This is a genomic window from Ruegeria sp. AL11, from assembly GCF_056540865.1.
Window position 1 is genome coordinate 56597 of the sequence record NZ_JBQFXO010000012.1, and the last position, 110199, is coordinate 166795.

Annotated in this window: 120 protein-coding genes (2 of these 120 only partly in view); 68 read left to right on the forward strand and 52 right to left on the reverse strand. The window is 59.8% G+C overall.

The window, feature by feature from the left end; translation table 11 throughout:
• Positions 1–1150, forward strand: the 3' end of a protein-coding gene (gene pheT, locus ACR0IP_RS18980; RefSeq protein WP_480527282.1) for a phenylalanine--tRNA ligase subunit beta. The gene continues 1247 nt to the left of window position 1, outside the view; only the last 1150 of its 2397 coding nucleotides appear in the window; its start codon lies off the left edge, out of view; it ends in the stop codon at positions 1148–1150.
• Between the two features lie 80 nt (positions 1151–1230).
• Positions 1231–1677 carry a YtoQ family protein gene (locus ACR0IP_RS18985; protein WP_170379140.1) on the forward strand — a complete coding sequence of 149 codons (447 nt, stop codon included), beginning with the start codon at positions 1231–1233 and terminating at the stop codon, positions 1675–1677.
• Positions 1678–1725: 48 nt separating this feature from the next.
• Here the strand turns inward: ACR0IP_RS18985 and ACR0IP_RS18990 are convergent, their stop codons facing one another.
• Complete coding sequence (locus tag ACR0IP_RS18990; RefSeq protein WP_170469198.1) at positions 1726–2424, reverse strand: glutathione S-transferase N-terminal domain-containing protein; 699 nt, start codon at positions 2422–2424, stop codon at positions 1726–1728.
• 211 nt (positions 2425–2635) lie between these two features.
• Between ACR0IP_RS18990 and ACR0IP_RS18995 the strand changes: the two genes are divergently transcribed.
• Positions 2636–3448, forward strand: coding sequence for a mechanosensitive ion channel family protein (locus tag ACR0IP_RS18995; RefSeq protein ID WP_480527285.1), 813 nt, complete (start codon positions 2636–2638; stop codon positions 3446–3448).
• Between the two features lie 194 nt (positions 3449–3642).
• Here the strand turns inward: ACR0IP_RS18995 and ald are convergent, their stop codons facing one another.
• A complete protein-coding gene (gene ald, locus ACR0IP_RS19000; RefSeq protein WP_480527287.1) occupies positions 3643–4761 on the reverse strand; it encodes an alanine dehydrogenase in 1119 nt (372 codons plus the stop codon).
• 138 nt (positions 4762–4899) lie between these two features.
• Between ald and ACR0IP_RS19005 the strand changes: the two genes are divergently transcribed.
• Together ACR0IP_RS19005 and ppk2 are read left to right on the forward strand one after the other, a co-directional pair.
• A complete protein-coding gene (locus ACR0IP_RS19005) occupies positions 4900–5358 on the forward strand; it encodes an Lrp/AsnC family transcriptional regulator (RefSeq protein ID WP_170462590.1) in 459 nt (152 codons plus the stop codon).
• Positions 5359–5578: 220 nt separating this feature from the next.
• Positions 5579–6496, forward strand: coding sequence for a polyphosphate kinase 2 (gene ppk2 / locus ACR0IP_RS19010; protein ID WP_170379135.1), 918 nt, complete (start codon positions 5579–5581; stop codon positions 6494–6496).
• A 51-nt stretch (positions 6497–6547) separates the two neighbouring features.
• Here ppk2 and ACR0IP_RS19015 read toward each other — a convergent pair whose 3' ends face one another.
• Positions 6548–7759 carry a CAP domain-containing protein gene (locus tag ACR0IP_RS19015; RefSeq protein ID WP_480527290.1) on the reverse strand — a complete coding sequence of 404 codons (1212 nt, stop codon included), beginning with the start codon at positions 7757–7759 and terminating at the stop codon, positions 6548–6550.
• 291 nt (positions 7760–8050) lie between these two features.
• On the reverse strand, positions 8051–8257 hold the full coding sequence (gene rpsU, locus ACR0IP_RS19020; protein WP_005614280.1) for a 30S ribosomal protein S21: 207 nt from the start codon (positions 8255–8257) through the stop codon (positions 8051–8053).
• 111 nt (positions 8258–8368) lie between these two features.
• Here rpsU and ACR0IP_RS19025 point away from each other — a divergent pair, with 111 nt between their 5' ends.
• Together ACR0IP_RS19025 and ACR0IP_RS19030 are read left to right on the forward strand one after the other, a co-directional pair.
• A complete protein-coding gene (locus tag ACR0IP_RS19025; protein ID WP_170691600.1) occupies positions 8369–9061 on the forward strand; it encodes a COQ9 family protein in 693 nt (230 codons plus the stop codon).
• 55 nt (positions 9062–9116) lie between these two features.
• The gene (locus ACR0IP_RS19030) at positions 9117–10115 is read left to right on the forward strand and encodes an NAD(P)H-quinone oxidoreductase (RefSeq protein WP_170691599.1); all 999 of its coding nucleotides are present in this window, start codon (positions 9117–9119) and stop codon (positions 10113–10115) included.
• Positions 10116–10127: 12 nt separating this feature from the next.
• Here ACR0IP_RS19030 and ACR0IP_RS19035 read toward each other — a convergent pair whose 3' ends face one another.
• A complete protein-coding gene (locus ACR0IP_RS19035) occupies positions 10128–10985 on the reverse strand; it encodes a DUF2189 domain-containing protein (protein WP_480527293.1) in 858 nt (285 codons plus the stop codon).
• A 193-nt stretch (positions 10986–11178) separates the two neighbouring features.
• Here ACR0IP_RS19035 and ACR0IP_RS19040 point away from each other — a divergent pair, with 193 nt between their 5' ends.
• Entirely contained in the window at positions 11179–12162 is a 984-nt protein-coding gene (locus ACR0IP_RS19040) for a quinone oxidoreductase family protein (RefSeq protein WP_480527295.1), read from the forward strand.
• Between the two features lie 54 nt (positions 12163–12216).
• On the opposite strand, the gene ACR0IP_RS19045 is transcribed toward ACR0IP_RS19040, so the two are convergent.
• From ACR0IP_RS19045 to ACR0IP_RS19090, 10 genes are all read right to left on the reverse strand, one after another.
• Positions 12217–12747, reverse strand: coding sequence for an outer membrane protein (locus ACR0IP_RS19045; RefSeq protein WP_480527297.1), 531 nt, complete (start codon positions 12745–12747; stop codon positions 12217–12219).
• Positions 12748–13014: 267 nt separating this feature from the next.
• The gene (locus tag ACR0IP_RS19050; protein WP_170553758.1) at positions 13015–13488 is read right to left on the reverse strand and encodes a YHS domain-containing (seleno)protein; all 474 of its coding nucleotides are present in this window, start codon (positions 13486–13488) and stop codon (positions 13015–13017) included.
• A gap of 190 nt (positions 13489–13678) precedes the next feature.
• A complete protein-coding gene (locus ACR0IP_RS19055) occupies positions 13679–13948 on the reverse strand; it encodes a hypothetical protein (protein ID WP_480527300.1) in 270 nt (89 codons plus the stop codon).
• Positions 13945–14550 carry a glycerol-3-phosphate 1-O-acyltransferase PlsY gene (plsY, locus tag ACR0IP_RS19060; protein WP_480527302.1) on the reverse strand — a complete coding sequence of 202 codons (606 nt, stop codon included), beginning with the start codon at positions 14548–14550 and terminating at the stop codon, positions 13945–13947. The genes ACR0IP_RS19055 and plsY overlap by 4 nt, the downstream gene beginning before the upstream one ends.
• On the reverse strand, positions 14550–15830 hold the full coding sequence (pyrC, locus tag ACR0IP_RS19065; RefSeq protein WP_480527304.1) for a dihydroorotase: 1281 nt from the start codon (positions 15828–15830) through the stop codon (positions 14550–14552). Before pyrC ends, plsY begins: the two co-directional genes overlap by 1 nt.
• Positions 15827–16279: a hypothetical protein gene (locus ACR0IP_RS19070; RefSeq protein WP_170379114.1), complete on the reverse strand. Its 453-nt coding sequence runs from the start codon at positions 16277–16279 to the stop codon at positions 15827–15829. The genes pyrC and ACR0IP_RS19070 overlap by 4 nt, the downstream gene beginning before the upstream one ends.
• Positions 16276–16662, reverse strand: a complete 387-nt coding sequence (locus ACR0IP_RS19075) for a hypothetical protein (protein WP_170379112.1) — start codon at positions 16660–16662, stop codon at positions 16276–16278. Before ACR0IP_RS19075 ends, ACR0IP_RS19070 begins: the two co-directional genes overlap by 4 nt.
• The gene (locus ACR0IP_RS19080; protein WP_170379110.1) at positions 16647–17165 is read right to left on the reverse strand and encodes a hypothetical protein; all 519 of its coding nucleotides are present in this window, start codon (positions 17163–17165) and stop codon (positions 16647–16649) included. Before ACR0IP_RS19080 ends, ACR0IP_RS19075 begins: the two co-directional genes overlap by 16 nt.
• A complete protein-coding gene (locus ACR0IP_RS19085; RefSeq protein ID WP_480527307.1) occupies positions 17162–18097 on the reverse strand; it encodes an aspartate carbamoyltransferase catalytic subunit in 936 nt (311 codons plus the stop codon). Before ACR0IP_RS19085 ends, ACR0IP_RS19080 begins: the two co-directional genes overlap by 4 nt.
• A 58-nt stretch (positions 18098–18155) precedes the next feature.
• The gene (locus ACR0IP_RS19090) at positions 18156–18431 is read right to left on the reverse strand and encodes a hypothetical protein (protein ID WP_480527309.1); all 276 of its coding nucleotides are present in this window, start codon (positions 18429–18431) and stop codon (positions 18156–18158) included.
• Positions 18432–18872: 441 nt separating this feature from the next.
• Between ACR0IP_RS19090 and ACR0IP_RS19095 the strand changes: the two genes are divergently transcribed.
• From ACR0IP_RS19095 to ACR0IP_RS19120, 6 genes are all read left to right on the forward strand, one after another.
• Complete coding sequence (locus tag ACR0IP_RS19095) at positions 18873–19637, forward strand: uracil-DNA glycosylase (protein ID WP_170379104.1); 765 nt, start codon at positions 18873–18875, stop codon at positions 19635–19637.
• Positions 19637–20236 (forward strand): metallophosphoesterase family protein, encoded by a 600-nt coding sequence (locus tag ACR0IP_RS19100; protein ID WP_480527311.1) that lies wholly within the window; start codon positions 19637–19639, stop codon positions 20234–20236. The genes ACR0IP_RS19095 and ACR0IP_RS19100 overlap by 1 nt, the downstream gene beginning before the upstream one ends.
• Complete coding sequence (locus tag ACR0IP_RS19105; protein WP_480527313.1) at positions 20233–20853, forward strand: LysE family translocator; 621 nt, start codon at positions 20233–20235, stop codon at positions 20851–20853. The genes ACR0IP_RS19100 and ACR0IP_RS19105 overlap by 4 nt, the downstream gene beginning before the upstream one ends.
• Before the next feature lie 6 nt (positions 20854–20859).
• Positions 20860–21402 (forward strand): molybdenum cofactor biosynthesis protein B, encoded by a 543-nt coding sequence (gene moaB, locus ACR0IP_RS19110; RefSeq protein ID WP_480527315.1) that lies wholly within the window; start codon positions 20860–20862, stop codon positions 21400–21402.
• 107 nt (positions 21403–21509) lie between these two features.
• Positions 21510–22958, forward strand: coding sequence for an efflux RND transporter periplasmic adaptor subunit (locus tag ACR0IP_RS19115; RefSeq protein WP_480527317.1), 1449 nt, complete (start codon positions 21510–21512; stop codon positions 22956–22958).
• 5 nt (positions 22959–22963) lie between these two features.
• Positions 22964–26365 (forward strand): efflux RND transporter permease subunit, encoded by a 3402-nt coding sequence (locus ACR0IP_RS19120; RefSeq protein WP_480527319.1) that lies wholly within the window; start codon positions 22964–22966, stop codon positions 26363–26365.
• On the opposite strand, the gene ACR0IP_RS19125 is transcribed toward ACR0IP_RS19120, so the two are convergent.
• Both ACR0IP_RS19125 and ACR0IP_RS19130 read right to left on the reverse strand, forming a co-directional pair.
• A complete protein-coding gene (locus ACR0IP_RS19125; protein ID WP_480527321.1) occupies positions 26362–26781 on the reverse strand; it encodes an NUDIX hydrolase in 420 nt (139 codons plus the stop codon). The two genes, ACR0IP_RS19120 and ACR0IP_RS19125, sit on opposite strands and share 4 nt — an antisense overlap.
• Before the next feature lie 4 nt (positions 26782–26785).
• On the reverse strand, positions 26786–27595 hold the full coding sequence (locus ACR0IP_RS19130) for a protein-disulfide reductase DsbD domain-containing protein (RefSeq protein ID WP_480527323.1): 810 nt from the start codon (positions 27593–27595) through the stop codon (positions 26786–26788).
• Between the two features lie 148 nt (positions 27596–27743).
• Here ACR0IP_RS19130 and ACR0IP_RS19135 point away from each other — a divergent pair, with 148 nt between their 5' ends.
• The gene (locus ACR0IP_RS19135; protein ID WP_170379089.1) at positions 27744–28298 is read left to right on the forward strand and encodes a YqgE/AlgH family protein; all 555 of its coding nucleotides are present in this window, start codon (positions 27744–27746) and stop codon (positions 28296–28298) included.
• Here the strand turns inward: ACR0IP_RS19135 and ACR0IP_RS19140 are convergent, their stop codons facing one another.
• On the reverse strand, positions 28299–29246 hold the full coding sequence (locus ACR0IP_RS19140) for an L-threonylcarbamoyladenylate synthase (RefSeq protein ID WP_480527326.1): 948 nt from the start codon (positions 29244–29246) through the stop codon (positions 28299–28301).
• A gap of 129 nt (positions 29247–29375) precedes the next feature.
• On the opposite strand from ACR0IP_RS19140, the gene ACR0IP_RS19145 reads away from it, so the two are divergent.
• The 7 genes from ACR0IP_RS19145 to ACR0IP_RS19175 all read left to right on the forward strand — a co-directional run bounded on the left by ACR0IP_RS19145 (position 29376) and on the right by ACR0IP_RS19175 (position 35874).
• Positions 29376–31079 (forward strand): acyl-CoA dehydrogenase, encoded by a 1704-nt coding sequence (locus ACR0IP_RS19145; RefSeq protein ID WP_170691568.1) that lies wholly within the window; start codon positions 29376–29378, stop codon positions 31077–31079.
• Positions 31079–32125, forward strand: a complete 1047-nt coding sequence (locus tag ACR0IP_RS19150; RefSeq protein WP_480527453.1) for an MBL fold metallo-hydrolase — start codon at positions 31079–31081, stop codon at positions 32123–32125. Before ACR0IP_RS19145 ends, ACR0IP_RS19150 begins: the two co-directional genes overlap by 1 nt.
• A 3-nt stretch (positions 32126–32128) precedes the next feature.
• A complete protein-coding gene (locus ACR0IP_RS19155; protein ID WP_170379083.1) occupies positions 32129–32581 on the forward strand; it encodes a DUF6173 family protein in 453 nt (150 codons plus the stop codon).
• A gap of 55 nt (positions 32582–32636) precedes the next feature.
• A complete protein-coding gene (locus tag ACR0IP_RS19160) occupies positions 32637–34475 on the forward strand; it encodes a glycerophosphodiester phosphodiesterase (protein WP_480527328.1) in 1839 nt (612 codons plus the stop codon).
• Positions 34462–35022, forward strand: a complete 561-nt coding sequence (locus tag ACR0IP_RS19165; protein ID WP_480527330.1) for a hypothetical protein — start codon at positions 34462–34464, stop codon at positions 35020–35022. The genes ACR0IP_RS19160 and ACR0IP_RS19165 overlap by 14 nt, the downstream gene beginning before the upstream one ends.
• A 67-nt stretch (positions 35023–35089) precedes the next feature.
• Positions 35090–35224 carry an aa3-type cytochrome c oxidase subunit IV gene (locus ACR0IP_RS19170; RefSeq protein ID WP_170379077.1) on the forward strand — a complete coding sequence of 45 codons (135 nt, stop codon included), beginning with the start codon at positions 35090–35092 and terminating at the stop codon, positions 35222–35224.
• 17 nt (positions 35225–35241) lie between these two features.
• The gene (locus ACR0IP_RS19175) at positions 35242–35874 is read left to right on the forward strand and encodes a hypothetical protein (protein WP_170379075.1); all 633 of its coding nucleotides are present in this window, start codon (positions 35242–35244) and stop codon (positions 35872–35874) included.
• Here the strand turns inward: ACR0IP_RS19175 and ACR0IP_RS19180 are convergent.
• Positions 35863–36195, reverse strand: coding sequence for an AzlD domain-containing protein (locus ACR0IP_RS19180; RefSeq protein WP_170553701.1), 333 nt, complete (start codon positions 36193–36195; stop codon positions 35863–35865). The two genes, ACR0IP_RS19175 and ACR0IP_RS19180, sit on opposite strands and share 12 nt — an antisense overlap.
• On the reverse strand, positions 36192–36908 hold the full coding sequence (locus tag ACR0IP_RS19185) for an AzlC family ABC transporter permease (RefSeq protein WP_170691563.1): 717 nt from the start codon (positions 36906–36908) through the stop codon (positions 36192–36194). The genes ACR0IP_RS19180 and ACR0IP_RS19185 overlap by 4 nt, the downstream gene beginning before the upstream one ends.
• On the opposite strand from ACR0IP_RS19185, the gene ACR0IP_RS19190 reads away from it, so the two are divergent.
• The 5 genes from ACR0IP_RS19190 to ACR0IP_RS19210 are packed head-to-tail and all read left to right on the forward strand — an operon-like array spanning position 36907 to position 41638.
• Complete coding sequence (locus ACR0IP_RS19190; protein ID WP_480527333.1) at positions 36907–37848, forward strand: formate dehydrogenase accessory sulfurtransferase FdhD; 942 nt, start codon at positions 36907–36909, stop codon at positions 37846–37848. The two genes, ACR0IP_RS19185 and ACR0IP_RS19190, sit on opposite strands and share 2 nt — an antisense overlap.
• Complete coding sequence (gene mobA / locus ACR0IP_RS19195) at positions 37841–38494, forward strand: molybdenum cofactor guanylyltransferase MobA (protein ID WP_170691562.1); 654 nt, start codon at positions 37841–37843, stop codon at positions 38492–38494. The genes ACR0IP_RS19190 and mobA overlap by 8 nt, the downstream gene beginning before the upstream one ends.
• A complete protein-coding gene (gene mobB, locus ACR0IP_RS19200) occupies positions 38491–38982 on the forward strand; it encodes a molybdopterin-guanine dinucleotide biosynthesis protein B (protein WP_170379066.1) in 492 nt (163 codons plus the stop codon). Before mobA ends, mobB begins: the two co-directional genes overlap by 4 nt.
• A 20-nt stretch (positions 38983–39002) precedes the next feature.
• Positions 39003–41048 (forward strand): molybdopterin-binding protein, encoded by a 2046-nt coding sequence (locus tag ACR0IP_RS19205; protein ID WP_480527454.1) that lies wholly within the window; start codon positions 39003–39005, stop codon positions 41046–41048.
• A complete protein-coding gene (locus ACR0IP_RS19210; protein ID WP_480527336.1) occupies positions 41045–41638 on the forward strand; it encodes a GNAT family N-acetyltransferase in 594 nt (197 codons plus the stop codon). Before ACR0IP_RS19205 ends, ACR0IP_RS19210 begins: the two co-directional genes overlap by 4 nt.
• Here ACR0IP_RS19210 and ACR0IP_RS19215 read toward each other — a convergent pair.
• From ACR0IP_RS19215 to ACR0IP_RS19225, 3 genes are all read right to left on the reverse strand, one after another.
• A complete protein-coding gene (locus ACR0IP_RS19215; RefSeq protein WP_480527338.1) occupies positions 41635–42624 on the reverse strand; it encodes a hypothetical protein in 990 nt (329 codons plus the stop codon). The two genes, ACR0IP_RS19210 and ACR0IP_RS19215, sit on opposite strands and share 4 nt — an antisense overlap.
• A gap of 15 nt (positions 42625–42639) precedes the next feature.
• A complete protein-coding gene (gene greA, locus ACR0IP_RS19220; protein ID WP_170379061.1) occupies positions 42640–43110 on the reverse strand; it encodes a transcription elongation factor GreA in 471 nt (156 codons plus the stop codon).
• A gap of 234 nt (positions 43111–43344) precedes the next feature.
• Positions 43345–43725, reverse strand: a complete 381-nt coding sequence (locus tag ACR0IP_RS19225) for a VOC family protein (protein WP_480527340.1) — start codon at positions 43723–43725, stop codon at positions 43345–43347.
• A gap of 87 nt (positions 43726–43812) precedes the next feature.
• On the opposite strand from ACR0IP_RS19225, the gene soxR reads away from it, so the two are divergent.
• The 8 genes from soxR (at position 43813) to ACR0IP_RS19265 (ending at position 51585) form a co-directional block, all read left to right on the forward strand.
• Positions 43813–44268 (forward strand): redox-sensitive transcriptional activator SoxR, encoded by a 456-nt coding sequence (soxR, locus tag ACR0IP_RS19230; protein WP_480527342.1) that lies wholly within the window; start codon positions 43813–43815, stop codon positions 44266–44268.
• Between the two features lie 136 nt (positions 44269–44404).
• The gene (locus ACR0IP_RS19235) at positions 44405–46051 is read left to right on the forward strand and encodes an electron transfer flavoprotein-ubiquinone oxidoreductase (protein ID WP_480527344.1); all 1647 of its coding nucleotides are present in this window, start codon (positions 44405–44407) and stop codon (positions 46049–46051) included.
• Between the two features lie 152 nt (positions 46052–46203).
• On the forward strand, positions 46204–46755 hold the full coding sequence (locus ACR0IP_RS19240) for a TetR/AcrR family transcriptional regulator (protein ID WP_480527345.1): 552 nt from the start codon (positions 46204–46206) through the stop codon (positions 46753–46755).
• 34 nt (positions 46756–46789) lie between these two features.
• Complete coding sequence (locus ACR0IP_RS19245; protein ID WP_170661221.1) at positions 46790–47893, forward strand: mandelate racemase/muconate lactonizing enzyme family protein; 1104 nt, start codon at positions 46790–46792, stop codon at positions 47891–47893.
• A 10-nt stretch (positions 47894–47903) separates the two neighbouring features.
• On the forward strand, positions 47904–48998 hold the full coding sequence (locus tag ACR0IP_RS19250; RefSeq protein WP_480527348.1) for an alcohol dehydrogenase family protein: 1095 nt from the start codon (positions 47904–47906) through the stop codon (positions 48996–48998).
• Complete coding sequence (locus tag ACR0IP_RS19255) at positions 48995–50119, forward strand: mandelate racemase/muconate lactonizing enzyme family protein (RefSeq protein WP_480527350.1); 1125 nt, start codon at positions 48995–48997, stop codon at positions 50117–50119. The genes ACR0IP_RS19250 and ACR0IP_RS19255 overlap by 4 nt, the downstream gene beginning before the upstream one ends.
• A 3-nt stretch (positions 50120–50122) precedes the next feature.
• Positions 50123–50854 carry an SDR family oxidoreductase gene (locus tag ACR0IP_RS19260; protein WP_170691547.1) on the forward strand — a complete coding sequence of 244 codons (732 nt, stop codon included), beginning with the start codon at positions 50123–50125 and terminating at the stop codon, positions 50852–50854.
• Positions 50851–51585: an SDR family NAD(P)-dependent oxidoreductase gene (locus tag ACR0IP_RS19265; RefSeq protein WP_480527352.1), complete on the forward strand. Its 735-nt coding sequence runs from the start codon at positions 50851–50853 to the stop codon at positions 51583–51585. The genes ACR0IP_RS19260 and ACR0IP_RS19265 overlap by 4 nt, the downstream gene beginning before the upstream one ends.
• Before the next feature lie 24 nt (positions 51586–51609).
• Here the strand turns inward: ACR0IP_RS19265 and ACR0IP_RS19270 are convergent, their stop codons facing one another.
• Entirely contained in the window at positions 51610–52623 is a 1014-nt protein-coding gene (locus ACR0IP_RS19270) for an Ldh family oxidoreductase (RefSeq protein ID WP_480527354.1), read from the reverse strand.
• Positions 52624–52681: 58 nt separating this feature from the next.
• On the reverse strand, positions 52682–55135 hold the full coding sequence (locus ACR0IP_RS19275; RefSeq protein ID WP_480527356.1) for a GcvT family protein: 2454 nt from the start codon (positions 55133–55135) through the stop codon (positions 52682–52684).
• Between the two features lie 357 nt (positions 55136–55492).
• Between ACR0IP_RS19275 and ACR0IP_RS19280 the strand changes: the two genes are divergently transcribed.
• Together ACR0IP_RS19280 and ACR0IP_RS19285 are read left to right on the forward strand one after the other, a co-directional pair.
• Positions 55493–57208: a tetratricopeptide repeat protein gene (locus tag ACR0IP_RS19280; RefSeq protein WP_480527358.1), complete on the forward strand. Its 1716-nt coding sequence runs from the start codon at positions 55493–55495 to the stop codon at positions 57206–57208.
• Positions 57198–58019, forward strand: a complete 822-nt coding sequence (locus ACR0IP_RS19285) for a 4-(cytidine 5'-diphospho)-2-C-methyl-D-erythritol kinase (RefSeq protein WP_480527360.1) — start codon at positions 57198–57200, stop codon at positions 58017–58019. The genes ACR0IP_RS19280 and ACR0IP_RS19285 overlap by 11 nt, the downstream gene beginning before the upstream one ends.
• On the opposite strand, the gene ACR0IP_RS19290 is transcribed toward ACR0IP_RS19285, so the two are convergent.
• Positions 58012–59010, reverse strand: a complete 999-nt coding sequence (locus ACR0IP_RS19290; protein WP_480527362.1) for a polyprenyl synthetase family protein — start codon at positions 59008–59010, stop codon at positions 58012–58014. The two genes, ACR0IP_RS19285 and ACR0IP_RS19290, sit on opposite strands and share 8 nt — an antisense overlap.
• Positions 59011–59066: 56 nt before the next feature.
• Here ACR0IP_RS19290 and ACR0IP_RS19295 point away from each other — a divergent pair, with 56 nt between their 5' ends.
• The 3 genes from ACR0IP_RS19295 to ACR0IP_RS19305 all read left to right on the forward strand — a co-directional run bounded on the left by ACR0IP_RS19295 (position 59067) and on the right by ACR0IP_RS19305 (position 60338).
• Complete coding sequence (locus ACR0IP_RS19295; protein ID WP_037316655.1) at positions 59067–59282, forward strand: putative signal transducing protein; 216 nt, start codon at positions 59067–59069, stop codon at positions 59280–59282.
• On the forward strand, positions 59279–60058 hold the full coding sequence (locus tag ACR0IP_RS19300) for a methyltransferase (protein ID WP_170379032.1): 780 nt from the start codon (positions 59279–59281) through the stop codon (positions 60056–60058). Before ACR0IP_RS19295 ends, ACR0IP_RS19300 begins: the two co-directional genes overlap by 4 nt.
• Before the next feature lie 115 nt (positions 60059–60173).
• A complete protein-coding gene (locus tag ACR0IP_RS19305; protein ID WP_170379030.1) occupies positions 60174–60338 on the forward strand; it encodes a YdcH family protein in 165 nt (54 codons plus the stop codon).
• On the opposite strand, the gene yddG is transcribed toward ACR0IP_RS19305, so the two are convergent.
• The 9 genes from yddG to ACR0IP_RS19350 form a co-directional block, all read right to left on the reverse strand.
• A complete protein-coding gene (gene yddG, locus ACR0IP_RS19310) occupies positions 60335–61201 on the reverse strand; it encodes an aromatic amino acid exporter YddG (RefSeq protein ID WP_480527364.1) in 867 nt (288 codons plus the stop codon). The two genes, ACR0IP_RS19305 and yddG, sit on opposite strands and share 4 nt — an antisense overlap.
• On the reverse strand, positions 61198–62145 hold the full coding sequence (locus tag ACR0IP_RS19315; RefSeq protein ID WP_480527365.1) for a transcriptional regulator GcvA: 948 nt from the start codon (positions 62143–62145) through the stop codon (positions 61198–61200). The genes yddG and ACR0IP_RS19315 overlap by 4 nt, the downstream gene beginning before the upstream one ends.
• Before the next feature lie 300 nt (positions 62146–62445).
• A complete protein-coding gene (phbB, locus tag ACR0IP_RS19320) occupies positions 62446–63168 on the reverse strand; it encodes an acetoacetyl-CoA reductase (protein WP_170379024.1) in 723 nt (240 codons plus the stop codon).
• Between the two features lie 187 nt (positions 63169–63355).
• On the reverse strand, positions 63356–64531 hold the full coding sequence (locus ACR0IP_RS19325; protein WP_170379022.1) for an acetyl-CoA C-acetyltransferase: 1176 nt from the start codon (positions 64529–64531) through the stop codon (positions 63356–63358).
• A 195-nt stretch (positions 64532–64726) separates the two neighbouring features.
• Positions 64727–65560 carry an EAL domain-containing protein gene (locus ACR0IP_RS19330; RefSeq protein ID WP_170691536.1) on the reverse strand — a complete coding sequence of 278 codons (834 nt, stop codon included), beginning with the start codon at positions 65558–65560 and terminating at the stop codon, positions 64727–64729.
• A 76-nt stretch (positions 65561–65636) separates the two neighbouring features.
• Complete coding sequence (locus ACR0IP_RS19335; protein ID WP_170379018.1) at positions 65637–65825, reverse strand: hypothetical protein; 189 nt, start codon at positions 65823–65825, stop codon at positions 65637–65639.
• Positions 65826–65919: 94 nt separating this feature from the next.
• Entirely contained in the window at positions 65920–66891 is a 972-nt protein-coding gene (locus tag ACR0IP_RS19340) for a sterol desaturase family protein (RefSeq protein ID WP_170379016.1), read from the reverse strand.
• Positions 66888–67274, reverse strand: coding sequence for a hypothetical protein (locus ACR0IP_RS19345; RefSeq protein WP_170379014.1), 387 nt, complete (start codon positions 67272–67274; stop codon positions 66888–66890). Before ACR0IP_RS19345 ends, ACR0IP_RS19340 begins: the two co-directional genes overlap by 4 nt.
• Before the next feature lie 64 nt (positions 67275–67338).
• Entirely contained in the window at positions 67339–67905 is a 567-nt protein-coding gene (locus tag ACR0IP_RS19350) for a TlpA disulfide reductase family protein (protein ID WP_480527369.1), read from the reverse strand.
• Between the two features lie 21 nt (positions 67906–67926).
• Between ACR0IP_RS19350 and argH the strand changes: the two genes are divergently transcribed.
• The 5 genes from argH to ACR0IP_RS19375 all read left to right on the forward strand — a co-directional run bounded on the left by argH (position 67927) and on the right by ACR0IP_RS19375 (position 73659).
• On the forward strand, positions 67927–69315 hold the full coding sequence (gene argH, locus ACR0IP_RS19355; RefSeq protein ID WP_170691532.1) for an argininosuccinate lyase: 1389 nt from the start codon (positions 67927–67929) through the stop codon (positions 69313–69315).
• Positions 69315–69497, forward strand: a complete 183-nt coding sequence (locus ACR0IP_RS19360; protein WP_170469036.1) for an argininosuccinate lyase — start codon at positions 69315–69317, stop codon at positions 69495–69497. The genes argH and ACR0IP_RS19360 overlap by 1 nt, the downstream gene beginning before the upstream one ends.
• Before the next feature lie 94 nt (positions 69498–69591).
• Entirely contained in the window at positions 69592–69741 is a 150-nt protein-coding gene (locus ACR0IP_RS19365; RefSeq protein ID WP_170379006.1) for a hypothetical protein, read from the forward strand.
• A 71-nt stretch (positions 69742–69812) separates the two neighbouring features.
• A complete protein-coding gene (gene lysA, locus ACR0IP_RS19370; protein WP_170553609.1) occupies positions 69813–71078 on the forward strand; it encodes a diaminopimelate decarboxylase in 1266 nt (421 codons plus the stop codon).
• A 37-nt stretch (positions 71079–71115) separates the two neighbouring features.
• Positions 71116–73659, forward strand: a complete 2544-nt coding sequence (locus tag ACR0IP_RS19375) for a TIGR02302 family protein (RefSeq protein ID WP_480527372.1) — start codon at positions 71116–71118, stop codon at positions 73657–73659.
• Between the two features lie 107 nt (positions 73660–73766).
• On the opposite strand, the gene ACR0IP_RS19380 is transcribed toward ACR0IP_RS19375, so the two are convergent.
• Positions 73767–74477: a zinc-ribbon domain-containing protein gene (locus ACR0IP_RS19380; RefSeq protein WP_480527374.1), complete on the reverse strand. Its 711-nt coding sequence runs from the start codon at positions 74475–74477 to the stop codon at positions 73767–73769.
• A gap of 184 nt (positions 74478–74661) precedes the next feature.
• Between ACR0IP_RS19380 and ACR0IP_RS19385 the strand changes: the two genes are divergently transcribed.
• The 4 genes from ACR0IP_RS19385 to ACR0IP_RS19400 are packed head-to-tail and all read left to right on the forward strand — an operon-like array spanning position 74662 to position 77567.
• A complete protein-coding gene (locus ACR0IP_RS19385; RefSeq protein ID WP_480527376.1) occupies positions 74662–75339 on the forward strand; it encodes a cell division ATP-binding protein FtsE in 678 nt (225 codons plus the stop codon).
• Positions 75336–76235 (forward strand): cell division protein FtsX, encoded by a 900-nt coding sequence (locus ACR0IP_RS19390; RefSeq protein WP_480527377.1) that lies wholly within the window; start codon positions 75336–75338, stop codon positions 76233–76235. The genes ACR0IP_RS19385 and ACR0IP_RS19390 overlap by 4 nt, the downstream gene beginning before the upstream one ends.
• Entirely contained in the window at positions 76235–76975 is a 741-nt protein-coding gene (locus ACR0IP_RS19395) for a lysophospholipid acyltransferase family protein (RefSeq protein WP_480527379.1), read from the forward strand. The genes ACR0IP_RS19390 and ACR0IP_RS19395 overlap by 1 nt, the downstream gene beginning before the upstream one ends.
• Positions 76962–77567 carry a pyridoxamine 5'-phosphate oxidase family protein gene (locus ACR0IP_RS19400; RefSeq protein WP_480527380.1) on the forward strand — a complete coding sequence of 202 codons (606 nt, stop codon included), beginning with the start codon at positions 76962–76964 and terminating at the stop codon, positions 77565–77567. Before ACR0IP_RS19395 ends, ACR0IP_RS19400 begins: the two co-directional genes overlap by 14 nt.
• A 9-nt stretch (positions 77568–77576) precedes the next feature.
• On the opposite strand, the gene ACR0IP_RS19405 is transcribed toward ACR0IP_RS19400, so the two are convergent.
• A complete protein-coding gene (locus ACR0IP_RS19405) occupies positions 77577–78170 on the reverse strand; it encodes an NAD(P)H-dependent oxidoreductase (protein WP_480527382.1) in 594 nt (197 codons plus the stop codon).
• A gap of 87 nt (positions 78171–78257) precedes the next feature.
• Between ACR0IP_RS19405 and ACR0IP_RS19410 the strand changes: the two genes are divergently transcribed.
• On the forward strand, positions 78258–78851 hold the full coding sequence (locus ACR0IP_RS19410; protein ID WP_480527383.1) for a TetR/AcrR family transcriptional regulator: 594 nt from the start codon (positions 78258–78260) through the stop codon (positions 78849–78851).
• A gap of 22 nt (positions 78852–78873) precedes the next feature.
• Here ACR0IP_RS19410 and lpdA read toward each other — a convergent pair whose 3' ends face one another.
• From lpdA to mdh, 10 genes are all read right to left on the reverse strand, one after another.
• Positions 78874–80262: a dihydrolipoyl dehydrogenase gene (lpdA, locus tag ACR0IP_RS19415; RefSeq protein ID WP_170642771.1), complete on the reverse strand. Its 1389-nt coding sequence runs from the start codon at positions 80260–80262 to the stop codon at positions 78874–78876.
• A 51-nt stretch (positions 80263–80313) separates the two neighbouring features.
• The gene (locus tag ACR0IP_RS19420) at positions 80314–80706 is read right to left on the reverse strand and encodes an MAPEG family protein (protein WP_170469016.1); all 393 of its coding nucleotides are present in this window, start codon (positions 80704–80706) and stop codon (positions 80314–80316) included.
• Between the two features lie 123 nt (positions 80707–80829).
• A complete protein-coding gene (locus ACR0IP_RS19425) occupies positions 80830–81105 on the reverse strand; it encodes a hypothetical protein (RefSeq protein ID WP_170469015.1) in 276 nt (91 codons plus the stop codon).
• Positions 81106–81107: 2 nt separating this feature from the next.
• Complete coding sequence (odhB, locus tag ACR0IP_RS19430) at positions 81108–82616, reverse strand: 2-oxoglutarate dehydrogenase complex dihydrolipoyllysine-residue succinyltransferase (RefSeq protein ID WP_480527386.1); 1509 nt, start codon at positions 82614–82616, stop codon at positions 81108–81110.
• 3 nt (positions 82617–82619) lie between these two features.
• Positions 82620–85577, reverse strand: a complete 2958-nt coding sequence (locus ACR0IP_RS19435) for a 2-oxoglutarate dehydrogenase E1 component (RefSeq protein ID WP_480527388.1) — start codon at positions 85575–85577, stop codon at positions 82620–82622.
• On the reverse strand, positions 85574–86116 hold the full coding sequence (locus ACR0IP_RS19440; protein WP_170378982.1) for a DUF805 domain-containing protein: 543 nt from the start codon (positions 86114–86116) through the stop codon (positions 85574–85576). The genes ACR0IP_RS19435 and ACR0IP_RS19440 overlap by 4 nt, the downstream gene beginning before the upstream one ends.
• A gap of 10 nt (positions 86117–86126) precedes the next feature.
• Positions 86127–86567, reverse strand: a complete 441-nt coding sequence (locus ACR0IP_RS19445) for a hypothetical protein (protein ID WP_480527390.1) — start codon at positions 86565–86567, stop codon at positions 86127–86129.
• Positions 86568–87449: a succinate--CoA ligase subunit alpha gene (sucD, locus tag ACR0IP_RS19450; protein WP_170378979.1), complete on the reverse strand. Its 882-nt coding sequence runs from the start codon at positions 87447–87449 to the stop codon at positions 86568–86570. It abuts the gene before it with no gap.
• 84 nt (positions 87450–87533) lie between these two features.
• A complete protein-coding gene (gene sucC / locus ACR0IP_RS19455; protein WP_170469002.1) occupies positions 87534–88727 on the reverse strand; it encodes an ADP-forming succinate--CoA ligase subunit beta in 1194 nt (397 codons plus the stop codon).
• Between the two features lie 320 nt (positions 88728–89047).
• Positions 89048–90010 (reverse strand): malate dehydrogenase, encoded by a 963-nt coding sequence (gene mdh / locus ACR0IP_RS19460; RefSeq protein ID WP_170378975.1) that lies wholly within the window; start codon positions 90008–90010, stop codon positions 89048–89050.
• Between the two features lie 161 nt (positions 90011–90171).
• Between mdh and ACR0IP_RS19465 the strand changes: the two genes are divergently transcribed.
• Positions 90172–90927, forward strand: coding sequence for a sulfite exporter TauE/SafE family protein (locus ACR0IP_RS19465; RefSeq protein ID WP_480527393.1), 756 nt, complete (start codon positions 90172–90174; stop codon positions 90925–90927).
• On the opposite strand, the gene ACR0IP_RS19470 is transcribed toward ACR0IP_RS19465, so the two are convergent.
• Positions 90924–91229, reverse strand: a complete 306-nt coding sequence (locus ACR0IP_RS19470; RefSeq protein WP_170691502.1) for a hypothetical protein — start codon at positions 91227–91229, stop codon at positions 90924–90926. The genes ACR0IP_RS19465 and ACR0IP_RS19470 overlap by 4 nt on opposite strands.
• Before the next feature lie 169 nt (positions 91230–91398).
• Here ACR0IP_RS19470 and ACR0IP_RS19475 point away from each other — a divergent pair, with 169 nt between their 5' ends.
• The 11 genes from ACR0IP_RS19475 (at position 91399) to ACR0IP_RS19525 (ending at position 99472) form a co-directional block, all read left to right on the forward strand.
• Positions 91399–92256, forward strand: a complete 858-nt coding sequence (locus ACR0IP_RS19475) for an HpcH/HpaI aldolase/citrate lyase family protein (protein WP_480527396.1) — start codon at positions 91399–91401, stop codon at positions 92254–92256.
• 6 nt (positions 92257–92262) lie between these two features.
• Entirely contained in the window at positions 92263–92814 is a 552-nt protein-coding gene (locus ACR0IP_RS19480) for an NnrU family protein (protein WP_480527398.1), read from the forward strand.
• A gap of 15 nt (positions 92815–92829) precedes the next feature.
• On the forward strand, positions 92830–93036 hold the full coding sequence (locus ACR0IP_RS19485; RefSeq protein ID WP_170378966.1) for a DUF1737 domain-containing protein: 207 nt from the start codon (positions 92830–92832) through the stop codon (positions 93034–93036).
• Positions 93036–94064 (forward strand): MaoC family dehydratase, encoded by a 1029-nt coding sequence (locus ACR0IP_RS19490; RefSeq protein ID WP_480527400.1) that lies wholly within the window; start codon positions 93036–93038, stop codon positions 94062–94064. The genes ACR0IP_RS19485 and ACR0IP_RS19490 overlap by 1 nt, the downstream gene beginning before the upstream one ends.
• 156 nt (positions 94065–94220) lie before the next feature.
• Positions 94221–94880 carry a DUF1194 domain-containing protein gene (locus ACR0IP_RS19495; RefSeq protein WP_170666835.1) on the forward strand — a complete coding sequence of 220 codons (660 nt, stop codon included), beginning with the start codon at positions 94221–94223 and terminating at the stop codon, positions 94878–94880.
• 213 nt (positions 94881–95093) lie between these two features.
• Positions 95094–95477 (forward strand): succinate dehydrogenase, cytochrome b556 subunit, encoded by a 384-nt coding sequence (gene sdhC, locus ACR0IP_RS19500; protein ID WP_170378960.1) that lies wholly within the window; start codon positions 95094–95096, stop codon positions 95475–95477.
• Positions 95478–95487: 10 nt separating this feature from the next.
• Entirely contained in the window at positions 95488–95859 is a 372-nt protein-coding gene (locus tag ACR0IP_RS19505) for a succinate dehydrogenase, hydrophobic membrane anchor protein (RefSeq protein WP_170468973.1), read from the forward strand.
• 22 nt (positions 95860–95881) lie between these two features.
• The gene (gene sdhA, locus ACR0IP_RS19510) at positions 95882–97690 is read left to right on the forward strand and encodes a succinate dehydrogenase flavoprotein subunit (RefSeq protein ID WP_170378956.1); all 1809 of its coding nucleotides are present in this window, start codon (positions 95882–95884) and stop codon (positions 97688–97690) included.
• A 91-nt stretch (positions 97691–97781) separates the two neighbouring features.
• Positions 97782–98408 carry a sulfotransferase gene (locus ACR0IP_RS19515; protein WP_170691491.1) on the forward strand — a complete coding sequence of 209 codons (627 nt, stop codon included), beginning with the start codon at positions 97782–97784 and terminating at the stop codon, positions 98406–98408.
• A gap of 13 nt (positions 98409–98421) precedes the next feature.
• Positions 98422–99201 (forward strand): succinate dehydrogenase iron-sulfur subunit, encoded by a 780-nt coding sequence (locus tag ACR0IP_RS19520; RefSeq protein WP_170462678.1) that lies wholly within the window; start codon positions 98422–98424, stop codon positions 99199–99201.
• 124 nt (positions 99202–99325) lie between these two features.
• Entirely contained in the window at positions 99326–99472 is a 147-nt protein-coding gene (locus tag ACR0IP_RS19525; protein ID WP_480527404.1) for a hypothetical protein, read from the forward strand.
• 275 nt (positions 99473–99747) lie between these two features.
• On the opposite strand, the gene deoD is transcribed toward ACR0IP_RS19525, so the two are convergent.
• From deoD to ACR0IP_RS19540, 3 genes are all read right to left on the reverse strand, one after another.
• Positions 99748–100461, reverse strand: coding sequence for a purine-nucleoside phosphorylase (gene deoD, locus ACR0IP_RS19530; RefSeq protein ID WP_170468961.1), 714 nt, complete (start codon positions 100459–100461; stop codon positions 99748–99750).
• A gap of 19 nt (positions 100462–100480) precedes the next feature.
• A complete protein-coding gene (locus tag ACR0IP_RS19535) occupies positions 100481–100798 on the reverse strand; it encodes an H-NS histone family protein (RefSeq protein ID WP_170678757.1) in 318 nt (105 codons plus the stop codon).
• A gap of 122 nt (positions 100799–100920) precedes the next feature.
• The gene (locus ACR0IP_RS19540; protein WP_170678759.1) at positions 100921–102888 is read right to left on the reverse strand and encodes a protein meaA; all 1968 of its coding nucleotides are present in this window, start codon (positions 102886–102888) and stop codon (positions 100921–100923) included.
• 144 nt (positions 102889–103032) lie between these two features.
• Between ACR0IP_RS19540 and ACR0IP_RS19545 the strand changes: the two genes are divergently transcribed.
• The 6 genes from ACR0IP_RS19545 (at position 103033) to ACR0IP_RS19570 (ending at position 109942) form a co-directional block, all read left to right on the forward strand.
• Complete coding sequence (locus tag ACR0IP_RS19545; RefSeq protein WP_170721177.1) at positions 103033–104421, forward strand: 1-acyl-sn-glycerol-3-phosphate acyltransferase; 1389 nt, start codon at positions 103033–103035, stop codon at positions 104419–104421.
• Positions 104422–104532: 111 nt separating this feature from the next.
• Positions 104533–105819, forward strand: coding sequence for a crotonyl-CoA carboxylase/reductase (ccrA, locus tag ACR0IP_RS19550; RefSeq protein WP_170468948.1), 1287 nt, complete (start codon positions 104533–104535; stop codon positions 105817–105819).
• A gap of 363 nt (positions 105820–106182) precedes the next feature.
• Positions 106183–106902 carry a helix-turn-helix transcriptional regulator gene (locus tag ACR0IP_RS19555; protein ID WP_480527407.1) on the forward strand — a complete coding sequence of 240 codons (720 nt, stop codon included), beginning with the start codon at positions 106183–106185 and terminating at the stop codon, positions 106900–106902.
• Between the two features lie 83 nt (positions 106903–106985).
• The gene (locus ACR0IP_RS19560) at positions 106986–107624 is read left to right on the forward strand and encodes an acyl-homoserine-lactone synthase (protein ID WP_480527409.1); all 639 of its coding nucleotides are present in this window, start codon (positions 106986–106988) and stop codon (positions 107622–107624) included.
• Between the two features lie 60 nt (positions 107625–107684).
• Positions 107685–109217 (forward strand): AAA family ATPase, encoded by a 1533-nt coding sequence (locus ACR0IP_RS19565; protein WP_170642784.1) that lies wholly within the window; start codon positions 107685–107687, stop codon positions 109215–109217.
• On the forward strand, positions 109214–109942 hold the full coding sequence (locus ACR0IP_RS19570; RefSeq protein WP_170642785.1) for an SDR family oxidoreductase: 729 nt from the start codon (positions 109214–109216) through the stop codon (positions 109940–109942). Before ACR0IP_RS19565 ends, ACR0IP_RS19570 begins: the two co-directional genes overlap by 4 nt.
• A gap of 3 nt (positions 109943–109945) precedes the next feature.
• Here ACR0IP_RS19570 and ACR0IP_RS19575 read toward each other — a convergent pair whose 3' ends face one another.
• Positions 109946–110199, reverse strand: the 3' portion of a protein-coding gene (locus ACR0IP_RS19575) for a TIGR02186 family protein (RefSeq protein ID WP_170642786.1). The gene runs 514 nt beyond the window's last position; only the last 254 of its 768 coding nucleotides appear in the window; the start codon falls outside the window, past its right edge — the gene reads right to left on this strand; it ends in the stop codon at positions 109946–109948.

The following is a 110199-nucleotide window of genomic DNA, read 5'->3' on the forward strand; positions in this document are numbered from 1 at the left end:
GCAGTCACTGGTCGGGATGGATATTCCCGAAAGCGAACAGCGCCAGACGCTGACCCGTCTGGGTTTCCGTCTGGAAGGCGAGATGGCGCATGTGCCCAGCTGGCGTCCAGATGTCATGGGTGAGGCCGATCTGGTGGAAGAGGTCGCGCGGATCGCGTCTTTGACTAAGCTACAGGGCAAGCCCTTGCCGCGCGTGACCGATGGCATTCCCAAGCCCGTAATGACCCCGACACAGCGTCGTCAGTCGATGGCGCGACGTACCTGTGCCGCGTTGGGGTATAACGAATGCGTCTCGTATACCTTCATTGATCAGGCCTCTGCTGCGCTGTTCGGCGGTGGAGATGACGCAACGCGTCTGGAAAACCCGATCTCGTCCGAGATGAGCCACATGCGCCCGGACCTGTTGCCCAGCCTGCTGCAAGCGGCGGCGCGCAATCAGGCGCGCGGCTATGCTGACGTGGCCTTGTTCGAGGTCGGCCCGGTCTTCCATGACGGCGAGCCCGGTGATCAAAAGACACAGATTTCCGGCCTGCTTGTTGGCAGCAACGGTCCTAAAGACGTCCACGGCGCGTCTCGCGCTGTTGATCTGTTTGATGCCAAAGCGGATGCCGAGGCGGTTCTGGCCGCAATCGGCGCACCCGCCAAGGTTCAGATTCTGCGCGACGGTGACGCCTGGTGGCATCCGGGTCGTCACGGCAAGATCTGCTTGGGTCCGAAAAAGGTTCTGGGCGTGTTCGGTGAATTGCACCCGCGCATCCTGCAGGCGATGGATATCAAAGGTCCGGCGATGGCGTTTACCATCTGGCCGGATGAGGTTCCGCTGCCGCGTAAATCTGGCGCAACCCGCGCCGCGCTGGAACTGCGCGATCTGCAAGCCGTCGAGCGTGACTTTGCCTTTGTGGTTGACGATACTGTCGAAGCTCTGACCTTGGTGAATGCTGCGGCGGGGGCCGATAAGGCCCTGATCGAAGACGTTCGCGTTTTTGATGAGTTCATCGGAGGTAGCCTGGGTGAGGGCAAGAAATCTCTGGCCATCACTGTGCGTTTGCAGCCAAAAGAGGCGACGTTGAAGGAAAAGGATATCGAGGCCGTGGCAGACAAGATCATTGCCAAGGTGTCAAAAGCCACAGGCGGCGTTCTGCGCGGCTAAGGGTGATCCACCCTCGGTCACAAGATTTTTAGAAAGATGAAGGGGCGAATGCGCCCCTTTTTCATGGGAGGAAACGCAAGATGTTGAAAGTTTATCTTTCTGGTGAGATTCACACCGATTGGCGCGAGCAGATCATTTCGGGTGCTGAGGGGCTGGATGTCACGTTCAGTAGCCCAGTGACCGATCACGCGGCCAGTGATGATTGTGGTGTCGCCGTCTTGGGCGCAGAGCCGAACAAGTATTGGCACGACCACAAGGGAGCGATGGTGAACGCGATCCGGACGCGTAAGGGAATCTCGGATGCGGATGTTGTGGTTGTCCGGTTCGGTGACAAATACAAGCAGTGGAACGCTGCCTTTGACGCAGGCTACGCGGCTGCGTTGGGCAAGTCGATCATTGTGCTGCACGGCCCCGATCATCAGCACGCGTTGAAAGAGGTCGATGCCGCCGCGCTGGCAGTTGCGGAGGAACCGCGCCAGGTGGTGGAGATCCTGCGCTATGTTCTGACCGGCGCACTGCCGGGCTAGGTTGCCAAAAGGGCTTGCGCGCCGGGATGGTCGCAAGCCCTTTTGGTGTCAATCGCGGGCGGGTGTCACCAAGCCTTTTTGCACGGCGGGGCGGTCAAGGAACCGATCTAGATAGGCGGTGAGATTGGCGTGGTCATCCCACCCAACGACCTCTTTAGCGCCATAGAAATCCAGCCCGCGCAGCCAGGGTGCGATGGCCATATCGGCGATCGAGTAGTCTCCGGCGATCCAGTCCTGACCCTCGAGTTCCTGGTTTAGGACGTTTAGCAGGCGCTTGGCTTCGTTGATATAGCGCTCGCGCGGGCGGGGGTCTTCGATCTCGCTGCCGGCGAATTTGTAGAAAAAGCCCAATTGTCCGAGCATCGGCCCAAGGCCACCCATCTGGAACATCAGCCATTGCGTGATGCGATGCTTGTCGGTGGCGGATTGGCCAATGAATTGCCCGGTTTTCTCGGCCAGATAGAGCAGGATCGCGCCACTCTCGAACACGCCAATGGGGGTGCTATCCGGGCCATTGGGGTCAATGATCGCGGGGATCTTGTTGTTGGGGTTTAGCGACAGAAACTCGGGGCTTTTGACATCGGCATCGGCCAGGGTAACCTTGTGCGCCTCATAAGGCAGGCCGGTTTCTTCCAGCATGATCGAGGCTTTGACCCCGTTGGGTGTCGGGAAGGAATAAAGCTGAAGGCGATCGGGGTGTTGCGGCGGCCATTTGGCCATGATCGGGAAAGAGGCGGTGTCCAGCATGCGAAAGCTCCTGTTCGGGCAGTTCCATTCGAGTTAGGCACGGAGTCGTGTATTTGTCAGCCCCCCAAGCTGTGCAGTGTAGGTCACCCGTTGTTTGCTGGCGAACAATGGGGAAAACTGCCGAAACTCGCACCTAGACCGATTTGCGTTTTTCACTCACAATTCAGCGAGTCCCGCGCGAAAGCCGCGGGATTGATGTTTGAGAAAGGAAATGCGCGTGGATGAAGTTGCAACACAGGTGGGTGCTTTTGCACCTCTGATCATAAGCGCGGTCAAGGCGCTGATCGTACTGATTTTGGGCTGGATCGTTGCTGGAGCAATCGCTGGCATGGTGCGGCGGCGCATCAACGCAACGCCGCAGATCGACCCGACACTAGGGAACTTCATGGCCAGCCTTGTCAAATGGGCGATCCTGGCGATGGTTCTGGTTGCTGTTCTCGGGATTTTCGGGATCCAGGCAACAAGCATCGTGGCCATTCTGGGTGCCGCGTCTCTGGCGATTGGTCTGGCGCTGCAAGGGACACTCAGCGACCTGGCAGCTGGTGTGATGCTGGTCGTGTTCCGTCCGTATAAACTGGGCCAGTTTGTCGATATCGGCGGGACAGCCGGGACAGTGAAAGACCTCAACCTGTTCACGACCGAATTGGTGACGCCGGACAATGTGCAGATCATCGTGCCAAACGGGCAATCCTGGGGGTCGATCATCACCAACTACTCGGCACATGACACGCGCCGTGTGGATCTGGTGTTCGGGATCGACTATGGCGACAGTGCGGATGAAGCGATGAAGATCATTCTGGACGTTGCGAACGCGGATGCGCGTATTCACAAAGATCCGGAGCCCTGGGTGCGTGTGACCAATCTGGGCGATAGCTCGGTCGATCTGACAGCACGTCTGTGGTGCGCAGCGGCGGACTATTGGGATGTGAAATTCGAGCTGACCAAAGCTGTGAAAGAAGCCTTCGATGCGAAGGGCGTCTCGATCCCCTACCCACATTCGGTTGAGATCCACAAAGAGGGCTGAACGCTCCCGCCCGTCGCGCGGGCATTGGAAATGCCCTCCTCCCGTTGGGCCAAGCGCCGCACTTTCGTGCGGCGCTTTCGTTTTGCGGATAGGGTATCATTCAAGACCAACCACGCCGCGCCGATAGGCGCGGCGCCATGCCCAACGCTGTAAATCGCCTTTTGGCAAAAAGGCGATTTCAGGTGTGGGAGTGTTTACGACTTGATCACCACATTGGGGGAAACGACATCAATGCCGAGGGCTTTACCAACCGCATAATAGGTCAGTTGCCCGGCGTGAACGTTCAGACCCGCCAGCAGGTGCGGGTCGTCCTGACACGCCTGTTTCCAGCCATTGTCCGCCAGTGCCAGCATGAACGGCATCGTCGCGTTACCCAAAGCGATGGTCGAGGTCCGGGCCACCGCGCCCGGCATGTTGGCCACGCAATAGTGCATCACACCATCGACCTCGTAGATCGGGTCGGCATGGGTCGTTGCACGCGAGGTTTCGAAGCAGCCACCCTGGTCAATAGCCACGTCGACAAGCACCGCACCGGGCTTCATTGTCGACAGCTGCTCGCGGCTGATCAGTTTCGGAGCGGCAGCGCCCGGGATCAGAACGGCTCCGATAACCATATCGGCGTCCTGGATCAGTTCAGCCGTCGCGCCAGCCGTCGAGTATTGGTTCTTGAACTGCCCGCCGAACACGTCATCCAGATAGCGCAGCCGAGGCAGTGAGCGGTCAAGAACCGTCACATCTGCACCCATGCCTGCAGCGATCTTAGCCGCGTGAGTGCCGACGACACCTCCACCAATCACGACGACCTTGGCCGGACCAACGCCGGGAACGCCACCCATCAGCACGCCTCGGCCACCATTGGCCTTCTGCAGGGTCCACGACCCGACCTGAGGCGCCAGACGGCCCGCAACCTCGGACATGGGCGCAAGCAGAGGAAGACCGCCGCCTGCGTCCGTGACAGTCTCATAGGCGATTGCGGTGCAGCCCGAGGCCAGCAGGTCGTGGGTCTGATCCGGGTCCGGCGCGAGGTGCAGGTAGGTGAACAGCAACTGGCCTTCGCGCAGCATCTTGCGCTCACCGGCTTGAGGTTCCTTGACCTTCACGATCATGTCGGCCGTGGCAAAGACCTCTTCTGCCGTGTCTACGATGCCCGCGCCAGCAGCAACATAGGCGGCATCGTCAAATCCTGCGCCAATACCAGCACCGGATTCGATCAGCACGTCGTGTCCGCGCGCAACCGCTTCCTGAGCGGCGTTGGGCGTCATGCCGACGCGAAATTCCTGGGGTTTGATTTCCTTGGGGCAACCGATTTTCATCTGCACCGTCTCCGTTCATAAACTGCCTAAATTATGTGCAATTCAAGGCGCAATTTTTGTGAAACAAGACGGGGCTTTGTGTTTTTTGTCGGAAGATTTTCGCGTAAACTGCTAAAATCTCGCAAAGGATTTGCAGCAATGAGCCTAGACACGACTGATCGAAAGATACTTTCTGCACTGCAGCGCAATGGTCGAATGTCAAATGCCGAGCTTTCGGAGCAGGCGAACCTGTCCCCCTCGGCGTGCCATCGCCGGGTGCAACGGCTTGAGGCTGACGGCTATATCCGCAACTACGTGGCTTTGCTGGATGCGCGCAAGATGAATGTGCCGACGACCGTCTTTGTCGAGATCACATTGCAGGGCCAGGCCGAAGAAGTTCTGGACGCGTTCGAAAAGGCGGTTTCGCGCATCCCGGACGTTCTAGAATGCCACCTGATGGCTGGAACCGCTGACTACATCCTGAAAGTGGTGGCCGAGGATACCGAGGATTTCGCCCGGATTCACCGTCAATACCTGTCGCGGCTGCCCAAAGTGGCGCAGATGCAAAGTTCGTTCGCTTTGCGCACGGTGTTCAAGACAACCGCCCTACCGGTGTGAACGGCGCCTATTTTCTGCGCGAAGAAAGGCAAAGGACTGCCTTGCGTCAATTCTACGGCTTGTATCCCCGGGGCGGCGCGTCCAAAATTGAAACGACGAGACCCTTGCGCTGCGCCTCCCTGTGATCCCGGCAGCGCGATGTCATCAATTCATCTGATGGCATCAGGCGGTTACACAAACCTGCCAGGGTGGGAACCCGAAGAATAATAAGGAGTTGACCTTGGCCTACGAAAACGATGGCGCCCCCAAAGACTGGTTGGAGGCTGAGCTGGAAGATACGCTGGATGAAGACTTCGAGATAGAATTCAGCGAGCCGATGCTGTCGATGGAAGTTCGCAAGATCTATCGGGAACAGCATCCGGACATGCTGGACCGGAAGGTCTATTTCCGAAACCTGCTGCGCCTTCAGGCTGAGTTGATCAAGGTGCAGGACTGGGTTCAGCACACCGGTGCCAAGGTCTGTATCCTGTTCGAAGGCCGTGACAGTGCGGGCAAGGGTGGTGTGATCAAGCGGATCACCCAGCGCCTCAATCCGCGCGTGGCGCGTGTGGTCGCCCTACCAGCCCCCAGCCGCCGGGAACAAAGCCAGTGGTATTTCCAGCGTTACGTGCCGCACCTGCCTGCGGCCGGTGAGATCGTTTTGTTCGATCGGTCTTGGTACAACCGTGCAGGCGTGGAACGGGTGATGGGCTTTGCGACCGAGGATCAGGTCGAACAGTTCTTTCAGGACGTTCCGGAATTTGAGCGTATGTTGGTGCGCTCAGGGATCATCTTGCTGAAATACTGGTTCTCGATCACGGATGAAGAACAGCAGCTACGATTCCTCATGCGTATCCACGATCCGATGAAACAGTGGAAGCTATCGCCGATGGACCTGGAATCCCGCATCCGGTGGGAATCCTACACCAAGGCGAAAGAAGATATGTTCTTCCGCACCAATATCCCCGAGGCGCCGTGGTACATTGTGGAAGGTAATGACAAGAAACGCGAGCGTCTGAACTGTATCGAGCATCTTCTGACCATGATCCCCTATACGGATGTTCCGCATGAGAGGGTCAATCTGCCCGATCGCCGCTACAATCCGGACTACGAACGCCGCGTTCTGCCGGACGAGCTGCACGTACCCAAGATCTACTGATCGTGCTTGGAGGATGCGAGGCAGCGGACTGCCTCGCATCAGGATGGGCCGTCAGGCGACGTCCATCATGCAATCGAAATTGAAGAAGTTGACGAAGAAGACGTTGCCGGAGTCTTCCGATGCCATGTCTGGGCACGACGTGTCATCCGAGGATGGGTCCATTTCGTCGACCAACACCAAATCCAAGTCATCCTCAGGCTCTTCCGGAGTCATGACGTCGTCATTCCAGGCGAATTGATCCAACTGCGTCTGCAGCTCTTGAATGAACGCCTCAATTTCGGCGAGGAAAGCTGCGACGTCGAAACAACCGCTATCAGGGTCCTCGGTCTCGGTGACATCGGTTTCGGGCTGCTCAGGTTCCGGATCTTCGGTCTCGGTGACGTCAGTTTCGGGCTGCTCGGGTTCCGGGTCTTCAGTCTCAGTAACGTCAGTTTCGGGCTGCTCGGGTTCCGGGTCTTCAGTCTCAGTAACGTCAGTTTCGGGCTGTTCAGGTTCTGGATCTTCGGTCTCCGTGACGTCAGTCTCCGGCTGTTCAGGTTCCGGGTCTTCGGTCTCTGTGACGTCAGTTTCCGGCTGTTCAGGTCCCGGATCATCCGTCTCTGTGACATCGGTTTCGGGCTGCTCGGATTCTGGATATTCAGTCTCTGTGACGTCGGTCTCAGGCTGTTCGGGTTCCGGGTCTTCCGTCTCAGTGACATCGGTTACGGGCTGTTCCGGAGTTGGGTCTTCGGTTTCGGTTACGTCTGTTTCCGGTTCCTCGGGCACTGGATCTTCAGCCGCGGGCGGCGTCATGGCGGTATCGTCAATGTCCAGCATGACCTCTGCGTCAGTGGTGGCAAAGTTCTGCGTCACCATGACTGCGTCAAAGCCCTGCATGTCGCCCGTCTCAACGCCGATCCCGATGTATTTGAAATCGGGGTTCAGAATGTTGGCCCGGTGGCCGGGGCTGTTCATCAGGTTCTGATGCAGTTGCGCGACATCATCGCTGATGCCTGGGGCACCGCGCTCGGATTGCCAGGCGATATTCTCGCCCGTGCGCCAGCTGCCTTCCAGATCGAAACCGGCCGACTGCATGCGCTGGGTAGCGCTGGATCCGCCCGATCCGGTGTGGCTGAACCGGTCCGTGTTCAACATCCAGGCGCTGTGGTCTTCTGATGACTCGTTAAGCTGTCTTTCAAGTTGCAGGGGGTCCAGACCGCGGGATGTGCGCTCTTGGTTGATGAGCGCCAGCATCTCTCGTTCTACTTCACTTGCTGTAGACATTTTTGCCTCCGTTTTATGTTTTGTCTGAGTGGACGAGCCCAGTTATCGGGGCCACCAAAGACATGAACAGAGAGGCGATGAAAATCGGCACTTTTCGGCGAGACGATGCAGCCGGACGCAGATTCGCTGCGCTGGAAAACGCCGAGAAAGAGGCGAGACTAAGGCTCGGCGAGTTATCGCACTGGTTGTGCAGGGGCGCGGGCAAAAACGCACTTAGGAACGACAAACCCCCGGGCGATGCCTCGGGGGTCGTCAAATAGTGTCATCCAAAGCTGGACGAGCGTCAGGTGCTTAGAGCAAACCTTCGCGCTGTGCTTTCTTACGTGCCAGTTTACGGGCACGACGGATCGCTTCAGCCTTCTCGCGCGCTTTTTTCTCGGACGGTTTCTCGAAATGTTGCTTCAGCTTCATTTCACGGAACACGCCTTCGCGCTGCAGCTTTTTCTTCAGGGCACGAAGCGCCTGATCGACGTTATTGTCGCGAACACTAACCTGCATGTGGTTGTCACCACCTTTCTAGATAGAGTTGCAAGGAAATTGCAGGAGTTGGCCGTATAGCAAAGCAGCTCTATCTTGTCTAGTACTGTGCCCAAGCACCGGAGACCCACCATGACCGTCACTTACGAAGACACCAAACAACAGCTGCTGGACGCGATCTTGATGCATGTTCCGTTCGATGGCTGGTCCGAGGCCAGTTTTCGCGCGGCCGTTGTTGATTGCGATCTGGATGACGGTCTGGCCCGTGCGATCTGCCCGCGCGGCGCGGTCGATCTGGCGCTGGCCTACCACACGCGGGGCGATCAGGTCATGCTGGATAGGATCAAGTCCACTGACATGAGCGAGCTGAAGTTTCGCGAAAAGGTCGCCGCCGCCGTTCGGTTCCGGCTTGAGGCGGTCGAGGACAAGGAACTGGTGCGCCGGGGCATGACCCTGTTTTCGCTGCCCAACCACGCCGCGGACGGGGCAAAGGCCGTTTGGGGCACCTGTGATCTGATCTGGGATGCACTGGGCGATACGTCGGATGATGTGAACTGGTACACCAAGCGCGCAACCCTGTCGGGGGTCTATTCGTCGACGTTGCTGTTTTGGCTGGGGGATGAATCGCCGGATCACCAGAACAGTTGGGCGTTTCTGGACCGCCGGATCGAAAACGTGATGCAGTTCGAAAAGCTCAAGGCGCAGGTGAACGGCAACCCGCTGCTCAAGCCCTTGCTGGCCGTTCCCAATTGGTTTGCAGCTCAGGTGAAACCACCGATGAAGATGCGGGCTGATTTGCCGGGGATGTTGAACCCGCGCAAGTAAGCATCTGGGCCTTTGCTTTTTGGCCTGCTAGGCATTGGGCAAAGGAGATTTACCCATGACTTCGCCTGAGACCCAGACAATGCGTGCCGTCGAAATCACCGAACCCGGCGGCCCTGATGTCCTGCAACTGACCGAACGACCGATTCCCGAGCCGGCGGCCGGGCAGGTTGTTTTGAAAGTGGCCTATGCTGGCGTGAACCGACCGGACGCGTTGCAGCGCGCCGGGGCCTATGATCCGCCTCCCGGTGCAAGCGATCTACCGGGGCTTGAGGCCTCGGGCGAAGTGGTTGCCCTAGGTGCGGGTGTTGAGGGGCTCTCGATCGGTGACAAAGTCTGCGCGCTGCTTCCGGGCGGCGGATATGCTGAATATGTCGCCACGCCCGCCGCGCATTGCCTGCCTGTCCCCGATGGCATGGACCTAAAGCAAGCCGCCTGCCTGCCCGAGACCTTTTTCACAGTCTGGTCGAATGTCTTCACACGCGGAGGCCTGAAAGCAGGTGAGCGGTTCCTTGTCCATGGTGGATCTAGCGGTATCGGGACGACGGCGATCCAATTGGCGAACGCGTTTGGCGCGCGTGTCTTTGCGACTGCGGGCTCGGCTGAGAAGTGCGAGGCCTGCCGCAGCTTGGGCGCCGAAAAAGCGATCAACTATCGGGATGAGGATTTTGTCGGGGTTATGCGGGCCGAAGGTGGCGCGAACCTGATCCTCGATATGGTTGGCGGCGACTATATCCCGCGCAACGTAAAGGCGCTAGCCGAGGATGGACGTCTGGTTCAGATCGCCTTTTTGCAAGGACCCGTGGCCGAGTTGAACTTTGCCCTGATGATGGTGAAACGCCTGACGCTGACCGGCAGCACCCTGCGACCGCAAAGCGATCTGGCCAAGGCAAAAATCGCTCAGGACCTGCATGAGGCCGTTTGGCCGCTGCTCTCTGCAGGCAAGGTCGCGCCGGTATTGCACAGCGAATTCCCTCTGGCTGAGGCTGCTGCTGCACACGCGCTTATGGAAAGCTCGCAGCATATTGGCAAGATCGTCCTGAACGTCGCGGGCTAGACACTTTTTGGGTCACGCAACGGCGCGCCGGTAGAGGTGCCATGTTGCGTGGCCCAGAACGGGCATAATGACGATCAGCCCCAGCAGCATCGGGATCGCGCCCAGCACCAGCAGGGTCGCGACGATCAAGCCCCAGCCCATGATAACGCCGGGATTGTGGCGAAGCACGCGAACGGATGTCACAACGGCCACGGGCAGCCCTACTTTACGGTCCAGCAGAAGCGGGAAGCTGACTACGCTGACCGCCAGCGCAATCAAAGCGAAAAAGAACCCGGCAGCGGTGCCAAAGATGACCATTGTCCACCCCGCGCCGGTGGTCAGAACCTCGGTCGCAAACGCGCCCAGCGAGGCAGGCGGTTCGGGGCCGAGCGTCTGCGCATAGACGCTTTGGGCGACCATCAGCCAGACAAGCAGAAGAAGGACCAAGTAGAACCCGAGCGCCAGAATGGCCCCGAAGGAGGGCGATCGGAATACGCCGAACGCGTCCAGCCAATGGACCTCTCCGCCTTGTTCGCGCTTGCGGCTGATTTCATAAAGACCAACGGCCGCGATCGGGCCGATCAGGGCAAAGCCTGCGATCAGGGGGGCCAGCAACGGCACCAAGTCCATGTTCATTGCAAAGCCGACCATCAAAAGCCCGGCAATAGGGTAGATCAGCACGATAAAGATCGCATCCGCGCGGGTTTCCAGAAAGTCCGTGTATCCGGCTCTCAGGCAGTATTTCAGGTCGTCGAATGTGAGTGGCTGCACCATGGGCAGATGGCGCACGTCCGAGCTGCCCAGGTGCGATACGCTTTCCGAGACGTGATCGCTGGTTGCTCCAAGGCTTTGGGCCGCCCAGCTGATCGGATTACCGATAGTTTTTGCCATTTTGTTCCCTTCCTTGGCGAGTGGTGCGCCGCAGAATGGATCCGGCTGAGGGTTGCTCCTGGCCGGACCAGCCGGCAACGCCTGCGTGCAGTATAGCACAGTTTTGGAAATTCCCGAATTGCCGCCGCCGCATCGCCCGGATTGTCTTGCCACGCAAGCGTGTTAGCTTGAGCAAAGGCAAGAGGAGGTCAGAATGCAGCAAACTGCGCGTACAGTTGTCATTGAGGAATTCGGCGGACCCGAGGTCCTACAGATCAAGGACCAGCCTTTGGGCGATCCCGGCCCCGGCGAGGTTCGCATTCGCCACGAGGCGTGCGGGTTGAACTTCATTGATGTCTATCAACGAACGGGCCTCTATCCCCTTGAATTGCCGCATGCTTTGGGCATGGAGGCTGCGGGCGTGATCGAGGCTGTCGGTGAAGGCGTGACGCATTTGCAGCCGGGCCAACGCGCGGCCTATGCCAGCGCCCCGTCCGGCGCCTATTGCGAGGCGCGGGTGATGCCCGCAGCGCAGGTATGCCCTCTGCCGGATGGCATCCCCTTCGAGATAGCCGCCGGGATGATGTTGAAAGGTCTGACGGTCGAATATCTGTTCCATCGCACCACCCCTTTGAAACGCGGCGATACGGTTCTGTTTCACGCGGCTGCGGGCGGTGTCGGCCTGATCGCCTGCCAATGGGCGAAATCTGAGGGCATCAAGCTGATCGGAACCGCAGGAACGGATGAGAAATGCAGCCTAGCGCAATTCAACGGTGCGGCCCATTGCATCAACTACCGGACCGAGAACTTCGCCGAACGCGTGGCCGAACTGACCGGCGGCAAAGGTGTCGATGTGGTGATGGATTCCGTTGGGGCCGATACATTTGACGGCTCATTGGACTGCCTGAAGCCTTTGGGGATGATGATATCCTTCGGCAATGCATCCGGGCCGGTGCCGCCGGTTAATATCGGCATTCTCGGGCAGAAAGGCTCGCTCAAGATCACCCGCCCGACCCTGTTTACGCATATTGCCGATCATGCGGTTTGTCAGGCGATGGCGCGGCGGTTGTTTGGCAAGGTTCAGGGCGGCGAGGTCAAGATCCATATCGATCAACGCTTCCCTCTAGATCAGATTGCCGAAGCGCACCGCGCGCTAGAGGCGCGGCAAACCACCGGCAGCACAATTTTGGACCTGTAAACGCAAAGACCCGGCGCAGAACGCCGGGTCTGTTCCAGTACAAAACCGGAAAAATCAGAAGCGGTAGGCCGCTCGGATTTGAAGCGTTGTGGCGTCGACATCCACGCTGGACGAGTTGAAGTTGTCAAACTCGTGATAAAGCAACTCGCCAGCGATGCTGACATTCGGGGCCACAATCTGCTCATAGCCTGCGCCGATGAACCAGCCGTTGTCACTGCCCAGATTGTCGGTGCCTGCATCCGCATAGCCGCCAACACCGTAGAGAAGACCCTGAGGGTTCACCTGGTAGCCTGCGCGCACTTTGATGCGCCATACATCCTCGACCGTTGCAGGGCCGAGGTCGACATTGGTCCAGTCATAGTCAAAGCCGCCGCCCACGACCCAGTCGCCCAGATCGTAGTCATACCCAAGGATGATACCACCAATCGCAGCATCGCCATCAATTCCGGAAACGTTGGTATCCACGTCGATATAACCCAGCTGCAGACCGCCGTAGAACCCTGTCCAGTTGCCCGAGGATTGGGCCATCGCGGCCCCTGCCGCCAGGGTGGACGCCGCTGTCACAAGTGCCAATCTGCCTATCATGTCTTGATCCTTTCGCTCCAAATAACCGCGCGCCAATTTGTCGGTCTGGCTACGCATATCCATACTCAAATACGGCCCTGCCTCAGGACCGGATCATCGTTTGTGGCATATTCCGTACTAGGTCTTGGATCGTTCAGGCCGTCTGGCCCGATGTCCGCCCGTTAGATCCGGGTCTGTCTCAATAAGATAGTTAGTGTTTTCAAAGCTTCAAATAAAATGCGGCGGCAGATCACTCTGCCGCCGACGCGTGCTGTCAATTTCAGCGGATTATTGCTGCAGTTCAGCCGGGCTTTTGTCTGCGATGGTTTCCCAGTTGGTGCTGGCTTGCTCGATGAAGCCCGGGATGTCGCCTTCCCAACGTTCTTGGATGTCTTGCGACAGGTTCAGGTACAGTTTGTTGTCGACGATTTTCCAGTGGTTCGGGTCACCGTCGAACTTGAAGCCCATGGCCGCGCCGAAGGCGCAATAGCCGCCATATGCGGGCAGGTAGGCCTCGGGGTTGGCTTCAAAAGCCACTTTGTTTTCTTCCGACGAGAAGCGGTACAGAGCGTCGTTGTGCAGGGTGGTGATGCGGTAGTCGCCCTTGGTCGCTTCGCCAGCGGTGAAATAGGCAACCGGGTCATAGCCTTGCATCGCCAAACCGGTCGAGCTTGCGTTGAGTTCAACACCAGCCGCCAGGGTCGAAGTGGCCAGAGCAACAGACAGGGCTACGCCGCCGATCAGAGATTTAAACGTGTTCATAGCTTCACCTTTCGTGAAAGGGCCGCGCGACCTCGCCTGAATTGCGATTTGCGGACCCGGGATTTTATCTTGTGAGACCGGTAATTGGCCGCCACGGAATGCAGATGGGAGGCGGGTTGATCACGTTCAAAACAATGAATTGTGATTGTGCCAAGACACAGAGGTGCTGTGCAAAAATGCGGAATATCAATCAGATATCCGGGGTCAGCGCCAATACGAAATCCACCACTTTGGGGGCGGGCATTTCACAGGGACGCAGCAGCGCGCCGCTGTTTCGCGTCTGGTAGAGGTTCAGGCTGATATAGTCCGTCCCGCCCAGCTCATGCGCGACAAGCTTGTGGGATTTGCCCCCGGCCAGAACCTGCCGCGAGACCACATAGCGCTTGGCGTCTGCTCGGCCAGAGAACGTACCGGTGGGCAGGGCGAAAAATGCCGTCAGAAAATCCTCTGGCGGGGTCACGATTTCCCGATTTTCGGCTCGGTCCGGGATTTGATGCGGGCGACGTTGTCCTTATGACGCCAGTAGATCAGGAAGGTCAGGGCAATTCCGAGGATGAATGTTTTGCCGTCTGTCAGAGTGATGATCCAGGTGGTCGACAAGGCCGCTGCGGCCAGCGCTCCGGCCGAGGACATACGCCAGATCGCGACGGAGACCAGCCAGGTCAGACAGCAAGCAACGCCGACGCGCCAGTCCAGCGCCAGCCAAAGCCCGATGAAGGTTGCAACGCCCTTACCGCCCTTGAAGGCAAGCCAAACAGGCAAGCAGTGGCCAAGAAAAGCCATCAGGGCGGCAATCTGCGCCGCGTCCTCACCTGCATAGGCGCGGGCCAACAGGACTGCCAGCGCTCCTTTGCCGCCATCCAGCAGCAGCGTCAGCGCGGCGGCGGGTTTGCTGCCGGTACGCAGAACATTTGTTGCGCCGATATTGCCTGATCCAATCTGCCGCAGATTACCTAGCCCCATGACGCGCGCGATGATCAGGCCGAAAGGGACCGATCCGATCAGGTATCCCAAGGCCGCCCACAGGGCGAGGACGTTTATTGAGCTGTCGATTTCGGGCATCAGGTTCTCCGGTACACGTCTTTGCCGGCCACATAGGTTGCAAGGACCTTACCTTGCATGCGCTGCCCGTCAAACGGTGTGTTCTGCGATTTCGATTTCAGGGCAAACCGGTCTAGCACAAAGGGCACATCCGGGTCGAACAGTACCAGATCGGCAGGCGCGCCCTGCGCCAGACGCCCGCTGTCCAGCCCCAACCGTTTCGCCGGATTCAGCGCCATAGCCTGGAACAGAGTGGGCAGATCCAATTGCCCTGCATGGAACAGGCGCAGAGCTGCAGGCAGGAAGGTCTCCAACGCAACCGCGCCCGAGGCGGCCTCTTCAAACGGCAGGCGTTTGCTTTCTTCGTCCTGCGGCGTGTGCATCGAACTGATGGTATCGATCAGGCCCGTCCGCACCGCTTCGATCACCGCTTGCCGGTCATCCTCGGAGCGCAAGGGCGGCTTGACCTTGAAGAAGGTGCGATAGTCGGCCACGTCCAGCTCATTCAGCGTCAGATGGTGGATCGAGGTCCCGGCAGTGATGTCCAGCCCGTTGCGCTTGGCGCGCTCCAGCGCAGGCAGGGCGCGGGCGGTGGTGATCTGGTCGGCGTGATAGGCGGCCCCGGTCATCTCTAGCAGGGCGATGTCGCGGTCCAGCCCCATTCGTTCCGCCATGGGTGAGACGGCTGGCAACCCGCGCAAAGCAGCAAACTTACCGCTCGTGGCGGCGGCCCCTTTGCTCAATCCCGGTTCCTGAGGGTGCGCGATGACCAACGCGCCGCAGGATTTGGCATAGGTCAGCGCGCGGGAAAATACTTTGGTGTTGGTGATGACGTGATCGCAATCGGTGAAGGCGACCGCGCCCGCGTCCTGCAGAAAGCCGATCTCGGTCATCTCCCGCCCTTCGCGCCCCTTGGTAAGGGCGGCCATGGGCAGGACGTTGACAGGCGCATCCGCTTGCGCTCGCCGAGTGGCAAATTCCAGCGTTTCCGGCGTGTCGACCGCAGGCAAAGTGTCCGGACGAGTGACGATGGTGGTCACACCGCCCGCAGCGGCGGCCAGACCGGCGGATTTGTAGCTTTCCTTGTGCCGTTCACCCGGTTCGCACACCTTAACGCCGATATCGACGATACCGGGGGCCAGGCATTTGCCGTTGCAGTCGATGACGTCACCGTTGATGGCAGGGGCGTCTCCATCGCCCAGCGCCACGATGCGCCCGTTTTCGGCGTGTAGCCAGCCCAGGCTGTCCGTGCCAGTTTCCGGGTTGATCATGCGGGCATTGGTGAAAACGACAGAAGTCATGCTGAGGCCTCTCGGGCTTGGTTCAAAGCCGCCAAAGCGGCATCAGGGTCGGACAAGTATTCGAAGACAAGAAACAGGCGGCGCGAAAACACCACGTTCTGACCGCTGCGATGGTAGTTCAACGCGTGGTCGACGGGGATGTGTTTGGGCCTGAAGATCTTGCTGATCCACCATGCGTTGCGGGTGGTCACCACATAGACACGACACGTGCGCAGCAGGCGGTCGTACCACATGAGGAACGCAACGAACCCCGTGGACCCGATCAGTTTCCAATAGTCCCGCAGGGTATCGGCGAACCACGGGCTGGCCAGCCAAGCCAGACCGAGGCTGAGGATCAAAATCCGGTAAGCCCATGCCACATGGGGCGGAAAATAACCCTGATGAGGTTGCCCGGTCCAGAGGATCTCTTCGCCCTCAGGGATATGGGTTCGCCACCACCCGTCGCTCATCCCGCGGCCCTTTCGATGGCGGCTTTGGTGGCAGCGGGGTTCGCCTGATATTTGATGAGGTGCTTGTCACCGCCCCGTGTCACCACCTGAACAAAGCTGCCCATCGTATTGACGGCTTCGATCTGGTTCAGCGCGACGACCCGAGGGCCGGGGCCGGTGAGGGTGGTGTCAGACAACTCCCACGTATTGTTCAGCTCTTCCGAGGCCAGATACCAGGCGCGCAACCCGATTGCGGCTAACCCGGCAGGCGCGCCGGTCCAGACATAGGGGTTGCCGATCAACCACAGCACCAGCATCGCCCCCGCCATCGCAATGGCGGCGAGGGTCAGGTTGGTCTGGACATAGGCGCGTTTGTCCGGGGTGAAGGTCACAGGATCAGCCATAGGGCACCTCCGATAACAAGCAGGGCGAGAACCGCCATCAGGGCCGATCCGACACGGCGAGTGGCATCATTGTCGATGGGCGCCTGCGGGGCAGAGAACGGCTTGGCGCTTTCAGTTTCTATCGCACCGCCGGTCCAGTTCGCGGCTTCTTCAGTGAATAGACCCAGCAAATGCAGGCGAGGATCAGGGTTCAGTTGCGCTGCGCGCCCGCCAAAGGCCGCACTGCGGACGACCAGGACCCAGCCGTCGATGGATTCGAGCATGCTGCGGTCCAGCTGATCATCGGACACGCCACCGCCTTCGTACAGGTATCCATAAAGCCCAAGGTCTTCGAGGTCGGAGACCGGGAAGATATCGATTTGATCGGGGTCCAGACCATCGACTCCCAGAACCTGATCCGCCGCACCGGGTTCGCGCAGGAATTTCGCCTCTTCCGGGCGCATGTCCAGCGCGAACAGGCGGATCACGCCGTGTTCCTGGGGGGCGACAGTCAGATCGTTCATGCGACCTCACGCAAGTTGCGGGCCAGAAGCTCCATCGCAGCCATACGTACGGCGACGCCCATTTCGACCTGTTCCTGAATGACCGAGCGGTTGATGTCGTCGGCCAGCGTACCGTCGATCTCAACCCCGCGGTTCATCGGTCCGGGGTGCATGACGATGGCATCTGGCTTGGCCTGCGCCAGTTTGGCGGCATCCAAACCGTAGCGGTGATAATACTCACGCTCCGAGGGGATGAAGCCGCCATCCATCCGCTCTTTCTGAAGGCGCAGCATCATCACCACGTCGACGTCTTTGAGGCCCTTGTTCATGTCGTCATAGATCTCGGCCCCAAACTCGGCGAATTGCGAGGGGACCAGTGTCGGCGGGCCGATCAGGCGGATTCGGTTCTCCATCTTGCCCAGTAGGATCAGGTTCGATCGCGCCACGCGGGAATGTGCAACGTCACCGCAAATGGCGATGTTCAGGCGATGCAACCGGCCCTTGGCCCGGCGGATCGTCAGCGCGTCCAGCAAGGCCTGTGTCGGGTGTTCGTGCTTGCCGTCACCTGCGTTCAGAACCGCGCAGTTCACCTTCTGCGCCAGCAGATCCACGGCCCCGGAATGCGGATGTCGCACCACCAACAGGTCGGGATGCATCGCATTCAGTGTCATCGCAGTGTCGATCAGCGTCTCGCCCTTTTTGATCGAGCTGGCCTGCATCGCCATATTCATCACATCCGCGCCCAACCGCTTGCCCGCCAGTTCGAAACTGGCCTGCGTTCGGGTCGAGTTTTCGAAGAACATATTGATCTGCGTCAGCCCCGACAGCACATCCGAATGCTTGGTCGACTGGCGGTTCAGGTCGACGTATTTTTCGGCCAGATCCAGAATGGCGGTGATATCGGATTGCGACAGATGCTCGATGCCAAGAAGGTGACGATGGGCAAAACGCATGGCGGGCTCCTGTCTGACAATCGGACCGCTTATAGAAAGCCACGCGGGCAGAGGCAACCTATGGTTCCGACCCTTCGGGCAGTTTCTCGCACCCGCCTTCGGGCAGGCATTGCTCGCCGGGTTTGCACCACTTGCCATAGCCACAGTCGATGGCCTTGATCGGAACGCATCCCTGATGTTCCGAGCATTTGAAACCGGGGCGGCATTGCGATCCGGTTTCCTCGCATAGAAACCATCCGGGACGCGTGCATCCGCCCCCCGGCAGGCACGACGACCCGCGCGCGCAGGTCAGGCCATCATCGCATATCTGCGGCGGGTCAAGGGCCTCGGGCAAACTGGGGTTCAAGTCGGGTATGGTTTTTTCACATTGGCCGCGCGCACTGCAAAAGCTGCCTGAGGGACAATCGAGACTTGAGGTGCAGGCGTTTGCCCCGGCAGGCGCACATCGTGTGCCACCCGCGACGCATCGCTCGAATGCTCCACAGCTGCGCCCGCCGCCGCAATAGGTTCCGCCCAAGGGAATGCAGTGACCATCAAAGCTGCACCTCTGTCCGCCCGAGCAGCAGCGGCTGCCGCAGGCGAACTGACCCGCCCGGCATTGATCCGCCCCGCCAAGCAACTGGGCCGAGGCGGGCTCGCCGCCTAGGGCAAGCACTAGAGCAACCAGAAGGAATCGCAGAAAAGACAGCATGACGCCCGCATGGTCGGTCTGTCCCGGTGCCGTGGCAAGGTCTATTCGCTTTCCCTCAGGCAAAAGCTGGTTAGATTGAGGGGCATGGAATCGGGCTTGGACTATCACACTGCAAAGGCGCTGCTGGAATGGCAGATCGAACTGGGCGCGACCGAGGCGATCGGGGACGCGCCGGTAGACCGCTATGCCTTGCCGGATACGACGCCCAAGACGAAGAAGCCCGCAACCCCTCAAGCCGCGCCGGACAAGCCCAAACAGATTGATCCGGTTGCGATTGCCAAAGCTGCCGCCCAAGGTGCCGGGTCTCTGGACCAGCTGCGCGCGGCGATGGAGGCGTTCGATCATTGTGAGCTGAAGCGCGGCGCGCGCCAGTTGGTCTTTGCCGATGGCACTCCGGGTGCGCGGGTGATGATCATTGGCGAGGCTCCGGGTCGGGATGAGGATCGCGAAGGCAAACCCTTTGTTGGTCGGGCCGGCCAGCTATTGGACCGTATGTTGGCGGCAATTGATCTGGACCGCGCGCAGGATGTCTACATTACCAATGTGCTGCCCTGGCGCCCACCGCAGAACCGCGACCCTAAACCCGAAGAGATTGGCATGATGAAGCCGTTTCTGGAGCGTCACGTGGCGCTGGCCAAGCCCGAGGTGCTTGTGGTGATGGGCAATATCAGCTGTCAGGCGGTTTTGGGCAAACGCGGCATCACACGCTTGCGCGGGAATTGGGATCAGGCGCTGGACCTGCCCGTCATCCCGATGTTCCACCCCGCCTACCTACTGCGACAACCGCAGATGAAAAGACAGGCTTGGGCGGATCTGCTTGAGCTGAAAGCGCGACTGGGGGCCGGGTGATGCGTATACTTGCGTTCTCGGATCTTCATATGGCACGCAACCGGGCGGCCGATCTGGTGGCGGCCAGCGCCGATGCGCATTTGGTGATCGGGGCCGGAGACTATTGCAACATGCGGCAGGGGCTGGATGAAGCGATGCAGATGCTCTCGGACATTGCGGCGCCGCTGGTCCTTGTCCCCGGCAATGCCGAAAGCGCGGCTGAGTTGACGGACGCGGCCCCCGAGGGGGTCCATGTGCTGCACGGAACAGGGATGACGGTCGACGGGCTGCGCCTCTTTGGCTTGGGCTACGGTGTGCCGGTCACGCCGTTTGGCGACTGGTCCTGTGACCTGAGCGAGGCCGAAGCTGCAGAGATGCTGGACCGTTGCGATGGGACGGATGTGCTGGTTGTTCACTCTCCGCCCAAAGGGTTTGGCGATACTACGTCGCAAGGGATGTCCGTCGGATCGGTCGCCGTGCGCGATGCGGTGGAACGCCTGCAACCGGAACTGGTCTTTTGTGGGCATATCCACGATAGCTGGGGCTATCGCGGGTCATTGGGTCGTTCAGAAATCGCCAATCTTGGCCCCAGAACAAATTGGTTTGAGGTTGCGATATGATCGAAACCGTTACTCTGCTGGCCTTTGTCCCTGCCGCGATGTTGCTGAATCTCACACCCGGCGCGGATATGATGTTCTGCTTCGGGCAGGGCCTGAAATCCGGACCCCGTCCGGCGCTGGTGGCAAGCGCCGGGATATCGCTGGGTTTGATGGTGCATGTCCTGCTGGCAGGGCTGGGCCTTGGAGCCTTGGTCAATTCGATGCCATGGCTGTTTGATGTCATCCGCTGGATGGGTGTTGCTTATCTGCTGTATCTGGCCTGGGGCGCAATCCGCAACGGAGCGGTCTCGACCGAAGGGCCAGCAAGGCCGACGCGCATGGCGTTCCGAGACGGGATGGTGGTCAACCTGACAAACCCCAAGATCATTCTGTTCGTTCTGGCCTTTATCCCTCAATTTGTTGATCCCGCGGCGGGCTCGATCCTAGGGCAATTCATGATCTTTGGCGCGATCATCGCATTGGGTGGTTTTGTCGTGAACGGATTGGTTGGCGTGTTCGCTGGCGGTGCCGGCCGGTTGCTGATCGGAAATCCACGCGCCTCGCGCATTATGGGATGGGTGACGGGCGGGATTTTCACCGCGCTCGCGCTGCGGCTTTCTATTATGGAAAGGGCTTGACGCCTCATGTCACGTATCGACGAAACGATTGAGTTTATTCCCATCCGCATCGCGGTTCTGACCGTCTCGGATACGCGCTCGGTTGATGAGGATCGCTCGGGCCAGACATTGGTGGACCGCATCGAAAAGGCGGGGCATGTGGTTGCAGATCGCAAGATCATCCGGGACGAGCGCGCCCAGATCGCCGATCAACTGCGCGCCTGGGTTGCGGATACCGGAATCGACGTGGTGATCTCGACGGGTGGCACCGGGCTGACCGGGCGGGACGTGACGGTCGAGGCGCATCGCGACGTCTACGAGAAAGAAATCGACGCCTTCGGGACCGTTTTCACCATCATTTCGATGGAGAAGATCGGAACCTCAGCGGTGCAGTCGCGCGCCACGGGTGGCGTGGCGGGCGGAACCTACCTTTTTGCACTTCCGGGCAGCCCCGGGGCCTGCAAGGACGCTTGGGACGGTATCCTCGAGAAACAGCTCGACTATCGCCACCGACCCTGCAATTTCGTGGAAATATTGCCCAGATTGGACGAACATCTGCGACGGAAGTAGACTGGTCGCACGTTCAACACCTTATAACCGCTTTGTGGCTTGGCATATTTCGTGCCTCCGCTACATTTTCCGCAGGGCAGCCCATTTGCAACCGGGATGAATAGTAGATGCGTTTTTTAAGGCAGAGTCTGGTCGGTGTGTTTCTGGCGTCGCTGACGCTGGCATTGCTGTTTGTCGCCGTTCAGATCGTCACAGGCGCCGTGCAAGAGGTCCTGATCCGCGAGAATGAGCAACCCAAAGCGCGCGAGCGGGTCTTTGCGGTGACCGTCCGTCCGGCTGTATTCGAAACCGTCACGCCCAATCTCGAAGCCTTCGGCGAGGTGCAAAGCCGCCGCCGTCTGGAGTTGCGCGCGGCACTGGGCGGCCGCGTGATCGCATTGGCTGATGATTTCGTGGATGGCGGCACCGTCACCACAGGTGAGGTTTTGGTCGAGCTTGATCCGGCGGATGCGCAATCGGCTCTGGATCGTGCCAAGTCGGACGTTCTGGATGCTCAGTTTGAAGAACGTGATGCTGAACGGTCATTGCTGCTGGCGCAGGATGAATTGAAATCAGCTGAGGCGCAGGCTGAGCTGCGTGAAAGGGCCCTGCAGCGTCAGCGCGATCTTGAATCCCGCGGTGTGGGGGCACCTGCCAGTGTGGAAGAGGCCGAATTGATCGCCGCCGCCGCACAACAATCGGTTCTGGCGCGCCGCATTGCCCTTGCGCAGGCGGAATCGCGGGTGGATCAGGCTACGACCCTGCTGGCCCGCGCACGGATCGCGCAGGAAGCGGCAGAGCGTGACTTGGAGGACATGACTATCCGCGCAAGGTTTGGAGGCACGCTGACAGATGTCACGCTGGTCGAAGGGCGTTTGGTTTCAGCAAATGAGAAGCTGGCCGAACTGGTGGACCCCAACGCATTGGAGGTGGCCTTCCGCGTTTCAACCGCGCAATTCGTGCGTTTGCTGGACAAAGACGGAGCGCTGATCAACGCCCCTTTCACTATCTCGCTCGAGGTCACAGGGGCCGACCTGACCGCGAGGGGCCGGATCAGCCGTGACAGCGGCTCGGCAGGTGAGGGGCAAACCGGGCGTCTGATCTATGCCCGGCTCGACGATGCCTCGGGGTTCAAGCCCGGTGATTTCGTGACCGTGACGGTGCAGGAACAGCCCTTGGAAGAGGTCGCACGCCTTCCGTCTTCAGTTCTGGACGCAGCTGGAACCGTTCTGGTTCTGGGTGCGGATGATCGTCTGGAAGTCCTGCCTGTGCGACTGATCCGCCGTCAGGGCGATGAGGTTCTGTTGCGTGGCGAAGGGCTGGAAGGGCGCGAGGTCGTGATAGGCCGCACGCCTCTGCTGGGGTCTGGGGTTCGCGTGCGCCCCCTGCGTCCCGAGGCCAGTGCCGATCCTGATCTGGTTGAATTGACCGATGCGAAACGGGCCGAACTGATCACTCATGTCGAGGCGAGAAAGGATATGCCTGAGGCCGAGAAAACACGCATGCTCGGCCAGTTGGAAGAGGCGAAGGTTCCGGTCTCGCTGGTGCGTCGCATTGAAAACCTGGCCGGGGGCTAAGCGCCATGATGCGCGACATCCCTAGCGCTGCCGGTGGTATCCTGAGCTATTTCACCCGGCACAGAACCGTGGCCAACCTGTTGTTGCTGGTGATGCTGGTTCTGGGCGCGGCGGCTATCCCGAATATGCGAGCCCAATTCTTTCCGGATGTGGTTCTGGAACGGGTCGACGTGAATGTCGAATGGGAAGGGGCTGGTCCGGAAGATGTCGACAATGGCATCGTCCAACTGCTCGAACCCGAATTGCTGGCGGTCGAAGGTGTGGCAAGCACCACGGCGACCTCTCGCGAAGGCTCTGCCAGTATCCGGCTGGAGTTCGAGCCGAACTGGGACATGTCCCGCGCCGTTGAGGAGGTGCGCACCGCCGTCGACAGCGTCACCAATCTGCCCGAAGATGCCGAAGAACCTACGATCCGGCGTGGGGCCTGGCGTGATCGGGTGACAGATGTGGTCGTCACCGGCCCGGTTGATCCGGACCAACTGGCCAAGTTTACCGATGAGCTGATCAACCGCCTGTTTGCCGCTGGCGTGACCCGTACCACGATCCGCGGTCTCGCCGCCCCGCGTGTGGTGGTTGAGGTGCCGACCGCGCAGTTGATTGCCAATGATGTGGCTTTGGCCGACATCGCCTCGGCCATCTCGGCCGAGGTCAATGCCAGCCCTGCCGGGGATGTGACGGGCGCCAACGCACGCATCCGGACCGGCGCGGAAAAGCGCACACCGGAAGAGATCGAAACCATCGCTCTGCGGACCTTTGCAGACGGATCGAAGCTGTTTGTCGGCGATGTTGCGCAGATCCGGGTGGAAGGGGTCAATCGCAACCGCAGCTACTTTGTCGGTGACAACCCGGCTATGTCGGTTCGGGTGGACAGGTCCAATCTGGGGGATGCCATCGCGATCCAGCACACGGTCGAGGATGTGGTGACCGAGATGCAGGCCAGCCTGCCCGAAGGTGTCTCGGTCGAGATGATCCGTACCCGCGCGCAGGCCATCACCGACCGTCTGGATATTTTGATTGACAATGGGTTGGTCGGCCTTGGCCTTGTCGTGTGTCTGCTGTTCCTGTTCCTGAACGCGCGCATTGCGTTCTGGGTTGCAGCGGGCATTCCGGTTGCGATGTCGGCGGCGATTGCGCTGATGTATATCGGTGGTTTGTCGCTGAACATGGTGTCTCTGTTCGGTTTGATCATCACGCTGGGGATCGTCGTGGATGACGCCATTGTTGTGGGTGAACACGCCGATTTTCGAGCTCGCCGATTGGGGGAGTCGCCCATCGTGGCCGCCGAACGCGCCGCCCGCCGCATGGCCATGCCGGTCTTTGCCGCCACAATCACCACCGTGATCGCCTTTTTCGGCCTGACCCTCGTGGGTGGCCGGTTCGGAGAATTGATCCGTGATATTCCCTTTACGGTGATCGCGGTGCTGGCGGCCTCACTTATCGAATGCTTCCTGATCCTGCCCAACCATATGTCCCACGCCATTGCGCATTCCGCCAAGGAGCATTGGTACGACCTGCCCAACCGAGTGGTGAACCGGGGCTTCCGCTGGGTGCGGGACACGCTGTTTCGGCCGTTTATCGGCTGGGTTATCTGGGCGCGCTATGTCGTGGTTGCATTGATGCTGGTGATCCTGGCGACCCAGGCTGCCCTGTTCATTCGCGGCGATGTGAACTGGCGGTTTTTCAACGCGCCCGAGCGCGGCTCGGTCACCGGCAATTTCATCATGGCAGAAGGTGCAACGCGTTCGGACACTATCGCCATGATGCGCGAATTGCAGCGCGCCACCGAAGAGCTGGGCCAGATCTACGAGGAGCGCCACGGGCGCAATCCTCTGGAATATGTTCTGGCAGAGGTTGGTGGCAGCGCAGGGTTCGGTTTGTCCGCCGCCGAGGGCAAGGATGACGACCTTCTGGGTGGTATTTCGATCGAGCTTATCGACGCCGACCTGCGCCCCTATTCCAGCTTCGAATTTGTTGGTGAGCTTCAGGATTTCGTCCCCCGCCATCCCAAGGTTGAGCTGCTGAGCTTCCGGGGTTGGCGCTCGGGTCCCGGAGGGGACGCGATTGACGTGCAGTTCTACGGCGCGGATGTAGATACACTGAAAGCCGCCTCCGAGGATTTGCAGACCGAACTGTCAAAATACCCAGAGGTCTCGGCGCTTGAGGACAATCTGGCCTATGACAAAGAGGAGTACATCCTCGACCTGACAGCACAGGGTCAGGCGCTGGGTTTCCGCATCGAAACGCTGGGCCGCGTGCTGCGCAATCGGTTAAACGGGATCGAGGCTGCGACCTTCCCCGATGGCCCCCGCAGCGCCGAGATCCGCGTGGAACTGCCCGAGGGTGAGTTGACCGCCGATTTCCTTGAACGCACCTTGATGCGCACGCCGGACGGTGTCTATGTCCCGCTGGCAGACATCGTCTCGGTCGAGCGTAAATCAGGCTTTTCGACCGTCCGGCGCGAGAACGGGTTGCGGGTTATTTCGGTGAATGGCGATATCTCCGAGGATGACCCCGCCCGCGCTGCCGAAATCGGTCGTGCCATGAACGAAGAGATCCTACCGCGCATTGCGGGCGAATATCAGGTCGACTGGCGTATGGCTGGCCTGAGCGAACAAGAGGACGAGTTCCTGTCCGAGGCGCGCACCGGCCTGATCCTGTGCCTAACCGGCATTTATCTTGTTCTGGCCTGGGTGTTCGCCAGCTGGTCACGACCTCTGGTGGTGATGTCGATCATCCCGTTCGGATTGGTGGGCGCGATCTGGGGGCATTACATCTGGGACGTGCCGCTGAGCATGTTCACCGTTGTCGGACTTCTGGGCATGACGGGCATTATCGTCAACGACTCGATTGTGCTGGTGACCACTATTGATGGCTACCAGCAGGAGAGGGGGTTGGTGCCCTCAATAATCGAAGGTACTGCCGACCGGTTGCGGCCTGTGATGCTGACCACGCTGACGACGGTGCTGGGTCTGACGCCGCTGCTGTATGAAGGTTCGCAACAGGCGCAATTCCTCAAGCCGACAGTGATCACGCTGGTCTATGGGCTGGGTTTCGGAATGGTTCTGGTGCTGGTTTTGGTGCCAGCGCTACTGGCGATCCTGAACGATTTCGCGCGTCCGATGACCGCGATGCGTCGGGCGATCTATGCGCGAGACCGCGTGGTGCAGGCCGCCCTTGGCGCTACGGCTGGGGCGCTGTTGCTCTGGTTCGGCGTGACGCTGGTCTGGCCAATGGTCTCAGGTGCGCCTTTAGACCCATTGGTTGGTCTGTACGGAGGCGCAGAGGCCCCCGAGATTCTGCGCATGGGGTTGGGGGCGTTTGTGGCCGGAGCGATCCCCATCGTGATCCTGAGCGTGCTGCTGTCCGGGATGTTCTATGCCCGGTTCAAAAGCCGGGCCGGGGCCTAGCCTGCCTTTAGCGCAAGCTGCAACAGGCTTGCCACACGGTTGCTCATCGGCAGGTCGCCTTTGAGTATCTGTTCGATGGGAAACCATTGCGCGTCCAGCGCGTCATCCCCTGCCAAAGGCGTGCCCGATTGGTACCGACAGGCCACCCCGACCAGCAAATAGTGCGACAGGACCTGCCCATCCGTATCCCTCCGCAGCAGGTCTAGATTGTCCAGATAGTGCAGCGGTTCGGCCGTGACCGATGTTTCCTCAAGCAATTCCCGTTCTGCGGCCTGAAGGACGGTTTCACCCCATTCCACATGGCCGCCGGGAAACCCCCACAAACCCCGGTCCGGTTCTTTGCTGCGTTGCACCAGCAGAACGTTTTCCTGATGCAGGACAACAGCCAGCGCACCGATCTTGGGGGATTGGGTCATAGGGTCAGCCTGCAGAGCATCCCTGAATGTCCACCGCGTGGTTGGCGCCGAGAACCGTGATCCGGATCTCGGACCGGTCCAACGCAAAGGGTGCGCCCGAGGCGCTGATCACCTCGGACCGGGCAATCAGAGTGCCGCCCTGCCGCTGTGTTTCGGGTTGCGAGGCCCAAAGGACCGGGTTCCCTGGCTCAATCACCGTAACCTCTTGCCCTCCGGCCGAAGGCATGGTCACCCGCGCCTCGATCTGCATCCCGTCCGAGGTCGGGGTCAGATGGCAGCTGGCCTTGGCCACTCGGGCTTCGCGGGCCGAGTAGGGGCGTTGCGCCAAAGCGGCTGCAATTGCGGGGTTGCGCCCGGCATTGGCGTCAACCTTGTGGTCGAAATCCAGACGCTGCGGGATGCACACGTCCTTGCAGACCCCCAGATCCATCTCACCACGCAGGCGCACAGGTTTGGCGGGGTTCTTTGGCGTAATCTCGACCGGCAGCACCAGTTGATCCTCGTAGCCGATGGATTTCAGGCCGTTCTGGTCAAAAATCTCGGGCGCGGGCCAGGTGATACGCACGTCGCCCACGTTTCCGGACCCGCTCCAATCGAATTGCGGCGGGATCCCGGCGTCGCCTGGCGCGCGCCAATAGGTCTTCCACCCCTCTTTCAGGGTCAGGCGCAGCGCGCCCAGATAGGTCCCATTGGCCGTGCGCCCGCCATCCAGAACATCAAGCGCAACAACCCCGTCCAAACCCTGCGCCGAGGCGGGTGCGGACAGGCCCAGACAGGCGAGCAGAAGGGCAACCGAAGATTTCATGCGAGTCATCATACCCCATTACATGCGCCGTGCGGACCTGAAATCCAAGTCACGTTCGGGTCACCTGTGTGAAATCTGCTGAAATCAGCTTTGCTCCCTTGCCAATACCAGTGCCGCAGGTTCATTGTTTAGGGGTAACGAGCAAGAGAAACCTCGCATGGACCTGACCGGAAAACTGTTGATTGCGATGCCGGGGATGGGCGATCCGCGCTTCGACCACTCGGTGGTGTATATCTGCAGCTACGGCGACGATGGGGCGATGGGGTTGATCATCAACAAACCCTCTGATCTGCGGTTCAAAACCCTGCTGGGGCAGCTCAACATCCCGTGTCGCATTCCTATCATAGGCGAGCGTCTGGTGCATTTTGGAGGCCCGGTCGAGATGTCGCGTGGCTTTGTTCTGCATAGCTCCGACTACGATGCGAACCTGCATTCGATGCAGATTTCGGATGACTTCAGCATGACGGCCACGCTGGATGTGCTGGAGGATATGGCCGCTGGGCGTGGCCCGCTGAACGCGATGCTGACGCTGGGCTATTCCGGCTGGGGCCCCGGTCAACTAGAGGATGAGATCGCGATGAATGGCTGGCTGACGGCGGATGCATCCTCGGAGTTGGTGTTCGATGTGCCCGATGACGACAAATGGGAAAAGGCCCTGGCTACGCTGGGTGTCGACCCGCTGACCCTATCGGCCAGCGCAGGCCGTGCCTAGCTAACTGTCGCGCGGCGCGGCGGCGCGGCGTAGACGGTCATTGATCGCAGCCCCCAGCCCATGATCGGGGATCGGTGAGACGGCGATCGGACGCCCGGTTTCATTCAGGCTGTGTAGCGCGGCGAACAGATTGGCCGCAGCCTCGGTCAGATTGCTTGTTTCAGACAGGTTCATGTCACAGGCGATCGGGCCGAACCCCAACAAAACCTCATCCCCTTGCACGGTTTCGGCATTCAACCTGACCGGTGCATCTGGCGCGTAGTGCGACTGCAACTGCCCCGGAGCGGTCAGCATATCTCCCGCTTTGTGCAGGTGAAGACGGGTGTTCAAGACGGTCTCGATCTGTTCCAACGCGACGCCTCCGGGGCGCAGCAGGCTGGGCTCTCCGGCCAGTCCGACGATGGTGGATTCCAACCCGACACCGCAGGGGCCGTCATCCAGAACGGCGGCGATCCGACCACCTAAGCCCGCATGAACATGTGCTGCCGTCGTTGGGCTAATCTGACCCGAGGGATTGGCCGATGGCGCCGCAACCGGCCCGTCAACTGCCGCCAGCAAAGCGCGCGCCGTAAGATGCGCAGGCACGCGAACGGCCAAAGTATCCAACCCTGCAGTAACCAGCGATGACACACCGTGCCCCGGCTTCAGCGGCAGAACCAAGGTCAGCGGACCGGGCCAGAACGCATTCGCCAAACGCTCGGCCTGATCCGACCACTGCACAAACCGCTGCGCCGCCTCAACCGAGGCGACATGGGCGATCAGCGGATTGAAACTGGGCCGACCCTTGGCCTCGTAAATCCCGGCCACGGCCTCACCGTCTCTAGCATCACCTCCCAGGCCATAGACCGTCTCGGTCGGGAAGGCGACCAGCAGGCCCTGACGCAACAGATCAGCGGCCCGGGCAATACCTTCGGGGTCGGCTGTTAGCTCAAGAGTGGTGGGGATCATATCTGGTGACGCCGCGTTTTGGTTGCTTGCAACATGGGGAAGAGTAGGTAATCCCAATACGCAAAGATGCATACCGGCGCTGATCGCAGATTCCAAGTGCGGCCGTGCCGACAGACCGCAAGGGAAGCCATGCCATACCGCGCCCCAGTTTCTGACTATGAATTCCTGTTCCGCCATGTGGTGGGTCTGGATCAGATCACGGCCACCGAGAGATTCGCTGACGCAACCCCGGATGTGGTCAGCGCGATCCTTACGGAAGCGGGCAAGATGTGCGAAGAGGTTCTTGCTCCGCTGCAACGCCCCGGTGATCTGGAACCGGCGCGTTTGGAAAATGGCGTCGTGCGCACCTCACCCGGATACTCGGACGGTTGGAAAGCCATCGCCGAAGGCGGCTGGATCGGGATGAGCGGTAGCCCCGACTATGGCGGCATGGGTCTGCCGATGGCCGTCACGTCGGCGGTCAATGAGATGATGAGCGCGGCCTGCCTGTCGCTGCAGGTGGCCCCCTTGATGTCGCAGGGTCAGATCGAAGCGCTTGAGGCGCATGCCAGTGACGAGCTCAAGGCGCTGTACCTGCCCAAGCTGATGTCGGGCGCCTATTCAGGCACGATGAACCTGACCGAGCCGCAGGCCGGATCGGATGTTGGTGCGTTGACGACGCGAGCAGAACCCAAAGGGGACGGTACCTATGCGGTCACCGGGCAGAAGATCTATATCTCCTGGGGCGACAACGATTTCTGCGAGAATATCTGCCATCTGGTTCTGGCCCGTCTGCCCGACGCGGTTCCGGGCACCAAGGGGATTTCGCTGTTTCTCGTGCCGAAATACTTGCCGGACGCACAGGGCAACCCCGGCGCGGCCAACGACCTAAGCGTCGTGTCGCTGGAACACAAGTTGGGTCTCCATGGCTCTCCGACCTGTGTCATGCAGTATGACGGGGCCACGGGTTGGCTGATCGGGCAGGAGCATGGCGGTATGGCGGCCATGTTCACCATGATGAACAACGCACGTCTGGGTGTCGGTGGTGAGGGTGTCGGCGTCGCCGAGGGCGCGTATCAGCACGCGCTGGCCTATGCGATGGAGCGGAAGCAGGGCAAGACGCCCTCGGGCACGATCATCGACCACGCGGATGTGCGCCGGATGCTGGCCGAAATGCGGGCGGATGTATTTGCGGCGCGGGCGATCATGCTGGCGAATGCCGCAGCGATTGATATGGCGCACGCGACCGGAGATGCCGACTGGGCCGCGCGGGCTGCTCTGCTGACCCCGATTGGCAAGGCTTTTGGCACTCAGACCGGGATGCGCGTCGCCGAGACTGGTGTACAGGTTCATGGCGGCATGGGCTTCGTCGAAGAAACAGGGGCAACCCAGTACTACCGCGATGTCCGCGTGACCGCGATTTATGAGGGAACCAACGGCATCCAAGCAATGGATTTGGTCGCCCGCAAGATGATGGACGGTGGAGACGCTGCTGCCAGCTTGCTCGATGAGATCGAAGATCACGCCGAAGAGGCCCGCTCCAAGATGCCCGATCTCGCCGGTCCGGTGTGGGAGGCCACGGAATCTCTGCGCGAAGCGACCGAGTGGATGGTGGCGCAGGACAATATGAATGCGCGCTTTGCGGGTGCCGCGGCCTACCTGCGCGCCTTTGCGCGGGTTTTGGGCGGGCACTACCATCTGGCCGCAGCCCTTGCCGATCCGGATGGCCCGCGGGCGCGACTGGCGCGCTACTACATCAATGCCTTGCTGCCCGAATATCTCGGTCTGCTGGCGCAGGCGCAGAACGGGGCGGATGACCTCTTTGCCCTCAGCGCCGAGGATCTGGGCGCGTGATGGACGGCGTGGAGCCATCGGGCATCCGATACCCTTGGCCCGAGCCGCCCGCCGCCGGTGAAGCCATCGAGATTGCCGAGGGCGTGTTGTGGATGCGCCTGCCGCTGCCGATGGCGCTGGACCATGTGAATATCTACGCGCTGGATGACGGCGACGGGTGGACGGTGATTGATACCGGGATGTCCTCGAACAAGACCCGCCGCATCTGGGCTGAGTTGATGTCGGGCCCTCTGGCCGGAAAGCCCATTCGGCGCGCTGTTGTCACCCATCACCATCCCGACCACGTGGGCAATGCAGGCTGGTTTCAGGCCGAACATGAGGTCGAGCTAGTGACCAGCCGCACCGCATGGCTGTTTTCGCGGATGCTCACGCTGGACGTGCAGGAGAACTGGCCGCAGGAGACGCTGGATTTCTACCAAAGCGCCGGGATGGACCCTGCCTTTCTGGAGAAGCGCAAGGCCGACCGTCCGTTCAACTTTGCCGATACGGTCTACCCCATGCCCCTCGGCTTCACGCGGGTCAAACAGGGTGACGTGATCCGCATCGGTGGGCGCGACTGGGACGTGCATATGGGCAACGGTCACGCGCCCGAACATGTAACACTCTGGAGCCGTGACGATCATCTGGTGCTGAGCGGCGATCAGATCCTCAGCTCGATCAGTCCCAATCTGGGGGTTTATGCGACCGAACCTATGGCCGATCCGGTCTCGGACTGGATCGAGGCCTGCGAGCGGCTGCAAAAGCTGGCCCGCCCGGATCATCTTGTTCTGGGGGGCCACAAACTGCCTTTCACCGGGTTGCCGTTGCGTATGCGTCAGCTGATCGAGAACCACCACGGCGCGTTGGAGCGTCTGCTGGCCTATCTCGACCAACCCAAAGCAGCCGCCGAGTGCTTTGCGCCGCTCTTCAAGCGTACCATTCGCGAAGGCGAATATGGGCTGGCGCTGGTTGAAGCGGTTGCACATATGAATCATCTTCATCACACTGGAGCTGTTACCCGGACGCGACGCGCGGACGGGGCGTGGACGTTTCAGCGCAAAGGGTGATGCATGCAGGACAAGATTGAAACCTCGGCTGAGGCTGCCGAAGCGGATGCCCTGCCGCGGTGCTATGAGGTTCATGCAGATTCCGAGGCCGAGTCCGGCACCCAGCCCCTGCCGGGGCAGTTGAAAAAACCTGTTGAAACCAAAAGCGCCGCGCAATGGGCGTATGAGCGTCTGATCCTCTATATCCAGAACTTCGAGAAAACACTGGATGGCGATCACGAGGTCGCAATGGGTTTTACCGGCGGTGACGCGGGTGTGATGCGTATTCAGGGGATGGGCTATTTCGATCCCGATATCATAACGTTTTTCGGCTCGGATGGAACAGGCGCGCGCACGCAGCTGGTGCAGCATGTCAGCCAGCTGAACGTGATGCTGCGCGCTTTGCCCAAATCGGTCGAGGACAAGCCTGCCAATCGCATAGGGTTCCGTCTGGCTGCGGATCTCGAAGACAGCTGACTTGCAATTCACGCCCGTACACCCTTGAATGAATGCATCATTCAAAGGTGTTCGCATGTCCATTTTTTCAACCGTTACAAATGCCTATTCCGGCGCCTGGGCAAGACGCAGGGTCTTTGTGCCCATCTATCTGGCGGTACGGTTGCTGCTGATCGCACTGGTCGCGCCCGGTGTCGCTCTGGCGGTCAATCTGGCGGTTTCGCTGTCCGATCAAACTGCGCTGACGGATCAGGATATCGCGGCCTTCATCCTCTCGCCCGCCGGGTTCATCGCGGCCATCGTGGTACTGAGCCTTTTTCTATTGGCCGAGGTGTTTGTCTTCGCGGTCATGGCAGCCTCTTTGAGGATGGGAGAGGCCGATCCGTGGCGCGCGGGCAGTGCGGCGATCGGTCTGGTCCTGTCGCGCCTGCCATCGCTATTCGGCTTTGCGGCCCGGTTCATTCTGCGGGTTTTGCTATTGGCGCTGCCGTTTCTGGCGGTTGCCGCGTTGATCGCATGGTGGACGCTGACCGAATACGACATCAACTACTACCTGACCTTCCACCCGCCCGCCTTTATGGTGGCTGTGGCCCTGATCGGCGCGGTGGCTCTGGCCATGGCTTGGGTGCTGATCCGCAAGCTGTCGGGCTGGGCTCTGTCACTTCATCTGGTGCTGTTTGAAAACGTCCACCCGGCGCATGTGTTCAATATCAGCACGTCCCGGATGGAGGGCAAACGCGGGCGCTTGAAACTGGCCTTGGTTGCATGGCTGGCGATGCGCCTTGCGATTGCAGCGGCGATTGCATGGGTGGCCGGGCTTTTGTTTGGACTGGTGCCGTTGCAAGGCAGCAGTAACCTAAAATTGGCGCTAACCTATAGCCTCGCGATTGCAGGGCTGTGGTCTCTGGCCGGGCTGGTACTGGCCGCCTCTGCGCTAGGCGCATTGGCGGTTCTGCTGGACAAGTTCTTTGAACCTCAGACGGATGAGCCGCCCCACCCCGAGCCGCGCCGCATACAGGCCTCGCTGTTCACAGCGGTTGGGCTGGCAGCAGCTGCCCTTCTGCTGGGTGGCTGGTTCGGCCACAATCTGCTGGAACGCGTTCAAGCCGAGGATCATGCCGATGTTATTGGCCACCGGGGGGCTGCGGCGCTGCGGCCCGAAAACACCATGGCCTCCGTTCTTAAAGCGATCGAAGATGGCGCGGATTGGGTTGAGATCGACGTACAGGAAACAGCCGATGGCGTTGTCATCGTGGCCCATGACAGTGACTTCATGAAACTGGCCGGGGTCCCGACAAAAATCTGGGACGCCACGATGGAGGATGTAGAAACCATCAACATCGGCAGTTGGTTTGGCCCTGAATATGCCGACCAGCGCACCCCAACCCTGCGTGAGGTGCTGGAGGCCGCCAAAGGCAAATCCAAAGTCATTATCGAGCTGAAGTATTACGGCCACGATGTCGATCTGGAAAACCGGGTCGCCGCGTTGGTCGAAGAATTCGAGATGCAGGACGACATCGCCACCATGTCGCTGAAATATCCGGCCGTGCAAAAGATGAAGGTGCTGCGCCCGGATTGGCGCGCGGGTGTGTTGGCTGCGACGGCGGTGGGCAATCTGGCGGGACTGGAAGGCGATTTTGTTGCGGTGAACGCGGCAACCGTGTCCCCGGGACTGATCCGCTCGGTCCACGCGGCAGGCAAGGAGATCTATGTCTGGACGGTGAACGACCCGCTGCAGATGTCGGCAATGGCCTCGATGGGGGTGGACGGGCTGATTACGGACCGTCCCGCCATGGCGCGCGAAGTTCTACGCGTCCGCGCCGAGATGGGCCCAGCAGAGCGCGTGCTGCTTTGGCTTGCCACAACCTTTGGCATGACCGTCGATACCGAGGCGATGCGCGATGACAGCCCGTAAACTGGCGCTGGGTCTTTTCCTAGTGGTCAGCCCGGCCACAGCTCAAGACCTGATGCGCGCGGTCGAGATGCCCTCGCACCGTGCCCTGATCGCACAACGCGGCGATACCGAACTGATCCCGTTCGAAACTGACGGATGCTCGGGCGGGTTATCGGCCAGTTGGCGCTGGGTGGCCGATACGTTCCCTCAGATCGGTGAGTTGTATCAGGAACATCCGCCTTGGGAGTATTGCTGCGTGACTCATGATCGTGCCTATCACAACGCCGCTGACGCGCAGACTGCCGCAGAAAGCTATGATGCACGCCTTGCTGCCGATCAGGCTTTGCAGGTCTGTGTCGAAACCCATGGCGAGACCCACGCGCAGGCCTATGCGGAACGCTATGACATGACGCCCGAGCAGATCCGCTCGGTCCATTCGCTGACCTCGGACGCCCTCTACGGCGCGGTCCGATTCGGTGGCGGCCCCTGCAGCGGACTGCCGTGGCGCTGGGGATTTGGCTATCCGGGGTGTTTTGTGTTGGGTGACAGGACCCCTGCGCTGGAATGACGTGGTGACAGCCCCGAAAATTTCGATTATCCAGCGATAAAACACGCGAACTGGGAATCTGAGACTCATGGCTGAACACAAGCACGGCGAAATGGACATCACCGTTCAAACCAAAACCTTTGAGGGCTTCATCAAGGCCACCGTCTGGTGCTGTGTCGCCATCGCGATACTGGCGTTCCTGCTGGCGCTTTACGCGTCCTAAATCTTTCGGGGTCGACCGTGTTCAGAATTTTGATCGCCTGCCTGCTGGCGGCAACAGTGGCTGGTTGCGCGAATTCTAAACGCCCTCAGGCAGATCAGGCTGAGATCGTGTCGCGGTCTTACCGTGATCCTGGGCCGTCGACCTTGACGCTCTATACGATGATCAACACGCGCTCCGGTTCGGGGGCGCATACCTCGTTGATGATTGGTGCCAGCGAGAGGGTTATATTTGACCCAGCAGGCTCGTTCCGGGCGGATATCGTTCCGGTGCGGGATGATGTTCTCTATGGCATCACCCCAGCGGTTGAGCGCGCCTATCGCAGCTCTCACGCGCGCGAGACGCATTTTGCCCGCATCCAGACCATTCAGGTGACGCCGCAACAGGCTGAGATCGCGCTGCAATTGGCCAAGCAGACCGGGCCTGTCGCAGGGTCTTTTTGCGCCAATTCAACCGCGCGGCTGTTGCAGCAGGTGCCCGGCTTCGAGCAGATCGAAGTGACCTTCTTTCCGATCAAACTTTCGGAACAGTTCGCCGAAATTCCCGGTGTCATCACTGAAGAATATCGCGAGAATGACGATGCCGATCTGCAAAAAGGTCTGGCAGCCAACAACGCCGCTCTGAACCAGCTGGACGCGGCTTCAAGCCAGTAGATAAAGCAGACCGTAAAGTGTGGCCGCGCCGGAAAAGATCGCTGCCAGCACGTTTTTGGTGAACACTCCAACAGACAGCGTCACCGCCGCAGCTGCCATTCGGGCCGCATCGGGTTGGCCTTCGGTCGCGGCTGGCCACACGACCAGCGGCGCGATCAGAGCGGGCAGGATCGCCACGGCAGTGTAGCGCAGGTGGCGCAGCAGCCAGGGTGGCATCGGGCGGTCTCCGACAAAGCCGATGAACACAAAGCGCAGGGCAAAGCTGCCGATGGCCAGGCCGACAATGACGGTCCACATGGTGGTGGGGTCGATCTGCGTCATGCGCGCGCCTTTCTGCGGTCTAGTATCACCTCGGCCTGTGCACCTGCGATCATGCCTGCGGTTCCGGCGATCAGCAGGCCCAGATTGAACGGTACGCTCACGGCCAGCAACGACACGACCAAAGCTACTAGGGCCGCAATGACATGGGGCAGCGTCCGCATCATCGGCCCCAGCATGGCCAGAAAGGTAATTGGCAAGGCAAAATCCAAAGCCCAGCTTTCGGGAATCCGGGTGCCCAAAACCGCGCCCAGATAGGTCGCCAAAATCCAACAGGGTGTGATCGGCGTGACCGAACCGACGAAGTAAGCCATGCGCTGCGGCACGGTCATCTTTGGCTCTTTCTCGAACTGCACGATCGAACAGGCATAAGATTGGTCAACCGTCAGATAGGCGGCGCAGGCCCGCTGCCACATTGGGGCAGCCCCCAGAAAGGGCGTCAGTGAGGCTGAATACATCGCCACTCTCAAATTCACCGCAAGGGCCGAGGCCAGTACAATGGCTGTCGGCGCGTTCTCCTGCAGCAATTGCAGGGCGGTGAATTGCGCTGCTCCGGCGAAAACCGTGGCCGAGAATGCGACGACCTGAACGATATCCAGCCCGGCCTCGGCGGCGAAAACCCCGAACAGGGTGCCAAATGGAATCGCGACAAAAATGAAGGGTGTCCCGTCGCGAAACCCTTTCCAGAAGTATGACTTGGATGTGGCGTCTGCCATGGCTAAATCCTATGGTATTCGCAGCAGCAGTAGCGGTCTTGGGAAGGGGTTGCAATTGGTGACAGAACTGGATGTCTCGGACTATATCATCGCCCCCGATCCCGGCGCGGCCCGTTTGACGCGCGCCGTCGTAGGTGTGGACCAGAATGGTGAAGTCAGCCAGATTTCGGTGGTCGAGGAGCGCCCGCTGACGATCTTCCTCAATTCCCAGGAAATCGTGACCGCGATGACCATTGGCGACTATCCCGAGTATCTGGCGCTGGGCTTCCTGCGCAATCAGGGGATGTTGCTGGCTGATGATGAAATCACACGGGTTGACTATGACGATGACCTCGAAACCGTAGTTGTGCGGACAGCGCGCGAAACCTCCTATGAGGACAAGCTGAAGAAAAAGACCCGCACCAGCGGCTGTGCCGTGGGCACGGTCTTTGGCGACATGATGGAGGGGTTGGAAGACGTGCGCCTGCCGCAAGTGTCGGTCCGGACCTCGTGGCTCTACGATCTGGCCGCCAAGATCAATCGTACGCCTTCTTTGTACCTTGAGGCCGGCGCGATTCACGGCACGGTTCTCTGCCATGAAAACCGGCCGCTTGTGTATATGGAGGATGTGGGTCGCCACAACGCCGTCGACAAAATCGCCGGCTGGATGCTGTCCGAGAACGAGACGGCGGAGGACAAGATCCTCTACACCACCGGGCGTTTGACCTCTGAAATGGTGATCAAAACGGCGATGATGGGCATTCCGGTTCTGGCGTCCCGGTCCGGTTTCACCGCCTGGGGCGTCGAGATCGCCCGCGAGGTCGGCCTGACCCTGATCGGCCGCATGCGCGGGCAGCGCTTTGTGTGCCTGTCCGGCGAGGATCGCCTGCTGCGCGACGTGGACCCGGCAAGCGTGGCCGCCGAGGACAAGAAACATCGCCGGAAAAGTGCCAATGGCTGATGGTATAACCAAACCCCTCGGAGTGATACTCGCAGGTGGCCTTGCGACCCGGATGGGAGGCGGCGACAAAGGGCTTTTGCAGATCGGCGGGCAAAGCTTGTTGTCTCATGTAATCGACCGGCTCGACCCGCAGGTGGATGGCCTCGCGTTGAACGCAAACGGAGACGCAGCGCGATTTGCGGAATGGAATCTGCCCGTTCTGCCAGACTCGATTGAAGGGTTTGCAGGCCCTTTGGCTGGGGTTTTGGCCGGGCTGGATTGGGCAGCAGAACTGGGGGCTGACAGTATCGTCACCGCCGCCGCAGACACGCCGTTCTTCCCGCGTGATTTGGTTGCGCGGCTGACCGAGGCTGCTCAAGGTCAAACGCACCCTTTGGTCCTTGCCACGACGCCCCGCACCGGGGACGAGGCTTTGAAGTCAGGCGGCAAGCGGGTCAACCGACACCCGACATTTGGCCTCTGGCCCGTGGCGCTGCGAGATGATCTACGTACCGCTTTGAACGACGGGCTGCGTAAGGTCGTACTGTGGACCGACAAGCATGACGGGCGCGAGGCGCTGTTTCCCGCAGACCCGTTCGATCCGTTCTTCAATGTAAACACACCGGACGACCTCGCGCGCGCCGAAAAACTGTTGGAGCAGGCATGAGGATCTACGGCGTCACCGGCTGGAAGAACGCAGGCAAAACCGGGTTGATGGAACGACTGGTGGCCGAGATCACTGGACGCGGTTTCACCGTCTCGACTGTCAAACATGCGCATCATTCCTTTGACGTCGATCAGCCGGGTCGCGACAGCCATCGCCACAGAATGGCAGGCGCCAGCGAGGTTCTTCTGGCCTCGGGGCAGCGCGTCGCCCTGATGCAGGAGCTGCGCGGCGCGGATGAGCCTAAGCTGGTCTCTCTGCTCGCTCGCCTCTCGCCGGTCGATCTGGTGTTGATCGAGGGCTACAAACGCGAACGCCACCCCAAGGTCGAAGCCTTCCGCGCCGAGCCGGGCAATGACCTGATCGCCCCGTCGGATGACACGATCCGCGCTGTGGCCAGTGATACTCCTATGGAGTTGGGCCGACCCGTGTTCGATCTGAACGACACGGCGGCCATTGCGGATTTCATCCTCTCCGAGGTTGGTTTGTGAGCCTTTTCGACAGCTTTGCGATGGTCGATTGGTCCGGTGGCAACGACACTGGACCGCGCCCTCGCAAAGATGCCATCTGGGCCTGCGTGGTGCGCGACGGCGCAGTGCAGGCGTTGGACTATCTGCGCAATCGGGTGGTTGCCGAGGATTGGCTGCGCGACCTGATCGACACTGAACTGTCTGCAGGACGTCGCCTGATGCTGGGGTTTGATTTCCCCTTCGGCTATCCCGCAGGCTTTGCCAAGGCGATCACCGGGACACATGATCCGCTTGCTCTGTGGGATTGGTTCGAAGACCAGATCGAGGACTCTCTGACCGCCAACAACCGCTTTGACCTCGCCGGTCGGATCAATATGAGCTTCGGCGGCAAAGGCCCGTTCTGGATGAATGGCCTGCGGCGCGATATTGCCGGGTTGCCGCGCACGAAACAGGACTATCGCAACCCGTTTCCGGATCGACGCGCGGTGGAGCATTTGGCCAAGGGCAGTTTTACCTGCTGGCAAATGGCAGGCGCAGGCGCCGTCGGCGGACAGGTGATGATGGGTCTGCCCGTGTTGAACCGGCTCCGCCACAATTTCGCGGGCAAGATCGCCATTTGGCCCTTTCAGCCACTGGATAAACCGGTGGCGTTTGTCGAGATCTGGCCCTCGCTCAACCTTGGTGCAGCGCCCCCGGATCGGATCAAGGATGCGTGGCAGGTCGAACAGGTTGCCTTGACTCTGTCGCGGATGACGGATCAGGAATTGGACAGACAGTTGAACGTTTCAACCTCAGAGGAGGGGTGGATCTTGGGTGTAGCGCAGGACAAACCGAACATATCGCCTCCGCCATTGCGAAACGATTGTTTTGCCTTGCCTGCCGGGGTGAACTGGACGCCCGTGGATGATGCGCTCGCGTTGCTGCGGGATCGGTTGCGCCCCGTCACAGGGGCCGAGGTGGTGCCGCTTGCGCAGGCCATGGGCCGCGTTCTGGCCGAGGATGTGGTGGCGCAGCGCTCGAACCCGCCGCAGCCCAACACGGCGGTGGATGGCTACGGGTTTGCAGGCCCCGTGACCGAAGGCGCGCAGGTGATGCCGCTGACCGAAGGGCGTGCAGCGGCGGGTATTCCGTTCGACGGCACGGTTCCCTCAGGCCACGCGTTGCGCATCCTGACCGGCGCGGCTCTGCCAGAAGGCGTGGACACGGTCATCCTGGAAGAGGACGTGACGGTTCAGGACGGTCACATTGCCTTTCACGGCCCGTTGAAACAGGGCGCAAACACGCGCCGCGCGGGTGAGGATATTGCAGCAGGAGAGGTGGCCCTGACAGCCGGTCGCAAGCTGACACCGGCCGATATGGCGCTTTTGTCAGCGGTCGGTATTTCCGAGGTGGCCGTGCGCAAACCTCTGCGCGTGGCCGTTCTGTCCACCGGGGATGAACTTGTAGAGCCGGGCGGGACAGCAGGTGTCGGGCAGATATATGATGCGAACCGGCCCATGTTGCTGTCTTTGATCGACCGCATGGGCTTTGTGCCGGTCGACCTGGGGCGCGTCGCCGACGACCGCGAAACCCTAAGGGCAAGGTTGGATGAGGCCGCAACGCAGGCCGATGTGATCCTGACCAGCGGCGGCGCTTCGGCGGGGGATGAGGACCATGTCTCGGCCTTATTGCGCGAGGCGGGGGCGATGCAGGAATGGCGGATTGCCCTCAAACCCGGTCGCCCTCTGGCTCTGGGTATGTGGTCGGGCACACCGGTCTTTGGCCTACCCGGCAACCCGGTGGCCGCCAAGGTCTGTACCTTGATCTTCGCCCGCCCTGCCCTGTGCCAGATGTCGGGGCAGGGGTGGGAGGAACCACAGGGCTTCGAAGTGCCCGCCGGTTTTGAGAAACGCAAGAAACCCGGTCGCCGCGAATATCTGCGCGCGCGTATTCGCGAGGGGCGGGTCGAGGTTTTCCACTCGGAAGGCTCTGGCCGGATCAGCGGGCTAAGCTGGGCCGAGGGGCTGGTTGAGATCGAAGACGGCGCGCGCCACGTCCAGCCGGGCGATCTGGTGCGCTTTATCCCTTACGGCAGTTTTGGGCTGTGACGGTCACGGTTTCCAAAGGCTTTAAAGAGGCTGAAAGACCCCAAGCCGCAGCCCTGTTCTGGCAGGCCTTTGCGGCCAAGTTGCACAAGGTGATGGGACCGGATGAAAAAGGGTTGGCCTTCTTTGGAACGGCCCTCGACCCGGAATTCGCGCTGGTTGCTCGTGATGCTGAAGGCCGGATGCTGGGCCTAGCGGGTTTTAAGACCAACAAAGGCGGCTTGGCGGGAGGCAGTCTGTCGGACCTTGCATGCGTCTATGGCTGGTTCGGGGCGCTCTGGCGCGGCGTGGTTCTGAGCGTGTTAGAGCGCGATCTGCAGCCCGGTGTGTTCCAGATGGACGGCATCTTTGTCGCGGCCGAGGCCCGCGGGCAGGGCATAGGCACAACACTGCTCTCTGCCATCAAGGCCGAGGCTCAGCGCCGTGGTATGGTCGAGGTGCAGTTGGATGTGATCGACACCAATCTACGGGCAAAGGCCCTGTACGAACGCGAAGGGTTCAAACCTGTGGGTGTCGAGAAGACGGGTCCATTTCGGCACCTGTTCGGCTTCAGCCGCGCCACCAAGATGAGCTGGCCTGTACCTGCCGCCTAGTCGAAGGTGCCAGCCACGCGCCCCAACAACATGAAGGCCCGCGCGGTTCTTGTATCACCAAGGGCGGTCAGTTCCGCGTCACTAGCATTGGCTTCGAATTCGACGATCATATTGTCGAAGCGGCGCAGGAAATGGTGTGCGGCATCCCGGAAAATTGGGTCCTGTTTCATCCGCGCCGCCGTCAGCGCCAGCGACGAGCGATCCCGAATCCCGCCCAAAGCCGCAACCGAGCGTCCGCGTGCGCCCTGCGCAAACTGACGCCAGACTTCGGGGCGGGCCATATCGGGGCGGAGGTCATCCATATAGATGCCTTCTTGGCTGAGCAGGGTCAGGACATCCTGCGAGGCCTGCACCAGTTTGGAGGCTTTTCGATCCTTCAACGCCATCCGAAGCGCGGTGAACCCTTCGGTGTCTTTCTCGGTCTCGGGGAAGTTCAGCGCGCGGATGAAGGTATCGGTGGTCAGCGGCGGTGTAATCTCTTCGGCGGTGGTGCCCAGCGCCAGCGAGGTTTGCCCTCCCCGCGCAGATGGGTCGACCTGCAAGGGTTCACGCCGCTTGCTGGAGAAGGTGGCCAAGGCGTCCTCGGCCTTTTTCGTCGCAGCGGCGATTTCGTCCAGCTTCTTGGACACCGTCGGCTCATACGAGCTGGCGGCGCGCTGTTGTTGAACAACATAGGCCTGACGGATCGCATCAATCGCGGTTTGCAACCGGGCGCTTTCCTCGCGCATGACGCGGCTGGCACGCATCGCCGTTGCGGCAACCCAGATCATCGCCACCGGCAGGAAAACCGCCAACAGGGTCACAATGAACCCGCCGCCCTGTGTCTGGTCGGGCAGCACAAGGAACACGACCGAGACCACCAACCAGATGACACTCAGCACTCCGGCCACAATCTCGATCGAGGTCACAGACGGGCGCTGAGGGCGATCATAGATGCCCAGAGAGGTCGGCCGTTCGCTTTCCTGGTCAGGTTGTGGCCCCGACATGACAGACCCTCCGGGTCAGGCGAATTCGATATTGAGAACTTCGTAGGAACGTACACCGCCGGGCGTGCGAACTTCGACACTGTCGCCTTCGTCCTTGCCAATCAAGGCGCGGGCCATGGGCGATTTGATGTTCAGAAGGCCTTTTTCGATATTGGCCTCGTATTCACCCACGATCTGCCAGGTCTTTTCCTCATCGGTGTCTTCATCGACCAGCGTGACCTTGGCGCCGAACTTGATCGCACCCGACAGTTTGGCCGGATCAATTACATCGGCCAGCGACAGGATGCCCTCAAGCTCTTTGATGCGGCCTTCGATAAAGCCCTGCTTTTCCCGGGCCGAGTGGTATTCGGCGTTTTCCTTCAAATCACCCAGTTCGCGGGCCGAAGCGATAGCTTCGATGATCGCCGGGCGCTCGACGGATTTGAGGTTTTTCAGCTCCGCCTCGAGCGCGGCATTGCCCGCAGGCGTCATTGGAATCTTTTCCATAATCTTGTTGTCCACGCATAAATTGAGCCGCCCCGCCGCGGGGAAAGCGTCGGGGCGAATGATGGGTCGTTCAGTACCTGACCCAAATGGAGCGTGAAATGCAAGAGGCCAAGAGGGCGTCACACGTCGATTTGCGACTTAACGCCGTTTCGCTGAGGCGGTTCGCGCCTGTGGCGGTGATCCGGTGGCTTGTTCCTGCGCCACCGCTGTGACGGGGTGCAGAGCCACAACATCTCAATCATATTGCACCACCTCGAACTCGATCCCGTTGTCATCGTCGAAATAGAACCTCCTGCCCGGCTCATAATCGGCGTGGTTATGCGGTGTAAAACCTGCCGCGCGCACCTTTTCCTCGGTCGCGTCGATATCCTCGACCAGAACCCCCACGTGGTTCAGGCCGCCGACCACGTCATAGCTGCTTTCGCTCGAAGGCTCGGGGTGTTCGGGGCGGTAGAGGGCAAGATAGGTGTGTTTTGTGCCCACATGCACCGTATAGCCGCCTGCCATCGCGGCCCCTTCCCAACGGATGTCCCATCCAAACACTTTGTGCATCCAGGCGGCCGAAGCCTTGGGATCGTTGACGGTAAAGTTGGTGTGTTCAAGCGTGGCCATCATGGCAGGTCCTTTCTTTTTCAGGCTTGTCACGACTCAGCATAATTTCTAAACCTAACTTTAGGTCAAGGTATTTTTTGCGAGGGTGAAATGGCGGCTTCCGAAGGTCTGGCAATTGGCGCTTTGGCGCGGCGTACCGGGTTGGCGGTGTCGGCGATCCGGTACTATGAGGCGCAGGGGTTGATCTCGCCCTGGCGCAACGCAGGCGGACAGCGGCGGTATCAACGGGCCGATATCAGGCGGTTGAGCTTTGTGATGATCGCCCAGCAATTCGGTCTGACTCTGCCTGAGATCCGTAAGGTGCTATCGGGCCTGCCTGGTAACCGAACCCCTACGCCGCAGGACTGGAAAGACATCAGCGTCACGCTGCGCGCCCATCTGGATCAGCGAATCAATACCCTGACGCGATTGCGCGACAATCTGGACGGCTGCATCGGCTGTGGGTGCCTCAGCCTGCCGAAATGCGCCCTTTACAACCCCGATGACCGCGCCAAATCACATGGTAGCGGCCCCAGATACCTTATGGGCGACTCGCCAAACACATGAAGTGTCGAATAGCGGCATTGTTACGCCGTGTTTCGATTGACCTGAGTCTTTCTCACCATGTAATCAGCCGAGAAACAAAATTGCGCCGACCGCATGAGAAAAGCGCCAATTCGGAAAGTTAGCTAAGGAGCCCGCGATGGCCGAGATTGAACGCGAAGCGATGGAATACGATGTGGTGATCGTGGGCGCAGGCCCCGCGGGCCTGTCGGCGGCCATCCGTCTGAAACAGCTGGATGCAGACCTGAATGTCGTGGTTCTGGAAAAGGGCTCGGAAGTGGGTGCGCATATCCTGTCGGGCGCGGTGCTGGATCCCTGCGGGCTGGACGCTCTGATCCCGGATTGGAAAGAAAAAGGCGCGCCTCTGAATACGCCGGTGAACGAAGATAACTTCTACATGCTGGGCGAGGCCGGAAAGCTGCGCATCCCCAATGCGCCCATGCCGCCGCTGATGAACAACCACGGCAACTACATCGTCTCGATGGGCAACGTCTGCCGCTGGATGGCGGAACAAGCGGAAGAGCTGGGCGTGGAAATCTTCCCTGGCATGGCCTGTTCCGAGCTGGTCTACGGCGAAAACGGCGAAGTCAAAGGCGTGGTCGCCGGTGTCTTCGGTCTGGAGGCAGACGGCTCCTACGGTCCCGGCACCGAACCGGGCATGGAACTGCACGGCAAGTACGTGTTCCTGTCCGAAGGCGTGCGCGGCTCCTTGTCCAAAGAAGTCATCGCCAAATACGACCTGTCTGCCGGCAAAGAGCCGCAGAAATACGGCGTCGGCATGAAAGAGATTTGGGAGATCGACCCGGCCAAGCACAAAGAGGGCTCGGTCACGCACACCATGGGCTGGCCTCTGGGCAGCAACGCAGGTGGCGGTTCCTTCATTTATCATCTGGAAAACAACCAGGTCTATGTCGGCTTCGTGGTTCACCTGAACTACAAGAACCCGCATCTGTATCCCTATATGGAATTCCAGCGCTTCAAGCATCACCCGATGGTCGCTGAGCTACTGAAAGGCGGCAAGCGCGTGGCTTATGGCGCCCGCGCAATCACCGAGGGCGGCTATCAGTCGATGCCGAAACTGGTCGCTCCGGGCGTGGCGCTGCTGGGTTGCTCGGCGGGCATGGTCAACGTGCCGCGCATCAAGGGCAACCACAACGCGATGCTGTCGGGCAAAGCCGCAGCAGAGGCCGCCTTTGACGCCATCAAGGCTGACCGTTCCGGTGATGAACTGACGGCCTATGAAACCGACGTGCGCGAAGGTGCCATTGGTCAGGACCTCAAGAAAGTGCGCAACGTCAAGCCGATGTGGTCGAAATGGGGCCTCATGCCCTCGCTGGCGCTGGGTGGTCTGGACATGTGGACCAATACGCTGGGCTTTTCGCTGTTCGGCACAATGGGTCACGGCAAGAACGACGCCGAGTCGACCGAAGAGGCCAGCAAGCACAAGCCGATCGACTATCCCAAGCCCGATGGCACGCTGTCCTTTGACCGTTTGACCAACGTGTCCTTCGCAATGACCAACCACGAGGAAAGCCAGCCCTGCCATCTGAAGCTGGGCGACCCGTCGATCCCGGTTGCCGTCAACCTGCCCAAATTCGCCGAGCCCGCGCAGCGCTATTGCCCGGCTGGCGTCTATGAGATGGTCGAGGGTGAAGACGGCCCGCGGTTCGTGATCAACTTCCAGAACTGCGTCCACTGCAAGACCTGCGATATCAAGGACCCGAGCCAGAACATCACCTGGACCACGCCGCAGGGTGGCGACGGCCCGAACTATCCAAACATGTAACTGAAAACTCCGGCACTGGCGGCGCGACCATGCCGCCATCCCGCCCTTGTTCCATGCCACCGGTCCCGCTGGTGGCATTTTTTGTCGTTGGGAAGAAAGTCTGTGTCGCAAACGGTGATGTGTGGGTAGAGTGATCGCTCTACCACCGAGATATGACTGAGACACAACAGAAAATCGCAGAAAACCTAGACCGGCAGTTTTCAGAGATGGGATTTGCCACCCAAGGTGTAGAAGCCTTGCGAGAGGGCGCTAATGTTTCCCTGCGCACGCTCTACAAGTATTTTCCCTGCCGCGAAGCGATGGTCATCGGCGCGTTGGATCACCGCGATGCCGCCTATTCCGATTGGATCGGCACCGATCAACTCCAGGGGGCGGATCACGTGTTGCACGTTCTGACCCGCCTGGCGGACTGGCTGCGCGAGGTTTCAAACACCGGATGCCTGTTCCGCAATGCGCTGGCGGCCTACCCCGAAAGTGATGCGATCCGCGATGCCGTCACGACGCACAAACAGCATGTCCGCGACATGTTCCGTACGCGGCTGATCCACGTGGCCCCCGATTGCGATGTCGAGGCATTGGCCGAGGCTCTTTTCATCCTGCACGAAGGCCTGACCGAGAGCGCGCGTTTAATGGGGGCTGAGGTCGCAACCGCGGCCACAATGCGTTGCGCCCGCGCGTTGCTGGCCGCTGCCGATATTCACTAGTCCGGGCATCCGGCAAACGACAGAAGAGACGGATATGAAGATCAAGGAAATCCACATCTACGCCCATGATCTGCCGGTCAAAAACGGCCCTTACACCATGGCAAACGTCGAGGTCTGGACGCTTGACACCACGCTGGTCAAGCTGGTGGCCGAGGATGGCACGACCGGCTGGGGAGAGACCTGCCCGGTCGGCCCAACCTATGCTGAAGCGCATGCAGAGGGCGCGCGGGCTGCGTTGAAGGCAATGGCCGAGGGCCTGATCGGCGCGGATCTGTGGCCTGTGGCCCTGCACCACCGGATGAACGGGCTGCTCAATGGGCACAACTATGCCAAGGCGGCCATCGACATCGCGGCCCATGACCTGATTGGCAAGAAACTGGGCGTCAATGTCGCCGACCTGCTGGGCGGCGCGCAGACCGATCGCGTGCCCTCTTACTACGCGACGGGTGTGGGCGCGCCGGACGATATCGCGCGCCTTGCCAAAGAGAAGCTGACCGAGGGCTATCCTCGCCTGCAAATCAAAGTGGGTGGCCGTCCGGTCGAGATTGATATCGAAACCATCCGCAAAGTCTGGGAGGTTGTCGGCGGAACAGGCATGCGCCTTGCGGTCGATGGCAATCGCGGGTGGACCACGCGCGATGCGCTGCGCGTCAGCCGCGAATGCCCGCATGTGCCCTTCATCATGGAACAGCCCTGCAACACCTATCAGGACTTGGAAAAGATCCGCCCTCAGGTGACCCATGGCATCTACATGGATGAAAACAGCGTCGACCTGAACACCGTGATCTCGGCTGCCGGGACCGGGCTGGTGGACGGGTTTGGCATGAAAGTCACCCGCATCGGCGGCCTGCAGAACATGCGCACCTTCCGCGACATCTGCGAAGCGCGCAATCTACCGCATACCTGCGATGATAGCTGGGGCGGGGACATCATCGCCGCCGCCTGCACGCAGATTGCATCCACCGTGCGTCCGACGCTGATGGAGGGCGCATGGCTCGCCGCCCCCTATATCGAAGGCAACTACGATCCCGAAAACGGCATCACTATCCAAGGCGGTCACATCCAACGCCCGACCGGGCTGGGTCTGGGCGTCACCCCCGACGAAACGCTGTTCGGCGCGCCTGTCGCCTCATATTAAGGAGAACACAATGATCCCCGAGACCATGCATGCGGTCCAACTGACCGGCCATGGCGGTATTGAGATGCTGGACTACCGCTCGGACGTGCCGGTCCCGACGCCGGGGCGCGGAGAGGTGCTGATCCGGGTCGCTGCCGCGGGTGTGAACAACACCGACATCAACACGCGGATCGGCTGGTACTCTAAGGCTGTCACCGAGGACACCAATACCGGCGGTGCCTCGGGTTTTGAGACCGTGGACGATGACGACGCCAGTTGGTCGGGCACGCCCTTGACCTTCCCGCGCATTCAGGGCGCGGATGTCTGTGGCCATGTTGCTGCCGTAGGCGATGGGGTCGACCCGGCGCGCATTGGCGAGCGTGTGATCGTGCGCAACATGCTGCGGACTTATGTCGACTACCGCCCCTATGAATGCTGGACCATCGGCAGCGAATGTGATGGGGGGTTTGCCCAGTTCTGCGTCGCACCTTCGCAGGAAACCCATGCCGTGAATTGCGACTGGGAGGATGTGGAACTGGCCGCCATCCCCTGCGCCTATTCCACGGCTGAGGGCATGCTGCACCGCGCCAGCGTTGGAGCCGACACTGTTCTGGTTACCGGCGCCTCGGGCGGTGTTGGTTCGGCTGCGGTGCAACTGGCGAAACGGCGCGGCGCGTATGTGATCGCTCTGTGCTCGCCCACGAAGGCCGAGGCCGTTCTAGCTTTGGGTGCAGACCGCGTGCTGGACCGCAACGCCGATCTGGTGGCTGAACTGGGTGAAGGCTCGATCGACGTGGTGGTCGATCTGGTGGCCGGACCGCAATGGCCAAGCCTGCTGGACGTGCTGCGCCGGGGCGGGCGCTATGCGACCGCCGGGGCCATTGCCGGACCGATCTGTGAAATCGACGTGCGGACGCTCTACCTGAAAGACCTCACCCTGTTTGGTTGCACCTTTCAGGAGGACATCGTGTTCGAAAACCTCGTGAAATACATCGAGGCCGGAGATATCCGCCCCGTTGTCGCCAACACTTACCCGCTCAGCGAGATTGCGACAGCGCAGGAAGAGTTTTTGACCAAAACGCATACCGGGCAGCTGGTGCTGATCCCGCCGCAGGTGGCCTCGTGAAAATCCGCAAGATCGAGCTCTATGAACTGCATCTGCCCTATGCAGGCGGCTCTTATGAGTTGTCGGGCGGGCGAATTTACACCGGATTTGACAGTGTCATCGTCTGTATCACCGCCGATGACGGGTCCGAGGGGTGGGGCGAATCCACGCCCTTCGGCCCGAACTACATCGCCGCCCATGCACGGGGTGCGCGCGCCGGGGCTGAGGAAATCGCCCCCTATCTGATTGGCCGAGACCCGCGCGATGTGGACCGGATCAATGACGCCATGGATGAGGCTCTGCTGGGCCACAACCACGCGAAATCGGCGCTTGATCTGGCCTGTTGGGATCTGTTCGGCAAATCGGTTGGCCTGCCGGTCTATAAACTGCTGGGCGGTGCGACAGGCAATCGTCTGCCCGCAATCAGCTCGATCTACGCGGGCACGCCCGAGGATATGCGCGCCCGCGTCGCGGAACACCGCGCGATGGGCTATATGGGTCATTCGGTCAAAGTCGGTGCGATGGATTCCGAAGGCGGCCCGGCGCTGGATGCCGAACGTATCGCGGCCTCATTGGCAGATCGGCAACCGGGCGAGTACTTCATCGTTGACGCCAATGGCGGCCTGATCCCGGAAACCGCGCTGCGGATGCTCCGTGCCCTGCCGAACGGGCTGGATTTCGTGCTGGAGGCCCCCTGCGCCACATGGCGCGAAACGCTTTCCCTGCGCCAGCGCTGTGACGTGCCGATCATTCTGGACGAGTTGGCGCAAGAAGATGGCGACATCGCCAAGCTGGTGGCGCTGGATGTGGCCGATGGCATCGGGCTGAAAATCTCGAAAGCCGGGGGGCTGACCCATGCCCGCCGTCACCGCGACATCTGCCGCGCTGCAGGGTTGACGATCAGTGTGCAGGACACGGTGGGGTCAACCCTGTCTGCCGCGTCGATCTTCCATATGGGTGCGACTGTGCCCGAACGGCTGCTTCGTTGCGTTCTGGACCCGCGCGACATGGTGACGATCCAGACCGGTGCGTTCGACGCCCCAATCGAAAACGGTGGTGTTCTGCCGCCCGATGCGCCGGGCCTCGGCGTGACAATGAACCGGGACCTGCTGGGGCAGGCCGTTGCAATCTGGGAAGACTGAAACATGTTTCAGGACAAAAACGCCCTCGTCACCGGCGCGGCCGGAGGGATCGGGCAAGCCATCGTCAACCAGCTGCGCGCGCAGGGCGCTCGGGTCGCGGTTGCGGATCGTTCGACCGATGGGATCGAGGCCGAGGCCCATCTGCCCGGCGATCTGCTGGACCCGGCTTATTGCGACCAATTGGCCTCTGCCGCGCATCAGGCTTTGGGCGGCCTCGATATCGTCATCAACAATGCCGGTGTCATCACACGCGGCCCGGTGACCGAGACCTCGGACGCCGACTGGAGTTTGTCCATGGGCGTGAATGTCGAGGCTCCGTTCCGGATCTGCCGCGCTGCCATTCCACTGATGGCCGAGTCGGGCGGCGGGGCCATCGTCAACACGGCGTCCTGCTGGGGCGGCAAGGCGCCGGGGCCAAACCATGCGCTCTATTGCATGACCAAGGCGGCGATCGCCTCGCTGACCGAATGCATGGGGATGGATCACGCACATCAGGGCATCCGCATCAACGCCGTTTGCCCGAATGAGGTTAACACGCCGATGCTGCGCTCGGGCTTTGCCAAGCGCGGGTTTGATCCTGACGAGGCCGTGACTGAACTGGGTAAGACCGTGCCTCTTGGGCGGATCGCCGAGCCTGAGGATATTGCTGATGTGGTCCTGTTCCTCGCCTCGGACGCGGCGCGCTACATGTGTGGCACGCTGGTTGAGGTCAATGGCGGGAAGCCGGTCGCATGAGGCGGTTTGAGGGCAAGGTTGCGCTGGTCACCGGCGGCCGCTCCGGGATAGGACAGGCCATCGCGGCACGGCTGACGGAGGAGGGCGCGCGCGTCTTCACCGCTCAGCGTGGTGGCGATGATCACTTCGAAGGAATCGCGGCCGATTTCACCGACCCCTCTGCGCCTGCACAGGTGATAGCCGAGGTCGTCGCCCGCGCCGGGCAGTTGGACGTTCTGGTCAACAATGCCGGGATGATGCAGGAGGCCCGCGTTGAAGAGATGACGTTGGATGACTGGCAGAAAAACCTGACCGTCAACCTGACCGCACCGTTCCTGATGATTCAGGCCGCTTTGCCCCATCTGCGCAAAACCAAGGGCCGCATTGTCAATACCGGCTCGATCGAGGGGTTGGGCAGCAACCCCGGCCACGCGGCCTATTGCGCGTCCAAAGCCGGGCTGCACGGGCTGACCCGCGCCGTGGCGGTGGATCACGGGGCCGAGGGTATCCGCTGCAACGCTATCGCTCCGGGTTGGATCGACACCGAGTTGAACCTCGACTTTATCGACTCGATGCCCGACCCGGATGCGTTTCGCCGGGATATCGGCCAGATTCACCCGGTCGCGCGCACCGGTAGGCCCGAAGAAGTGGCCGCATTGGCGGCATTTCTGGCCGCCGAGGAAAGCGGCTTTATCACAGGGCAGGTCTATACGGTCGATGGCGGGCGGATGGCCAAGTTGAGCTTACCCTGACCCCCGTGCCATCGGTTCGAGAGCTTACCGCAAGTCTTGCAACTGCGACAGCAATTCGGTGCTGACGCTGACACCCTCGGCCTGAGACGCGGCGCGGTTCTTCAGCCGCCCGTCACCGGGGATGCGGGCGGTGCCGTTGCCGTCGATCTCGGCACAGATGCGCGTGACATAGTCGTTGAAGGCGGCATTTCCGAACCGTGTCGGATCCATCGCAATCAGGGTCGCGCCGCCCTTGACGTTCAGCGCACCATGCGCCTCGCGCTCGGCATTTTCGACCGAGAGGGTGCCCCCTGCCAGCGCCGCGCCCAGGACCTCGATCAGGAAGGCAATCGCGGCCCCTTTGTGTTCGCCGAACGGCAACAGGCTGCGGGTTTCCAAGATGGCGTTGGGATCGGCACTGGGCTGGCCGTCCGGGGCGAGACCCGCAGGGCGCGGCAGGTCATGCCCTTCGGCGGCGGCCATGCGGATATCCATCAACGCGACCGTCGAGGACGCCTGATCCCAAACGATGGGCTCCATGCCGTCACGCGGGCAGGCAAACGACATTGGGTTGGTGCCAAAGACAGGGCGCACACCGCCCTGAGGCACCACCATCGACAGCGAGTTGACGACAGCCAAAGCCACCAACCCCGCCTCGGCCAGCGGTTCGGTGTCAAAGCGCAACGCGCCAAGGTGGTGACTATTTGCGCAGGTAAAGGCAGCGATCCCGTTTTCGCGCGCCATTGCGATCAGCTCGTCCCGTGCTGCGGCCGCGGCGATCTGGTAGTATCCATTGTCTGCGTCACCACGCAGAACGCCCGGTGCGATACGCTCGAATTTGGGGTGCGCAGCGGGGTTGGCATAACCCGAGGTAAAGCTCTGGGTGTAGACCGGCAGCATGCGCAAACCGTGGCTGCGCGGGCCGTCACGTTCGGACTTCACGACAATCTCAGCGATCATGTCGCTGCCCGGATCATCCATGCCCGCAGCCACAAGGACGGATTTCGCCAATTCCCTAACCTCTTGGAGTGAGAGCGTTTTCGTTGAGATATCGGTCATCTGCTAGATCCTGTCCTTGTGTTCGTGAAAGGGACCGCAAGCCCCCTTGTTGTTGTTTTCAGGCGCGTGCGCGGGCGCTGGTGGGGTCCACGGCGCAGGTGTCGATGACCTCGGCCTCGCGCATCTCGTTATGGACCAGAACCTGCATTCTGGTGCCCGGTGCCGTCATGTTCTGCGGCACCAGCGCCATCGCGATGTCGTGGTTGCAATAGTATGAGAACCCGCCCGAGGTAACGCGCCCAATCAGTTTGCCGTCGGAATAGACGCCTTCGTCAAACATCACCGACGTATCGCAATATGGCAATTTCAACGTGACCAGAGTGTTGTATCCTCCCGTCTCCTGCTGTTTCAGCAGAGCGGGTTTGCCGATGAAGTCCCGTTCGACCACTTGCCCGCCGATCTTTTCGGTCATGGCGACGAACCGGCCCAGATCGGCTTCAAACGGGGTCAGGTCCTTGCAGATCTCGCGGTTGATGGCCCGGTAAGATTTCTCGAGCCGCATGGACTCCAGCGCTTCAAGGCCGAAGGGTTTTACGCCCGCCTTAAGCAGCAGATCCACGAGGTGACGGTTGTAGCCCGCCGGATGGTGCAACTCCCATCCCAGCTCACCGGTGTAGGAGACGCGCAGCAGGTGAACGCCTTTGGCATAGCCTACCTCACCCATTTGCGCCGAAAGCCAGGGGAAGGCCTCGTTCGACAGATCATTGTCGGTCAGGTTCGACAGGATCTCGCGCGATTTCGGACCAGCTAGAGCGATCACGCCCAGCTGTTCCGAGATGTCCTCCATCACGACCGAGCCGTCTTTGGGCAGCAGACGCTGCATCTGGTCCCAGTTATAGGCTTGCCAATTCGGGGTCGAGATCAGGTAGAAATCATCCTGCGCCTTGCGCACGATGGAATATTCCGCATCCATCCCGCCCTTGTCGTTCAGCATCAGCGACAGGGTCATACGCCCCACCTTGGGCAGTTTGTTCGCCATCAGGCCGTCCAACCATTTGGCCGCGCCCGGCCCGCGCACGGTGAATTTGGTCATCGGAGACATCTCGATGAAGCCCGCCTCTTCGCGAGTGCGGCGCACTTCTTCTTGTACCAACCCCATATGATTGGTGCGGCGGAAGGAGTGTTCGGGGATCGCCTCTTCGGGCGATTTGGCAAACCAGCGCGGGAATTCATAACCGTTGAAGCTGGTCCAGACGGCGCCATGGGCGGTCAACAGATCGTAGGAGCCTGCGGTTTTCATCGGACGGGCTTCGGGGAAATCCTCACCAGGGATGTGCGCATCCATATGGGTGCCCCATGTCTCGCGCACCCTGTCCATGGTCCACCGTTTCGAGGCATAGTCCGAGAACCGGCGTGGGTCGAGTTCCGACATGTCCATACCCGGATCGCCATCTACGATCCATTTGGCCAGACGATTGCCCACAGTGCCGCCCCACAGGATACCGCCGGGCATCCCTTCGGCCAGCCACAGGTTCTCGTGCCCCGGCGCGGGGCCAGCCAGAGGCAGCTCGTCCGGGGTCATCTGAAACGGACCGCGGGTGTTGGCCTTGATGCCAATCTCGCCCAGCGTTGGAACCCGTTCGATGGCGCGTTCCCACTGGGTTTCCACGGCATCGAAATCCTCGGGCAGAAGGTCGGCCCCGAAATCCGGCGGCACGCGGTCTTCGGCGAACAGCTTGAGGTCCTTGGTGAATTCATAGGGGCCAAATTGGATGCCACCCACATCCTCGCGCAGATAGGCGCCATAGTCCTCGTCCCGCAGGATCGGGAATTCCGGCAGACCTTGTGCCTTGCGCTCTTTCAGCAAGGGCACGGTCTCTGTCGTCCAATATTGATGAACGATCGGGATACAGGGCAGGTCCAGCCCCACACGGCGCGCATTTTCACGGGCGTAGTTGCCGGTGGCAAAGATCAGATGCTCGCACGTGATCTCACCCTGGTTGGTGGTCACTTTCCAGTGGCCGTTTTCCAGCTTTTCGTAAGCGGTGGCTTCGGTGTTCTGATAGACCTTGGCCCCGGCATCGCGCGCCAGCTTGGCCAGTGCCATGGTGATGTCGGCGGGATTCACATAGCCGTCTTCGGTATGCAGGATGCCGCCACGAATATCCGGGCTTTGGTTCAGTAGAGGGTGAACCTCGGCAATCTCTTCCGGTGTCAGCAGCTTGCATGGCACCCGGGCGGCTTCGGCGATCGAGATATAGGACTGGAACTCATCCCAGCGCTTTTCGGTATTGGCAACGCGCAGCTGGCCCACTTTGCGAAGGCCCACCGAGGTCCCCATCTTTTCCTCAACCTCGGTATAAATGCGGATGGTTTCCATGGTCATCTTCGACACGTTTCGCGACCGTACAAAGGTCACAAGCAAACCGGCGGCGTGCCAAGTGGACCCTGACGTTAGCGTCGTCCGCTCCAACATCACCGCATCTGTGCAGCCATGTTCGGTCAGACCATAAAGGATAGAGGCCCCAACGCAGCCGCCCCCGACCACAACTACTTTCGCATGTGACTTCATCGTATGTTCATACCGTGTCTGGTTTGCCAACAGTGTTTGGAAGCACCATTCCGTCAGTCGGCCTTTTGCGCAATCGCAAAAATATTTCACTCTGAATGAGTTGAAATCACCCAAACCGAATATGTGCTTTATGAAACGCGAAGGGTACCCAAATCCTTCGCCAGGGTGAGCCAACCAAAAGCCCTATTGATGAGCTGCCATTGAGTGTTGGACGGCGCTCCTGCTTGATCCGTGCAACAGGGCGGCCAGTTCTTAGGCGAAAACCGGTGCAATGGCGGCGTCGTGAACCTTGAGCCATTGCCTCTTGCCGGCCGAGGCCCTAGCTTAACGTGCAGTCAACGATAGCAAGGCAGGATTTTGGTGGTTTCCCTGGTTCGTCGCGTGGCACTGGCCGCGCTGCTTTCATCCTCGGTCGCAATCCCGGCATTTTCGGATACCGGGTCCGGGGCCTATTTGGCCGGACGTCAGGCAATCTACGAAAACGACTATGCCGCCGCCGAAAGGTATTATGCGCAGGCGTTGCGGTCTGATCCGCAGAACGCGTTGCTGTTGGAAAGCGTGGTAGTTGCGCGGCTGGCGCTGGGCGAAGTTGAGCGCGCACTGCCCATCGCTGAGACGATCGAAGAGAATGGCCTGCCGAGCCAAGCAGCCCGGATTGCCATCGCCGCAAACCTGATCGCAGAGGGCGATTGGGAGACCCTGCTGTCACGTGATCCCGAAACGCAGGGCGTGGGTCCATTGGTCGATGGGTTGATGATTGCCTGGGCCTATCTTGGTCAGGGTGAGATGACCAAGGCGATGGAGCAGTTCGACTCGGTTACAACCCAGGAAGGGTTGCGCGAGTTTGCCCTCTATCACAAAGCGATGGCTTTGGCGTCGATCGGTGATTTCGAAGGAGCTGAGGCGATTTTCGCGGCCGATGACGGGGTCGTGGCCCGGTTCACACGCCGCGCCGCGTTAGCCCGGACCGAGGTTCTGTCGCAGCTTGACCGGAATGAGGACGCTCTGACCTTCCTGGCCGATGTGTTTCAGGCCGGAAGCGATCCGTCGATCGCAGATTACACAAGCCGATTGTCTGATGGCGAAACGCTGCCCTTCACCCATGCAGGAACGGCGCAAGACGGCATGGCCGAGATCTTCTTTTCGGTGGGTGCCGCGTTGAATGACGAGGCCGCGCCGGACTACGTGCTGCTCTATGCTCGCACGGCCAGCTTCCTGCGGCCCGATCACGTCGACGCCCTTCTGATGAGCGCTGAGCTTCTGTCGGAACTCAACCAGCTTGATCTTGCGGTCGAAGCGTATCGCGCGGTTCCCAAGAACAGCACCGATCACCACGTGGCCGAACTGGGCCGGGCTGATGTTCTGGGGCAATCCGGCAAAACCGATGCGGCGGTTGAGGTTCTGCAATCGCTGGCTGCAGAAAAGCCTGATCTTCCCAGTGTCCATGTCGCTTTGGCCGATCTGCAGCGCCGCGAGGAAAACTATGCCGCCGCGGTTGATTCCTACAACACCGCAATTGATCTGGCGGAGGGTGTCTCGGCCGCGAATTGGTTCCTGCACTACGCGCGCGGGATTTCTCATGAGCGCCTCAAGCAATGGGATCAGGCTGAGGCCGATTTCCGACGCGCGCTCGAGCTGAACCCAGATCAGCCGCAGGTTCTGAACTATCTGGGCTACTCGCTGGTCGAACGGCGCGAAAAACTCGATGAGGCGCTGGACATGATTGAGCGCGCTGTCGCGGCTCGCCCCGACAGTGGCTATATCGTCGACAGCTTGGGCTGGGTCCTGTTCCGCCTTGGTCGCTATGACGAAGCGGTCGAGCATATGGAGCGCGCGGTTGAGCTGATGCCGGTGGATCCGGTGGTCAACGACCATCTGGGCGATGTCTACTGGGCCGTCGGACGCGCCCGCGAAGCTGAGTTCCAGTGGAAACGGGCTCTGTCCTTTGTTGATCCCGAAGACACCGATGGTGAGGCTGATCCCGAACGCATCCGACGCAAGCTCGAGGTCGGTCTGGACACGGTTCTGTCCGAAGAGGGCGCGGATCCGTTGAAGGTTGCCAATGGCAACTAGCGCCTTTGCGCCGGCCAAGGTCAATCTAACCCTGCATGTCACCGGCCAGCGCACGGATGGCTATCATCTGCTGGATTCGCTGGTGGTTTTTGCCGACATTGGCGATCAGCTAGCGTTTGAGCCGGGCGCAGGCCTGTCGATCTCGGTGAGCGGAGAGCATGCCGACGGGGTTCCCACGGACAGCCGAAATCTCGTTTGGAAAGCGGCCGAGGGCGCCGGTTGGACAGGCCATGTCACGTTGAACAAGGTGCTGCCTCATGGTGGAGGCATTGGCGGGGGGTCCTCGGACGCGGCGGCCATGCTGCGCCACGCGGCTGCGCAGGGGCTTGTTGTCCCGCCACATCTTCCGACCGCGTTAGGGGCCGATATACCGGTCTGCATGGTGGCCGAGGCTGCGCGGATGCGTGGGATTGGCGAGCAGGTGGAACGGGTCGCTTTGCCCCAATTGCCTGCCCTGCTGGTCAATCCTGGGGTTGAGGTTCCGACCGGATCGGTCTTCGGCGCATTGGCGTCGCGGGACAATCCAGGATTGCAAGATCAAATCCCCTCATTCGCGGGCGTGGAAGACTGCGCCGCGTGGCTCTCGAACCAGAGAAACGACCTTGAACAGCCCGCCACAAGCCAGGCCCCGCAAATCGGGCGTGTGTTGGAGGAGTTGGCGGACACAAGGGATGTGTTGCTGGCGCGAATGTCGGGGTCAGGCTCGACCTGTTTTGCACTTTATCCGTCGATGAAGGCCGCGCATTTCGCAGCTTATGAGATTGGCGCGGCCCAGTCCGATTGGTGGTGCCGCGCAACAACGCTCAGTTAAGGCGCGAGACCACGTAGTCGGCCAGATCGCGCAGCAGAGTGCGGATTTCGTGATTTGGCAGAACCGTAAGCGAGGCTTTGGCCTTGTTCGCCCAACCTAGCGCATCTTGACGGGTCGCCTCGAGCGTCTGGTATTTGTTCATCAGCCCAAGCGCATGTTCCAGATCGCCGTCTTGCTGGCGGCCTTTCTCGATCGTGCGCTCCCAGAAGATGCGCTCATCCGCGGTGGCCTGCGCAACGGCTTTGATTACCGGCAGGGTCAGTTTACGCTCGCGGAAATCGTCGCCCACATTCTTGCCGGTTGCCTTGCTATCACCCTGATAATCCAACAGATCGTCGGCGATTTGGAAGGCAATGCCCAAGGCATCGCCATAGTCGAACAGAGCTTTGACCTGCGCGTCTGAGGCTTCAGCAATCACGCCGCCAACTTCGGTTGCTGCGGAAAACAGGGCTGCGGTCTTGCCGCGTACGACCTGCAGATAAATGCTCTCATCCGTGTTCAGGTCGGTGGCTGCGGTCATCTGCAGCACCTCACCTTCGGCAATCGTGGCCGAGGCATTCGCGAGGATATCCAGAACACGCAGCGATCCGGTTTCAACCATCAACTGGAAGCTTCGGGAAAACAGGTAGTCGCCGACCAACACGCTGGATTTGTTGTCCCACAAGAGGTTCGCCGTGGGCCGTCCGCGTCGCTGGGCGCTTTCGTCGACCACATCGTCATGCAACAGGGTCGCGGTGTGAATGAACTCAACAGTCGCGGCCAGGCGCACGTGATGCTCGCCCGAATAGCCAAACAGCCGGGCCGCTGCCAATGTCAGCATCGGGCGCAGGCGCTTGCCGCCCGCTTCGACCAGATGCGCGGTCACCTCGGGGATACGGGGCGCGTGTTCGGACGCCATCCGGGTCCGGATCAGTGTATTCACCGCCTCCATTTCGCCGGTCAACATTTCGGCCAGCCGTTCGTGCGGCTTCGAGATTGTGCTGATGCCCATCACACTCCTGATACAAGGCTCGACTTTCGCCTTGCCTTGCCCTTACATCCATCCCCATGAAAGAACTATTGCGCAGTACCGATCCGACAATCCTGGCCTTTGCATCCGCTCTTCTTGAGGGCGAGGATATAGACTGCTTTCAGATGGACGTAAATATGAGCATCCTCGAAGGCGGCATCGGAATTTTCCCTCGCCGTCTGATGGTTCGGGCTGACGACCTAACCCGAGCGGAGCGTGTGATGCGCGACAACGAGATCCCGCTGGGGCGATGACCGGGTTCAAGGATGATGAGCTAAGCCGGAACGATTTCCTCGGAGGGCGGTTGCGTCTATGGCAACCCGTGTCTGGCTATCGCGCTGGGGTCGACCCTGTTTTGCTGGCGGCCAGCGTATCCGCAACCTCTGGTCAGTCGGTACTGGAGCTTGGCTGCGGGGCAGGGGCTGCAATCCTGTGCCTTGCGACACGAATCCCGGGTTTGGACCTGTGCGGCGTGGAACTGCAAATGGCCTATGCGGATCTGGCCCGCCGCAATGCCGCCGATAACAATAAGGTGTTGGAGGTCGTCTCGGCTGATCTGACCGAGCTGCCCTCCGATCTGAAGCAGCGTCAATTCGACCATGTGATCGCCAACCCGCCCTACTATCGCGCAGGCGCCCATAGCGCAGCCATAGACCGGGGGCGCAGCGTGGCTTTGGGAGAGGAGACACCTCTTGCCGATTGGATTGATGTCGCGGCCAAACGGCTGGCCCCGCGCGGCTATCTGCACATGATCCAAAAGGCGGATCGCCTGCAAGATATGCTTTTGGCCTGTCGGGGACGTCTGGGCTCGGTCGAAGTGCTGCCGCTTGCGGCCCGCATGGGGCGCGAGGCTGAGCTTGTGATTCTACGGGCCCGCAAAGGCGGGCGGGCGGCGTTCCGGCTGCATGCGCCTATCATCCTGCATGCAGGTCAACGGCATGAGCGCGACGGTGACAGCTATACTCCAGAACTCTCGGATGTGCTGCGGCAAGGCGCTGCGTTGGGGCCGTTTCACGTCAATCGGCAATGACCAGCCGAATTTGTCGGATTTATCACTTTTTCTTCGCGTCTGCGGCGTGACAGGGTGGAAACGATATGCTCAACTTCTTACGTGACATCTAGACACGTAAACAAGGAGGATCGCCATGAGCGTGAGCGCACATCTGACAGAACTGAAGAAGAAGCACGAATCTCTCGGTCTCGAAGTGGAACAAGCTCAACGCGCGCCAGGCATTGATGATCTTCATATCGCCCAGCTAAAGAAACAGAAGCTAAGGCTGAAGGAAGAGATCGAGCGCTTATCGACCTAACCTTTAAGACTGGCGCGCGCCGCAACCACGGCCCCGCCGGTGATCAAGACCGCCGCGATCGCCAGTGTCCATGTCGGCATGGCGATCCCGGCAAAAACCAAAACCACGGTAGACAGTAAAGGCGCCGCGTAAGAGCTGGTGCCCAGCATCTGAATGTCGCCCTGCTTGACCCCGATATCCCAGACATAGAACGCCAGACCGACCGGCCCCAGACCAAGGGCCAGTGTCGATAACCAACTGAGCGTGGTGTCCGGCCAGACAGGTGCCTCAAGCGCGAAATGCAGGCCCCATGAGGCGATCGCCGTGAACACGCAGAACACAGCGACCGAGCTTGTGGGCGTTTCACCCAGTCTCCGCGACAACACGGAGTAGCCTGACCATGTCAGAGCACACAGGAACGCCAGCGCGTATCCCGGTAGGTGGTCGGCTTGAAACCCGGCGCTGCCGCCTCCGGTGATGATCAGCGCGGCCCCGGCAAAGCCCAAGCACGCCCCGATCAGGTGGCCTGCGCGCAGGTTTTCTCCGGGTAACAGGCCAGAGAACAGAACGATAAGCAGCGGCCAGAGATAGGCGATCAGCCCTGCCTCGGCCGCTGGGGCCATCCGTAGGGCCGAGAAATACAGCGCGTGGTAGCCGAACAGGCCCAGCGTTCCAAAGGCGTAGACTTTCCAGCTGATACGGCGCAGCTGGGACAATCCGCCCGATCGCCACGTCCAGATAAGCCCCAAAGTACCGCCGATACTGAAGCAGATCGCATTCAGCAGCAGTGGCGGTGTTGGGGCTGACCCGACTGTGAACAGGGCCAATAGCGACCAAAGCAAAACCGCAATGAAGCCCGTGGCGGTGGCGCGTTGTCTGGTCATGTGGATGAGACGTCTTCTACAGGAACTATGGTAAATTCGTCCGAGATATGAGCGGTTTTTTCAATCTCCGCAACAAACCAATCGCGAAATGCTGCGACCTGAGGCCGGTTTTCTGCTCCGGGCAGGCAGAGAAAGCGAAATCGGCCTTTGGTCTCGATGGCGGTTTTGAACGGGGCGACAAGCCGCCCCTCCATCATGTCTTTGATGATCATCGCCCGTCGCCCCAAGGCCACACCCACTCCGGCGACAGCCGCGTCAATCGCGTGGTCTGCGTTGGAGAAATGTGCCCCGTGGGTCGGCGTAAACTCCACGCCAACAGCGCGGAACCACGTCGGCCAATCCGCTGGAGGTTTTAGAAACGCAATCGAATCGTCATGTATCAGAGGCGCGTCGCGCAGGCTTTCGGGCGTTGTGAACTCGGCGGCCAGTTCGGGCGTCATAACAGGGGTCAGCCATTCCTTGCGAACCGGCAGGCAATAGAGGCCATCATCCCCGCCGTAGCCAAACCGGATCGCGACATCCACGTCATCCCTCTCAAGGTCCATATTGCGCAGGGTGGCCGAAAATCTCAGGTCAATTTCGGGATGTGCGCGGGCAAAATCGTAAAGGCGCGGAGCTAGCCATTTGGCGGTCAGCGCAGGCCCGGCCGTCACGGTGAGGGTGGTGTTGTCCTGAAGCCTCCGTGTTGCGGCCCAAGCAGTCTTGAGCGACGCAAACCCCTCAGCAGCCCCCGGGGCAAGGGCTTTGCCCGCCTCGGTCAGTTCGACCGCGCGATTCAGGCGGCGAAACAGCGGATGGCCCAAATGGTCCTCAAGCGACTTGATCTGGAAGGACAGCGCCGCGGGCGTGACGTTCAACTCTTCTGCGGCTTTGGCAAAGGACATGTGCCGCGCGGCTGCGTCAAAGGCGCGCAAAGCGGTGAGAGGGGGAAGGCGATCACTCATATCACTTAAGTAATACTTATCTGAATGCTTGAAAACTCTCGTTTGTGCCTTTTTCAATCAAGGGTCATGTTTAGGGCAAGTCAAGTTCAGCTTTAGCAAAGGGGATCCGCCATGATCGAGATGTCAACAAACCCGTCTGTCCAGATTGCAATTCGTCGTGCCCATGAAGAGCGCAGCAAGCTTGTTCACAAAGTTCTGGGATGGGTGTTTGGTTCCCGCTGACCGCAGCGCGCGCGGACTTACGGGATAAAGAAGGGCCGGTCCAAAAGGACCGGCCCGTTTTCGTTCAGTGCGTTGAAATCAGACGAAGAACTGAGCGCCGTTGGCCGAGATGGTCGAACCATTGATGAACTGTGAATCGTCCGATGCCAGGAAGGCGACGCAGCGCGCGATTTCCTCAGGCTCACCCAAGCGACCGGCCGGAATCTGGCCGATGATCGACTCGCGGACCTTCTCAGGCACGGCCATAACCATTTCAGTGGCGATGTAGCCGGGGCAGATCGCATTGGCGGTGATACCGGCACGCGCGCCTTCCTGCGCCAGCGACTTCACGATACCCAGATCCCCCGCTTTGGTCGCGGCATAGTTCACCTGAGCAAACTGGCCTTTCTGGCCGTTGATCGAGCTGATGACGATGACGCGGCCAAACTTGCGTTCGCGCATGCCGGGCCAGACGGGGTGTACGGTGTTGAAAACGCCGGTCAGGTTGGTGTCGATGACCTGATGCCACTGTTCAGGTGTCATCTTGTGGAAAGGTGCGTCGCGCGTGATGCCCGCATTAGCGACGACGATGTCGATGGGACCGACCTCGGCCTCGACCTTTTCGATGCCCGCTTTGGATTCGTCATAATCGGCCACGTTCCACTTGTAGGTGGCGATGCCGGTTTCCTCGGTGAATTTTGCTGCGGCTTCGTCATTCCCCGCATAGGTGGCGGCAACATTGTATCCTTCGGCCTTGAGCGCCTTGGAAATTGCTGCGCCGATGCCGCGAGAACCGCCGGTTACGAGTGCTGTACGTGCCATGGATGACTCCTCCAATTTTGGTCGTCTTGGTAATTCTGTTACTCTGAGAGAGAATGTTGCGCAATATCGTTTCGTGTTCGATCTTGTCTTTCTGTCTGGCGATATTGTCGCAGCGGTTGTGTAAAGCTTGATTGTAACAAAAAAGGGCGTCCAATGGACGCCCTTTTCTATTTAGATGTCAACGCACTTAGTCGCGCTCCACGCAGAGGGCGACACCCATGCCGCCACCAATGCAGAGGGTGGCCAGACCCTTCTTGGCATCACGGCGCTTCATTTCGAAAAGCAGCGTGTTCAGAACACGGCAACCGGATGCTCCGATCGGGTGGCCAATGGCAATCGCGCCACCGTTCACGTTCACGATCGACGGGTCCCAGCCCATGTCTTTGTTCACGGCGCAGGCTTGCGCGGCGAAGGCTTCGTTGGCTTCGACCAGATCCAGATCATCAACCGACCAGCCAGCTTTTTCCAGCGCCTTGCGCGAGGCATAGATCGGGCCAACACCCATGATCGACGGGTCAAGACCGGCAGTCGCGTAGGATGCGATTCGGGCCAGAGGCTCAATCCCGCGCTTTTCGGCGTTCTCAGCCGACATCAGCAGGGTCGCCGCCGCGCCGTCATTCAGGCCCGAAGCGTTTGCTGCGGTGACCGAGCCGTCTTTGGTGAAGGCCGGGCGCAGTTTGGCCATTGCTTCCATTGTTGCGCCGTGACGGATGTATTCGTCCTTGTCCATCACGATGTCGCCCTTGCGGGTTTTGATGGTGAACGGAACGATCTCATCCGCGAATTTGCCTGCGTTTTGCGCAGCCTCAGCTTTGTTTTGCGAGGCAACGGCGAATTCGTCCTGCATGTCGCGGCTGATCTGCCATTTCTCGGCGACGTTCTCGGCGGTTTGGCCCATGTGATAGCCGTTGAACGCATCCCACAGACCGTCGCGGATCATAGTGTCGATGTATTTCATGTCGCCCATCTTATGACCCGCGCGCAGGGCAGCGGCGTGGGGAGACAGGGTCATGTTTTCTTGGCCACCAGCGGCGACGATATCCGCATCGCCCAGTTGGATGTGCTGCGCACCCAGCGCAACAGCGCGCAGGCCAGAGCCACAAACCTGATTGATGCCCCAGGCCGCGCTTTCCTGCGGTAGACCGGCGTTGATATGCGCCTGGCGTGCGGGGTTCTGGCCCTGAGCGGCGGTCAGGACCTGACCCATAATGGTTTCGCTGACTTCGCCTTTGTCGACGCCGGCGCGTTCGACGACGGCTTCAAGGACGGCAGCGCCCAGATCATGTGCGGGGGTATTGGCAAACGAGCCGCCAAAGCTGCCCACACCTGTACGTGCGGCGGATGCGATTACTACATTGGTCATATAATTTGTCCTTTACCGTCGTGGTCCAGCGGGAAATGTGACGACGCGGACCGCAGAGGGCTCCCTCTGCCCGTACCAGAGCGCCAATTTCTCCCCCCTCTAGTGCCTTCTGCAATAGCGCAATGCTGCACTTGCAGCAACGGACAGCTTGCCTCAGGCGGCAATCAGGCAAGTGTTCGCGCGCCGGTGAGTCAACTAAGTCCCTGTTTTGGAATTTCTTTCTGCCTTCCACGGCGGCGACAACGACGGTGCGCCAAACAGGAAACCCTGCATGCAGTCGACACCGCTTGCGCTCAAGAAAGCTGCGTCTTGCGGATTTTCGACTGATTCGGCTGTGACCAGAATTTCGAACTCTCGCGCGACTGCGATCAATGCGCGGACGAGGGCCTGGTTGTCGGGGTCGGTGCTGATGCCACGAATGAATTGACCGTCGATCTTGGCGGCATCAAACAAGAATTCCCGGAAATGCCGAAAGCAGAAATTGCTTGCGCCGAAGTCATCCAGCGCAAAGGCAATACCACGCTCCTGCAACCTGTCCATCAGGTCGATCACCAGTTCGGGTACTTGCATCGCCGATTTCTCGGAGATCTCCAAAATCAGTCGTTCTCCCAGATTGCTGTCCCGTTTGAGAAAGCGATCCAGAATGCGGGACCAGTGCGAATACCCGATCGAACGCGCCGACATGTTGATCGACAGCCGGATCTGAGGGTTCCTGATCAGTGTTTGAAGCCCCATCTCTAGCGCGATGCAATCCAACTCTCGCCCGATGGGCGTGTTTTCTACCTGAGGCATGAAATCGCGTGCAGGGATGACCCGCCCAGTTTCATCCAAAACGCGGATCAGCCCTTCGTAGAAGGCAACGTTATGAGGCGCCTGTGCCTGCATCACCGGCTGAAAGGCCAGTTTGCATTGTTTGTGCCGAACCGCATCCGAGGCCATCTGCAATACGGATTGATCCCGACCGGAAACTGCCGAGGTCAAAGGGCTGTCCGGCCCTTCCCCTGACTCTGCACCTGTCTTGTCCCGCATGCGCGCTGATCCCGAATGGCTCTTCGGTTGCAGTGTCGCAGGAAACAGATGAATCTGCGGTTAATGCAGGTGACGTTTAGCGCGCAGATTGCCACGCATGGCTGAGGGAGGCCGCGGCGCCGAACACCGCGCCCGTTACGCCAAGGATCATCATGGAAAACCCGATCAGGACAAGCGCTGATGCTGCCGTTGCGATGGCGGCAAACATGGCCAGAAGCACACCTAGCAGTCCGACTGTGGTCGATACGGTTGTCACTCGGGTCATTCCGGCCTCCGGTCACTGGTTACGTCACACCTGACGCTCCATATGGACCGTTCGGGCCGGATTTCAACCAAAGCGGCGTGGTGTAACGCCAGGATCAGGCCTGTTTTGCTGCGGAATTAGGCAGGTTTTCGCGAGTCTGCTCGAATCCGGGCGTTCCGAGATCTTCAGGGTGGCGGGCCAGATGCTTTGCCTTGATCTGCGCTGAGCTGTCGCGGCTTCCATCATGGCTATAGCCGGGCGGGGCAAAACAATAGGCGAGGCGTTGCTTCAGCGTCAGCCCCGGTTGGGTCGCATCGCGCCAGATGCCGACCCATTCGTGAAAGGCTACACGCAGCGGGTTGAAGGTGGCGATGTTGTGAACCAGCCCATAGTCGACGCGGTCGTAATCTTGCTCGGGAACAAAAGTGCCGAACATCTTGTCCCAAATGATGAAAACGCCAGCATAGTTGCAATCCAAATAGCGCGCGTTGCGGCCGTGATGCGCCCGGTGATGGCTGGGGGTGTTCATCACCGCTTCGAACCAACGGGGCATTTTGCCGATGGCTTCTGTGTGAATCCAAAACTGGTAGATCAGGTTGATGCCGCCCACGAACAGCACCATCGCCGGGTGAAAGCCCAGCAGGATCAGCGGCGCGCGCACCACCATCATGAAGGTAAACGTATAGGTCCATGTCTGCCGTAGCGCGGTGGTCAGGTTGTAGTGCTGCGAGCTGTGATGGTTCACATGGCTGGCCCAGACCCAGCGGATACGGTGGCCAAACCTATGCACCCAGTAGTACCGCAGGTCATCCAGCACAAAGCACAGGATGATGATCGGGATCGACGTACCCAGATCGAGCGGCGTGATCCGCCACAGCCACATGAAGAACCCATAGGCGATAAACCCCAGAAGGAACCCCGACGCAATATTGCCCGCCCCCATGATCAGAGAGGTCACCGCATCGCGCGTCTCATACCTCCCGCCGCGACCTTTGACGGCGATCCAGACGAACTCGGCCAGAATGGCGGCGATGAAGAAAGGGACCGCCCATTGGACGGCGTCGGGAAAGGTGATCTGGTCGGTCATGCGGGCTCCATCAGGTTGCGCCAGTGGGGGCGCTCGAGGTCATCCAGATGGATGATGGCTTTGGGTGTGCCGAAATCGTGGAACAGAATCTCGAACCCGTCGGTGCGATCCAGCAAGTCATAGTCCAGCAGATGCTGCGCCACAGTATCCGCGCCAAAGGACCAGAGGAGACCCGGCCCTTTTTCCGTCCGCACCAGCGCGGCGTGGCGATCATGGGAAACCGTGACGTCGATAATTGTGTCTTCCGGGAAATGCCGGACCCATTGATCGCGCGCGGTTTCAGGAGACAGAACGCACCGCTGCGATCTGCCGGTCAGATGCAGCAACAGAGTGACCCCGGCAATTCCGCCGACCACAAGCACCAACAGAATTTCCAGTGGCATTCCATCCTCCTGCGCACAGAGTGCGGATCGGAGGATGGGCTGTCAAAGGTGGCGTTGCGTCAGCTTAGCTGTTGGCCTCGACCAAAGTCGAAATGATCGCCTTCGCGCTCTCCGAGTTCCATTCAGCATCGCCGATCAGGCGGGCGATTTCATTGCCCTCCGGGTCGATGATGACCGTGATCGGCAGTCCGATGACACCCATCTCACGCGCCACTGCTTGCGAGGGGTCCTGATGGCGGGGCAGGTTAACGATGCCGTTTTCCTCGAAGAATTTCTTGATCCCGGCAGGCGAGTTGCGCCCAGTTGCCAGTGTCAGAACCTCGAACTTGTCGCCTCCGAATTCGTCCTGTAGCTCGGCGATCTGGGGCATTTCCTTGCGGCAGGGCGCGCACCAGGTGGCCCAGAAGTTCAGCAAGACGTATTTGCCTCTATAGTCCGCAAGTGAGGCCGTGCCGCCGTCATCTTCTAGCTGGAAATCAACCGGCGTCACCGGTTTGGGTTCTTTGTGTAGGATCAGCCGTTTCAGGCTGTCTTCACGCAAGGGGCCGAGCGTTTCGGCATCGGTCGCCAAAGCGGCATTTGCACCCAGCGCAAGGGCCATATAAAGGGGGATCAGACGAAATAGGCGCATATCAACTCCGGGTTTTCTTACATGACCGATCAATCCTCGAACCAGATGTGGGGCGGCCGCTTTGCCGCCGGTCCAGACGCGATCATGGAGGCAATCAATGCCTCGATCGGGTTCGATCAGCGGATGGCAGCCCAGGACATCGCAGGCTCGCGCGCCCATGCCGCCATGCTGGCCGCCACAGGCGTTATTACTGATAGTGACGCCGAAGCCATTCGGGAAGGGCTGCTCACCGTTTTGTCAGAAATTCAGAACGGAGAATTTCAGTTCTCGACCGCGCTGGAAGATATCCACATGAATGTCGAGGCGCGGCTGAAGGAAGTTATTGGTGAGCCTGCAGGCCGTTTGCACACGGGCCGCAGCCGCAATGACCAAGTGGCGACCGACTTCAAACTGTGGGTCCGCGATCAGTTGGACGCGGCAGAAACCGGCCTTCTAGCTCTGATCCGCGCGCTATTGGCGCAGGCCGAGGCCGGGGCGGATTGGGTCATGCCCGGCTTCACCCACCTGCAAACCGCGCAGCCGGTGACGTGGGGCCATCACATGATGGCTTATGTTGAGATGTTTGGCCGCGACCTGTCCCGCGTTCGCGACGCCCGTGCCCGGATGAACGAATCCCCGCTGGGAGCAGCCGCGCTGGCCGGAACGTCGTTCCCCATCGACCGCCACATGACTGCCGAAGCGCTGGGCTTTGATCGCCCCGCCGCAAACTCGCTGGATGCGGTCAGCGACCGGGATTTCGCGTTGGAGTTCCTGTCGATCGCGTCGATCTGCGCCGTGCATCTGTCGCGTTTTGCCGAAGAATTGGTCATCTGGTCCTCGGCCCAGTTCCGGTTTGTCACGCTGTCTGACCGGTTCTCGACCGGTTCGTCGATCATGCCGCAGAAGAAAAACCCGGATGCTGCGGAACTGATCCGCGCCAAAGTCGGTCGCATCTTTGGTGCCAACACCGCGCTGATGATGGTGATGAAGGGTCTGCCGCTGGCCTATTCCAAGGATATGCAGGAAGATAAGGAACAGGTCTTTGACGCCGCCGATAACTGGATGCTGGCGCTGGCGGCGATGGAGGGCATGGTCAAGGATATGACCGCCAATCGCGACAGCCTGGCCGCCGCTGCCGGTTCGGGTTTCTCAACCGCGACCGATCTGGCCGATTGGCTGGTGCGGGTTCTGGGTCTGCCGTTCCGTGATGCTCACCATGTTACTGGTTCGCTGGTTGCGATGGCTGAAAACAAGGGCTGCGACCTGCCTGATCTGACCTTGGAAGACATGCAGTCGGTCCATGCGGATATCACCGATGACGTCTATTCTGTTCTTACTGTCCAAAACTCTGTAAACTCGCGTCAGTCCTATGGTGGCACCGCCCCGGATCAGGTGCGGGCGCAGGTTGAGCGATGGAAGGCGCTGGTGTGATGACAGTTCTACGAATAGCGGTGATTGTGGCGGCTGGGTTCGCGCTGGCCGGATGTGGCGCGGATGGTGAGCCGGTTCAGCCAACGGCAAGCGTGGGTGTTGGCGTCGGCTCCAGCGGAACGCATGTGGGCGGAGGCATCGGCTTCCGCCGCGGGGGTTTTGGACTCTACCTGGGCGTTTAATTGCTGATCTCGTTGTAATTCCGGGTGAAACACCCAAATAGGGTCTGTCACGCCAAGGCGCGGACCTTCTTTCCAGCACTCTGAGACTGACCTCATGCGAATTTTCGGATTTCTTCTGGCGCTCGTCGCGCTTGCGGCTTGCGAGCCGACCTCCAGCCAACGGCCTGCACCGCAAAAAGAGCCCAGTTCAACCGGAGTCTCAGTGTCCGGCTATGCGCGTGTCGGCGTGTCGAACGATTTCTGAACGCCCTGCGGCGTATCGTTTCAGTGCGAATCCATTGATCCATAGGGCGGTTTTGGTCTAATCGCGCTTCTATGGATCACTTTCTCTACCGCGACGGCGCGCTTTTCGCCGAGGATGTGCCGATCTCCGAAATCGCAGCCGCGGTCGGAACCCCGTTCTATGTCTATTCGACTGCGACTCTGTTGCGGCATTTTAAGCTTTTCGATGACGCGCTTGAAGGCACTGATCACCTTGTCTGCTATGCGATGAAGGCCGCCAGCAATCAGGCGATTCTGAAGACGCTGGCGCAAGCGGGCGCCGGGATGGATGTGGTCTCGGGCGGGGAATACCTTCGGGCCAAGGCCGCCGGTGTGCCGGGCGACAAGATCGTTTTTTCGGGTGTTGGCAAGACGGCGGATGAGATTCGCACAGCGCTGACCGGTGGTCTCCGCCAGTTCAACGTCGAATCCGAGCCCGAGATGGAAGTGATCAACGCGGTAGCGACGGAGCTGGGCGTGGTTGCGCCGATCACCGTTCGGGTGAACCCGGATGTGGACGCCAAGACCCATGCCAAAATCGCAACCGGCAAGTCCGAGAACAAGTTTGGCATCCCGATCTCGCGCGCGTCCGAGGTCTATGCCCACGCGGCATCTCTGCCGGGGCTGGAGGTCATCGGCGTCGACGTCCATATCGGCTCGCAACTGACCGAGCTGGAGCCGTTTGAGCTGGCCTACACCAAGGTCGCCGAACTGACCGAGCAGTTGCGTGCAGAGGGCCACAACATCCGCCGCCTCGATCTGGGCGGTGGGCTTGGCATTCCCTACACGCGCTCGAACGACGCGCCGCCTCTGCCGTTGGAATATGGTGCGCTGATCAAGAAAACGCTGGGTCATCTGGGCTGTGAAATCGAAATCGAACCCGGTCGCCTGATTTCAGGCAATGCCGGTCTGATGGTCAGCAAGGTGATCTATGTGAAATCCGGCGAAGGGCGTGATTTCCTGATCGTTGACGGCGCGATGAACGATCTGATCCGCCCGGCCATGTATGAGGCGCATCACGATATCGTTGCGGTACAGGAACCCGCAGCGGGGGTCGAACAACAGCCCTATGACATCGTGGGCCCCGTCTGCGAATCCGGTGATACTTTTGCCAAACAGCGCAACATGCCGCCGCTTGCGCCGGGTGATCTAATCGCCTTCCGCAGCGCCGGGGCCTATGGCGCGGTGATGGCCAGCGAATACAACACGCGCCCCCTGATCCCCGAGGTTTTGGTGAATGGGGATCAATTTGCCGTAATTCGTGAACGCCCAAGCTTTGACGAAATCATAAACCGCGATACCATACCTGAGTGGCTCTGACGCGGTAGGCGCGCGGGCCAACACCCGGAGGCCCGCTTTGAGCGACAAACCAAACCTGCCCGTTCCCCGTCTGTCCGTGTGGATGACACATGCCGGATTGCTGGCCGAGCAGGTTTTGCGCGCGTTTTGGCCGTTTTTCTCGGTTTTGATGGCTGTTTTGGCCGCGTTGATGCTGGGTCTGCATGATGTTGTGCGGGTTGAAATCGTGTGGGGCGCAGCTGTCGTCGTAGCCATTGCGCTGCTTGTCAGCGCGATCTGGGGGATTCGGCAATTCCACCTGCCATCACGAGCCGAAGCGCTGGCCCGATTGGATGAAACCCTGCCCGGGCGTCCGATTCAGGCATTGATGGATGATCAGGCGATTGGTGCGGGGGATGCGGATTCGGTTGCCCTCTGGCAGGCGCACAAGGCGCGGATGGCGGACCGTGCCGCGCAAGCGCGCGTTGCCAAACCCGACCTGAGACTGGCCTCGCGCGATCCTTACGCTCTGCGCTACGCAGCTTTGCTGGCGCTGGTGGTCGCAGCCCTGTTCGGTTCGTTCTGGCGGATTGGCTCGGTGGCCGAGATGGCCCCCGGAACTGCAGTGGCGGGGCAAGGACCAACATGGGAAGGTTGGGTCGAACCCCCACGCTATACCGGACTGCCGACTCTCTATCTGGCCGATCAGACGGGTCCCACGCTGTCGATCCCTCAAGGCAGTCGCGTTACTCTGCGTTTTTATGGCGAGGTCGGCGCGCATAGCCTGACCGAAACAAGCTCTCCCTTAGGTGCCGAGGCCGCGACCGAAACTGAGCAGGATTTCACCGTCGCCCGTTCAGGCCAGATGCGCATTGATGGCCCCGCAGGACGGGATTGGATGGTGGACGTCATTCCCGACACCCCGCCGAGCATTGCGGTTGCTGATAAGGCCGAAGCCGAGGCAGGCGGGCAGATGAAGCTGCCCTTTACGGCTTCGGATGACTATGGGATTGTCTCTGGCTCGGCGGTTATCGAGTTGGACATGGCCTCGGTAGATCGTCGCTATGGTCTGACGGCTGACCCTGAACCGCGCGAGGTGATCGAGGTCGAATTGCCAATGCCGATCACCGGACACCGCGCGGATTTCACCGAAGATCTTATCGAGGATTTCTCACAGCACCCATGGGCGCATCTGCCGGTTCGCATCACGTTGATGGCGCGCGACGCCTCGGACCAGGAAAGCACGTCCGAGCCATATTTGACCGATCTACCTGCGCGCCGATTCTTTGATCCCCTGGCGGCTGCGGTGATCGAACAGCGCCGCGATCTACTCTGGTCGCGGACCAATGCGCCGCGTGTGGCCCAGGTTCTGCGGGCGATCTCGCACCGGCCCGAGGAACTGTTTCGCTCCGATACCGCCTATCTGCGCTTGCGGGTCACCCTGCGGCGGTTGGAAAACTTCAACGACTACGGTTTGAAGGATAAACAACAGGCCGAGATCGCGCAGGCCCTTTGGGATCTGGCGGTTTTGATCGAAGAGGGCACTCTGGCTGATGCGCTGGAGCGGATGCGCCGGGCGCAGGAGCGTCTCACTGAGGCGATGCAAAACGGGGCCAGCGATGAGGAAATCGCTGAACTGATGCAGGAACTGCGAGAGGCCACGCAGGATTACCTGAACCAGTTGCAGCGTCTTGCGCAGGAAAACGGCGACAGTGATGAGCGCCAGTCCGGTCAGAATGGCGAAAGCATGCAAATGACGCAGGACGATCTGCAGGCCATGATGGATCGCATTCAGGAATTGATGGAACAGGGCCGCATGGCCGAGGCGCAGCAGGCGCTGGAAGAGTTCCAGCAGATGATGGAGAACATGCGTGTCACCCAAGGCCAGGGGCAGGGTGGTCAATCCGAGGGGCAACAGGCCATGGAAGGCTTGGCCGAGACTCTGCGCGAACAGCAAGGCTTGAGTGATCAGGCATTCCGCGATCTGCAGGAACAGTTCAACCCCGGCGCTCAGGCCGGAGAAAACCAGGGCAATGAAGGCCGCAATGGCGGTCAGGGCCGTGGCGAAAGCCACGAGGGTCAGGGCGGTCAGGGTCAGGGTTCGGATCAGGCTGGTGAAGGCCAACCTGGTGAGGGGTCTTTGGCGGATCGGCAGCAGGCCCTGCGGCAGGAACTGAACCGACAGCAACAGGGTTTGCCAGGTGCAGGCACCCCCGAAGGCGACGCGGCGCGCGATGCGCTGGGCCGCGCGGAAGGTGCCATGGAAGAGGCGGAAGAGGCGCTGCGCGGCAATGATCTGGCCGAAGCGATCGACCGGCAGTCCGAGGCGATGGAGGCTCTACGCGAAGGCATGCGATCACTGGGTGAAGCCATGGCGCAGAATCAGCAGAACCAATCCGGACAAGGCACCGAGGAAGGTGAGGCGCAAGCCAACAGCCGCGACCCGCTGGGCCGAAATCCCGGTGCGGCCGGGTCGATCTCCACCGATGACAACCTGTTGCAGGGTGAAGACGTTTACCGCCGGGCGCGTGAGTTGCTGGACGAAATCCGCCGTCGGACCGGAGAAACCGACCGGCCCGAGATCGAGCTGGAATACCTCAAGCGTCTGTTGGAACGGTTCTGAGCCGCTATATCGTTTCGGCTTAAACCTGAGACACAAATACCCTGCCACGCCTTCAGCGTTATCGGGACATTCGTGTCACTTGATGACTAAGGTAAAACCCGAACGCATTATTCCTGCGGCGCGCCTGCCCCGGCCTGCGTCTCAAGCCAGATACGGGCCTGATCAATCAAAGAGACGTAGGAGTCCAGCACCGGATCTGCTTGCGGCACGGCCTCGCTGATTTGTTGCGCATTGCCGTAGATCAAATAGAGGATCACGCCGATGATCAGCATCACGGCAAAACCGCGCACGAAGCCACGGGATTGTTTGGCCGGGGGCGTGTCGTCGCCCTCGTCGCTCATCATGCCTGAATTGATGGTCTCAACGTCAGGAAGCTCATCCTTTTGACCCGCATCCTCGGCGGTCTCGGTCGCAGTTGGGTGCTTGATCTGAAACTCGGGTTCGACAGAATCCTCCAGCGCCAGATCTGGTTGCGTCTCAAGGCTGCTGCCTTCTTGAGAGCGCAGCTCCGCCTCACGCGCGGCCTCTTCCTTCAGAATGCTCGCAACGGCCGGGTCGACATTGCCGGTTTTGCCAGTATCGGACGGCGGCTCATCAACAACCTCAACTTTTGTGTCGGGTTCAGGGGTCGGCTCTGGCTTAGCGTCCGGCTCGGCGGTGGCTTCAGGCGCGTCGGTAGTGGGTGCTGCGTCTTCCGGGTGCTTGGGCTGAAACCAAGTCTGGTCACAGGCGGAGCACTGCACATCGCGCCCGTCTTCGGGGATAACCTCGTCCGGCACTTCGTACTGAGCGCCGCAATTCGGACATGTAAGTCTCATACTGCCTCCCCGGCCTGACGTTCGGCCCGATAGTAGTTTTTTCAGGGATGATATTCCGTTAAGACCCAACAGCAAAGGGCGTTTTCGGTTTCATGGGGCAAGTGTCGCCAATTGGACTCGGTGCAGGCATTGAAACCGCAGGCAAGCTCGGGCAAGAAGATCGGCAAAAGAACTGGGGACACCTGTGATCGAGCTGGAAAATGTCAGCTATACCTATGGCGACGGCGCATTGCTGAGCGATGTCTCAGTCAAATTGCAGCCCGGCTCGTTCCATTTCCTGACCGGACCTTCGGGCGCGGGCAAAACAACATTGCTCAAGCTGTGCTATGGCGCGTTGTTGCCGACCTCGGGTCGGTTGAGCGTGTTTGACGAAGATATCGCGTGTTTGGATCGGGATCAGATGGCCCTGCTGCGGCGCCGGGTCGGGGTTGTGCATCAGGATTGCCAGTTTCTGGACCACATGACCCTGGCTGAAAATGTGGCCCTGCCTCTGATGGTGTCGGGACGGGCCGAGTCGGAAGAGCAGGACAACCTGACTGAGCTTTTGTCCTGGGTCGGACTGGGGGCCCGGTTAGACGCGCATCCGCCTGAACTCTCGGGCGGCGAACGTCAACGCGCGGCTCTGGCGCGGGCCGTGATCCTGTCGCCCGACGTAGTGCTGGCGGATGAGCCGACCGGCAATGTCGATTGGGAGATGTCGCAACGGCTGCTGCGCCTGCTGATCGAGCTGAACCGCATGGGCAAGACCGTCTTGATTGCCACCCACGACCTGAGTTTGATCCGCGCGGCCAAAAGCCAAGTTCAAGCCCGCGTGTTGCGCATCTCGCAGCGCAAACTGCATCTGGCCGGAGCGGATCTATGAGCAACGGCGACATCCGAAACCTGCTGCGCCGGGATACACGCGCGGATCGCGTTGTCCCTCCGACCGGGTATACCGCGCATCTGACCCTGTTTGTGTCGGGTGCAATGGCGTTTCTGGCGGTGTTTGCGCTGGCGTTGTCACTTGCCTCGGGCCGGATTGCAGACCGTTGGGCCTCGGAGCTGGCGGGGGCTGCCACCTTGCGTATCAACGCCCCGGCCGAGCAGATGGCGGCGCAGACGGAAACCGCGTTGACCGTTCTTGGCCAGACACCCGGCGTTGCCTCGGCCCGCGCGCTGTCGGCCGAGGAACAGGCCGCGCTGCTGTCACCATGGTTCGGGCCGGACTTGCCGATTGAAACGCTACCTATCCCGCAACTAATTGAAATTGTTGAAGGTGAGCCGGGTCTGGACACGGCGGGTCTCCGCCTGCGATTGGGCGCCGAAGTACCCGGAGCGGTTCTGGATGACCACACCCGCTGGCGCGAGCCCTTAGTGGATGCGGCGATGTCCCTGCGACGGCTGGGCTGGGTCTCGATCCTGCTGATCGGAGGTGCAACCGCGGCTATGATCACGCTGGCGGCCAACGCCTCGCTTGCTGCGAATGCCAGTATCATCGCAGTGCTGCGGCAGGTGGGCGCGCGGGATCGGTTCATCGCAGGCGCATTTGTCCGCCGCTTTACCTACCGCGCCTTCTTTGGCGCATTTGTCGGAACGATGTTAGGGATGACGGGTGTTCTGCTCTTGCCCGAGCCCTCGGACGAGGGCGGATTTCTGACCGGAGTAGGGTTTCAGGGGCTTGGCTGGGTGTTGCCCTTGCTGATCCCCGTTCTGGGCGCTGTGGTTGCCTTCTTCGCCACCTGGACCGCCGCCCGCCGCAAGTTGAAGGAGCTTTCCTGATGTCACAGAGCTTTCAATGGATCCGTTCCCTGATCTTCATGATTGTGATCTACGTTTGGATGCTGATCCTTGGAATCGTCTATCTGCCATATGCGATCTTCACGAAACAGGGCGCATTGCGGGCTTGCAAAACTTACGCGCGCAGCACGATGTGGTTGGCGCGATGGATGGTTGGCATAAGGTGCGAGGTGCGTGGCACGGTGCCCACTGGCGAGGTTGTCATCGGGGCCAAGCACCAGTCTTTCCTTGATATCATCATGATCTTCGACGCCATCCCGCATGGTAAATTCATCATGAAACGAGAGCTTCTCTGGACCCCGGTCATCGGAATGTATGCGCGTCGTTTGGGCTGCATCCCGGTCAATCGCGGCAAGAAGGGTGCGGCAGTGGCCAAAATGGTCAAAGACGTCGCCAAAGAGTTCGCCGAACCCGGCCAGCTGGTGATTTACCCTCAGGGCACCCGTGTCGCGCCCGGTGTTTCCAAGCCCTACAAGGTCGGTACGGCGATCCTGTACAGCGGGCTGGGCTTTCCGTGTGTGCCGGTTGCGACCAATGCCGGCGTATTCTGGCCGCGCACTGGTATCTTGCGCAAACCGGGGCTGGCGATTGTCGATTTCCTCGACCCGATTGAACCGGGCGTCGAACGGGACGCGTTTCTGAGCCGTTTGGAAGATGTGATCGAGACACGCTCAGACGCTTTGATGAAAGAAGTGGGGTTTGATCCGGATGGAGTTCATTGAAGACATCCCGAGCCTAGAGGCACTCTATGGCACGCCCGCTGCGCCGTCGTTGCGCAAGGTCGCGCACAGTCTGACGCCGCTTTACCGCCAATGGATCATGGCATCGCGCCTATGTGTCCTCAGCACTGTTGGCCCTGAAGGCGTAGATGGCAGCCCGCGCGGGGACGATGGGCCCGTTGTTTTCGAGATTGATCCCAGCACGCTGGCAATGCCGGATTGGCGGGGGAACAACCGTCTGGATTCGTTGCGCAACATCGTGCGCGATCCAAGGGTTTCGCTGATGTTTATCGTGCCCGGTTCCAACACTGTGGTCCGCCTGAACGGGACGGCACGCGTATCCGCGGATGAAGGGTTGAGGACCAGGTTCGAAAAACAAGGCAAGCAACCGGCCACCGTGATCGTCATCCAGATTGCCGAGATCTACACCCAATGCGCCCGGGCCTTGATGCGGGCTGGGACATGGACCGGCGGAGATCAAAGCAGTGGATTGCCCACGGTTGGCGAGATTCTTGCAGAAGCCTCATCCGGTGAGGAAGGCGGCGCGCAATACGACTCCGAATGGGGTGCGCGCGCCGCAAAGACGATGTGGTAGGCACGGCACCTAGATAGCCTCTGCGCCAATTCTGGCGACCTTTGATATCCAGCGATCGACGCTTCCTGGCTTTGGCTCACTGGCCCCTGCGAAATATGTAAACCGCGTTGGCTTGAAGCCGACGAAGCCGAGTATCTGATCGCGGACTTGCCGGATCAGTGCTTGACGGTAGATCAGGCGCATGAACCAGCCAGGTGTGTCCGAGGTCAGGATGACGCGTGCGGTGCGGCCGGTCAGCATCGGGGCCGGAAAGCCCAGCTTGGTGGTGTTTCGGGTATCGAAGGTTCGTCCTGGGATGAACATGCGATCGATCAGGCCTTTAAGCTTTGCGGGCAGGCCACCCCACCACATAGGCGCGGTCATAACGAGATGGTCGCTCCATTCGAAATCTTGCAACAGCTTCTCAAGCTCGGGCTCGAGGGGTTTGAACTCGTGATAGTTGCCCTGTCCAAAATCGAGATCGAACTGAAGGTCGCTCAGATGGATCAGGCGGACGTCATGACCGTTCTGGCGCGCAGCGTCGCCGTAGGTTTTCGCAAAAGTACGGGACAGGCTGCTTTCGGCAGGGTGTCCGTCGAGAATCAGGATTTTCTTGGCATGCATGGGATGTCTCCTAAAAATGACCGCGGTCAGTTTATAGGAGACAAAAATGACCGCGGTCAATATAAAATTTGACCACGGTCAAAAAACATGCAATCTGACCTCATGCAAAAGACAGTTCAGAAACGCACGTTGAAAACCCGCGCCCGCCTGGTGGCGGTGTCGCAAGAGTTAATTCAGAAAAGTGGGTATGAGGGCCTTCGGGTGGAAGAGGTGGTGCAAACGGCCGGTGTCGCCAAGGGCACCTTCTTTGCGCATTTTCGCGACAAGGACGCGTTAATGGAAATCCTGATCGCGGACAGATTGAATGCGTGTCTGGATCAGGCCGAAGCGGGGCAATCGCCCAAAACCGTCAAACAGCTTATCGCTGCCTTGGAACCGGTCCACAGCTTCATGATGTCCGAACGGTATGTATTTGATCTGCTGATCCGGTATTCCGGCGCAACCGCCATCGCGGATGTTGGGCCGATCGCCTATTGCTTTGAGCGGTATTTCCGGGTGGTGATGATGTGGTTGGACGCCGTCGAGATGCGCAAGGATGTGCCGTCCGAACTTTTGGCCGAAGGCGTGCAGGCCTTTGCAATTCAGGCCATGTCTCTCAGGTTCTGCGCGTTGCATTCGGCAACAACGTTCACCGACAGGCTGGAAACTTATCTGGATGCCTGGTTGACCCCGACAGGCTGATCGCTGCCGGGGTCAGAAAGCTTTAGCTATGAATTGGGCCGTCACCACAGGCCAGAGCGGCCTCACGCACGGCTTCCGAATAGGTCGGGTGGGCGTGGCAGGTCAGGGCGAGATCTTCGGCTGAGGCGCCGAACTCCATCGCGACGCAAACCTCGTGGATCAGGTCGCCCGCAGCGGGGCCGATGATATGGGCACCCAGAATCCGGTCGGTTTCCTTGTCGGCCAGAATCTTGACGAATCCGTCAGAGGCAAAGTTGGCCTTGGCCCGGCCATTGCCCATGAACATGAACTTGCCGACCTTGTAGGCGCGGCCGTGTTCTTTCAGAGTCGCCTCGGTTTCACCCACATTGGCAACTTCGGGCCAGGTGTAGATCACGCCGGGGATGACGCCGTAGTTCACGTGGCCGTGCTTGCCGGCCACCTGCTCGGCGGCGGCCATGCCTTCGTCTTCGGCCTTGTGGGCCAGCATCGGGCCTTCGGTGACGTCGCCGATCGCGTAGATGCCCGGCACGTTGGTCTGCCAGTCCGAGCCGACCTTGATCTGACCGCGCGGCGTCATCTCGACACCCAGCGCATCCAGCCCCAGCCCGTCCGAGTATGGCTTGCGTCCGGTGGCGACCAGAACGGTATCGGCTTCAATTACATGTTCACTGTCATCCTTGAGCAGCTTGTAGGTGACTTTCGCTTTGGTTTTTGACGCTTCGGTCTTTTGCACCGCCGCACCCATCACGAAGTTCAGACCCTGCTTCTTGAGGATCCGCTGGAAGGTCTTCTGCACCTCGGGGTCCATGCCGGGGGTGATTTCCTTGAGGAATTCGATCACCGTCACTTCAGCGCCCAGACGGCTGTAAACCGAGCCCAGTTCCAGACCGATCACACCGGCACCAATCACTACCATCTTCTTCGGGATCTTGCCCAGCGACAGCGCCCCGGTTGAGGTCACGACGACCTTCTCGTCAACCTCGACACCCGGCAGGGCCGAAGGCTCGGAGCCTGATGCGATGATGATGTTCTTGGTGTCGTGAACCTCATCACCCACTTTGACCTTGCCGGCAGCCGGGATTGACCCCCAGCCTTTCAGCCAGTCGATCTTGTTCTTCTTGAAGAGGAACTCGATGCCCTTGGTGTTGCCCTCGATCACCTCGTCCTTGTAGGCCTGCATCTGTTTCCAGTCGACGGACGGAGATTTGCCCTTCAGGCCCATCTTGGCAAAGTTATGCTCTGCCTCGTGCAGCTGATGAGAGGCATGCAACAGCGCCTTCGACGGGATGCAGCCCACGTTCAGGCAGGTGCCGCCCAGCGTCTCACGCCCTTCGACAACGGCGGTTTTCAGACCCAGCTGGGCGCAGCGGATGGCACAGACATAGCCGCCGGGACCGGCTCCAATTACGATGACGTCATAGCTGGACATTGAGGGCACTCCTTGGTGTGTCTTGGCCGCATCCTGGCGCGGCGTACTAAGCTATAGGGCTAGCAGGTAAAGGTAGATCGTCGCAAGAAACCCAGCCATCCACACGATAGTGCGCAGGAAGGGAACCGGGATTGCGAAGGCGTAGACCGGAACGAAAACGACACGCGCGATCAGAAAAATCTGCGCGGCTAGCAGCGATCCGGAGGTGAAGGCGTCCTTGGCGGACAGGATCAGAACGGCAGGGGCAAACAGGGCCATGGCGACGACCGAATTGGTCAGAGCCCGCTCGACCCGGCCCGCAACGCCGGTCAGGGCGGGCATATCATCTCGTGCGCCACCCAATGTCATCAACCCGACCTGCGACATGGCTGTCAGCACATTCAGCAAAACCACTACGACGATCAGAAGGCCGTACAGAGCAAGAATGGAAAGTTCGGAAGACATGACGAGTATCCTTTTTCAACCAGAGTCCGTTTGTCGGTTAGCATTCTCTGACATCAATAGCAGGCGCGCTTCACGTGTATTTGCGGGACTGTGTGCGGGGTGGTCCCGCACACAGCAGAGTTTTTACGGTAAGACCGGGTCCAGAAGTTTCACCTGGATATGGGCGACCCCACCGCGTTCGAGATGCATGGCCAGCTCTTCCGAGTCGAAGAAAGCGCGGGCTTTTTGTATGTCATCCACTTCGAACATGGCGATGGCGTGATCCTTTTGATCGGGGTCACGCCAGACATGTAGGTCGTGGATACCAGCGGCCTGGCGCATCGCGATGTCTTCGCGAAACACCTTCAGCCAGGCATCAAAGTCTGCCACATCGGCTTGCCACAGAACATGCGTTGCCATGATTACAGATCCATCAGCAGGCGGCGCGGGTCTTCTAGCGCCTCTTTCACGCGGACAAGGAAGGTCACCGCGCCTTTGCCGTCAACGATCCGGTGGTCATAGGACAGCGCCAGATACATCATCGGACGGATCACAACCTGACCGTTGATCGCCATCGGGCGGTCCTGGATCTTGTGCATGCCCAGAATACCCGATTGCGGGGGGTTCAGGATCGGCGAGGACATCAGCGAGCCATAGACACCACCATTGGAGATGGTGAAGGTGCCGCCTTGCATCTCAGCCATGCTCAGCTTGCCGTCACGGGCGCGTTTGCCTTTCTCGGCGATGGCCTTTTCGATTGCTGCAAAAGACATCGAGTCCGCATCGCGAATGACCGGAACCACCAGGCCTGTGGGCGTACCGGCGGCGACACCCATATGGACGAAGTTCTTGTAGACGATGTCTGTACCGTCGATTTCGGCATTCACCTCGGGCACTTCTTTCAGCGCATGGCAGCAGGCCTTGGTGAAGAAGGACATAAAGCCCAGACGCACGCCGTGTTTCTTCTCGAACTGATCCTTGTACTGGCTGCGCAGGGCCATCACCTCGGTCATGTCCACCTCGTTATAGGTGGTCAGCATGGCAGCGGTATTCTGGCTGTCTTTCAGACGCTTGGCGATGGTCTGGCGCAGGCGGGTCATCTTGACCCGTTCCTCGCGCGCGGCGTCATCGGCGGCCACAGGCGCACGCGGCGCAGGGGCCGGAGCCGGAGCGGTAGCAGGCGCGGGTGCAGCAGCCGTTGCCACGGCGCGGGCCACGTCTTCTTTCATGATGCGGCCATCACGTCCGGTGCCAGAGACTTGAGCGGCGGACAGACCGGCCTCGGCCATGGCTTTTTCTGCCGACGGAGCATTGGCGACATCTTTGCCGGTTGCTGCGGCAGCAGGAGCTACTGCGGCGGCAGGGGCTGGCGATGGGGCGGCGCCTGCACCGGAGCCCGAGATCACGGCCAGTTTGGCCGAGGCGTCCACAGTTGTGCCTTCGGGCGCTGTGATTTCCGCCAGAACGCCAGCAGCAGGGGCGGGAACCTCGACCGAGACCTTGTCGGTCTCCAGCTCACACAGCATTTCATCCTGCGCGACCGGGTCGCCAACCTGTTTGAACCAGGTCGAGACCGTGGCTTCGGTGACCGATTCACCCAGTGTGGGCACCATCACGTCAACACTTCCACCCGACGCTGCTGGAGCGGCCGCAGGGGCGGGCGCTGCTGCGGCGGGGGCAGGGGCTGCGCCTTCGCCTGCGGCGATGGTCGCCAGCAGGGCGTCTACGCCCACGGTCTCACCTTCGGCGGCAACAATCTCGCCCATAACGCCAGCGGCTGGGGCGGGGACTTCGACCGTCACCTTGTCGGTTTCAAGCTCACAGAGCATCTCATCCACGGCCACGGCATCACCGGGTTTCTTGAACCAGGTCGCAACCGTGGCTTCGGTAACAGACTCGCCTAGCGTGGGAACACGAACTTCAATGGTCATCGTTTACTTTCCTTCGAGGCTCAGCGCTTCGTTCACGAGCGCTTCTTGTTGAGCTTTGTGTTGGCTGGCCAGACCCGTCGCAGGCGAGGCCGAGGTTGCGCGGCCGACATAGAGCGGCCGTGTATGCTTGGCGCCGATGCGGGTCAGCACCCATTCGATATTGGGTTCGATGAAGGTCCAGGCACCTTGGTTTTTAGGCTCTTCCTGGCACCAGACGATCTCAGCCCCTTTGAAACGCTCAAGCTCGTTGATCAGCGAGTGCGCTGGGAACGGGTAATACTGCTCGATCCGCATCAGGTAGACGTCGTCGATACCACGGGCGTCGCGTTCCTCTAGCAGGTCGTAGTAGACCTTGCCGGAACACAGAACCACGCGCTTGATCTTGTCGTCTGCGGCCAGCTTGGTGTCCGAGTTGCCCTGTTGCGCATCGTCCCACAGCACCCGGTGGAAGCTGGAGCCAGTGGTGAAATCCTCGGCCGTGCTGACCGCCAGCTTGTGACGAAGCAACGATTTCGGGGTCACCAGGATCAGCGGTTTACGGAAGGTACGGTGCAGCTGGCGGCGCAGGATGTGGAAATAGTTCGCCGGTGTTGTGCAGTTCGCCACGATCCAGTTGTCCTGACCACACATCTGCAGGAACCGCTCCAAACGCGCCGAGCTGTGTTCGGGGCCTTGCCCCTCGAACCCGTGCGGCAGCAGCGTCACCAGACCCGACATCCGCAACCATTTGCTTTCGCCCGAGCTGATGAACTGGTCGAACATGATCTGCGCCCCGTTGGCAAAGTCACCAAACTGCGCCTCCCACAGGACTAGAGCGTTCGGCTCAGCCAACGAGTAGCCGTATTCAAAACCCAGAACCGCATATTCAGACAGCATCGAGTCGATCACTTCGTAGTGCGACTGACCCTCGCGGATGTTGTTCAGCGGATAAAACCGCTCTTCCGTTTCCTGATGGACAAAGCCCGAGTGACGTTGACTGAACGTCCCGCGCGTCGCGTCCTGACCGGACAGTCGAACCGGAAAGCCCTCGGTCAGCAACGAGCCAAAGGCCAGCGCTTCACCTGTGGCCCAGTCAAAGCCTTTGCCACTGTCGAACATCTGTTTTTTGTGGTCCAGCAGACGCGCAACGGTTTTGTGTACCGCAATATCCGCAGGGGCGTGGGTCAGCGCGTTGCCGATCTCGGCCAGAGTCGCCGGGGCGATGGCGGTTTCGCCGCGCACATAGTCCTCTTTGTTCTTGTCCAGATGCGACCAGCGCCCATCCAGCCAGTCGGCCTTGTTGGGTTTATAGTCTTTGCCGGCCTCGAACTCATCATTCAGATGGGCCTGGAAGGCGGCTTTCATATCCTCGATCTCACCTTCGGGGATAAGCCCATCTTTGACCAGACGTTCGGTGTAGAGCGACAGAGTGGTCTTATGCGTCTTGATCTTCTTGTACATGATCGGGTTGGTGAACATGGGCTCATCGCCCTCGTTGTGACCAAACCTGCGGTAGCAGAAGATGTCGATGACCACGTCCTTGTGGAACTTCTGGCGGAACTCGGTCGCGACCTTGGCGGCGTGAACAACCGCCTCGGGGTCGTCGCCGTTGACGTGGAAGATCGGCGCTTCGACCATCAGCGCGATATCCGTGGGATACGGGCTGGAGCGCGAGAAGTGCGGCGCCGTTGTGAAGCCGATCTGGTTGTTCACGACGATATGCATGGTGCCGCCTGTCTTGTGGCCCTTGAGGCCGGACAGACCAAACCCTTCGGCGACCACACCCTGACCAGCAAAGGCCGCGTCACCGTGCAGCAGGATGCCCATAACCTTGGTGCGGTCGGTGTCGTTCAACTGATCCTGTTTGGCGCGGACCTTCCCAAGAACCACCGGGTTCACCGCTTCTAGGTGCGAGGGGTTGGCAGTAAGCGACAGGTGGACGCTGTTGCCGTCAAACTCACGGTCGCTGGAGGCACCGAGATGATATTTCACGTCGCCAGAGCCATCCACATCTTCAGGCTTAAAGCTGCCGCCCTGGAACTCATTGAAAATCGCGCGGTAGGGCTTGCCCATAACGTTGGCTAGAATATTCAGGCGGCCTCTGTGCGGCATGCCGATGACAATGTCGCTGACGCCCAGAGCACCACCGCGTTTGATAATCTGCTCCATCGCCGGGATCAGGCTTTCACCACCATCCAGACCGAACCGTTTGGTCCCCATGTATTTGACATGCAGGAATTTTTCGAAACCCTCGGCCTCGACCATCTTGTTCAGGATCGCCTTACGGCCTTCCTTGGTAAAGGCGATTTCCTTGCCGTAACCTTCGATCCGCTCCTTCAGCCAGGCGGCTTGTTCCGGGTCTGAGATATGCATGTATTGCAGCGCGAAGGTGCCGCAGTAGGTCCGCTTCACGATCTCGACGATCTGCCGCATCGACGCCATCTGCAGGCCCAGAACATTGTCGATAAAGATCGGCCGGTCCATGTCGGCCTCGGTAAAGCCATAGGTCTTCGGATCGAGTTCCGGGTGTGTGCTGGCCGCGCGCATGCCCAGCGGATCCAGATCTGCGGCCAGATGGCCCCGGATCCGGTAGGCCCGGATCAGCATCAGCGCTCGCAAGCTGTCCAGCACGGCGCGCTTGATCTGGTCATCGCTGACCTCTACGCCCTTGTCTGCGGCCTTTTCCTCGATCTTCTTGCCCGCCGCCTTGGCATCGATCTCGGCCCACTCACCGGTCAGCGCCCCGGTCAGATCATCCGCAGGCATCGGCGGCCAGTCGGTCCGCGCCCAGGATGGCCCCTCGGCCTCGCGCTGAACATCCGGAGAAGCGTCACCCATTGCCTTGAAAAACTCGTCCCAAGCGGCATCCACCGCCCCGGGGTTCTTGGTGTATTGGGCATAGAGCTGCTCCAGATACTCGGCATTGTGGCCTTGCATAAAGCTTGAGGCATGGAACGCGGAATTGGGCGTGTGTTCGGTCATTGGGCTACCTCATATGGGTTGGGACCGTATTGGTTGGTGCCTGGTTGAGACGGGCGGGTCAGCCACCACAGAACCAGGAGGGGCGACACAAACAAAACAAGCAGTGTCGGAATGACGATCAGCAGAGTGGCACGTGTGAACAGAATGTCCAGATTGCCGCCATGCTGGAAACTCGAGGCAAGGCCGATGCCGAAGATCAGAACCGCGAAGGCCCCGAGGATCAGCAGGATCGGCAACAGAGCGTAAAGCCCGCTGCGCCCGGAATCGTGCATCCGCCGCCATGCGACGGCCAGATGCGGGAAGAACACAATCAGGCTGACGATGCTTTGCACCGGTTGACGGGACGTGGCGGTTACGGATTTCACGCCATCCCCCTCGGTCACGGAGACCTGAGTGAAGAACTGCGCATCAATGATCCCGGCGATGATGCTCCAGATCACGATGAACAGGAAAAAGAACCAGTATTCGGGCCGTGAGGCGCGACCCGAGAAGGTGAAGAACTTGGAAAAACAAGTGCGGATCGCGTCAGAGAAGGTCATGGCAGTCAATTCACCCCCTTGCGTCGTCACATGAAAAAGAAACGATCAGCGCACGCTCCCTTCCGCGATTGGCTGAGAAAACGGCCCTTTTGCTGCCTATCAATTCGCAAACATAACCAACGCGCCGCACTATTTCATCCTTGGTGGATACGTTGTTTGCGCGAAAGCGGAATTGGTATTTTTTGCTCCCCGATAACTCGAGGTCAAAAAAACCTTTTTCCTTGGCGACTTGGTGTATGCCGCAAGCCTCGTCCTGAATAAACCGTCCCTCACTGGACCAGCCAATACGAACTTCACATTCCTTTGCTTTGGCTTGCCCAGCGGCAGAAGATGCGAATATCGCAGTCGCGAACAAAGACCACAGCCAAGCTAAAGATGAGAAGGATGGACGCAACGCGCCCACCCTTTTTTCGGGCGCCGCCCTTAGAGCGTATGCCCGGCAGTTGATCATTTACCCAATCGCTTCCAGCACTGCCTCACCCAGCGTCGCAGGGCTTTCTGCCACAACGATACCGGCCGAGCGCATGGCTTCGATCTTGTCCTCGGCGCCGCCTTTGCCGCCCGCGACAATCGCGCCTGCGTGGCCCATGCGGCGGCCCGGAGGGGCGGTGCGGCCTGCGATGAAACCGGCAACCGGCTTCTTGCGGCCCTTCTTGGCCTCATCCGCCAGGAACTGTGCGGCTTCTTCCTCGGCCGAGCCACCGATCTCACCGATCATGATGATCGAATGGGTCTCGTCATCCGCCAGGAACCATTCCAGCACGTCGATATGCTCGGTGCCTTTGATCGGGTCGCCGCCGATGCCTACGCAGGTGGACTGGCCCAGACCCACATCGGTGGTCTGTTTGACGGCCTCATAAGTCAGGGTGCCCGAGCGCGACACAACGCCGACCGAGCCGCGCTTGTGGATGTGACCGGGCATGATGCCGATCTTGCAGGCGTCAGGTGTGATGACGCCGGGGCAGTTCGGGCCGATCAGGCGCGATTTGCTGCCTTCGAGCGCGCGCTTCACCTTCATCATGTCCAGAACCGGGATGCCTTCGGTGATGCAGACGATCACTTCCATCTCGGCATCAATCGCTTCGAGGATCGAGTCAGCCGCGAAAGGCGGCGGAACATAGATCACCGAGGCATTGGCTTCGGTCACATGCTTGGCCTCGTGGACCGAGTTGAACACGGGCAGGCCCAGATGCTCCATCCCGCCTTTGCCGGGGGTCACGCCGCCGACCATCTTGGTGCCGTAGGCGATGGCCTGTTCAGAGTGGAATGTGCCCTGCGAGCCGGTAAAGCCCTGACAGATCACTTTGGTATTTTCGTCGATGAGGACTGCCATTTGGCGTTCTCCTATTTTAGGCGGGCCAAGGCCTGCCAGAATTCTTCGGAAAAGTGGGGCGAAACCCACTCCACGGAATTGGGCTTAGCCTTTCACGGCTTTCACGATCTTCTCGGCGCCGTCTTTAAGGTTGTCCGCCGCGATCACGTCCAGGCCAGAGGAATTGATGATCTCTTTGCCCTTTTCGACATTCGTGCCTTCCAGACGTACGACCAGCGGAACCTGCAGGCCGACCTCTTTCACCGCGGCAACAACGCCCTCGGCGATGACGTCACAGCGCATGATGCCGCCGAAGATGTTGACCAGAATGCCTTTGACGTTCGGGTCCGAGGTGATGATTTTGAACGCCTCTGTCACTTTCTCTTTGGTCGCACCGCCGCCCACGTCGAGGAAGTTGGCAGGCTCGGCACCGTAGAGTTTGATGATGTCCATAGTCGCCATCGCCAGACCCGCACCGTTTACCATGCAGCCGATCTCACCATCCAGCGCGATGTAGTTCAGGTCGTACTTGGAGGCTTCCAGTTCCTTGGGATCTTCCTCGGTCTCGTCGCGCAGCTCGGCGATGTCGGGGTGGCGGTAAACCGCGTTGCCGTCAAAGCCCAGCTTGGCGTCCAAAACCTTGAGTTCGCCGCTGTCTGAGACGATCAGCGGGTTTATCTCCAGCATCTCCATGTCCTTCTCGACGAAGGCTTTGTAGAGGATGCCCATCAGGCGCACACATTGTTTGACCTGCGCGCCTTCCAGACCCAGCGAGAACGCGATGCGGCGGCCGTGATAGGCCTGATAGCCAGTCACAGGGTCCACCGAGAAAGAGAGGATTTTTTCGGGCGTGGACGCGGCCACTTCTTCGATATCCATGCCGCCTTCGGTCGAGCAGACAAAAGAGATGCGGCTGGTCTGGCGATCCACCAGCAGGGCCAGGTACAATTCACGCTCGATACCGGAACCGGCTTCGATATAGATGCGGTTGACCTGTTTGCCCGCGGGGCCAGTCTGGTGGGTGACAAGAGTGCGACCCAGCATCTTCTTTGCTTCCTCGGCTGCTTCTTCCACCGACTTGGTCAGACGGACACCGCCTTTTTCACCTGCGTCTGCCTCTTTGAAGCTGCCCTTGCCACGTCCACCTGCATGGATCTGGGCCTTAACAACCCAAAGAGGGCCGTCCAGTTCACCGGCTGCGGTTTTGGCTTCCTCGGCGCGCAGAACCGCGCGACCGTCGGAGACCGGAGCGCCATAGCTGCGAAGAAGCGCCTTGGCTTGGTATTCGTGAATGTTCATCGAAATTGTCCCGTCTGACTACGATTAAACCGATATAGAGGTGTCTAGGGCGCAATTATAAAGGCTTTTTTGACCTCGGAGTGGTTTTTAGTGAAGATTTTTTCGATTTGTGATCACGGTATTTTAGGGTGTGATCACAAAACTAAACGGAATGAGTATTGATTCGAATCCACATCGAACGGAGTTTCAAAACCGCTTCAAAATAGGCATTTGCGACGTTTGCCCTAACATTCCAGGCGGCGGATTAGTGACGTAGTGGGCCCGCCGCATAAAAAAACCGGCCCATTCAGGGCCGGTTCTGAAATTGAGTTTTAGAGCGTTTAAGCCAGCGAGCCGTCGATACCTTTGCAAGCCTCAATCAGGCCCTTGACAGCGTTGACCGAGTTTTCAAAGCCCGCTTGTTCATCTTCGTTCAGCTTGATGTCGACGATACGCTCGATGCCGCCGGCGCCGATGACAGTCGGAACGCCGACATACATGCCGTCAACGCCGAACTCGCCGTTGCAATAGGCAGCGCAGGGCAGAACGCGCTTTTGATCTTTCAGGTAGGCTTCGGCCATTTCGATCGCTGAGGTCGCTGGCGCATAGAAGGCCGATCCGGTTTTCAGCAGGCCAACGATCTCGGCGCCGCCGTCACGGGTACGCTGAACGATGGCGTCCAATTTCTCTTGCGTGGTCCAGCCCATCTCAACCAGATCGGGCAGCGGGATACCGGCAACGGTCGAATAGCGAACCGACGGCACCATCGTGTCGCCGTGACCGCCCAGAACAAAGGCGGTGACGTCGCGCATCGAGACGTTGAACTCTTCCGACAGGAAATGCGCAAAACGCGCCGAGTCGAGAACGCCCGCCATGCCGCAGACTTTGTTGTGCGGCAGGCCCGAGAATTCGCGCAGAGCCCAGACCATCGCGTCCAGCGGGTTGGTGATGCAGATCACGAACGCGTCGGGCGCGTGGGCTGCGATGCCTTCGCCGACCGACTTCATGACTTTCAGGTTGATGCCCAGCAGGTCATCGCGGCTCATCCCCGGTTTGCGGGCGACACCTGCGGTTACGATGCAAACGTCTGCGCCTGCGATGTCCGCATAGTCGCTGCTTCCCGACATTGCGGCGTCAAAGCCTTCGGACGGGCCGGACTCGGCGATGTCGAGCGCCTTGCCCTGAGGCAGTCCGTCAGCGATGTCAAACAGGACGACGTCACCGAGTTCTTTGACAGCTGCAAGATGCGCAAGCGTGCCGCCGATGTTCCCAGCGCCGATCAGCGCAATCTTGGGTCTGGCCATTTGGAATATCTCCGGTCGGTATTGAAATCGCGGGTTTGCTAGTCGCTAAATGGCTTTTGCGCAAGGGTCCTGCGGCGCGGCATGCCACCGCATACCGTTTGCTATCCCCAATCCGATTGCGCTAAACCGCCTGTGAATCAAGCCAATTCCCGGGACGTTTCATGTTTGAATTGAACCTAATGTTTTTTGCAGTCGCGATCCCGGCGGTGATCTTTGCGGGCATCTCGAAGGGTGGGTTTGGCTCGGGCGTGGCCTTTGCGTCGTCGTCGATTCTGGCTCTGATACTAACACCGGGGCAGGCGTTGGCGCTGATGCTGCCGATCCTCATGGTGATCGACATGGCCACGCTGGGACCCTACTGGAAACGCTGGAGCTGGCCGGATTCGCGTTTGCTGATCCTGGGCGCGGTTCCGGGTGTTCTGCTGGGTACCTGGCTTTACCGCGTTACAGATGACGACCTGCTTCGCCTGCTGATCGGAGGGATCTCGATCGGGTTTGTGATCTGGCACGTCGCCCAAAGCAAAGGCTGGATCCGCGGTTTCACCCGCCGGTTGCCTGCGTCTGCAGGTCTGTTCGCGGGGCTTGTCGCCGGGTTTACCAGCTTCGTCAGCCATGCAGGAGGTCCACCGGCTGCCGTCTATCTGTTGTCCCAGCGCCTGTCGAAGACCGAGTTTCAGGCCTCGACCGTTTTGGTGTTCTGGGTGATCAACGCCGCGAAATTCGTGCCCTATGCCTATCTTGGCCTGTTCACATGGCACACGGCGCTGGCGGACCTTCTGTTGACCCCGTTCGCCATATTGGGGGCCTGGTTGGGCGTCCGGGCGCATTTCATGCTGTCCGAACGCCTGTTCTTTGACATCGCCTATGTGTTGCTGACCCTGACCGGAGGCAAGCTGATCTGGGACGCGCTGACCTAGGTATTTGGCGGCAGGGAATCGGCCATCTGTTCATAGGCCTGCCCTGAGGCCACAAGGCAGGTCATCCCGTCCCGCAGGGTCACCGTGATCGTCCAACTGCCGGATTGGTCCGAGGCAAACAGCTCCATCACCGCACCCTGACGGGCAATGCCGATCCCCCGGCGCGTTTCGCCATAGGTCTCGGCAAGGCGCTGCAACACATCGGCCCGAGGGGCGCAATTGCGGGCCTGGGCCTGAACCTGTTGCGCCGCGAGGACCATGATTCCCAGCCCAATTGTCATCTTTAATACTGTCTTTTTCATCTCTGACCCCATCTGTCTCCAGTCGTCCAAAGCCTGCGGTCAAGAGGGCGATATTGCGTTAAAGCAGAGAGCGTTGCGTCACTTATGCTGCGTTGCGGCGATTTTTACCTTGAACTTTCCTGAGAAAAATGCCCCTTTCTGCGCAATATTATTTCAACGGGAGAGGCCAATGCACCCGCGTCAGCGCCCTTATCGCTCGGTTCTATACATTCCCGGTTCGCGTGACCGGGCCTTGGACAAGGCCCGCACATTGCCGGTTGATGCCATCATCTTCGATCTGGAAGACGCGGTGGCTGCCAACGAAAAGGCCAATGCACGCGAGACCCTGAAGGCAGCTCTGGCCGCTGGCGGATACGGCCCTCGGGTCAAGATCGTGCGCATCAACGGGCTGGATACTCCGTGGGGCGCAGATGACGCGAAAGCCGTGCGCGAGATGGATGCCGATGCGGTTTTGCTGCCCAAGGTGAACTCCGCCGTAGATGTGGATGCTTTGGCCGCGATCACCGGGGACCTGCCGATCTGGGCCATGATGGAGACCCCGCGCGGTATGCTGAATGCAGCCGAGATTGCAGCGCATCCGCTGATGGCGGGTTTCGTGATGGGGACAAACGATCTGGCCAAGGACCTGCAAACGCGGTTCCGTCCGGACCGTCTGCCGCTGATGACCTCACTTGGTCTTTGCCTGCTTGCGGCCAAGGCCGAGGGGCTGATCATCGTTGACGGCGTCCACAACGCCTTCAAGGACACCGATGGTTTGGCGGCGGAATGCGAACAGGGCCGCGATATGGGCTTCGATGGCAAGACGCTGATCCACCCGGCGCAGATCGAGGTCACCAATGCAGCCTTCGCCCCGTCGGATGACGAGATCGACCTCGCCCGCCGTCAGATCAGCGCGTTTGAGGAAACCGAGGCGCAAGGGCAGGGCGTTGCAGTGGTTGACGGCAAGATCGTTGAAAACCTGCATGTTGTAACTGCCCGCGAAATTCTGGCAAAAGCGGAGGCGATTTCAGCTTTGCAAGCGGGGTAAGCCAGCATGGGCTTTGTTCTTCTGATCCTTGGTGTGGCGCTATGGTGGGCTGCACATCTGTTCAAACGCGTCATGCCTGCGCAACGCGCGGCTATGGGCGATGGCGGCAAGGGGGCTGTGGCGCTGGCGCTGGTGGCCGCGATCTTGCTGATGATCTTCGGCTACCGCATGACCGAGTTCATCTATGTCTGGGCGCCGCCAAGCTTGATGACCCATATCAACAACCTGTTGGTGCTGATCGCGATCTACATGATGAGCCCGGCCCCCAAGAAAGGCCGTCTGCTGCATAAGCTGCGCCATCCGATGCTGGGTGGGTTCAAGCTTTGGGCCTTTGCGCATCTACTGGTGAATGGCGATCTGGCCTCGATCATCCTGTTCGGCGGGCTTTTGGCCTGGGCCGTGGTCGAAGTGATCGTGATCAACAAATCCGAACCCGACTGGACCCCTGGCGAACCCGGCACCTATGGCATGGACGCGATGTTCTTTGTTGCCTCGATCGTGCTGCTGGGTGTGATCGGCTATATCCACGGGCTGGTCGGCCCGTCTCCGTTCGGATGATAAGGACCTGAAAGAATGGCAAAACTCTATCGCCTGCTGACCGAGGAAGACACCTCGGCCTTCTGTCACAAAGTGTCGGACGCCTTGGCAAAAGGGTGGGAGCTTTATGGCGATCCCTCCTACGCTTTCGATCAGGCCAACAACGTCATGCGGTGCGCGCAGGCTGTGACCAAAGAGGTCGACGCGGACTATTCACCTGAGATGAAACTGGGACAGCAATAATGGCAAAAACCAATCCGGGCCGCTTTTTCGAGGACTATTCCGTCGGGCAGGTGCTTCCGCACGCCGTCCCTCGCACCGTGACGGAGGGAGAGCGCGGCCTCTACCATGCGCTCTACCCTGCGCGTCATGCACTGTATTCCTCGGATGAGTTCGCGCGGGCCTGTGGATTGCAGGAAAGCCCGATTGATGATCTGGCGGCCTTCCACGTCGTGTTCGGCAAAACGGTGCCCGATATCTCGCTGAACGCCGTGGCCAATCTGGGCTATGCCGAGGGGCGTTGGTTGCTACCGGTTCATGCGGGCGACACGCTGCGGTCGGTGTCCGAGGTGATCGGGGTCAAGCAGAACTCGAACGGCAAGACCGGCGTGGTCTGGGTGCGGACGCGCGGTCTGAACCAGTTAGACGAAGTGGTCCTAGAATATGTCCGCTGGGTGATGGTGCGCAAGGCCAACCCGGATGCGCCAGCACCGGAAACGGTTGTGCCCGATCTGAAGAAAGTGCTGGAGCCGAGCGATCTGGTCATCCCCGAGGGGCTGGATTTCTCGAACTACGATTTCACCCTGGCGGGTGAGCCGCATCGTTGGGGCGACTATGAGATCGGTGAAACCATTGACCACGTGGACGGCGTGACGGTGGAAGAGGCCGAGCATATGTTGGCCACACGCCTATGGCAGAACACGGCCAAGGTGCATTTCGACCTGACCTTCCGCCCTGAAGGCCGCCTGATCTATGGGGGTCACGTGATCTCGATGGCGCGGGCCTTGTCGTTCAACGGCCTCGCCAATGCGCAGATGATCGTGGGTCTGAATGCCGGCGCACATGCCAACCCTTGTTTCGCAGGAGACACGATCAAGGCGTGGTCCGAGGTTTTGGGCAAGGCCGAAACCGACGTGCCCGGAGTAGGGGCGATCCGCCTGCGTCTGGTGGCGACCAAAGGCGGCGCGCCGTTCGAGCTGCGCGGCGAAGACGGAAAATACACGTCGGACGTGCTGCTGGACCTCGATTATTGGGCCTTGATGCCGATCTAAAGCGTTTCGGGTTTACCTGAATCATCAAGTGACACGAATGTCCCGAGAACGCTGCAAGCGTGGCAGGGTATTCGTGTCACAGGTATAACCCGAAACGCTAAAATCGGGTTACAGTGATGTGAACACAGCACCCGCAATCCGTGCTAGGGTGGCGGCATGTTTCTACGTTTTCTCACCCTTTTCCTGTGCCTTACACGCCCCGCCTGGGCGTGCGATCTGGCGCTGGCCTTGGCGGTGGATGTCTCCGGCTCTGTCGACAGCAGCGAATACCGCATTCAGATGGATGGCCTCGCCGCTGGGTTGCGTGACCCGATCGTGTCCGAGGCCTTGGTGCGCGGGCAGGCGCGGGTGATGCTGGTGCAGTGGACGGGCGAATCCCGCCAGCGGGTGACGATCCCGTGGACGAAAATCGACAGCTTTATCGCTCTGGAGAAGTTTGCTGATCAAGTTGCGCAGGATCCAAGGGTCTGGCGAAACTTCTCAACCGCGATCGGAGAAGCTTTAGAGGCCACCCTGCTGCGGTTTGACGAAGTGGCAGAGTGCAGGCGACTGCTGATTGATATCTCGGGAGACGGGGTTTCCAACGAAGGGATTGAGCCGACGCAGATTCATGGGCTTCTGAAAGATCGAGGCGTGACGGTAAACGCAATTGCCATCGAAGAAAGCGAACCGGATCTGACGGCCTACTTCTTTGAGAACGTCATCTTCGGAGAGGGGGCTTTTGTCGTGTCGGCTTCGGGTTTTGCTGATTACCCGGAGCGCATACGAAAAAAGTTGCTGCGCGAGGTGACGCAGCAATCTGCCGGTTTTCGATGATCTGTAGGGATTCGTGATCACAATGCTTCTGCGTTGAAAACGCTAACATAGAATGATCGCATTGTATTTTGTGATCACACTTTTAAAGTGCGTGATCACAATTGGTCAAAATCACCGTTTTTGAGGCAATTTTACCTGTTTTTGCAGGTGCAGCACGTGACAGAAGCGCAAAAACAAGTAAAAAGTCTGGTAGCCAAAGTAAGAGGAGCCGCCATGGCCGATGTCAATCGGGGCAACCGCCCGCTCTCGCCACATATTATGATCTATCGCCCACAAATGACTTCCATGTCATCCATCATGGTTCGGTTTTCCGGCCTCGGGGTGTTTGCCGTTGCCATTCTGGTCGTCTGGTGGCTGCTGGCAGCGTCAACTTCGGAAAGTGCATTTGCGCTGATCGACGGGTTCCTGACCAGCTGGTTCGGCAAGCTGATCCTCATCGTCGCGACCTGGGCGCTTTGGTATCACACGCTGGGCCGCCTGCGTCACGTGTTCTGGGACTTCGGCTACTGCCTCGACGTGAACACCTCGGAAAAGCTGGGGATGGGTATGTTCATCGGGGCCACCGTCCTGACCATTCTCACCGTGCTTGTGGTTTAAGGAGACGGACATGCGATATCTGACCGACCGCAAACGCGCGCAGGGCCTGGGCGCAGGGAAATCGGGAACACAAACCCATTGGCGTACCATGGTGCGCGCGATGATCCTGACCGTGCTGGTTCCCATATTTATCATCACCTTCGGAATGGGCCTCGGCGGCACGTATGAAGAGGTTCTGGCCTATTTCAGCCGTCCTTTCCCTGCGATTGTCACCGCCCTGACGCTGGTCGTGGGCCTGCAGCAGCTTATGTATGAGGCGCAGGAAACCATCGAAGACTATATCCATGGCATTCTTGAGAAAATCTCTCTCGTTGCGATGTGGGCGCTTGGCTACACGCTGATGGCTGCGGGGCTGTTTGCCCTGGTCAAGCTGGCCCTGTGACGCGCGATAAGGAACAAGAACAATGACAGCAGCATATGAATATGAAACCCACGAATACGACGTTGTCGTCGTAGGCGCAGGTGGGGCCGGTCTGCGGGCAACATTGGGTATGGCCGAGCAGGGTCTACGTACAGCCTGTGTCACCAAAGTGTTTCCGACACGCTCACACACGGTTGCCGCGCAAGGTGGTATTGCCGCGTCCCTGTCCAACATGGGGCCTGACCATTGGCAATGGCACATGTACGACACCGTAAAGGGTTCGGACTGGCTGGGTGACACCGATGCGATGGAGTACCTTGCGCGCGAAGCTCCCAAGGCCGTTTATGAGCTGGAACACTACGGCGTGCCCTTCAGCCGTACGGAAGAGGGTAAAATCTATCAGCGCCCCTTCGGCGGTCACACCACCGAGTTTGGCGAAGGCCCTGCCGTGCAGCGTACCTGCGCGGCCGCAGACCGGACCGGTCACGCGATCCTGCATACGCTTTATGGACAATCGCTGAAAAACAACGCTGAATTCTACATCGAATATTTCGCCATCGACCTGATCATGTCCGAGGACGGGCAGTGTCAGGGCGTCGTCTGCTGGAAGCTGGACGACGGCACGATGCATGTCTTCAACGCCAAGATGGTTGTACTGGCGACCGGCGGTTACGGTCGTGCGTATTTCAGCGCGACCTCGGCCCATACCTGCACCGGCGACGGTGGCGGCATGGTGGCCCGTGCCGGTCTGGCCCTGCAGGATATGGAGTTCGTTCAGTTTCACCCGACTGGAATCTACGGCTCGGGTTGCCTAATCACAGAGGGTGCTCGGGGTGAAGGCGGTTATCTGACCAACTCTGAAGGTGAGCGGTTCATGGAGCGCTATGCGCCCCAATATAAGGACTTGGCGCCGCGCGACTATGTCTCGCGTTCGATGACGATGGAGATCCGTGAAGGTCGTGGTCACGGTGATGATGGCGACCACATCCACCTGAACCTTAGCCACTTGCCAGCCGAGGCGCTGGCGGAACGGCTGCCTGGAATCTCGGAATCGGCACGTGTCTTTGCGGGTGTTGACGTTACCAAGGAACCAATCCCGGTTCTGCCGACCGTGCACTACAATATGGGCGGTATTCCGACGAATTATTGGGGTGAGGTTCTCAACCCAACTGCAGACAACCCAACCGCAGTTGTTCCCGGCCTGATGGCAGTGGGCGAAGCGGGTTGTGCTTCGGTCCACGGTGCCAACCGTCTGGGCTCTAACTCTCTGATCGATCTGGTGGTCTTTGGTCGCGCGGCGGCCATCCGGGCCGGTAAAGTAGTGGACGCAGACGCGCCGAACCCTGTGCTGAATCAGGCATCGGTTGACAAGGCATTTGATCGGTTTGACGCCGTACGGAACGCCTCGGGCGCAGTCCCGACCGCTGACCTTCGGCTTGAAATGCAAAAGACCATGCAGCAGGACGCGGCCGTGTTCCGGACCGCAAAGACCATGGCGGAAGGCGTCGAAAAGATGACGGCGATCGCGGCTAAGATGGACGATCTGAAGGTTTCGGACCGGTCTCTGGTTTGGAACAGTGACCTGATGGAGTCACTGGAACTGACCAACCTGATGCCAAGCGCTCTGGCCACCATCGTGGGGGCCGAAGCACGCAAAGAGTCCCGTGGCGCACATGCGCATGAGGATTTCGCAGAGCGCGACGATGAGAACTGGCGTGTCCACACCGTCAGCCGGGTCGAGGGTAACAAGGTTGAACTCAGTTACCGTCCGGTGATCGTTGATCCTCTGACCAACGAGGATCAGGGCGGCATCAGCCTCAAGAAAATCGCGCCTAAAGCGCGGACTTTCTAAGTAGGGGCAGGCATCAGGCAATGAGGTGCAAGCGCCACATACCCACCGACGCGACAAACGCCCCTTTCGGGCGCGGTGAGGGGTGCTTGCCATGACGGTTGAACAGCTGCCCTCGGGTCCGCGGGCCCCCAAGATCATCCTGATCGGTCTGAACCGCTGCGCCACCACGTCGCTGCACAAGCTGTTTCAGAACAGCGGCATCGCGTCGGTGCATTGGGTGGACAATCAGGGGGATAATCTGGCCCAAAAAATGGTGACGAATATCGCCATGGGTCGGAAACCACTGGATGGGTTCGGCCCGGTCCGGGCCTTTACTGACATTGCCTTTGTGAATGCACGGTTCATGCTGGATGGCACGCGGTTCTTCCGCGAGTTGCATGCTGCTTATTCGGATGCCTACTTTCTGCTGAACACGCGCAATCGCGAGGATTGGATTTCGTCGCGCGCGCTGCACAGCAATGGCGGCTATCTCGAACGCTGCTGCAAGGCCAACGGGATGGGCGCAGACGAGGTGAAACAGGGCTGGCGCCGGATGTATGACGTACACCACGCCGAGGTGCAGGCCTATTTCGACGGGAACCCAAGGTTCCTGCGCTTTGATATCGACCGCGATGACCCTCAGGCGATTGCCGACTGGTTATCTGCGGATTTTGACGTGAACATTGCCCATTGGGGGCACTACAATCGAGGCGCGTCTGACCGCGCCCGGACAGGCTGAATGGAGAATTGACATGGTTCAACTGACCCTGCCCAAGAATTCCCGGATCACCACCGGTAAGACATGGCCCAAACCGGACGGCGCGAAGAACCTGCGCAAGTTCCAGATCTATCGCTGGAACCCTGATGACGGCCAGAACCCGCGTGTCGACACGTATTTCGTCGATATGGACACTTGCGGTCCGATGATTCTGGACGCGCTGATCAAGATCAAGAACGAGATTGATCCGACCCTGACCTTCCGCCGTTCGTGCCGGGAAGGGATCTGTGGCTCCTGCGCGATGAACATCGACGGGATCAACACGCTGGCCTGTATCTACGGCATGGATGAGATCAAGGGCGACGTGAAGATCTATCCGCTGCCGCATATGCCGGTGGTCAAGGACCTGATCCCCGACCTGACGCATTTCTACGCGCAGCACGCCAGCATCATGCCGTGGCTGGAAACCAAGACCAACCGCCCCGCGAAAGAGTGGAAGCAATCGATCGAAGACCGCAAGAAGCTGGATGGCCTGTATGAATGCGTGATGTGTGCCAGCTGCTCGACCTCGTGCCCGAGCTATTGGTGGAACGGCGACCGCTATCTTGGCCCCGCAGCTTTGCTGCACGCCTATCGCTGGATCATCGACAGCCGCGATGAAGCCACTGGTGAACGTCTGGATGAGCTGGAAGATCCCTTCAAGCTGTATCGCTGCCACACGATCATGAACTGTGCAAAGACCTGCCCGAAGGGTCTGAACCCGGCGGCAGCGATCGCGCAGATCAAGAAGATGATGGTCGAACGCTCTGTCTGATCGACCGATGCGCTTGCCGTGCTGCGGCAAGCGCATGCCCCCTTTGCAAAAACGTCCGATGTCGTCGGTCCACTGACGCCGTATATTTGCAGAAGGGAGGAGTGATGAAATCAGGATCACTCCGATGAGTACACAAGCAAACACACCGAAACCTGACGCCAAGGAAGCTCTGACCCTGTTGGAGCAAGCTTGGGCGTATTACACGCCAGAACCTGTTGGTACTGAGGATCAGCGAGCGCCTGATCTGTTCGAATACGCAAACGCAGCCTAACACCAGCCTTGCCATTTGCGGCTGGAGCGGGCCAAACAGAACTATGCCTGTTATTCTGCTTCTTCTGGCCGCTGGGGTTTTCGCCTATTTCTTCTGGCGGTCCCGCACGTCTTCGCTGACACGCGATTGTCGCTGGCGACAGCATCGAGACCAGGATCTGTGGGTCTGCGCCTTTTGCGGCGCGAGATCCGACGGATCAGATCGTCCTTCGAAATGTCTGCGACAATCAATCGGCAAATAGAAATCGGGCCGAGACATGCTCGGCCCGTTTCACTCTATGCTGCGTCCGGGAAGGCCGCTTGCAGTGCGATCTCGACCATGTCGCCAAAACTACGCTCCCGTTCAGATGAGGGCAGGGCTTCACCCGTCAGCAGGTGGTCCGAGACGGTTAGAACCGCAAGAGCACGGCATTTGTGTCTGGCGGCGAGGATATACAGCTCGGCCGCTTCCATCTCGACCCCCAGAATGCCGTGACGCACCATCTGTTCGTTCAGATCAGGGCGCTCATCGTAGAACACATCGGACGAATAGATCCCGCCCACATGGGTTGGTGTTCCCTTGGCTGCCGCCGCATTGGCCGCGGCCTGCAACAGCCCCCAATCGGCGCAGGGGGCGAAGTTCAGTTCCTTCATGATGCCCCGCGACGGTGTGCTGAGCGTGGTCGATGTCATAGCCAGGATAACATCGCGGACATTGACGCTGTCCTGCATACCACCGCAGGAGCCAATGCGGATCAGTGTCTTTGCGCCGAAATCCTGGATCAATTCGTTCACGTAAATGGAAAGTGAGGGCATCCCCATGCCGCTGCCCTGAATGGTGACAGGGTTTCCTTTCCACGTACCGGTGAACCCGAGCATGCCGCGCACGTCATTGACCAACCTAACGTCATCCAAAAACGTTTCCGCCGCCCATTTCGCCCGATAGGGATCTCCGGGCAATAGAACGGTTTCTGCGATGTCGCCTTTTTCTGCGCCAATGTGGATTGTCATTTCTGAAAAGACCTCAAATTCAGATTTCCAACTCGGCGATATCGGTGCCGGAATTCAGCGCGTCATGCACCCATTGAGGTTTGCGCCCACGACCCGTCCAGGTTTGTTCCGGGGCGTTTGGATTGCGGTATTTCGCTTTTGATTTCTGTGACTTGGCGCTTCTTGGCCCGGTGTCCGAAAGCTCGGACAAGGAAAACCCGAATTCGGCTGCGGCTTTTTCGGCAGCTTCCAGAGCGGCTTTGCGCTCGCGCTTTTCAGCATCTACCAGGGCTTTATCTATATCGTCGCGCAATTGCAGAAGTTCATTGCGTGACATTTTTTCAAGCTCAAGTCCCATTACTTTTCCTCTTTCAGGCGTGAGTGGCTACGGTTGAAAAATACAAGCCGTATTTCCATACGCCGATATAGGCTATTCCCGGTATTTCGGGAATAGCCATCAAGAGTTTTTCAAAACGGGTGTTATTCGGCGGCGATTTCCTGCGGGTCCACCAGCGCGACGATGTCGCCCATGATTGCGTTCAATTCGAAATTCTTGGGCGTGTAGATTCTGGCGACACCCATTTTCTTCAAAGCGTCTGCGTCATCGTCCGGAATAATCCCACCGACGATGACAGGCACGTGCGACAGGCCTGCCTGTTTCAGGCGGGTCATTACGTCTTCGACCAGAGGCAGATGACTGCCAGACAGGATCGACAAACCGATCACATGGGCATCATCCTCGGATGCGGCCGAGACGATTTCTTCTGGTGTCAGGCGAATGCCCTCATAGCTGATATCCATGCCGCAATCGCGGGCGCGGAAGGCAATCTGCTCGGCTCCGTTGGAATGGCCATCCAACCCCGGCTTGCCGACCAGGAATTTCAAACGACGCCCGAGCCGGTCACTAACCGCATCGACCGAGGCGCGCAGGTCCTCCAACCCTTCGGTCTTGTTCGAGACCGAGCCGGACACGCCGGTTGGGCCACGGTAGGTGCCGAAGACCTTGCGCATTTCCTCGGCCCATTCACCCGTGGTTGCACCGGCCTTGGCCGCAGCAATCGAGGGCTCCATGACATTTGCCCCGGTTTGTGCCGCCTCACGCAGAGCACCTAGAGCAGCAGCCACGGCTAGGTCATCACGCTCTGCCCGCCATTCGTTCAAGCGATTGATCTGCTCCTGCTCGACCGCAGGGTCCACAACCATGATGCCGCCATCCTCGGTTTGCAGAGGCGAGGGTTCACCGTCGACCCATTTGTTCACACCGACCACAATGGTTTCGTTCCGTTCAATGCGGTTCAGGCGTTCCGCATTGGAATCGACCAGTCGTGACTTCATATATTCGATCGAGGCCACGGCACCACCCATGGAGTCGAGATTGGCCAATTCGGCCCGCGCGCCTTCCTTGAGTTCTTCGACCTTGGCATCAACCGCCGGATTCCCGTCGAACAGATCGCCATATTCCAGCAGGTCCGTCTCATAAGCCAGAATCTGCTGCATGCGCATCGACCACTGCTGGTCCCAGGGGCGGGGCAGGCCCAAAGCCTCATTCCAGGCAGGCAATTGAACGGCACGGGCGCGCGCCTTTTTCGACAGGGTCACAGCCAGCATTTCGATCAGGATGCGGTAGACGTTGTTTTCCGGCTGCTGTTCGGTCAGCCCAAGCGAGTTGACCTGAACGCCATAGCGGAATCTGCGGAACTTGGGGTTCTCAACGCCGTATCGTTGTTGAAGGATTTCATCCCAAAGATCGACGAATGCCCGCATTTTGCACATTTCGGTGACAAAGCGGATACCTGCATTTACGAAGAAGGAAATGCGTCCACATAGGGCAGGGAAGTCCTCGGCAGGCACACGAGGGCGTAGCTCATCTAGCACCGCAATGGCGGTGGCGAGCGCGTAGGCCAGCTCCTGTTCCGGGGTCGCGCCGGCCTCTTGCAGGTGGTAGGAACACACGTTCATCGGGTTCCATTTTGGCACGTTGGTGTAGCAATACTCAGCCACATCCGCGATCATCTTCAGTGACGGCTTTGGCGGGCAGACATAGGTGCCGCGGCTGAGATATTCCTTGATCAGGTCATTCTGAACAGTGCCTTGCAGCTTTGAGACATCCGCGCCCTGTTCCTCGGCCACAGCGATGTAGAGCGCCAGCAGCCATGGGGCCGTCGCGTTGATCGTCATCGAGGTGTTCATCTGCTCTAGCGGGATCTGATCGAACAGGACCCGCATGTCGCCCAGATGGCAGATCGGCACACCCACTTTGCCAACCTCACCCCGCGCTAGCGTGTGGTCGCTGTCATAGCCTGTTTGAGTCGGCAGATCGAACGCCACCGACAGGCCAGTCTGACCTTTGGCGAGGTTGCCGCGATACAGCGCGTTCGAGGCTTTGGCGGTGGAATGACCAGCATAGGTTCGGATCAGCCAGGGGCGGTCTTTCTGCATCTGCGTCATGGGCGGGCCTCGTGTTTCGGTGGGTAACAAAATTACGTCTACGGGTTCTAAATCGCAATTTTCAGGCATTGTCAATTCGCTGCGTTGCGGCATATGCGAATTGTCTAGATTGTGAGCCGCCTCGTTTGGTGGCAGTGTGGCCCGATGTTGAGAACCGTGGAACTTCCGCTGTGGCTATTCCTGTTGATCGTGGTCTTTGCCATGGTCACTTTTGCCTCGCATTTTCTGTTCCCTTCCGTCCGCTGGTTCTTTCGCCGCAGGCTTGAGAGGGCGGTCTCTCGGTTAAACCAACGCCTGCAGAGGCCGATCCAGCCGTTCAAACTTGCGCGGCGGCACGACATGATCCAGCGGCTCATCTATGATCCTCAGGTCGGGCACGCGGTGCAGCAGCACGCCCATGAAGAAGGCATCCCCGAAGCCGTTGCGTTCGAACAAGCCCGCCGATACGCGCGTGAGATCGTGCCGTCCTTTTCGGCTTTTGCCTATTTCAGCTTCGCCATTCGCCTGTCCCGATTGCTGAGCAACGCGTTCTACAACGTGCATCTCAGCTATAAGGATGAAAGCGCGATCAAGGATATCGACCCCGAGGCGACGGTTGTCTTTGTGATGAACCATCGCAGCAATATGGACTATGTTCTGGTCACCTATCTGGCGGCGCAGCAATCCGCCCTGTCCTATGCCGTGGGCGAATGGGCGCGGGTTTGGCCGCTCAGCCGGTTGATCCGCGCGATGGGCGCGTACTTCATCCGTCGCAAATCAGGCAGCGAGCTGTATCGCCAGGTTCTGGCCAGCTATGTCCGGCACGCGACCGAAGCGGGTGTAACGCAGGCAATGTTCCCCGAAGGCGGGCTCAGCCTGACCGGCGCTTTAGGGCGCCCCAAGCTGGGTTTGTTGAAATATATTATCGACGGCACCTCGCCCGAGGGGCGCGATGTGGTGTTTGTGCCGGTGGCCCTGAACTATGACCGCGTGCTTGAGGACACGATCCTGACGCGCGCCGCCCTCGGAACCGATCGACGTTTTCGCGCGCGGATCGGGGTGATCACAAGCTGGGTTCTCAAGCAAATCTGGCGTCGGTTGATCGGTCGCTACAAGCGGTTCGGACTGGCCGCGGTTCGGTATGGTAAGCCGATCTCGCTGAAAGACTTCGAGGCACGAGCCGGTGATGACGTCATGACCGACCTCGCCCGCGCGTTGATGAAACGGATTGGCGCAGCGATTCCCTTGGTGCCGGGGCCGGCCGCGTGCTGGCTGCTGCGCGAGAATGGCCCTATGCCCGAACAAGAGGTGCGGAGTCGTATCCGTGCCCTCATGGAAGCCGATGGTCTGGCGCTGGCGGAATCAGAGGACGCCATCACCAGCGCTGTGGATCAAATGGTCGAACGGCGCATTCTGACCCTTGAAGACGGGGTTTTGAATCTGTCCGGGCAGCGCGAGGATCTTTTGGATTATTATGCAGAGTCAGTACCAGAACAGGTGAAATCCGCCAATGCTGCGCTCGCGAAAGATGTTTCTGCACCCGCTGGGTCATAAAATTACAAAAATAGACCAAAGATGGTTGCAATGTTGCGCAACCCCTCCTATCCCTCTGTAGGAGAGGCGGCGATTCTGCGCCGCGGCAAAGATATTGAAAAGGAGGCCAGCATGGCTTTGGACACCGAAAGCGGTATCGCGTCGTACGAGGCACCCGAAAAGGACCTCTATGAAATGGGGGAAATCCCTCCGATGGGGTTTGTTCCCAAGCAGATGTACGCCTGGGCGATCCGCAAAGAGCGTCACGGAGAACCAAATACTGCGATGCAGCAGGAAGTGGTCGATGTGCCCGAGTTGGACAGCAATGAGGTTCTCGTCCTCGTGATGGCGGCGGGCGTCAATTATAACGGCGTCTGGGCCGCTTTGGGCCAGCCGATCAGCCCGTTTGATGGCCACAAGGCCCCCTACCATATCGCTGGTTCGGATGCGTCGGGCATCGTTTGGGCCGTTGGCGACAAGGTCAAGCGCTGGAAGGTTGGTGATGAGGTGGTGATCCACTGCAACCAAGACGATGGCGACGACGAGGAATGCAACGGCGGGGATCCGATGTACTCGCCCAGCCAGCGCATCTGGGGCTATGAGACCCCAGACGGGTCGTTCAGCCAATTCACTCGCGTGCAGGCGCAACAGCTGATGCCGCGTCCCAAGCACCTGACCTGGGAGCAGGCGGCGTGCTATACCCTGACGCTAGCGACGGCCTACCGGATGCTGTTCGGTCACGAGCCGCATGACCTGAAGCCCGGTCAGAACGTTCTGGTTTGGGGTGCCTCGGGTGGTTTGGGCTCTTACGCGATCCAGTTGATCAACACGGCTGGTGCAAATGCGATCGGCGTGATCTCGGACGAAAGCAAACGGGATTTCGTGATGGGGCTGGGCGCCAAAGGCGTTCTGAACCGTAAGGACTTCAACTGCTGGGGTCAGCTGCCCACGGTCAACACGCCCGAATATGCCGAGTGGTTCAAAGAAGCCCGCAAGTTCGGCAAGGCGATCTGGGATATCACCGGTAAAGGCAATAACGTTGATATGGTGTTTGAACACCCCGGCGAAAGCACCTTCCCAGTGTCGACCTTCGTGGTCAAAAAAGGCGGTATGGTCGTGATTTGTGCCGGCACCACCGGGTTTAACTGTACCTTTGACGTGCGCTACATGTGGATGCACCAGAAGCGCCTGCAGGGTTCGCACTTTGCGCATCTGAAGCAAGCGGCAGCCGCCAACAAGCTGATGGTCGAACGCCGTCTGGACCCCTGCATGTCGGAAGTGTTCGCGTGGAACGATCTGCCCGAAGCGCATATGAAAATGCTGCGCAACGAGCACAAGCCGGGCAACATGTCGGTTCTGGTTCAGGCCCCGCGCACCGGCATGCGCACTTTGGAAGAGGTTCTGGACGCGCGACCATAAGCCCATCCTGAAATAGACAAAAACACCCGCGAATCGGATATTCGATACGCGGGTGTTTTGCCTTCTGGGAAAGTCCTTTTTTGTTTCAACAGGTTGGAATTTTGCCCCTCACTATTTTTGGGGAGTAGAAACCGGTGAATAGGTCAAAAAGATCGCACATGTTATGGTTGTGTTAACACTTCGTTAACTGTTTCAGAGAGACCCTAATGGCGCAAAATGAGTGGATACTGGACGTATTGTCGGACCTCAACGCGTTCGCTGTTGCGAATGGGTTCACTGCCTTGGCCGAACAGCTGGACGACACCAAGCTGATTGCCGCAGCCGAGATCGCGTCCATGACAGATAAGGCACGGGCGCCCGCGGATGGGAACAGAACTCGATTTGGGTCAGATCCTGAAGGATTTGGAAAACACCAGCACGCTTGATGAGCTTGGCTCGGTCGCCATTCGCCTGCGCGACTGTCTGAAAGTCGAACATCTGACCTATCATTGGGTGGATGCCGCCGGGGATCAGTACGGCTATACCACCTATTCCAATGCCTGGGATGAACGGTATCGCGAAAAAAACTATCACCGCATCGACCCTGTGATACTGGGGTGTTTCCAACGATTTCACCCGGTTGATTGGAAATCGCTGGACTGGTCCGGCAGGGTGTCCAAAGCGTTTCTTCAGGATGCATTGGAACATGGGGTGGGCAATCAGGGTTATTCGATCCCGATCCGAGGGCCGAACGGGCAGTTTGCGCTGTTCACCGTCAATCACAGTTGTGACGACGGCACTTGGCAGGATTTCATCTCGACTTTTGGCCGAGAATTGATTCTCGTGGCGCATTACATCAACCGCAAAGCACTGGAGTTTGAAAAGGACAGGCAGCCTGAAGCGACCCGAGGTCTGTCCCCGCGTGAAATTGATGCGATGACGTTGCTTGCGCAGGGCTTCAGCCGCGCGCAGGTCGCGCATTCCCTGTCGATCTCGGAACACACGCTTAGGGTCTACATTGAAAGCGCGCGCTCGAAACTGGGCGCGCAAAACACGACACACGCGATCGCGACCGCGCTCAGCCGTGGGTTAATAGTCGTTTAAGCAACGTACGGTCTTAGAACAGTAAATTAACCACGACTTCGTACCCCTTTCGTTCCTGTACAGGATGACAAGGGGAATTAGTCATGTTGCTTTATTTGTATGCGGATGAGCTGCAAAAATTTCCAGCTTTGGCCGAAGGGATGTTTCGCGATCGCGCGGATCAGTTCAAAACCCGGCTGGGATGGGACGTTTACGTCAATGAAAAAGGGGAAGAGCGGGATCAATACGATGATCTCAACCCGCTCTACGTGATTTGGGAGGAGCCGGATGGTAGCCATGGCGGCTCAATGCGGGTTCTGCCGACCACTGGCCCGGTCATGGTGAACGAGGTGTTCGGTCATCTCAACGAGGGCGAGCCGATCTGCAGCCCTCTGATCTGGGAGGTCACGCGCTTTTGCCTATCGCGCACAGCCAGCCCCCATACGGCTGGGGCTATCATGCTGAGCGGCGGTGAAATGATGGAGGGGTTCGGCCTGACCCATATCGCCGGCGTCTTTGATGCGCGGATGATCCGGATCTACCGGTTGATCGGGTCGTCTCCGATTGTGTTGGGGTCCGAGGGGAAAGGGCGCGATCAGATCTCGGTCGGCCTGTGGCCCTATTCCGCGGATGATTGCAACCGCGTGGCCGAACGGGCGGGCATCCCGCGCGAGCTTTCGCGCCTATGGTTCAAAACCGCATTCGGCCCGGCAAAACAACACCGATTTGCGCTGTCGGCCTAGGACCTTGAAAACCCAAATCCGTATCTGGTGAAGGGTGGCGTGGCCCTGTAGGGTCGCGCCATGTCTTTGCCCAATGTGACCTTCTCAGAAGATCAGGCCGCCGCCTATGACAGTATCGCCGAGATGCTGCGCTCTGCCGGGGTGGACCTTGAAGATGATGCGCTGCTGAAACTGCCGGGAAACGGTGAATCGGGCGTTATGGCCGTGATCGGCAAGGCTGGTTCGGGCAAGACCCTACTGCTAGCTGAACTGTACAAGGCGCTGGCCGAGACGGGCGTTCACATCGTCTCGGGTGACTATGAAAGCCGCAAGTCTCGCGACAAACGCAGTCTGGCGATTCTGGCCCCCACGAACAAAGCCGCAAGCGTTTTGCGCCTGCGGGGGGTACCCGCGACGACCATCCATCGCATTCTCTACACGCCCGTCTACGACCCGGAATATGAACGGATTGCCGAATGGCTTGAGGGCAATGACGAACGGCCCGAGATCGAAGGCCTGACGGATGAGGCGCTGGACCGGGCCGCTGCTTTCTATCAGAACAACAAGTCGATCCCGGGTGCTCTGGCCGCCGCCGGTTTGCGCGGGTCGGATTTCATCACTGGCTGGAAACGCCGGGAAGAGCCGCTGGATATCGGTTTTGTCGATGAAGCCTCGATGCTGGATGACCGCCAGTTTGATGATCTGAAGGAGATCTTCCCGTCGTTGTTGTTGTTCGGTGATCCAGCACAGCTGGCACCAGTGAACCAATCTGGCAGCATGGTGTTCGAAACCCTGCCCGAGCCGCGCAAACTGACCCTGCATCGCATACACCGGCAGGACGCCGATAATCCCATCCTCGATCTGGCTCATGCGCTTGCTGACCCTGCCATGGGGTTTGAGGATTTCGAGCGTCTGGTCGAAGACACCTCGCGTCGCGATGACCGTGTGGTCTGGGGGCAGAGGGTCGAGGTTGATCTGATGGCCCGCAGCCCGGTTCTGGTCTGGCGCAACGCAACGCGCATCCGTCTGATCCAGGCCTTCCGGCAGGTCCATGGCGCCCCCGAGACGGAATTGCTGGAAGGTGAGCCGCTGATCTGCGACGGGATAGAGCTGCCTCTGAAACACCGTAAGAAACGACTGGATCTTGAGGCGCGCGGCCTGATCAAGGGTGCTCAGGTGGTTTATCTGGGGCCGGGGCGAAAACCCGGTTTCTCTCGCCTGCATGTCATGGGGGCCGAGGACCCTCAAGTCAGTGCCGCGTCGATTGTGCAGATCGAAAAGCCGGATGAAGAAGAGCCGTTTATCCCTTATGCCGCGCGTATGGGTGCGACCTTTCTGCATGGGGCAGCGGTTACTATCCATAAGGCGCAGGGTTCGCAATGGGATACGGTGCAGGTCTTTGCGCCGGACATCTACGCCGCTGCCCGCATGGGTCGGACCGAGGCCGGGCAGCCCTTGTGGAAACGACTGGCCTATGTTGCCATCACCCGCGCGCAGGAACGCTTGATCTGGGTGGTGCGCAATCGGTTGTCCAAACCCACCCATCCTCTGCGCGTCGATGATCTGCGTGCCATTCCGGCGACGACCCTGACACTGGAGGCTGAAGAGATATGAAATCCATCCTCATAACCGGCGCGAGTTCCGGGATCGGAAAGACTACAGCAGAGCTGTTTCTGGCTGAGGGCTGGACCGTCGGCCTGCTTGCCCGCAGCGAAGACAAACTGACGGAACTGGCCGAAGGGCATCGCAACGCCATCCCTCTGGTTGCGGATGTGACGGATCCGGTGGCGGTTGCGCGCGCCTTTCGGTCGTTCTCGAACAGGGCCGAACGGCTGGACGTTCTGTTCAACAATGCAGGCATCTTCGCACCCGGCGGTACGATTGATGAAATCGCGTTGGAGGACTGGTACCAAAGCGTCAACGTCAACCTCAACGGTATGTTCCTGAGCGCGCGTGAGGCGTTTCGGATCATGCGTCATCAAACCCCACAAGGCGGACGCATCATCAACAACGGCTCAATCGCGGCTTATGTGCCGCGCCCGAATTCGGTGCACTACTCTGCAACGAAACATGCCATCACCGGGCTGACGCGCAGCCTGTCGCTGGACGGGCGCGATTTTGGCATTGCCTGTGGTCAGATCGACATCGGAAATGCCCGCACACAGATGGTGCAGGGGCTAGTCGATGCTGCGATTGCCGACGGTGCGACGCCCGATCCGACCATGGATGTGGAAGACGCTGCCAAATCGGTGCTGCACATGGCAAATCTGCCGCCCGAGGCCAATGTGCAGTTCATGACCGTGATGGCCACGACCATGCCCTATATCGGCCGGGGCTGAGCGCTACTTTTCGCGGAGCAGACGGAAAGCCGTCGAGGCCCCCCACCCAGCGGCGATGGCGATGACCAGTGACATCAGCCCGTACCAAACGGGCTGTTCGCGGGACATGTTGTAGAGAAACCGCTCAAGCCCCACTTTGCGCACGTCGATGGTGGTTTCGTATTGCGACACCACATTGCCGCCCCGCGTCAGGAAGATGCGCGCGGCATAGTCGCCTTCGGTCAGGTCGGCGGGCATGTCGATGGAAGTACGGAACA

Bases quoted from the DNA above. Each gene is read 5' to 3' on its own strand.
- ACR0IP_RS18985 (WP_170379140.1), top strand. From the start codon at position 1,231: ATGTTGAAAGTTTATCTTTCTGGTGAGATTCACACCGATTGGCGCGAG.
- ACR0IP_RS18990 (WP_170469198.1), bottom strand. From the start codon at position 2,424: ATGCTGGACACCGCCTCTTTCCCGATCATGGCCAAATGGCCGCCGCAA.
- ACR0IP_RS18995 (WP_480527285.1), top strand. From the start codon at position 2,636: ATGCGCGTGGATGAAGTTGCAACACAGGTGGGTGCTTTTGCACCTCTG.
- ald (WP_480527287.1), bottom strand. From the start codon at position 4,761: ATGAAAATCGGTTGCCCCAAGGAAATCAAACCCCAGGAATTTCGCGTC.
- ACR0IP_RS19005 (WP_170462590.1), top strand. From the start codon at position 4,900: ATGAGCCTAGACACGACTGATCGAAAGATACTTTCTGCACTGCAGCGC.
- ACR0IP_RS19015 (WP_480527290.1), bottom strand. From the start codon at position 7,759: ATGTCTACAGCAAGTGAAGTAGAACGAGAGATGCTGGCGCTCATCAAC.
- rpsU (WP_005614280.1), bottom strand. From the start codon at position 8,257: ATGCAGGTTAGTGTTCGCGACAATAACGTCGATCAGGCGCTTCGTGCC.
- ACR0IP_RS19025 (WP_170691600.1), top strand. From the start codon at position 8,369: ATGACCGTCACTTACGAAGACACCAAACAACAGCTGCTGGACGCGATC.
- ACR0IP_RS19030 (WP_170691599.1), top strand. From the start codon at position 9,117: ATGACTTCGCCTGAGACCCAGACAATGCGTGCCGTCGAAATCACCGAA.
- ACR0IP_RS19035 (WP_480527293.1), bottom strand. From the start codon at position 10,985: ATGGCAAAAACTATCGGTAATCCGATCAGCTGGGCGGCCCAAAGCCTT.
- ACR0IP_RS19040 (WP_480527295.1), top strand. From the start codon at position 11,179: ATGCAGCAAACTGCGCGTACAGTTGTCATTGAGGAATTCGGCGGACCC.
- ACR0IP_RS19045 (WP_480527297.1), bottom strand. From the start codon at position 12,747: ATGATAGGCAGATTGGCACTTGTGACAGCGGCGTCCACCCTGGCGGCA.
- ACR0IP_RS19050 (WP_170553758.1), bottom strand. From the start codon at position 13,488: ATGAACACGTTTAAATCTCTGATCGGCGGCGTAGCCCTGTCTGTTGCT.
- plsY (WP_480527302.1), bottom strand. From the start codon at position 14,550: ATGCCCGAAATCGACAGCTCAATAAACGTCCTCGCCCTGTGGGCGGCC.
- pyrC (WP_480527304.1), bottom strand. From the start codon at position 15,830: ATGACTTCTGTCGTTTTCACCAATGCCCGCATGATCAACCCGGAAACT.
- ACR0IP_RS19070 (WP_170379114.1), bottom strand. From the start codon at position 16,279: ATGAGCGACGGGTGGTGGCGAACCCATATCCCTGAGGGCGAAGAGATC.
- ACR0IP_RS19075 (WP_170379112.1), bottom strand. From the start codon at position 16,662: ATGGCTGATCCTGTGACCTTCACCCCGGACAAACGCGCCTATGTCCAG.
- ACR0IP_RS19080 (WP_170379110.1), bottom strand. From the start codon at position 17,165: ATGAACGATCTGACTGTCGCCCCCCAGGAACACGGCGTGATCCGCCTG.
- ACR0IP_RS19085 (WP_480527307.1), bottom strand. From the start codon at position 18,097: ATGCGTTTTGCCCATCGTCACCTTCTTGGCATCGAGCATCTGTCGCAA.
- ACR0IP_RS19095 (WP_170379104.1), top strand. From the start codon at position 18,873: ATGGAATCGGGCTTGGACTATCACACTGCAAAGGCGCTGCTGGAATGG.
- ACR0IP_RS19100 (WP_480527311.1), top strand. From the start codon at position 19,637: ATGCGTATACTTGCGTTCTCGGATCTTCATATGGCACGCAACCGGGCG.
- ACR0IP_RS19105 (WP_480527313.1), top strand. From the start codon at position 20,233: ATGATCGAAACCGTTACTCTGCTGGCCTTTGTCCCTGCCGCGATGTTG.
- moaB (WP_480527315.1), top strand. From the start codon at position 20,860: ATGTCACGTATCGACGAAACGATTGAGTTTATTCCCATCCGCATCGCG.
- ACR0IP_RS19115 (WP_480527317.1), top strand. From the start codon at position 21,510: ATGCGTTTTTTAAGGCAGAGTCTGGTCGGTGTGTTTCTGGCGTCGCTG.
- ACR0IP_RS19120 (WP_480527319.1), top strand. From the start codon at position 22,964: ATGATGCGCGACATCCCTAGCGCTGCCGGTGGTATCCTGAGCTATTTC.
- ACR0IP_RS19125 (WP_480527321.1), bottom strand. From the start codon at position 26,781: ATGACCCAATCCCCCAAGATCGGTGCGCTGGCTGTTGTCCTGCATCAG.
- ACR0IP_RS19130 (WP_480527323.1), bottom strand. From the start codon at position 27,595: ATGACTCGCATGAAATCTTCGGTTGCCCTTCTGCTCGCCTGTCTGGGC.
- ACR0IP_RS19135 (WP_170379089.1), top strand. From the start codon at position 27,744: ATGGACCTGACCGGAAAACTGTTGATTGCGATGCCGGGGATGGGCGAT.
- ACR0IP_RS19140 (WP_480527326.1), bottom strand. From the start codon at position 29,246: ATGATCCCCACCACTCTTGAGCTAACAGCCGACCCCGAAGGTATTGCC.
- ACR0IP_RS19145 (WP_170691568.1), top strand. From the start codon at position 29,376: ATGCCATACCGCGCCCCAGTTTCTGACTATGAATTCCTGTTCCGCCAT.
- ACR0IP_RS19150 (WP_480527453.1), top strand. From the start codon at position 31,079: ATGGACGGCGTGGAGCCATCGGGCATCCGATACCCTTGGCCCGAGCCG.
- ACR0IP_RS19155 (WP_170379083.1), top strand. From the start codon at position 32,129: ATGCAGGACAAGATTGAAACCTCGGCTGAGGCTGCCGAAGCGGATGCC.
- ACR0IP_RS19160 (WP_480527328.1), top strand. From the start codon at position 32,637: ATGTCCATTTTTTCAACCGTTACAAATGCCTATTCCGGCGCCTGGGCA.
- ACR0IP_RS19165 (WP_480527330.1), top strand. From the start codon at position 34,462: ATGACAGCCCGTAAACTGGCGCTGGGTCTTTTCCTAGTGGTCAGCCCG.
- ACR0IP_RS19170 (WP_170379077.1), top strand. From the start codon at position 35,090: ATGGCTGAACACAAGCACGGCGAAATGGACATCACCGTTCAAACCAAA.
- ACR0IP_RS19180 (WP_170553701.1), bottom strand. From the start codon at position 36,195: ATGACGCAGATCGACCCCACCACCATGTGGACCGTCATTGTCGGCCTG.
- ACR0IP_RS19190 (WP_480527333.1), top strand. From the start codon at position 36,907: ATGGCTAAATCCTATGGTATTCGCAGCAGCAGTAGCGGTCTTGGGAAG.
- ACR0IP_RS19185 (WP_170691563.1), bottom strand. From the start codon at position 36,908: ATGGCAGACGCCACATCCAAGTCATACTTCTGGAAAGGGTTTCGCGAC.
- mobA (WP_170691562.1), top strand. From the start codon at position 37,841: ATGGCTGATGGTATAACCAAACCCCTCGGAGTGATACTCGCAGGTGGC.
- mobB (WP_170379066.1), top strand. From the start codon at position 38,491: ATGAGGATCTACGGCGTCACCGGCTGGAAGAACGCAGGCAAAACCGGG.
- ACR0IP_RS19205 (WP_480527454.1), top strand. From the start codon at position 39,003: ATGGTCGATTGGTCCGGTGGCAACGACACTGGACCGCGCCCTCGCAAA.
- ACR0IP_RS19215 (WP_480527338.1), bottom strand. From the start codon at position 42,624: ATGTCGGGGCCACAACCTGACCAGGAAAGCGAACGGCCGACCTCTCTG.
- greA (WP_170379061.1), bottom strand. From the start codon at position 43,110: ATGGAAAAGATTCCAATGACGCCTGCGGGCAATGCCGCGCTCGAGGCG.
- ACR0IP_RS19225 (WP_480527340.1), bottom strand. From the start codon at position 43,725: ATGATGGCCACGCTTGAACACACCAACTTTACCGTCAACGATCCCAAG.
- soxR (WP_480527342.1), top strand. From the start codon at position 43,813: ATGGCGGCTTCCGAAGGTCTGGCAATTGGCGCTTTGGCGCGGCGTACC.
- ACR0IP_RS19235 (WP_480527344.1), top strand. From the start codon at position 44,405: ATGGCCGAGATTGAACGCGAAGCGATGGAATACGATGTGGTGATCGTG.
- ACR0IP_RS19240 (WP_480527345.1), top strand. From the start codon at position 46,204: ATGACTGAGACACAACAGAAAATCGCAGAAAACCTAGACCGGCAGTTT.
- ACR0IP_RS19245 (WP_170661221.1), top strand. From the start codon at position 46,790: ATGAAGATCAAGGAAATCCACATCTACGCCCATGATCTGCCGGTCAAA.
- ACR0IP_RS19250 (WP_480527348.1), top strand. From the start codon at position 47,904: ATGATCCCCGAGACCATGCATGCGGTCCAACTGACCGGCCATGGCGGT.
- ACR0IP_RS19260 (WP_170691547.1), top strand. From the start codon at position 50,123: ATGTTTCAGGACAAAAACGCCCTCGTCACCGGCGCGGCCGGAGGGATC.
- ACR0IP_RS19265 (WP_480527352.1), top strand. From the start codon at position 50,851: ATGAGGCGGTTTGAGGGCAAGGTTGCGCTGGTCACCGGCGGCCGCTCC.
- ACR0IP_RS19270 (WP_480527354.1), bottom strand. From the start codon at position 52,623: ATGACCGATATCTCAACGAAAACGCTCTCACTCCAAGAGGTTAGGGAA.
- ACR0IP_RS19275 (WP_480527356.1), bottom strand. From the start codon at position 55,135: ATGAAGTCACATGCGAAAGTAGTTGTGGTCGGGGGCGGCTGCGTTGGG.
- ACR0IP_RS19285 (WP_480527360.1), top strand. From the start codon at position 57,198: ATGGCAACTAGCGCCTTTGCGCCGGCCAAGGTCAATCTAACCCTGCAT.
- ACR0IP_RS19290 (WP_480527362.1), bottom strand. From the start codon at position 59,010: ATGGGCATCAGCACAATCTCGAAGCCGCACGAACGGCTGGCCGAAATG.
- ACR0IP_RS19295 (WP_037316655.1), top strand. From the start codon at position 59,067: ATGAAAGAACTATTGCGCAGTACCGATCCGACAATCCTGGCCTTTGCA.
- ACR0IP_RS19300 (WP_170379032.1), top strand. From the start codon at position 59,279: ATGACCGGGTTCAAGGATGATGAGCTAAGCCGGAACGATTTCCTCGGA.
- ACR0IP_RS19305 (WP_170379030.1), top strand. From the start codon at position 60,174: ATGAGCGTGAGCGCACATCTGACAGAACTGAAGAAGAAGCACGAATCT.
- yddG (WP_480527364.1), bottom strand. From the start codon at position 61,201: ATGACCAGACAACGCGCCACCGCCACGGGCTTCATTGCGGTTTTGCTT.
- ACR0IP_RS19315 (WP_480527365.1), bottom strand. From the start codon at position 62,145: ATGAGTGATCGCCTTCCCCCTCTCACCGCTTTGCGCGCCTTTGACGCA.
- phbB (WP_170379024.1), bottom strand. From the start codon at position 63,168: ATGGCACGTACAGCACTCGTAACCGGCGGTTCTCGCGGCATCGGCGCA.
- ACR0IP_RS19325 (WP_170379022.1), bottom strand. From the start codon at position 64,531: ATGACCAATGTAGTAATCGCATCCGCCGCACGTACAGGTGTGGGCAGC.
- ACR0IP_RS19330 (WP_170691536.1), bottom strand. From the start codon at position 65,560: ATGCGGGACAAGACAGGTGCAGAGTCAGGGGAAGGGCCGGACAGCCCT.
- ACR0IP_RS19335 (WP_170379018.1), bottom strand. From the start codon at position 65,825: ATGACCCGAGTGACAACCGTATCGACCACAGTCGGACTGCTAGGTGTG.
- ACR0IP_RS19340 (WP_170379016.1), bottom strand. From the start codon at position 66,891: ATGACCGACCAGATCACCTTTCCCGACGCCGTCCAATGGGCGGTCCCT.
- ACR0IP_RS19345 (WP_170379014.1), bottom strand. From the start codon at position 67,274: ATGCCACTGGAAATTCTGTTGGTGCTTGTGGTCGGCGGAATTGCCGGG.
- ACR0IP_RS19350 (WP_480527369.1), bottom strand. From the start codon at position 67,905: ATGCGCCTATTTCGTCTGATCCCCCTTTATATGGCCCTTGCGCTGGGT.
- argH (WP_170691532.1), top strand. From the start codon at position 67,927: ATGACCGATCAATCCTCGAACCAGATGTGGGGCGGCCGCTTTGCCGCC.
- ACR0IP_RS19360 (WP_170469036.1), top strand. From the start codon at position 69,315: ATGACAGTTCTACGAATAGCGGTGATTGTGGCGGCTGGGTTCGCGCTG.
- ACR0IP_RS19365 (WP_170379006.1), top strand. From the start codon at position 69,592: ATGCGAATTTTCGGATTTCTTCTGGCGCTCGTCGCGCTTGCGGCTTGC.
- lysA (WP_170553609.1), top strand. From the start codon at position 69,813: ATGGATCACTTTCTCTACCGCGACGGCGCGCTTTTCGCCGAGGATGTG.
- ACR0IP_RS19380 (WP_480527374.1), bottom strand. From the start codon at position 74,477: ATGAGACTTACATGTCCGAATTGCGGCGCTCAGTACGAAGTGCCGGAC.
- ACR0IP_RS19390 (WP_480527377.1), top strand. From the start codon at position 75,336: ATGAGCAACGGCGACATCCGAAACCTGCTGCGCCGGGATACACGCGCG.
- ACR0IP_RS19395 (WP_480527379.1), top strand. From the start codon at position 76,235: ATGTCACAGAGCTTTCAATGGATCCGTTCCCTGATCTTCATGATTGTG.
- ACR0IP_RS19400 (WP_480527380.1), top strand. From the start codon at position 76,962: ATGGAGTTCATTGAAGACATCCCGAGCCTAGAGGCACTCTATGGCACG.
- ACR0IP_RS19405 (WP_480527382.1), bottom strand. From the start codon at position 78,170: ATGCATGCCAAGAAAATCCTGATTCTCGACGGACACCCTGCCGAAAGC.
- ACR0IP_RS19410 (WP_480527383.1), top strand. From the start codon at position 78,258: ATGCAATCTGACCTCATGCAAAAGACAGTTCAGAAACGCACGTTGAAA.
- lpdA (WP_170642771.1), bottom strand. From the start codon at position 80,262: ATGTCCAGCTATGACGTCATCGTAATTGGAGCCGGTCCCGGCGGCTAT.
- ACR0IP_RS19420 (WP_170469016.1), bottom strand. From the start codon at position 80,706: ATGTCTTCCGAACTTTCCATTCTTGCTCTGTACGGCCTTCTGATCGTC.
- ACR0IP_RS19425 (WP_170469015.1), bottom strand. From the start codon at position 81,105: ATGGCAACGCATGTTCTGTGGCAAGCCGATGTGGCAGACTTTGATGCC.
- odhB (WP_480527386.1), bottom strand. From the start codon at position 82,616: ATGACCATTGAAGTTCGTGTTCCCACGCTAGGCGAGTCTGTTACCGAA.
- ACR0IP_RS19435 (WP_480527388.1), bottom strand. From the start codon at position 85,577: ATGACCGAACACACGCCCAATTCCGCGTTCCATGCCTCAAGCTTTATG.
- ACR0IP_RS19440 (WP_170378982.1), bottom strand. From the start codon at position 86,116: ATGACCTTCTCTGACGCGATCCGCACTTGTTTTTCCAAGTTCTTCACC.
- ACR0IP_RS19445 (WP_480527390.1), bottom strand. From the start codon at position 86,567: ATGATCAACTGCCGGGCATACGCTCTAAGGGCGGCGCCCGAAAAAAGG.
- sucD (WP_170378979.1), bottom strand. From the start codon at position 87,449: ATGGCAGTCCTCATCGACGAAAATACCAAAGTGATCTGTCAGGGCTTT.
- sucC (WP_170469002.1), bottom strand. From the start codon at position 88,727: ATGAACATTCACGAATACCAAGCCAAGGCGCTTCTTCGCAGCTATGGC.
- mdh (WP_170378975.1), bottom strand. From the start codon at position 90,010: ATGGCCAGACCCAAGATTGCGCTGATCGGCGCTGGGAACATCGGCGGC.
- ACR0IP_RS19465 (WP_480527393.1), top strand. From the start codon at position 90,172: ATGTTTGAATTGAACCTAATGTTTTTTGCAGTCGCGATCCCGGCGGTG.
- ACR0IP_RS19470 (WP_170691502.1), bottom strand. From the start codon at position 91,229: ATGAAAAAGACAGTATTAAAGATGACAATTGGGCTGGGAATCATGGTC.
- ACR0IP_RS19475 (WP_480527396.1), top strand. From the start codon at position 91,399: ATGCACCCGCGTCAGCGCCCTTATCGCTCGGTTCTATACATTCCCGGT.
- ACR0IP_RS19480 (WP_480527398.1), top strand. From the start codon at position 92,263: ATGGGCTTTGTTCTTCTGATCCTTGGTGTGGCGCTATGGTGGGCTGCA.
- ACR0IP_RS19485 (WP_170378966.1), top strand. From the start codon at position 92,830: ATGGCAAAACTCTATCGCCTGCTGACCGAGGAAGACACCTCGGCCTTC.
- ACR0IP_RS19490 (WP_480527400.1), top strand. From the start codon at position 93,036: ATGGCAAAAACCAATCCGGGCCGCTTTTTCGAGGACTATTCCGTCGGG.
- ACR0IP_RS19495 (WP_170666835.1), top strand. From the start codon at position 94,221: ATGTTTCTACGTTTTCTCACCCTTTTCCTGTGCCTTACACGCCCCGCC.
- sdhC (WP_170378960.1), top strand. From the start codon at position 95,094: ATGGCCGATGTCAATCGGGGCAACCGCCCGCTCTCGCCACATATTATG.
- ACR0IP_RS19505 (WP_170468973.1), top strand. From the start codon at position 95,488: ATGCGATATCTGACCGACCGCAAACGCGCGCAGGGCCTGGGCGCAGGG.
- sdhA (WP_170378956.1), top strand. From the start codon at position 95,882: ATGACAGCAGCATATGAATATGAAACCCACGAATACGACGTTGTCGTC.
- ACR0IP_RS19515 (WP_170691491.1), top strand. From the start codon at position 97,782: ATGACGGTTGAACAGCTGCCCTCGGGTCCGCGGGCCCCCAAGATCATC.
- ACR0IP_RS19520 (WP_170462678.1), top strand. From the start codon at position 98,422: ATGGTTCAACTGACCCTGCCCAAGAATTCCCGGATCACCACCGGTAAG.
- ACR0IP_RS19525 (WP_480527404.1), top strand. From the start codon at position 99,326: ATGAGTACACAAGCAAACACACCGAAACCTGACGCCAAGGAAGCTCTG.
- deoD (WP_170468961.1), bottom strand. From the start codon at position 100,461: ATGACAATCCACATTGGCGCAGAAAAAGGCGACATCGCAGAAACCGTT.
- ACR0IP_RS19535 (WP_170678757.1), bottom strand. From the start codon at position 100,798: ATGGGACTTGAGCTTGAAAAAATGTCACGCAATGAACTTCTGCAATTG.
- ACR0IP_RS19540 (WP_170678759.1), bottom strand. From the start codon at position 102,888: ATGACGCAGATGCAGAAAGACCGCCCCTGGCTGATCCGAACCTATGCT.
- ACR0IP_RS19545 (WP_170721177.1), top strand. From the start codon at position 103,033: ATGTTGAGAACCGTGGAACTTCCGCTGTGGCTATTCCTGTTGATCGTG.
- ccrA (WP_170468948.1), top strand. From the start codon at position 104,533: ATGGCTTTGGACACCGAAAGCGGTATCGCGTCGTACGAGGCACCCGAA.
- ACR0IP_RS19555 (WP_480527407.1), top strand. From the start codon at position 106,183: ATGGGAACAGAACTCGATTTGGGTCAGATCCTGAAGGATTTGGAAAAC.
- ACR0IP_RS19560 (WP_480527409.1), top strand. From the start codon at position 106,986: ATGTTGCTTTATTTGTATGCGGATGAGCTGCAAAAATTTCCAGCTTTG.
- ACR0IP_RS19565 (WP_170642784.1), top strand. From the start codon at position 107,685: ATGTCTTTGCCCAATGTGACCTTCTCAGAAGATCAGGCCGCCGCCTAT.
- ACR0IP_RS19570 (WP_170642785.1), top strand. From the start codon at position 109,214: ATGAAATCCATCCTCATAACCGGCGCGAGTTCCGGGATCGGAAAGACT.